Raw genomic sequence first — 113,820 nt, 5'->3', positions numbered from 1 at the left:
GACGAAGATCCTCAAGGTCAAGGCACGACCCACCGTCACCGGTACGCCCGGTGAGAGGCTGCTTGTCACTGTTGACCTGGACCGTGCGCACCTGTTCGATGCGGACACCGGGCTGTCGCTGTCCGAGGCTGGGCGATAACCGCGCCGAGCGGCGACGGCACCATGCGCCCGCACGTGGCAATCGAGCCACGGCCGACCGTCACCAGTGAGCACGGCCTGACGACGCTCAGACGGCCGTGGCGATCGGTGGCGCGGGGCGTCGCCCCGCAGACAGGGCCAGGGCCACATTCGACCCGCTCGGCAACCTCGCCCCGACGAGAGCGTGTGACCCGTCCGTCCATGCCCATAGCGCGATCGCTGAGGCACGCCGGACATCACCAAGAAGATCACAGGAGGGCGACGCAATGAGTGACCCGATGAACGTCCTGGCCCCCGAGCACCGGCGACTGCGGATCGGCGACACCTGGCGCGACGCCGCAAGCGGAGCCACCTTTGCCGTCGAGGACCCGGCCACCGGCAAGACCATCGCCGAGGTGGCGGACGCCGACGTCGTTGACGGGCTCGCCGCTCTGGACGTGGCGAGCAAGGCGATGGCGGAGTGGGCGGCGACGCCGCCGCGGAGACGGTCAGAGTTGTTGACCGCGACGTACCGGGCCCTGACCGAGCGATCCGAGGAGGTCGCCCGGCTGATAACGCTCGAGATGGGCAAGCCGCTCGCCGAGGCTCGGGGAGAGGTGGCCTACGGCGCCGAGTTCTTCCGTTGGTTCGCCGAGGAGGCGGTGCGCGTCGAGGGGCGCTACAGCACCGCTCCCGCAGGTGGATATCGCATCCTCACCGTGCCGAAGCCGGTCGGACCGTGCGTCTTCGTGACGCCCTGGAACTTTCCGTTGGCCATGGGTGCCCGCAAGATCGCTCCTGCGCTGGCTGCGGGCTGCACGACGATCACCAAGCCAGCAGCCCAGACGCCCCTCACCATGCTGTTGCTGGCCCGCATCATGGAGGAGGTCGGCGCTCCCCCGGGCGTCGTCAACGTGGTGACCACCAAGCGTGCCGGCAAGGTGGTCTCAGCACTGCTAGCCGACAGTCGGACCCGCAAGCTTTCGTTCACCGGGTCGACCGAGGTCGGGCGCGTGCTGCTACGACAGGCCGCGGACAACGTGCTGCGCACCTCCATGGAACTGGGCGGCAACGCGGCCTTGATCGTGTGTGCCGACGCTGACCTGGACGTCGCGCTCGACGGCGCCATGGTGGCCAAGATGCGCAACATCGGGGAGTCCTGCATCGCGGCCAACCGGATCTACGTCGAGGAGCCGGTGCGCGAGGAGTTCACGGCGCGCTTCGCCGAGCGGATGGGCGCGCTGTCGGTGGGCCATGGTCTCGACGACGGCGTGGACGTCGGGGCGTTGATCGACGAGGCCTCGGTCACCAAGATCGACGAGCTCGTCGCCGACGCGGTCGATCGCGGCGCCCGGGTCCTGGTGGGCGGCGAGCGTCTGGCTGGGCCGGGCCACTTCTACCCGCCTACCGTCCTCGTCGACGTGCCCGAAGATGCGCGGATGCTGGAGGCGGAGATCTTCGGCCCGGTGGCGCCGATCCTCTCGTTCACGTCCGACGAAGAGGTGCTGGCGAAGGCCAACGGCACCGAGCACGGCCTGGTCGGATACATCTTCACCCGTGACCTCCAACGAGCGCTCCGGTTCACCGAGGGGCTAGATACGGGGATGGTCGGCATCAACCGTGGTCTGATATCGGACCCGTCAGCTCCGTTCGGAGGCGTCAAGCAGTCCGGGATCGGCAAGGAGGGGTCGCACGAGGGCATCCTCGAGTACCTCGACCTCACCTACGCGGCGATCGACCTACCATGACCGGCCTGCTGCTCCGGGCGTCCGCCGAGGATCACCGCGCCCTGTGCACACATGACCTGACCGGCCTCCACCCGGGGGACGGGACCCGGGCCATGGCCGGCACGATGCCGTCCCGGTATCGCAGGTGACCTGGACGTCCGCCCAGCAAATCGCCGCCGACGTTCCGGAGAGGCACTGACATGCTTGAGACCGTCCGCGGACCACGCCAGCTGATAGTGGGCGAAGGGGTCGCGCAGAACATCCCACGAGTGGTGGCCGAGAGCGGCTCGCGAGTCCTCATCGTGACCGACCAGGTTCTTCTGGGGCAGCCGGGCGTGGCCGAGATCGTGGCCGCCGTGCGGGAGAAGGTCGACGTTGTCGAGGTGTTTTCCGACGCGACTTCAGACGTACCACTCGCCGATGTCGCCCTGGCCGTCTCGGTCGCCGCCAAGGTGGACGCCGACGTGATCCTCGCCATCGGGGGTGGCACGGTGATCGACCTCGCCAAAATCGTCGGCGTCATCCGGCGCCACGGTGGGACGCCGCGCGACTTCTACGGCGAGTCGAAGGTGCCGGGGCCGACGATTCCTCTCGTCGCGGTCCCGACGACGTCAGGCACCGGCTCCGAGCTCACACCCGTCGCGGTGTTGACCGACCCGGACCGCGAGCTGAAGGTGGGGGTTTCCAGCGTTCACATCGTGCCCGACTTCGCCATCGTCGACCCCGAACTCACCTACACCTGCCCTGCGACCGTCACCGCCCACTCCGGCATCGACGCGTTCTGTCACGCGGTGGAGAGCTACACCGCGCGACCCCGGGCCCACGGACCGCGCGACCCGGTGGAGCAGGTCTTCCTCGGCCGCAACCCGATCACCGACCACTACGCGCTCCTGGCCGCGGAGCGGATCGCCCGTAGCTTGCGTCGTGCCGTCAGGGACGGAGGCGACACGGACGCGCGCGCGGACATGTCCTATGGGTCCATGCTCGCCGGGCTCGCATTTTCCCACGCGGGCAACGCGGCCCCGCACGCTCTCCAGTACCCCATCGGCGCAGCCACGCACACGCCGCACGGCCTGGGCGTCGGGCTGCTACTGCCCTACGCGCTGGACGCGGCCAGAGATGCCATCGGCGACCGGTTGGCCATCCTCGCCGGGGTGTGCGGGCTCGACGTGACCGACGCCTCGGATGCCGAGGCCACAGATACGTTCCTCACCTGGCTCGACGGGCTCCTTGCCGACATCGGCATCCCTCCCACCTTGGCGGACATCGGCGTGGCACGCGCCGACCTCCCGCGCTTCGCGGAGATGGCCAGTGGCGTCACCCGCTTGATCCAGAACCATCCAGGCCCGACCGACACCGCCAGCCTGACCGCGATCCTCGAAGCGGCCTGGACCGGGGACCGGACCCGACACGTCCTGACTCCGAGCAGGGATAGTGACCGGCCTTTCACATGACGACGAGTTCCCTGCCCCATCCTGGGTGTCGGAATGCTCGGCCACGCCATCGCGCCCGACGTCGCAGCCCTCCTCGGGTCACTCACCCCGACGGTGGCGTATACAAGGCACACCTTGTGAGCCGTTCAGTTCGATGCTCCGACCTCAAAGGGTGTGCTGTCGGGAGCCGGCAGTGGGGTGGGAACGAGCACCTCGACAAGCTGCTCGTCGGGCCGGCGTTTCCGGCGATCTTGGTTAGTAGGTTTCAGCGGCTGGGAAGCGGTCGCTGAAGGTGATGGCGAAGGCGTTCAACGCGGGTTTCCAGCGCATCGTCCATCGGGTTCTTCCTGCTCCGGTGGGGTCCAGGGACCGGGTCACCAGGTACAGACATTTCAACGCGGCGAGTTCGTTGGGGAAGTGGCCGCGGGCTTTGACCGCCCGCCGGTAGCGGGCGTTCAACGACTCGATCGCGTTGGTGGAGCAGATGACGGTGCGGATCTCCAGGTCGTAGTCCAAGAAGGGGATGAATTCGGCTTACGCGTTGTCCCACAGCCGGATCACCGCCGGATACCGCCCGCCCCACTTTTCGGCCAGGTCGTCGAACTCCGCCCTCGCCGCGGTGGCGTTGACGGCGGTGTAGATCGGCTTGATGTCCCGCTTCAACTCGTCCCAGTACCGCCGTGAAGTGAGCCGGAACGTGTTGCGGATCAGATGGATGATGCAGGTCTGCACGATCGTGCGGGGCCACACGTTGGTGACCACCTCGGGTAGGCCTTTGAGGCCGTCGCAGACGAGGAAGAACACGTCCTTGACGCCCCGGTTGCGCAGGTCGGTCAGGACGCTCATCCAGAACTTCGCGCCCTCACCACCCGTGCCGGCCCACAGCCCGAGGATGTCCTTGTCCCCGTCGAGGGTGACCCCGATCGCGGCGTAGAACGGCCGGTTCGCTACCTGCCCGTCGCGGACCTTGACCACGATCGCGTCGATGAACACCGCCGCGTAGATCTCATCCAACGGCCGGTGCGACCAGTCAGTCATCTCCTCGATCACCTTGTCCGTGATCCGGGAGATCGTCTCCTTCGACACCGAAGCCCCGTAGATCTCCGCGAAGTGCGCGCTGATCTCGCCCGTGGTCAGCCCTTTGGCATAGAGCGACAACACCACCTCGTCGACGCCTGAGAGACGCCGTTGCCGCTTACGCACGATCTGCGGCGCGAACGTGCCCGCCCGGTCCCGAGGCACGTCGATCTGCACCGGCCCCGACGCGTCAGTCAACACCGTCTTCGGCCTGGTGCCGTTGCGGATGTTGCCCTGGCCGGCGCCGGCCACATCGTGTTTCTCGTAGCCGAGGTGCTCGGTCATCTCCTCGTTCAGCGCGGTCTCCAGGACCGTCTTGGTCAATTGCCGGAGCAACCCGTCGGGGCCCGTCAGCGACAGCCCTTGTTCCTTGGCTGCCCGGACCAGCTCGGCTGCGGCTTTCGCCTCCGCCGACGGCTCGGGGCGCTTCTTCCGGCCAGTCACATCGTTCTGTGTCGCGGTCATCACGGCACCCTCCTCACCAGGCACAACGCCTGGCGGGCCTGGCCGGAAACACCGTTAGATCCACAGTCCCGCACCTGGTGGAGGTGGAATCTTCGCTGGTAGTGGGCCGTTTTAGCGCGGTACTGGTGTCGGCGTCGCCATCGTGACCATCGATGAATGTAGTCGAAGGGTCTGACGGTGGTAATCAGGTGTGCCAGCAGACGTCGGACCTCGCCGAGGGTGAGGGGTATGAGGCCGTCATCGAATTCGGTGCCCCTTTTTGGCGTGGGCGGCGGTGACGGCGAGGTAGGCGTGGGCGCACAGAACGAGTGTTATGTGGCGGTACCAAGCGTCGTACCGGCGCACCTGGTAATGATCCAAGCCGACCTCGGTCTTCGCGGTCTGGAAGCACTCCTCGGTCGACCAGCGGGTCCCGGCGATCCGGATCAGATCTTCGTCCTGGGTGTCGACTGGGCCGAAGCACAGGTAGTAGGCCAGGTCGGTGGGGTCGGTGATGCTGCGCCGGATCAGCAGCCAGTGGCCGTGCCCGTCGGTGGCGTCGGGCAGGGAGGCCACGGCCCAGTCGTAGAGTCGTGGTCCTTTGGCGCCGTCGCCGCAACTGCGGCGCTTCCATGCCAGGGCTGGCGCGTTGGCGGCGAGGACGTCCGGGCGGGAGTTGCCTGTCGTGGTCGGAACCCGCTGGTTGCGGGGCACGGCGACGACGTAGCCGATGTTGTGCTGCTGCAGCCAGGTCCGGAACTTCGAGTCCTGTCCGTATGCCTCGTCCGCGGTGACCCACCTCGCCGGCAGGCCGGCGGTGATCGCGCGTTCGATCATCCGCAGTCCCAGCGCGGGTTTCGTGGCGAACCCGACAGTCGCCTCGATGCCGGCTTCCTCGCGACGGGCGGGGTCGTCGCACCAGCCGCGGGGCAGATACAACTCTCGGTCGATGAGGGTGCGCCCGACCGGGCTGGCATAGGCGAGGAACACTCCGAGCTGGCAGTTATCGGTCCGTCCGGCCGTGCCCGAGTACTGACGCTGCACCCCGGCGGACTTCACGCCCTTTTTCAGGAAGCCGGTCTCGTCGACAATCAGCACCCCGTCGTCGTCACCGAGGTGCTCCGTGACGTAGGCGAACAAGTCATCACGGACCGCGTCCGGGTCCCACGCTGACCGGTTGAGCAGCCGCTGCATCCGATCCGGCGTCGCATCGCCGGCAGCCTCGGCCAAGGTCCAACCGTTCTTACTCGCCAGCGGCGACAACAACCCGACCAGGTAGGTCAGCGCCTGCCGGCGCGGCTCCGCCCGCCCGCCCGAAACGGTGCGCGAACCGCGCCAGCAGATCATCCAAACCCGCCCGCCAGCCCACAATCTCATCGATCAACACAAGCACGGGAGCCTGCCCGCCCTGCCACAGACCACAACAGACAGACAGTGCGATCACCCAGCCAGCCGCCGAATAGCATCGACATCCGCAGCTACGCGGCCGGCACAACTCAAACGTCGATCATGCCGATGAGCTGCCGAAACACCAAATCAGGAAAGTGCGGCTGGAGTACTAGGCGTGGGGCGGATGCCCCAGACCGCAGGTGATCCGCTGCTATATGCACTCGAACTGGAGGGAGGGGTGATACGTGGGATGCCCGATGAAGCCTGATGCGCAACTGCCAGCCAACCAACCAGATGGCCGGTGTTAGATTCGGCAACATTTGGTCAGAGTGAGAGCCTCTCTGCACGGGGTGCCAGGTCACGGCCGCAGTCAGACGACCGAGCATCTGTCGCCGCTCCCTGAAGACTGACCCCCGGTGGAACCCGAGAACCACAGGAAGTCATTTTCGGGAATCGGCGACATGCGGCGCCCATTGCGCTTCGACCATTTGGTTACCCGGAGTGCCGTCCTGGTCCGCTCGGCGTTGTTGCCGTAGTTTCGTGACCGTCGCCCGACCCTGGTTCGCCGAAGACCCAGAGGCGTGCACCTCTCACCCGGCTCCCCTTCCCCGCCGGCTCTGGGCTGTGATCGCGCGTCAATCGCAGTAGAAGGATTCGACCTTCTTGGGTCGGTGCTCGGCCGCCGATGTCTCGACACTGGCGGCCAGGTTGTCGTCAAACGCCAGCTGCCAACGACTTCGGTCCCGCCCGGTATTGTCCGGGTCGCTCAGGAACTCCTCGATTCCCTGAGCGAGCAGGTGACACAGTCGCGAGTCATCCTTGCTCGTGCCGATACCGTATTTCTCCTTGTGGATCGGCACGCTCTGACCCTCCCAGATCGCGGGGGCGGCCGACATCTCCGGGTAGTGGGCTTTCGAGTAGGCCCGCAGGATCGTTTCGTCGGTGATGGCGCCGAGGATGGGGTCCTCGCTCTTTCCGAAACTGGAAAAACAATCCTTCTGGTCCATGACTCGGCCTTTGCCATTCAGGTAGTCCGGTGCTGTCGTGCCCTTGCTCAGGCAGATCCGGTCAGGGGGCAAGGCGTTCGGATGTTCTAGTGCGAACGTCGGATCGTCCTTGTAATACTTGTCGCGTTTGGCCTTGGAGTACATGACGCCCGATTGGTCGAGGAAGTACGGCCCGGCGAAGTTCACCTTCTCGCGGCGCTTCTTGGTCGGATCGACCGAACTGATCCCGTCCATGGAGAAGTTGGCGACCACCAGATCGATCTCCCCGTTCACCAGTGCCCGCTCCCGCTCGTCCGGGGCTAAGACCTTGAAGACCGGGGAGAAGTTGTACTTTTCGGCCAGGAATTTCACCAACTGCACATCGAACCCGGTAGCGTCGCTCGTCGAGCAGGAAACGGAGCAGTTGCTCCACCCGGGCAGAATACCGTTGATCCCGACCCGCACATCGCCACGCAGATAGAAGAATGATTCGTATTTGTTGACCGTGGCTATCGCGCCGACGATGAGCACGAGTGACACTGCCAGTGGTCCCAGCTTGCGGAGAAGGGCTCGCTTCACGGTCGACCCTCCAGGTCCGTCTTCGATACGGCTGCGGGGAAAAGCGCGGACGAAGCCACCGCGCCCAAATATCCGATCACCGCGACGGGTACGGCCGCGACAGCCGCGTACGGCAGGTACCAACCGAGCCGCCACAGCACGAGGACACAGCCAGCCGCCGCGACGACACCTGCGGCGATCCACCATGCGTAGGTCAGCTGAGCCAGAAGCCGTCTCGGGTAGTTGGCGGAGACCTCGCCCACCTTGATGTCGGCGAGGAGCGCCTCAGCGCGCGCAGCGATCATCTTGCTGTCGTCATGGCGAAGTGCGGCAACGGCCTCTCTGATCAGGCCTTGCACCGCCGGGTTCGCGGCGGCGTACGAGGTCGCCAAATCCTTCAAAGCGGTCAGCCGCGTGGGGGTGTCCCCATGCTCGGCCAGAGTCGTCAGTGCCGGGGGGATCCGGTGGGACTCATGGGCGCGGTTGGACACCAGCGCCAGCCCGTCGATGTTCTCCGACCGGTGCAACGACGGCCTCGGCATCGCACTCGATGCCAGCTCGCTATCCAGATGGGGAAAGATGTCAGAGATTGACAGCAGTGGACCGGTGCCGTCGACCCCGCAGTTCAACAGCCTGATCAAAGCGCCGGTGAAGGCGGTGTGACGATCACCTTTGGGTGCCACGGCCCGGTGGTTCGGTCCGACGGCCGCCAGGGTGGCGGTGCCGGAAATCTGCAGATGCTCCGCCCCCATCGCCTCGGGCGCGGCCAGGCCCGCGTAACACGTATCGATGACCACGATGCGCAGCGGAGCCGGACTCTGCCGCACGATGCGGCGGATGTCATCGAAGGCAAGTGACCAATATCGCCATGCCGGGTGGTTCCGGTCGGTCTTGGGCAGAGCGATGAACAGTTCATTGCCCACCGCGTCGCCACGTACGGCGTGGGAGGAGAGGTATACGAGCAGAACGTCCGTAGCGTCCTGAGCCGCCGCATGGAGCTGCGTGAGGATGTCCTCCGGACCGGTGGCCTCCTCACCGAAAATCTTGGTGCACCGGCTGGGAAGAAAGCCGCCATAGTCGGCATCGGTCAGCACACTCGCCAGGTCGTGCACGTTGTTCCGAACGGCGCTCAACGGATGGTCGGCGAATTCACCCTCGAATTGAGAGGTGCCGATCAGGACCAGTTGTGACTTCTCAGGAACCGGCAGGCGCATCGTCTTCCTCCGCCGAGCGAATCTGCTTCTTCGGGCTGGAGCTGGTCCCCGCGCATAGGAAGAGCTTCGTCAACTCAACTGCATCGGTGGTCCGATTGACCTTGACCTCCTGCGATCCGCCGGACCTGGTGGTGATCTTCAGGACGATATCCGAACCGCGGCGGTTATCGCGCACTGCTAGGTACGCACAGATGGACTTGGCCAGGACCGAGGCAGCAGCAAGGGAGGCGACGATGAAATATTCCGCTCCCATCGTCTCCGACGGAATGTCGCCGGGACGCAGCTTGATCTGCGCCCGGAGGTCTTCTTCCCGTTCCAGCCATGACCACAGGGCGCTCGTTCCGTCCGAGGCGGCCTCATCTGTTGCCGTGATAATCAGGTCCACGTTGTCAACTTCCCGTTCGGCTCGGCGGCCGGCAGCGCCACTCCGGCCGGGGACGCGTGCTGGAGCAGGATACCTTCTTGACCCCATCCCGTGTCGGCACGCATCGCAGTCATATATCAATCACCGCCGAAGTCGGGGCAAGCTGGTTCCCGTCCACGGAAGTGGTGTACGACTTGCCCGTGATGGGCGTGTTGTGTAAATGAGAGACGGCCATCGCGTCGCTCCTTCAAGACGACCAAGTCAGAGAAGGAAGAGAGAACGCGATGGCCGCATCAGAGAGTGTGAACCCTGTTGACCTGCTGCGCGAGCAGATCGAGGGCGCGTTGCCGGACGTGTTGCAGGCGATGACCAAGGTGTTCGTGGAGGCGTTGATGTCCGCGGAAGCGGACGCGATCTGTGCCGGTTATGGGCAGCGCAGCGACGAGCGGGTCAACTCCCGCAACGGTTATCGGCCGAGAGAGTGGGACACCAGCGCGGGCACGATCGACCTGGCCATCCCGAGCTGCGGCAAGGCAGCTACTTTCCGGACTGGCTGCTGACGCACCGCCGTCGGGCCGAACAGGCCTTGGTCCTGGTGGTGGCGAAGTCGTATCTGCTCGGGGTGTCGAGCCGTCGGGTGGAGAAGCTGGTGGAGCAACTCGGCGTCAAGCAGTTGTCGAAGTCGCAGGTGTCGGAGATGGCCACGCACCTGGACGCCCAGGTCGAGGCGTTTCGTAACCGGCCGCTGGACGCCGCGCATTACCCGTTCGTGTGGATGGACAGGTTGACGATGAAGGTCCGCGAGCATGGGCGGACGGTCAACGTCCACGCGCTCGTCGCGGTCGGAGTCAACGCCGGCGGCCAACGCGAGGTCCTGGGCGTGGATGTCGCCTCGGATGAGGACGGCGCCGGCTGGTTGGCGTTCCTACGGTCGTTGACCGCCCGCGCCCTGTCCGGCGTTCAGCTGGTCATCTCGGATGCCCATCGCGGTCTTGTTGGCGCGATCGGCGCGGCCCTGCCCGGCGCCGCCTGGCAACGCTGCCGCACCCACTACCTGCGCAACCTGCTCACGAAGGTCCCGAAATCGGCCCAGCCATGGATCGCCACCCTTGTCCGGACGATCTTCGACCAGCCCGACTCCGACGCCGTTCGAGCCCAGTTCGACCGCGTCGTCGCCACGATCGAGGCGAAGTTCCCAGCCGCGGCCGAGCACCTCGACGCCGCCCGCGACGACCTGCTCGCGTTCACCGGCTTCCCGCGTGAGATCTGGCGCCAGATCTGGTCGAACAACCCGCAGGAACGGCTGAACAAAGAGCGTCGAGAGTCCCATGTTCCTGTCGCGGAAGGCACTTGCTGGGTGAAGGCTACCGCAACACGTCCGAAGATCATGGTGACCGGCGGTGGGCGAGGCGTGGTGGGGCATGTCGGTGCCCGGCTGCTCGCTGATCTGGCCGACGCCACGGGGCTGACCAGCGTGTTCGGTGGGGTCTTGGCGGGGCTGCGGGCACGACCCGGGCCGGATCGCCGTAGATCTGGCGGTGCTGCTCGCCGACGGCGGCGAGGCCATCGCTGATCTGGCGGTGCTGCGGGACCAGCCGGGGTTGTTCGGGCCGGTCGCCTCTGACCCGACCGCGTGGCGGCTGTTGTCCCGACTGGACGAGCCGATGCTGGCTCAACTGCGTGCCGCGCGGGCCCGAGCCCGCGAGGTCGTCTGGGCCCAACACGCCGAGGTCCGCGGTGACCTGCCGCAACCGGTGGTGGCCGGCCGTCCGGTCGACGGTTTGGTCCTGGACATCGCCGCGACGATCGTGATCTGCCATCCCGATAGGGAAGCAGCGACCCGCACCTGAAAGAAGACCTTCGGCTACCATCCGCTGCTGTGTTTCCTGGACAACACCGGTGAAGCCCTGGCCGGCCTGCTGCGCGAAGGCCGAGCCGGGTCGAACACCACCGCCGACCACATCACCGTCCTGGACCAGGCCCTCGCCCAGATCCCCGACGCCGTTCGGCACGGCACCCCGATCCTGCTGCGCGCCGATTCAGTAGTCACGGCTTCCTCGCCCACATCCGGTCCCTGCGCCAGCAGCACCTGGACATCCGGTTCTCCGTCGGCGCCGCGATCACCGAGCCGGTCCGGGCTGCGATCCAGGCCGCCACCGGCTGGCTCCCCGCCGTCGACACCGACGGTGACCTGCGTGAGCACGCCGAGGTCTGCGAGATCACCGGCCTGTTCGACGCCGCCGGCTGGCCCGAAGGCACCCGATTCCTGGTCCGCCGCGAACGCCCGCACCCCGGCGCCCAACTGACCTTGTTCGACACCGTCCAGGGGTGGCGGCACCAGATCGTCGCCACTGACACCCCACCGGGCAACGGCAGCATCCAGTACCTCGAGGCCCGCCACCGCGCTCACGCCCGCGTCGAAGACCGCATCCGCTGCGGCAAGGACACCGGCTTCGGCCGATTCCCGTCCCGAGTCTTCGCGATCAACCAGGCCTGGCTCCACCTCGCGCTGACCGGCATCGACCTGATCGCCTGGACCCAAACCCTGCTCCTGCACGGTGACCTCGCCCGCGCAGAGCCGAAGAAACTGCGCTACCGGCTGCTGCACGTCGCGGCCCGCCTCACCCGCACCGCCCGCCGAACCCGCCTCGCCATCACCGCCGACTGGCCCTGGACCGACGCCCTGACCAGCGCATTCATCCGCCTCGCCGCACTGCCACGACCCGCCGGCTAACCCCGAAGCCTCACGCCTCGACCCGCAGCACGGAGGAACCCGGCCCAGCGCCGGGCCATCAACATGCCAACGAACCGGCCAACCAGCCCCGAACCAACCCCATCGACCAACAACTATGAACGACCACCCAGATGAAAGACCGAGGTTAGTGTCAGCGCTTGTCGGCGGACGTGGCCCACCACCCATGCCGCAGACCTACCCGCACCTCCCCGAGCCTCACGCCGAACGCCACCCGTCGGGCTGTTCCTCGTCCCCGCTCACCACCGCGACACCCCGCTGGTCGACCCGGCAGCCTGGTACGGACTCGATCCGCAGCGCCTCGCCTGGCTGATCCGGCACTACACCCGCGACGGCGACCTCGTGGTCGACCTCGACAACCACCCCGCCGTCGCCAACGCCGCCCGATACCCGCACCGCCACCCGGCGACCATCACCCGACGGTCACCGCATCCGGGTCACCGACGACCGGCCCACCCGCGCCCGGTGCCTCGCTGAGGACGGCGTCGCGCTTCTACGACGCCCTCGCCGACCCGGACCGTGGCTTCGACGCGGTCGTGATCGGCGAACCCCAACGCGCCTTCTACGGCAACCAGTACAGCCTGACCGTGCCCGTCTTCTCCCACTACGGCGTCGGACTCTGGGTACCCGAGGTCGGCGGCGCGATCGACCCCGAATCCGAAGCCCACGAACTGATCACGAGCGTGTTCGGCGGCATGTCCAAGGGCGAACGGACCCGCGTGAAGGTCCGAGTCCGCACCGCGATAACCTCCCAGGCGAAAATCGAAGGCCGGTTCCTCGGCGGACGCCCGCCCTACGGATACCGTCTTGCCGACGCCGGACCGCACCCACCCGGGCAAGGCCGCCGACGGCCGCCGCCTGCACAAGCTCGAACCCGACCCGAACACCGCGCCCGTCGTACGCCGCATCTTCGCCATGTATCTCGCCAACAACGGCTACTTCGCCATCGCCGAGGCCCTCACCCGCGACGGCATCCCGTCACCGCCAGCAGCCGACCCCGCCCGCAACCCTCGCCGCACCGGCGAAGGCTGGGCCAAGAGCGCCGTCATGAACATTCTGTCCAACCCCCGCTACACCGGCCGGCAGGTGTGGAACAAACAACGCAAGGACGAGGTACTCCTCGACGTCAACGACGTCGCCCTCGGCTACGAAACCCGCATGCGCTGGAACGACAAGTCCTCATGGGTATGGTCCGACACGATCGCCCACCCACCGCTCGTCACCGTCAACGCCTTCGAACTGATCCAGACGATCATGGCGGCCAACGGTCGAGGCCGCACCGGTACCCGACAACGCGCGGTGCGCCGCCCTACGTCCTCCGCGGACTCATGCTCTGCGGGCTGTGCGGACGCAAGATGCAGAGCCACCACGCACACGAGACCGCCTACTACCGGTGCCGTTACCCCAACGAGTACGCCCTGGCCAACCACGTCCAGCACCCCCGCAACGTCTACGTCGCGGAACGAGACATCGTCCCCGCACTCGACAACTGGCTCCTCAGGGCGTTCGCCCCGCACCGGCTCACCGACACGATCCGCCGACTCCACGCCGCCCAACCGCACACCGGACCCGACACCGTCGCGCCGGAGATCACCACCGCGAACAAGGTCATTGCCGCATGCGACGCGAAACTTCTCCAGTACCGCGCCGTCGCGGACGCCGGAGGCGACCCCACCACCGTCGCCGCCTGGATGGCCGAAGTCAACGCCCAACGCGCCGCCGCCATCGCCCAACGCGACAGAGCAGCGGTGCAGGAACACGCTTCCCGTCGCCTCACCGAGGACGACATCCGACGCCTCGTCGGCAGCTTCGACGACGTCCGCAACATCCTGCGCGACGCCCGCAGTGAGGACAAGAGCACTCTCTACCGGGAGCTACGGCTCGCTCTCACCTACACCCCGGTGAAAACAAAACCAGCGTCGAGGCTAAGCCTGACGCTGATTACTGTGGGGTAACTGTTCGTGTCCGAGGGGCGACACGAACCCTTACCCCACCGCCGCCGATCACACTCGGCACGACTCTGAGGCTCGCAGAGTCTTGAGCGCCCCCGAGCCGCGCCGACGACGCGGGCGTCACGTCCCCACGACCTCAGCCAGTGGTCGAACCAGACATGGCACGATGGCCGTGTCCTGCGCCGCCGGTGGCCGGGCACGACACTGATGGAGTCGGGATGTCAGAACTGGCCGGCACGCCGGTGCCAGGGTTGGCGAAACTGTGGACGCACGATCCGGTCACCGCCGGCCCGTATCGGCTGGTCGGCCGGCTGGGCGCGGGTGGGCAGGGGGTCGTCTATCTCGGTGAGGACGACGCCGGTGACCGGGTCGCGATCAAGATGGTCAACGTCGATTTGAGTGATCCACGGGCGCGGTCGCAGTTCATGAAGGAGATCGCCGCCGCACGCCGGGTCGCTCCGTTCTGCACCGCGCAGGTGCTCTTCGCCGAGGTGGACGGCGAGCGGCCCTACGTGGTCAGTGAGTTCATCGAGGGCCTGACCCTGCACCGGCACGTCCGCGAGCGCGGCCCGGTGACCGGTAACGCCCTGCACCGGCTCGCGGTCGGCACCGTCACCGCGCTCGCCGCGATCCACAGTGCCGGGGTGGTGCACTGCGATCTGAAACCGGACAACGTGGTGCTGGGCGAGGACGGTCCTCGGGTGATCGACTTTGGCATCGCCCGCGCGTTGGGCGTCACCGAGACGGCGTCCAGCCGGGTCATGGGAACCACCGCCTACATGGCGCCCGAGCGGTTCCGCAACGACGCGGTCGGTCCGCCCTGCGACGTCTTCGCCTGGGCGGCCACGATCGCCTTCGCCGCCGGTGGTCGGCCGCCTTTCGGCAATGACTCGCTCTTCGCCGTGATGCACCGGGTGCTGCACGATCCGCCCGAGCTGCCTGCGCTGCCTCCCGTTCTGGACGAGCTGATCCGGGAGTGCCTGGCCAAAGATCCGGCGGACCGGCCTGATGCCGAGCGCGTGCTGGTGCGGCTGCTCCGGCAGGACGGCAGGGTCACCGATCCGCCACGTCGGGAGAACCTGCTCCAGGCCGGCAACGAGACCGCGGGCGCGCCGACGCCGAACCACCCGCTGCCCCAGGTCACGCCGACGGCACCGCAGCCGCACCCGACGCGGCCGCAGATACCGACCCGGCCGACGGTGCCGACCCAGGCCCGGCCGACCCAGCCGGCACACCTCCCGGTGACGGCGCCCGGCGTCGGTGCTGGAGGTGACGGCGCGCTGCGGCGGCTGCGTAGTGAGGCCCTTGACGCCTGGGGCATCTCGACCGCTCTCTTCCTCGGTTCGGCTGGCGCCGCAGCCGGCTACGTCGCGTCCAGCGCGGTCGGCCCGGCCGCCGCAGCCGGGGCGGTCGCCTTCGTCGTGGTCTACCTGGTTCGGCTGCTGGTCGCGACGGCGGTCGGGGGACGGTCCGACCGCGGGTGATCGATGCGGTGGGGTCGGGGTCGCCGGCTGGCGCCGGATCGATAGGTTGACTGCCACCAGCCGCCCGCCGAGGAGGACTTCCCGATGGCCCCATCCGCTACGCGTACGCGGCAGTGGTTGCCCTACACCGCCGCCGTCACCGCCGGGCTGGTGGTCATCGCCGGGGCGTTCGTGTTCGTCCGGCAGCGCGAAGCGGGCAACGAGGGGGCGCGCACCGACTGCGCCACCACCCTCCAGGTCAACTCCTCGACGGAGAAGGCGGCTCTGCTGGTCGACCTGGCCGAGCGCTACAACCGCAGTGACCGGTCGATCGACGGCGGCGGCTGCGCCCAGGTGCACGTCAGCGCGTTGAACTCGGGCAAGGCCACCGAGGCGCTGGCTACCGGGTGGACCCACACCGGCCTGCCGCAGCCACAGGTCTGGCTGCCGACGTCGAGCCTGTGGACCGGCCAGCTCCGGCTGCTCGACCAGGCGGCCGGGCGGGCGCCGCAGACCCCGGACCGCTACCCGTCGATCGCCAACAGCCCGCTGGTGATCGCGATGCCGCAGCCCAAAGCCGAGCTGGTACGTCAGCGCGGGTCGCTGGGCTGGGGGGAGATCCTGGGCCTCTCCGGGCGGAACGGGTGGGCGGGCTTCGGCAAGCCGGAGTGGGGCCGCTTCACGTTTGGCAAGGACAACCCGAACCTGTCCACCTCCGGGCTGGCGGCGACCATCGCCACCTACTACGCGGCGGTGCAACGGGCCAGCGACCTGACCCGGTCCGACCTGGCCGACCCCGCGGTCACCCAGTTCGTCCGCCGGATCGAGGCCAACGTGTCGCACTACAGCGACGACTCGGTGGAGCTGCTGCGCAGCCTCGCCGAGGCGGACCTGGCCGGCGGGGCGGGCAGTACGGACGACATGAGTGCCATCGTCCTGCAGGAGGAGCTGGTGGACCTCTACAACACGGGTGCGCTGAGCCCTCGGCAGGACGGGCAGGAGCGGGGCCGCCGACCGAACGTTCCGCTGGTCGCCGTCCATCCCAAGGAGGGCACGTTCAATCTGGACCACCCGTTCGTGGTGTTGCCCTCCGCCGATGAGCGGCAGCGCGCGGCAGCGGCCGACCTTCAGGCGTTCCTGACCGAGGACGCCCAGCAGGAGAGCTTCGCCCGCCTCGGCTTCCGGGACCACGAGCGCCGAGCCTCGGTGGAGCTGCTCGCCAGCGTCGGCGCCGAGCCCACCGGCGGGCTGACCTACTTCGAGCCCCCGGACCCGGAGGTGGTCGGCGCGATGCTGGACGGCTGGCGCACGCTCCGCAAGAAGGCCAACATCCTGATCGCCATGGACACCTCGGGGTCGATGCAGGCGAAGGTCGGCACCCGTACCCGTTTCGAGGTCGCCTCGGCGGCTGCGGGCAAGGGCCTCGCGCTGCTCAACACCGAAGACCGGGTGGGGCTCTGGTCGTTCTCCTCGGAGACCCTGAAGCTACCGAAGAGCCCGTACCGGGAGGAGGTCCCTCTCGGCGAGTTCGACCAGAAGCGGATCAACAGCAAGATCGCCGGCCTGCATGTCGAGGGCGGCACCGCGCTCTACGCGACGGTCCGGGCCGCACACCGAAAGCTGCTCGACCGGTACGACCCGCAGCGGATCAACGCGCTCGTCGTGCTGACCGACGGCAAGAACGAGTACAGCCAGGACAACGACCTGGCCCGGTTGCTCGCCGAGGTCGCCCTGGACCCGCAGCGTCCGGTGAAGGTGTTCTGCATCGCCTTCGACCGGGAGTCGGACTTCGCCACCCTGGACCTGATCGCCAAGGCATCGTCGGGCAAGGCCTTCGACGCCACCGATCCCGCCAAGATTGACGAGGCGTTCGTGAAGCTGGTCAGCAGCTTCTGACGCAATCCCTGGCCCGCACTGGGCCGGAGAGGCTGCGGCGCCCGGACCGGTACGACTGGGATGACTCCCCTACCTGCGAGTGCCGAAAAACCTCACTGGAATGACCTCGCCTGCGGCGACCGCGAAGCCGCCGCCGTCCTGGTCGCCCTCAATTCTGTCTTCCAGGTCTCGCCTTCGGCGTGCTCGGCTGGTTCTACCTCACCGTCCTGCCCGGCTGGCTCGGCCTGGAGCAGGCAGGACTGTCCGTCTCCGGATGGGACATCGCCGGCAGCGTCCTGGTCTTCCTCGGCATCCCCCTCGCCGCCGGCTACCTCACCCGCAAGTTCGGCGAACGGGCCAAGGGACGCGACTGGTACGAGGCGACGTTCCTGCCCCGCATCGGGCCGGTCGCACTGTACGGGCTGCTGTTCACCATCGTGCTGCTCTTCGCCCTGCAGGGCGACGCGATCACCGCCCAGCCCTGGGACGTCGCCCGCATCGCGCTTCCCCTGCTCGCGAATTCGCGATCATGTGGTTAGGCTCGTTCGCCATCGGTCGGGCCATCGGCCTGAACTATGAACGCACCACCACGCTCGCCTTCACCGCCGCCGGCAACAACTTCGAACTCGCCATCGCCGTGGCGATCGGCGTGTTCGGCGTCACCAGCGGCCAAGCCCTCGCCGGAGTCGTCGGACCACTGATCGAGGTACCGGTCCTGGTCGCCCTCGTCTACGTCAGCCTCGCCGCCTGCCGCCGGTTCTTTCCCAACCAGGTCACCAATGCCTAGCCGAGCGCAGGCACTTACCGGCAGCGGCCCTACCTCGATCAGCCCACTCTAGCGAGGGCGGGCCGAGTCCAGACGGGTCGCCGCTGGTCGCCGCAGGAGGTGGTGTCTGGCCCAGCCGCCCGCCTACCCCAGAGTCCCCTTCCGCAGCCGGCTCGCCCTCGGCGGTCAGAGCCTGCGTCAGCCAGACCAACGCGGCCTGAGGCACCTCCTCGACCTTCAAGCGGTCGGCGGGTGTGTGCAGTATCGCCGTGCTCAGCCCAGGCTTGGCAAAGCGCGGTTGTAGTAGCTCAAGCCTCACCGGCGGTGCCGCAACGGTCAGCGGCTGCGGTCCAACGCAGGCGAAGAGCCGACCGGCACGACGAGGACCCATCCGTCGGCCACGACGATCGGCGAGGTCACCGGCACGTGGGAGAGCGCCGTCGATCGCTGGCACCTCGGCTTCGTGGATCTGTCGGGCCTGCGAACAGGGCTCGGCCGGACTGGACACCCCGTGGTCGCCATTCGGCGGTGCCGCGCCAGTTCGTCCATGCGTTTTGGGATAGGTTCGGTGGGTGGATGTGGTCGCCGCCTGCCGGGCCTTCGTCGCCGTCAGCGGCCACGGCAGCTTCACCTCCGGGGCCGCCGCCGCGGGTATCCCCCAGTCGGTCGCCAGTCGTCGCATCGCCGCCCTGGAGGAGCACTTCGGGGCGCGGCTTTTCGACCGGTCGTCCCGCGCGGTGCGGTTGACGTCGTTCGGGCGGGACATGCTGCCGGCGGCCCGGCGTCTGGTCGATCTCGCCGACGCCATGGGCGACGACGCGGAGCGGGCCCGGTTGCGTCCGCTGCGGGTCGCCGTACCCGAGATCTGCCCAGCACACCGCCTGGCCACCTTGGTGGTCGCGGCCCGACGGCAGCGAATCCACCTGGAGGTACGCCCGGCCGGCCCCCGGGAGCGCGCGCGGCTCTGCCGAAGCCTGGAGGTTGGCGCCGGGATCGTGGCGGTTCCGGAGGCGGCGGCGTCCTGGCGGGTGCCGCTCGGGCTGGCCGCCCGGACCCCCTTCCCGGCGCCGACGGTGTTCCTGGAGACGCTGCGCAGCGGCCGGGCCCGCACGCAGGCACGCCGGCGGATCCTGATCCAGCCCGAGGACGACGTCGCGCACCTGAGGGATCCACTGACCCGCGCCGGCCAGTCGGCCGGCCTGGCACCGGCCCAGGTGACGGTCGCACCGTCGCTGGTCGACGCCGCGGCGGCGGCCCTCAGCTCCCCCGACCTGCTGCTCTGCTCCCACCAGCAGGCCGAGGACTTCGCCCTGCACTGGCGCCCCCTCGCCGACCCCCGACTGATCCGGGGCTACGACATCGCCGCCGGCGTGAGCGAGGACCTCGACCAGCTCAGCACGGTCCTGCACTCCGACATCGCCCGCTGCCTGGGCGCATCCGACGGCGATCCGGGGCCGGCCGGGGGTTCTGCACCCGGCGACCGGCCGACGGGAGAGCCGGCATGAGTACCGTCGCCGTCATCCGCAACGCCCAGTCCCTGCTCGACGAGGCGGGACTAGACGGCGCGTTCCTGGTCCGCAACCTCGACACCGGCACAGAGATCGGCTTCGACACGGACACCCCGTACCCGGCGGCGTCGCTGGTGAAGGTGCCGCTGGCAGTCGCCGTGCTCGAACGGATCGCACGCGGGGAACTCGACCCGACGGCGCCGGTCGACGTGGTGCCCGGTCGGATCACCACCGCCGGCCCGACCGGGCTGAGCCGCTTCCGCCATCCGGCACGGATCGCCGTGGACGACCTGCTCTACCTGAGCACCTGCATCAGCGACTCGGTCGCGGCCGACGCCCTGTTCGACCTCACCCCGCCGGCCGCGGTCGCCGCCGAACTGCGGCGACTGCGCATCGGCGGCATGGCCGTACGGCACCGGGTCGGCGAGCTTGCCGACACGCCGGCGGAACGTCTCGGCCCCGACGAGGTGCATCTCGCCCACTCCCTCGCCATCGGCGCGGCCACCCCCGGGCAGGGCCACCCGGTCGCCCAGCTCGACGTCACCCGCGCCAACGCCGGGTCGGCGCGGGCCTTCGTCGACCTGCTGCACGCCCTCTGGCGGCCCTCGGGGATCCACGAGACCGCCGCCGCTCGGGTACGCGCTTTGATGGGCGACAACCTGCACCGCCAGCGGCTCGCCCCCGACTTCACCTCCGACGCCTCCCGCTGGTCGTCGAAGACGGGCACCCTGTTGCACCTGCGCCACGAGGTAGGGGTGGTGGAGCACGCCGACGGTCAGTCGTACGCCGTCGCCGCGCTCACCGCCTCCCGGGTGCCCGCCGCCGCCCAACCCGGCAGCGAGGCGACCATGGCACACGTCGCCCGGACACTGCACGACCACCTTCGCACCGGCACCCTGCCCTGGTGGAGTTAGTCAGCTGGCGGCCCGAATCCTCCGCTCACGCCGCCAGACCAGCGCCACCATGGCGATGTTGACGGCCGCGAGGATCAGCAGGGACGCGTCGCCGGAGTCGGTGGACCGGTCGATCGCGTAGGGCTCGCCGTCCGCCATCACCGTGTTGACGATCCCGAACAAGACGTTGTTGGCGACGTGGAAGGCGACCGGTGCCTCGATGCCGCGGCTGATGATCGCCATCAGGCCGGTGCAGAAGCCGATGAACGTGTAGTAGCCGAACAGCCAGGGGTCGTTCGAACCGTGGAGCACGGCGAAGCCCAGGCTGGAGACGACGATCCCGACGGCCAGAGCCGGCCGGACCGCACGTACCCAGGACGCGGCGGCGGGCAGCACGGCGCTTCGCCACCACAGCTCCTCGCCGGCGGACTGCAGCGGCGTGGTCAGCACGGTGACCACCAGCAGGGCGACCGTCGTCCCGCTGACACCGAAGCCGACCCAGCCCGGCGAGTCGGGCGCGACAAGCGCGGTCACACCGATCCCGGCACCCACCAGCAGCGCCGCTGCGACCAGGTAGGTGCCCAGGCGGCGGGCGTCGAAGGCGCGGGGTGAGCTGATCAGGCTGCGCCACGGCACCCTGGCGACCCGCGCCAGGAGCACAATCGCCACGGCGCCCGACGCGCCGATGCTGAGGTTGATAGCCAGGGACTTCAACGGTGTCATGGTGGGGGACATCGGGTCCTCGCTGCCCTCGATGACGCCCACGAGCTGCCAGGACAGCACCTGGAGGAGCAGCATCACCAGCGGCGGCACAGCGAGAACCACGAGCGGCTTCCACCAGCTCATGCGCAGGTGGGCGCCGAACGGGCGGGAGGGGTCGACGGCCGGCCGGGGTCGCTCCGACGTCAGGAGTCGCGAGCTTCCCGCCTGGGAAGGACTCGGACCACCCGTCGTCTCCCAGGGATCGTCGGATCTTGGGGCGTTCATGAGGTTCCTTTCGGGCGTCGTCGTGACATCCCCAGTGCAGCGCTCACCGCGCCTTCCGGGCAGTGCCACCGCGTCACCAATTCACCGTGACATTCCCCGGGCCTTGATCGGCGACCAGCCTGACATCCCGGTCGAACAGGAGGTCCTCGCTGTAGGTGCCGGGCGCCACCAGCAGGGTCTGCCCGGGTGCCGCAGCTCGAATGCCAGCCTCGACGGTCTGCACGGCACCCCGCTCCCCAGGCGCCACCCGCACCACGTCACTGGGAGCCACGACGGTGCCGTTACGCCAAGCGACCCGCATACTCACGCACCTCATCGGTCAGCCATCGTGTCCCCGTCGAACTATGTGGAGTGTCGACTCAGTTCCCGCGAATGAAGGTGATTGCTGCGGCAAACCGCAGATGAACCCCAGGTGCCCACCTGCTCGCTCGATCCCAGCAAGGGCACATCCGACCGACCGAAGAGCGGCCTGAGCAGGGATCGCCTCTTCGGGGGTTGCCTCGACTTCGGCGATAGTTTCGAACCCTTCGCCCCCTGCGCACACCGTCCGGCGGACATCCTGACAGCAACGACTGACAGCAGCAGGCTCAGCGAAGGGCCGCGGTGGCGTGAGTGACCAGCCAACGTTCCGCTTGCTCGTACGTCCAGCCGTTCTCGTCGAGCAGGGTGAAAAAGCTGGAGTATCCGAAGTAGAACCACAGGATGTCGGTCGCCTCCGCGACGGTCGTTCCCTCGCGTAGGCCGCCGACGTCGCGGAGCCGGACGGCGACGGCTTCGATGGCATCGCGGTAGCGCTTCGTTGCCACCCGGAGGTCCTCGGCCACCTCGGTGTGATGTGGTGCGGTGGTCAGCATCAGCCGCATGATGTCGCCGTACGTCTCGCGCATGGCGCGGACAGCGGATGCCGTGTCTCGCAGAATCTCGTCCGGGTCGGTGAGGGTCTCGTGCCGGGAGAGGGTCTGCGCCACGATCGGCGCTTGGCTCCACAGGTCGGCCAGCGTCCGGATCAGCCCTTGCTTGCCGCCGGTAACCGCGTACACCGTGGCCGGTGCGACGCGTGCCTCCACGGCGATGTCCTCGATCTTCGTCGCGAAGTATCCGTTGCGGGCGAAGAGCAGGCGCGCCGCCTCGATGATGGCGGCATGGGTGGCCGCGGCGTATTCAGCCCGGCGGCCCTTCGGTGGTCCAGTCATGGTCGCCTGAGCATAGCGTCTGTCATTCGCCAGAGTTGGGCTCTGTCGAGTAAACGACTACTCTGGCTAGATGAGTGACATGCTGACGTCGGGAACGGAATACGAAGCAGTTCGGACGATCTGGAACGGTGCGGTGACCAGCCGTCCGCTTGCCGTCCTCCGATGCGCCGACGGGGCTGATGTCCAGGCCGGGGTTCGGGCCGCCCGGGAGAAGGGTCTCCCGCTGTCGGTCCGAGGTGGTGGGCACGACTGGGCCGGTCGCGCACTGGCCGACGGCGGACTGACGCTCGACCTGAGCCCGATGCGGCAGGTGAGCGTCGACCCGGCCACCTCGGTCGCGACCGTGGCCGGCGGCGTCACCTCGGCCGACGTGGCCGCGGCCGCCCAGCGGGCTGGCCTGGTCGCGGTCACCGGGACGGCCGGTTCGGTCGGTATGGCGGGTCTGACGCTGGGCGGTGGTTACGGGCCGCTGAGCGGCCGGTTCGGGCTCGCCGCCGACAACCTGTTGTCGGCCGACGTGGTGCTCGCCGACGGGACGCTGGTCACCGCCGACGAGGAGAACGAACCCGAGTTGCTCTGGGCGCTGCGCGGCGGTGGTGGCAACTTCGGCGTCGTCACCACCATGAGGATCCGGCTGCACGCGGTACCGGCGATCCTGGCTGGGATGATCATGTTTCCGTTCGACGTTCTTCCGCAACTGGAGGAGTCGCTGCTGCGGGGTCCGGACGAGCTGACCGTGCAGGCCGGCTTCATCACCGCCCCGACCGGAGAGCCGGCGCTCTTCGCCGCACCGACCTGGTGCGGCGATCCCGAGGTCGGCACCCGGGTGCTGCAACAGCTCACCGAGCTCGGCGAGCCACTGATGGCGCAGGTCGGCCCGACCACGACGACCGACCAGCTGGCACAGATCGACGCGATGTTCCCGGCCGGTCGCCACGTCGAGATCGGGACGCGCACAGTCACCCAATTGGACCGCCCGGTCCAAGAGGTTCTGCTCGACGCCGCACGCGCCAAGACCTCGCCGCTCTCCGCGATCTCGCTGCACAGCCTTCATGGGGCAGCCGCCCGCGTCCCCGCCGACGCCAGCGCGTTCCGCAACCGGACGCCACACCTGATGGTCGAGACCATCGCGGTCTGGGAACCGGGAGATCCCGCTGAGGATCAACACCGGGCCTGGGTACGGGGCACCGATCGCCTTCCGGGCGGCTACCCCAATCTGCTCGGCCCGGACGACACCGAACGTACCGCCGCCGTCTTCGGGCCCAATGCCGAGCGCCTGCTCGCCCTCAAGAAGCGGTACGACCCGGACCTCGTGTTCCACGCCCCGGGGCGGCTCTGACGGCCCACATCGGCAGCACCCTGGCGCCACCCGACCCGGGCGGCGCCAGGGTGTCGAGAAAATACCGTCGAACGGAGGTACGCAGTGGGCTGGAGCACTCGGGAGATCGCCCAACTCGCCGGCACGACACTGCGAGCGGTGCGCCACTACCACGACATCGGCCTGCTGGTGGAACCACATCGACGCGGCAACGGCTACAAGCAGTACGGGGTGTCTCACCTCGTTCGGATCCTGCGCATCAGGCGTCTGACCGACCTGGGGTTCTCGCTTGCCCAGATCGCGACCATGGATGACGCCGACGACCACCCGGTGGAGGCGCTGCGCGCCCTCGACGCCGAACTCGAGGCGACCATCGAACGTCTGCAACGCGCCCGCGTCGAACTCGGCGTCATCCTGCGGCAGCCCACACCTGCGGAACTGCCACCCGGTTTCGCCGCACCCGATGCCGTGGCGAGCATGCCGCAGGCCGATCGTTCGTTCATCGTCGTGTTGACCCGGGTCCTGGGTGCCGAAACCATACGGGCCTGGGCGGAAATGCTGCGCGAGCCGGTCACCGACCCGGTAGCCGAGCAGTTCAGCAGGCTTGCCGCGGATGCCGACGAGCAGACCCGCGCCGCAGTGGCCCGGGATTTGGCCCCCTACGTGCGGAAGCTGAACGCGGAGCACCCCGAGGCGAAGATCACGAACGCCGGCACCCGGTACAGCTCGCGCCACGTCGAGCGCGCCGTCAGCACGGCACTGACGGAGCTCTACAACTCCGCGCAACTGGACGTCCTGCGGCGCACCAACCAACTGCTCACCGAACCGCACGACTGATCGTCCGCGCGGTCCGCACCGCGCACCCTCAACGGCCGCCCGAGACGTTGTCGTGCCGCTGCCCGTTACGGGCGAAGCGTTGCAGGATCCGGACGTACAACAGGCTCATGCAGCCGCTGAGGGTGGCGACGACGATCGCCGCCGGAACACGTCCGGGACTGGCGATGTCCGCCACGATGGACATCGACACCATGAACGCGACGATGCCGAGCGCGGCGTAAACCCTCTCCTGCATGTCCGCCCAGCGTCGCATCGTGCGGCTGGCTGGTCGGTCGATGCTGGGGATGTCGAAGAACAGTGCGATCAGCAGGACGGGAACCACCTGCATCGCACCCTCGTAGAGGACCATGTTCATGCCTTCCCGGTTCGTTCGAGGGGGTGCCGGGGCGACGGGTCGGTGCCCGGCCCCGGCTCGCGGGTAGGGCTCAGCACCCGGTCATCCGCTGGTCTGGACAAACCCACGCGTGGCGGCGCGACCCCACCGTGCGCGTGGCACGATGTCGCGACCCTCGTCGCGGCGTTGACGTTCGGCTCGCGTTCCGCCGTGCAGGGCGTTCCAGATGACACCGGTCGGCGGCCGACGAACCAGCACCGAGGCGAGCGTGACGACGAACCCGGCCAGCGACGCCCAGATGCCGATCACGAAGAAGTCCCGTGCGGAGCCGGTCCACGCGACGAGTCCGGCGGCCACCGCCATTCCCAGCAGGCTGCCGATCGCGAAGACGAAGCGCTCTTTGCGCAGCAGCCGGAAGATGAACAACGCCAGCCCGGTCGCGATGGAGACGGCGATGGCGACCGGCAGCGACAGCAACGCGTTCGCCGTTATGAACACGAGGACCGGGATCGTCGAGTAGGCGAAGCCAGCGAGACCGCCCATCTGGTCCAGGACGGTCTGCTTGGGGACCGGGCCAGCGTGGCCGGGGCGGGCAGGCCCGTGCGAACGCTCTGGTGCCGTAACGGGTTCTCTCTCGTCGATGCTCATCGGAGCCATTAGCCGGTATGCCGCAGCGGCATGCTCAAGTCCGCACGGCATCGCTGTGGCCGACCTCACGGGCGTACGAGCTGATCGCCTCGCCGCAGCCAGGCCGCCTTGCCTCAGCCGGCCTGTGCCCGGTTGAGGATGACGTTGACGCGCTGCAGGACGTCGATCTGCGCCGGGTTGTACAACTCGGCGACCGCCTGGAGGAAGACCAACCAGTTGTCCGGCCCACTGCCCGCCGCGCCCTGCTCGGCCAGTTCCCACAGCCGTGGGTGCTTCTGCAATCTGCGGTAGACGTCGGGGGCGAGTCGCTCGGTCAGTTCCTGCCGGGTTTCCTCACTCGCGTCCTCGGTCAGCGCATAGAGGTCCTCTTCGGCCGTGGTGGCGGCCGCGGTGGACGTCTTCCGCAGGGTGTCCAGCATCTGCGGATCGATGACCCGCGAGCAGACGAGCAGGAACGCCTGTTCGCCCTCGGACAGGTCACCGGCGAGGTGACCGAAGCCGGGCGGCAGGTCGACGCGCTCGGGTTGTCGCAGGATGTCGACCAGCTCCTCGCGAATCCGTTGCTGGCGCTCGATACTGGCCGCCAACTCGGCGTCGAGGGCGCGGAACACCTGTTCCGCGCCCTCGACCGAGCCTTGCATCGCGGCGATGTCGGCCAGCGAGACGCCCAGGTCCGCCAGGCGTCGGATCCGCAGCAGCTGGATGAGATGCCTGCTCTGGTACTGCTTGTAGCCGTTGGTCGCGCGCTCGGGCTCCTCCAGCAGTCCGATGCTGTGGTAGTGCCGCACTGTCTTCAGCGTGGTGCCGGCGATCTCGGCCAGCTCACGCGTACTCCAGCCGCCCCTGAGCATCCGCATGCCCTCATCGCACACTGTGCCGTAGGGGCACAGTCAACGTCAGCGCTGGCAGGTCCGGTCACCAGCCGGCATCTTGCCGTCGACCAGGTACGACGTGGTGATGTTCAGCGCGCAGGCGTTGTTGCCCGCCATGTATACGCCGTGCCCGCTCTCGTTGGCGGTGACCAGACGGGAGCGCTTTTCGAACTTTTCGCGCAGCAGCTTGCCGCCGGCGAGCGGGGTGACCGGGTCGTGCCGGTTCTGCAGGATCAGCACGTTGCGCGGCCCCTTGTCGTTCACCGCGACAGGGGGCTCGACGGGCTCGTTCTTCCAGTAGGCACAGGGGGTGATGTTGGCGCTGGCCGCACCGTACAGCGGGAATCGCTTGCGGTCCTGCGCGACCGCTCGCTGGTAGGTGTCCACGTCCTCGTCCCACTGGACGTCGTTGCAGGCGACGGCGAGGTACACCGTCAACGCGTTGTCGTTCGGGCTGGCGGCCGCATCCGCCTTCGCCTCCGGTGCCTTGACAGGGTTCAGGTACGTCTGCCAGATCTGCGCCAGGCTCGGGTACTGCACCTCGTTGTAGAGGTAGGCGAAGGTGACGGCCCGCAGGAGGGCGCCGGTGCTCCCGTCGGCAGCCGGCGTCTTGTCGAGCCGATCGGTGACGGTGAGGTAGGTCCGGCGCACCTGCTGCGGGGTGCGGCCCAGACCGTAGGCCTCGTGCCGATCTGCCGCCCACTGCGCGAAGTCGGGGAACGTCTGCTCCATGCCGAGCGCGTACCGCCGCAGGCCGTCCCGGTTCAGGTGAGTGTCGCCGAGGTTGCTGTCCAGCACGACCCGGTCCGTGGTGGCCGGGAACATCGAGGTGTACGCGGCACCCAGCGCCGTGCCGTAGGAGGCGCCGTAGAAGCTGGCCTTCTCCTCGCCGAGCGCGGCGCGGATCCGGTCCAGGTCACGTGCCGTGTTGGCGGTGGTGAAGTGGCGCAGCCGCCCCTCGGTGTCGTTGGCCGCGCAGCGTTCGGCGACGTCCTTGGCGATCTTTGCCTGACGGGTGACGGCCGCGTGGTCGGGCGCGTACGGCGGGATGTTGGACCAGTAGGCGTCGTCGGCGGTGAAACCGCAGCTCACCGGGGATGAGTGCCCGACACCCCGAGTGTCCATACCGATCAGGTCGTAGCTGTCCGTGACGCTGGTCGGCAGCCCTCGCGAGATCAGGAAGCCCGGCTGGTCCAGCCCGGTGCCGCCCGGCCCGCCCGGGTTCAACAACAGCACGCCGCGCCGCTTCTCCGGGTTCGTGCTCGCGATCCGGGACACCATGATCTCGATCTGGGTGCCGTCCGGGTCGCGGTAGTCCAACGGAACCGGCAGCTTCGCGCACTGCACCGGCACCTGCACCGTCGGCGGCATCACCACGCTGTCGGGGCACGCCGCCCACTGCGGCCCGGCTACGGGCTTTGCCTCCGCCGACTCCTCGGCCGTCGCCGGGATGACCGCGACCAGGGCACCGGTCAGTCCCAGCGCCCCCACCAGGGCGATACCGCGTTTTCGCATCACTTTTGCCTCCTTGTCCGGTCCGCTCTGTGCGGACTCGCCCCATCCGAACCTGTGCCCTCGGGGCACGGTCAAACGGACGCGAGGCATTCCGGTCGTCAACGACAAGATCACACCCGGGCGCGATTGAGTGTGCCGTTACGGCCGGGTGTCTCCTGGAACGCGCACCTTGTTCACATCGATTGACGTCGGAGGCACCATGACCTTGTTCGACTCCGGTCCGCCCACGGACCGGTTCAGCTCCGCTCCCACTCGGCGCGCCGGTCGCGTCGGCGCTGCTGCCGCGACGGCGGCGGTGCTCGCGTTGGTGGCCGCCTGCACGAGCACTCCGACCTCGGAGGATTCCGAGGCACAGCCGTCCCCTGCCGGCCTGGAGGTCTTCTACGAGCAGAAGCTGTCGTTCGGCTCGTGTGTGGGTTACGACACCACCTCGGCGCAGAAGAAGCTCTACGTCGAGCCCTTCGAGTGCGCTCGGCTCAAGGTGCCGCTGGACTACCAGGACCCGAAGGGCACGTCCATCCAGGTGGCGGTGCTCCGGCTCCCCGCACAGGGCGACCCCGGGCAGCGCATCGGGTCGCTGGTGCTCAATCCGGGCGGCCCGGGTGGATCGGGCATGACTCAGGCGACGAGCTTCAGCGCCGCGCATGCCAAGAGCCCGCTGGTGCAACGCTTCGACGTGGTGGGGTTCGATCCGCGCGGGGTCGGATCATCGACGCCCGCGATCAACTGTTTCACCGACGCCGAGCGCGATCGTGGCGAGGATCAGACCACGCTGCTGGCGTCTTCGGGGCAGTGGAGCGAGGACGACACCCGGCAACTGGCGGAGCGGTGCGCGAAGGGTTCAGGCGGGAAGCAGATCCTGTCCGCGGTCGGCACCCGCAACGCCGCCCGGGACATGGACGTCCTGCGCGCGGCACTTGGCGACGAGAAGCTCACGTTCGCCGGGCAGAGCTATGGCACCCGACTCGGCGCGGTCTACGCCGAGATGTTCGGCAAGAACGTCCGGGCGTTGGCCCTGGACGGGGTGACGGACCCCACCCTGAAGAACCCGCAGCGGCGGCTGAGCCAGCAGACCGGCTTCCAGCAGAGCTTCGACAAGCTGGCGGCCTCCTGCGCCGCCAGTAAGGACTGCCCGTTGGGTGCCGACCCGGCCCAGGCCACGGCGGTCTTCCAGAAGCTGGTCCAGCCGCTGATCGACAAGCCGGTCCCCGCAGGCGAGGGGCGCACGCTGAACTTCACCCAGGCCGTCGGCGGCATCACCGCCGGCCTCTACGAGCCCGAGGTCTGGCCCGTGCTCATCAAGGGCCTCACCCAGCTCAAGCAGGGCGACGGAACGCAGATCCTGAAGGTGGGCGACCTGTTCGGCGGTCGGGAGGCCTCCGGCGTGTGGACCAACTTCCTTGAGGCCAACCTCGCCATCAACTGCAACGACGAGGTACGCCGCACCCCCGAGGAGGAAGCCCGACTGCGCGCTGACATCAACAGGACCAGCCCGTTCGTGGACAGCGGCGAGAAGGTCGACGGAGTCACCCGCGACGCGTGCGAAGCCTGGCCCGGCGAGCCCAGTCTCGGCATTCCCTACGCCCAGGACGTCAAGGGCCTGCCCGCCACCCTGATCATCTCCGTCACCGGCGACCCGGCCACCCCGTACGCGGCCGGCAAGGTCCTGGCGGACGAGCTCGGCGGTACCGTGCTCACCGTCGAGGGTGCACGGCACACCGTCGCGCAGGACGGGATCAACCCCTGCGTCAACGCCGCCTTCGCCGCCTACCTCATCGATCTGAAGGTCCCCGGGAAAAACCAGAACTGTCGACTCTGATCAGGATCACTGATCACTGACGTGGAGTCGCCGGGAGCGCACCGGGTCATCGTCCTGCCGACCCGGTGCGTTCCGCCCGGCGTGCTCCGCGTGGCCCCGCGGCTCGACGTCCCGAGCTTCGTCAGCGAGTCCGCCGATCCACCCGGCACCGTCCGGTTCACCGGCCTGCCCGACCGGATGAAGGACGTCGAGATCTGGCTACCGCACAACGAGCACACCGAACTCGTCGCCCTGCGCAGCGACGCGCCCGTCGAACCCGTACCCGACCGGGGACGTCGGGTCTGGCTGCACCATGGCAGCTCCATCAGTCAGGGCTCCAACGCCACCAGCCCCACCGCCACCTGGCCGGTCGTCGCCGCGTCCCTCGGCGACGTCGACCTGGTCAACCTCGGCTTCGGCGGCAGCGCGCTGCTCGACCCGTTCACCGCCCGCACCATGCGGGACACCCGAGCCGACCTCATCAGCGTGAAGATCGGCATCAACCTGGTCAACGCCGACCTGATGCGGCTGCGCGCCTTCACCCCGGCCGTGCACGGCTTCCTGGACACCATCCGGGAGGGCCATCCCACCACGCCGCTGCTCGTCGTCTCCGCGATCTACTGCCCCATCCACGAGGACACCCCTGGCCCGGGCGCGTTCGACCTCGCGGCCCTCGGCACCGGACAGGTGCGCTTTCGGGCCACCGGCGATCCGGCGGAACGGGCGAGCGGGAAGCTCACGCTCCGCGTCATCCGCGACGAGTTGGCGCGGATCACCGCCCAGCGCGCTGCCGACGACCCGAATCTGCACCACCTCGACGGCCTCGACCTCTACGGCGAGCTGCCGCTGCCCGATCAGCTCCATCCGGACACCGCCACCCACCGGCGCATCGCCGAACGCTTCGCGAAGCGGGTGTTCAGCGCCGCCGGTCCCTTCGCGGGACACAGCTCCTGACCGGTCCGGGTCTACCGGTGGGTGGTCAGGCGCGGGCGATGCCAGATCAGCATGAACACCGCCAGATCCGTCTTCGACCGCATGCCGGATCCCTGTCAGGGTCGATTCCTGTCCACCGGCGCTGCCCGCGCCGGATCTCACGACACCGACAAAGGAGCTGTCATGGTATTTCCGACACACCGTCTGGTGACCGTGGTGGCAGTGGCGTCACTGACCGCCTGCAGCCCCTCCCATGCCGCCGAGCAGTCGACGCGGGACAGTACGGCAACGGTGAGCCCGTCCACCGCCGCTGACCGGGACCACGAGTTCCGGAAGCTGGAGAAGCGGTTCGACGCTCGGCTGGGGGTCTACGCGATCGACACCGGCACCGGCCGGACGGTGCGGTACCGGGCCGACGAGCGGTTCGCGTACGCCTCGACGATCAAGGCGTTGGCCGCCGCCGAGGTCCTCGACGAGACCACCGACGCCGAGCTGGACCGGGTGGTGCGCTACACGGCCGACGACCTGGTGACCTACTCACCGATCACGGAACAGCACGTCGCCGAGGGCATGACCCTGCGGGCCATCGCGGACGCGGCCGTGCGGTACAGCGACAACACCGCCGCCAACCTGATGGTGCGTCACCTCGGCGGGCCGCAGAAGTTCGAGAAGGAACTGCGCGAGATCGGCGACAAGGTCACCGATCCGGCGCGTTACGAGACCGAGCTCAACGAGGCGCGGCCGGGTGACCGGCGGGACACCAGCACGCCGCAGGCCATGGCCGGGTCCCTGCGGGCGTACGCCGTCGGTGACGCCCTCGAACCCTCGGACCGCGACATCCTCAACGGTTGGCTGCGGGGCAACACCACCGGCGGCGCGCTGATCCGCGCAGGTGTTCCCGCCGGCTGGGTCGTCGGGGACAAGACCGGGTCCGGCGGGTACGGCACCCGTAACGACATCGCGGTGATCTGGCCGCCGGACCGCGCGCCGATCGTCCTCGCCGTGCTGTCCAGCCGCGACGAGAAGGACGCCGACTATGACGACGCCCTCATCGCCGAGGCGACGAAGGTGGTGCTGGCCGGCTGGTGACCGGTTGACCAGCACCCACTCGTCGCCGAGCGCCCGCACGGACGTGTCGGACACCGCGGGGCGGCTGCGATGAACGACCCGAACGGGGCGTGGAACCGGTCGATGGGCCGCTGCCGCCCTGCACCCTATGGATCGAGGTTCCCTGGATGTGGAAACGTGACCACAAGGTCTTCACCAACGCCGCATCGCTGCTGATCTGCGGCCTGCTGGTCGGCGTGGTGGTCGCGGCGGCGGCCTTCCCCGCGGTGGCGATGTCCGGCCTGGCGGCGAAGGCCGGCGTCGAGACGTTCGGCGCGCTGCCCAAGGATCTGACGGTGGCCCGCGCGCCGCAGATCAGCTACCTGCTCGCCTCCGACGGGAAGACGCCGCTGGCGACGATGTACGACGAGAACCGGCGGGACGTGAAGCTCGCCGACGTCGCCCCGGTCATGCGCCAGGCGATCGTCGCCGCGGAGGACCACGACTTCTACCGGCACAACGGGGTCGACCTCAACGGCGTCGTCCGAGCCTTCGTCAGCAACCAGTCCCGCGGCGCCAACGGTCAGCAGGGCGCCTCGACGCTGACCATGCAGTACGTCCGGCTCGCCATCGCGTACTCCGCCACCCATCCGGCCGACGTGGTCGCCGCGACCGAGGACACCAGCGCCCGCAAGCTGCGCGAGATGCGCTACGCCCTGCAGGTCGACAAGGAGTTGTCCAAGGACGAGATCCTGGAGCGCTACCTGAACATCGCCGCCTTCGGCAACGGCGCGTACGGCATCTTCGCCGCCAGCCAGGTCTACTTCGGCAAGCCGCCCAGCAAGCTCAAGCTGGAGGAGGCCGCGCTGCTGGCCGGCATGGTCAAGGCGCCCAGCCAGAACGACCCGACCACCCGCAGCGGCCGCACTCCGGCCTTCGACCGGCGCAACTACGTGCTGCAGAACATGGTCACCACCGGCGCGATCGACCAGCAGCAGGCCGATGCCGCCAAGGCCACCAAGATGGTCGTAAAGGATAAACGCACCCCGAACGGCTGCGTCGCCACCAACCAGCGGCAGTGGGGCTTCTTCTGCGACTACTTCTACCGCTGGTGGCTGGATCAGGAGACCTTTGGCGCCACCACCTACGACCGGGAGCGGCGACTCAAGAGCGGTGGTTACACGATCACCACCAGCCTCGACGTGCAGGCGCAGCGCGGTGCGGACCAGGCGGTACGCAGGGCCAAGAGCGAGACCGCCGAGGAAGCGGCCATGGTCGCCACGGTGGAACCGGGCACGGGCCGCGTCCGTGCCCTCGCCGTGAACCGCACCTTCCGGCCCGACGACTCGAGGAACCCGACCAACCGGCCGCACAGCGACCCGAAGCAGCGGGCGAAGGGCGTCCCGGGCAACTACCCCAACACCATGAACCCGCTGCTCACCGGCGGTGACGGCATCACCGGCTACCAGGCCGGATCGACCTTCAAGATCTTCACCGTCGTCGCCGCCCTGGAGAAGGGCGTCCCGCTCAGCCACACCATCGACGCCCCACAACGATTCCGGTCGGAGTACGTCATCGACCGCGCCAGCCCCACCGCGTGTCCCGGCACCAACCTCTACTGCCCCACCAACTCCGACAAGAAGGCCGGTGGCGTGCTGAACATGTGGGGCGCGTTCGCCCGGTCGACCAACACCTACTTCGTGCCGCTACAGCAGCAGATCGGCGCGGAGAACGTGGTCGACGTGGCCAAGCGGCTCGGCATCCAGTTCCGGGTCGACCAGGAGGACCGGTGGGCCGGCGACCGGGAGGCCGCCCATGACTGGGGCGCGTTCACCCTGGGCGTCTCCAACACGACCCCGCTGGAACTGGCCAACGCGTACGCGACGCTGGCCGCAGACGGCACCTGGTGTGCACCGACACCGGTGCAGGAGATCCGCGACCCGGACGGCAACAAGCTGGACATCGCCAACCCACGCTGCGAGAAACGAATCAGCACCGACGTTGCCCGCGCCGCCGTCGACGTCGCCCGCTGCCCTGTCGGCGACGACTCCGCCACCAGTCGCTGCGGCGGTAGCCGGACGGCCCCGCAGGTGAAGACCGCCGTGGACGCTCCGGTCGCCGGCAAGACCGGCACCACCGATGCGGAGAACTACGCCTCCATGGTCGCGATGACCAAGCAGTACGCCGTGGCCGGCATCATGACCGACCCGGACTGGCCGCAGACCACCGTGAAGATGCGACACCAGCAGCGCGACGGCATCAACCCGCCGGTCTACGAGAGCCTGGCGGCGGCCATGCAGGGCAAGCCACGCATCGATTTCGCACCGGCGCCGACGGCACTGATCAGCTGAGCCACGCGGCCCGTACGTGGAGATGGCACGGGCGGTGGTGACGCAGCGTCACTGCCTGGCGGGCTCGGCAAGCGGTGCAATGGGATGTCAACCCCTTCGACGAGAGGTATTTCTCCAATGAACGCCCCACGATCCGACGAAGCCTGGAGGCCGATGGAGCGAACCGCTGTCTCAATCTCACGGTTGGGTGAGGCGGCTGACGATGTCGGCGGGAAGACCTTGCGTTTCGCTGTGCGACGTCAGGACGAGTCGTAGCGACCCGGCGTGCGTGACGACGCCGAGAATCCGTTCGTCGTGGACCTGCGTCGTCATCGTCGGTCCCCAGATCGCGACTGCGGACGGGGTGTCGGGCTCGGATACGCCCAGATTGGTGATCTCCAGGTCAGCGGTGGTGGCGGCGAGCATCGCTGCCTCTGCCTCCGCACCGTCGGCGGGGTTGAGCGAAGCCAGCATGAGTGCCGCGTCGCGGGCGGCGTCGCACGCCGCTCGTAGTTGCGCCGTCGCGTCCTGCGCGAGTGACCACAGCGTGCTGTGCGCGGTTGCCCGCAGCACCACGGTCGTCGCCGTGAAACGGTTGACGACATCGTCTTCGAGATCCAGCGCCGAGCGGAGGTCGATGGGAACGTTGATGCGGATGCTCTCGGCGCCGGTGCGGGCGGTGAGCGCTTGTGCGGCGGCGGCACAGAGTGCGGCCTGGACCGTTGACGCGTGGGCGCGGGCGGTGGTGCGAAGGTGTTCGGTCGTCGCGGGGTCGAGTTCGGCGATCTCGATCCTGGGCGCCGACGCGTCGAATGGACGAATCGTGGCGACGGTCGGCTCCGGCGCAGGCGCCGGAGCCGGGGCAACCGGCTGCTCCGCCTGCGGCAGGCGTTCGAGCAGGCTCTCCTGGTCGATGGGCAGCGGCCGGGCGGGGAGGGTCCTCGCGTCGAGGATGGCGAGGAGGTCGTGCGCGGCGCGGAGCGCGCCGCGTCCGTCGGTGATCTGGTGAGAGAACGTCAGGAGAACGGCGGTTCCCCGGTCACCGGAAGCGTCGCTCACAAGCGTTGCCCGCGCCAGCGGACTCCCGGTGGTGTCGACGGGACGCGTCTGCTCCTGCGCCGCCGCTTCGCGCCAGTCGCTCCCGCGGAATTGTCGGACCGGAATGGGCTCGGTCGACCCATGGAATGCCGGGCGATCGCCGGTGCGATCGATGCCGACGGCGAGCAACGGGTGCGTCTGCTGCAGGAGCGCGAGCGCGTGCGCCAACTGCTGGGCCGAGAGCGGCGAGGCGAGTTCGACGACGAGCGAGAACTGCACGGGGTTGCGACTGATGTAGAGGTCGATGATGTTTTCGAATGCCCCCAGCGGGCGCAGGAACGGGTGTGCGTTGGTGTTGGGCATGCTGTCCTTCGGATGGGTGTGCTGGATGGGTCGGGGTGTCAAAGCTCGGATTGCCCGGCCCCGGTGCGGTCGCTCGTGACGGCTTCGGCGGCGAGCCGGAGGGTGTCGGCCTCGAACTGGATTCGCCTCGCGTCGGCGGGGAGCGCCCGTTCGGTGAAGAGGCCGTTGAGGACGGTTGTCAGGAACCGGGCGCGTCGCTCGACGTCGTCCGCCGGGATCACGCCCTCGTCGGCGAGCGTGGTCAGCCATCTCTCGACACGATGCAGGCCCAGTCGCTCGAGCGCTAGGTACGCGGCGACCTCGTCGTCCGTCGGGTCGGACGCGATGTACGCCTCGTGGATCGCGCGCGAGTGCTCGCGCGCCCGCTCTCCGGTACCGACCAGGGCGAGCAGTTGCCGCAGGCATTCCACGAGGCGCTCCGCCGGCGCCCGTTCGGTGTCGAGGATGGGATCGCCGGGGATGTCGACGTCGTAGACGCCGGCGACGACGGCTTCGATGAGTGCTCGTTGCGTCGGGAAGAAGTGGCGGAGTGAACCCGTGCTGACGCCAGCCCGCGCGGCGACTGCTCGGACGCTCAGCCGAGCGGTCGGACTCTCCCCGAGCATCGTCGCGGCGGCGATCAGGATCCGGTCGCGGGTGTCCTGCCTCGTTCGTCGGTCCGGCATCGTCAGCACCTCCTCCCACCCCATTCCTATCACAATGTGCTAGCTTCGAGCGAGGTAGTACAGCGTACTAGTAATACGGTGGTTGATGACAGGAGGTTTCCGGGTGGCGTTCGAAGGATGGCGGGACCGTCGCGCGGCACGGCGCCTACGCCCTGGCAACGGTGAGCCGCTGCCGCGTTTCCGCTGGTGGCAGATGCTGACCAGGTCGGTGCGCACGCTGACGCTTCAGGCGCCCGACGGGACCACGTCCACCTACGCGGTCGACGTCCGTCAGCTGGGCGATCGCGACGATGGCTCGGTACGCGCGCGTCTCTACGTCAACGGTGCGCTCCATTCGCTCTCGACGATGCCGGCTCGTTTCCCCGTGCCGGGCGGTCACATCGAGGTCGCCGTCAACGCCTTCGGCTTAAACCGCTGCCACTACGTGCAGGCCGGCGGCACCGCGTCGCAGTTGACACCCCATCCCGCTTCCGCTGAGGGTCGACGCGCCCGCCTGCATCGGACCCACCCCGGGCTGAGCCGCCTTGTCGGCGTCACCTCGACACTGCTCGTGCTCGTCGGGATCTGCGTGGCGCTGCCACAACTCGTCGAGACGATTTCGCACGCTCCGCCGGTGGCGGACGCGCTCGGCACGTTCGATCTCCCCGTGCGCGTCCCGCTCGCGGTGAACCTCGCCGCTGGTATCGCAGCGGTCGTCGGCAGCGCAGAGCGTGCCCTGCGACTGCGTTCGAACTGGTTGGACGCTCTGGCGAGCTAAGCACGCGCCATCCCGCCTGGCTCCCACCGGAACGCCCCGCCGTGGTCCTTGCCCCGTACCTCACCCGCGAGGTCCTGCTCGCCCTGACCGGCCCCGGCAACGACGACAAGCCAGGCGCTGTGCGAGGCGCCGGCGGACAACGCCACGCCGGCCGAACTCGGGAGGACGATCGGAGCGAGCCCGCGTACCCTCAGCCGACTGTTCCACGGCGAACTCGGCATGACCTTCTACGAGTGGCGGACGCAGCTAGGCAGTGTCTTCAAAGGATCTTGGTGTCGGATGATGTAGCGCGTGGGTCGTCGCTACGAGTTGTCTGACGTCGAGTGGGATGCGCTGTCGCGGTATCTGCCGTCGGTGGTGACGGGTGGTCGGCCTCGGGTCGATGACCGGCGGGTGCTCAACGGGATCGTGTGGAAGATCCGGGCCGGGGCGGCGTGGCGGGATGTGCCCGCCCGCTACGGGTCGTGGGCGCTGCTGATCGACACATCCGTGTTGGAACAGATCCTGCAGCGCCCGGTGAATGCCAGCGATTGTTTGACGCTCGCCTGGATCACCAGCTCACTGGCCACTGTCGGCGGCGCGATGGGTTCTGGGCTGGAGAACGAGGAAACAGTCTGGGCTGCCGCCTACGGCTACCACCCCCAATCGGGCGGATGGCGGGACGAGAGAGGCAGGGCACGGTCGAGCGGCGCGAGCTGAGCGAGCGCACGCCCCGGGGTCGCGCTCCGGTGTGGGGGGCACTGGCGACGGCAGAATCAGCTGGTGGGCTGGAAGACGGCTCGCACGCATCCGTCAATTTTTTGTTTGAACATCTCGTAGCCGCGCGGCGCTTGGTCCAACGGCATCGTGTGTGTCGCGAGATGCTCCGTGACCAGCTCGCCGCGGGCCATCCGCTCCAGCAGCATGGGGATGTAGCGCTGTCCGTGCTGCTGTGCGCCGCGCAGCGTCAGCCTTTGTTCATCACCGCACCGAGCGGAAACTTGTCGACCAGGGCGGCGAACACGCCCAGGATGAACACGCTGCCGCCCTTGCGGCAGTTATAGATCGCCTCCCGTGCGGCGAGCGCGCGCTCGTCGCTCACCTCGTCCGGGACCGATGACGTCGCCACCAGCGCGATGGTGATCTCGCCTGGCCTGCACCGAGACGGCCGCTGGCCCTACAACATCTCCAGCGGTTGTGGGCCGGTAGGTGGCGGGAATGCCAGGTCGAGTGCCGTGAGGTCCTCCTCGGTCAGGTGCAGGTCGCGCGTTTCCGCGTTCTCCCGGGTGTGTTCCGAGTTGGACGACCGAGGGATGGCCGCAACCATGTCCTGCCTCAGCACCCAGGCCAGCGCGACCTGAGCGGGCGTCGCCCCGTGCCGCGCGGCGACCTGCGCGACCTGGTCGTGGCCGAGTAGTCTGCCCTGCTCGATCGGGGAATACGCCATCACCGGAATCCGGTGTTCACGTAGCCAGGGCAGCAGGTCGTACTCGGGGCCGCGGCGAGTGAGGTTGTACAGGATCTGGTTGGTCGCGCAGTCGTTCCCGCCCGCCTCAAGCAGCTCGGTCATGTCGGAGAGGTCGAAGTTGCTCACGCCCCACTGTCCGATATCGCCGGCGTCGACGAGTTCGGCAAACGCCTCGATCGTCTCCGCGAGTGGATGGTTGCCGCGCCAGTGCAGCAGATAGAGGTCGATGTGGTCGACGCCGAGTCGTTGCAGGCTACGGCGGCAGGCCTGCACGGTCCCCTGGCGGCTGGCGTTGGACGGCAACACCTTGTCGACCAGGAACACATCGCCGCGTCGTCCGACAATGGCCTCGCCGACAAGCTCCTCGGAGGCGCCATCGCCGTACATCTCAGCAGTGTCGATCAAAGTCATGCCCAGGTCCAGGCCAGCGTGCAGGGCGGCCACCTCATCCCGTCGCCTCGCGGGACGCTCACCCAGGTACCACGTGCCCTGGCCGAGCACGGGCATGGTCTGGCCGGACGGAAGTTCGATCGACGCGATAGGGAGAGTCATGTCGGCCTTTCCGAGGCCTCGGCGCCAGTGGGGTCAGTGCGCGTTACCCGCATCGACAGGAAGCAGTCTCCGTTGGGCGAGCTTTCCTCCGCGCAGACCCTGCCCGATTGGCGAGCAGGCCCATCCGTCCGCCCGTGCGCGGCCTTCGATGACCTGTTTCCCGGTTCTGACACCGGGAAGGCGACCGCGAGCGAACGATGCGCCGCCGACGGGGCGGCGCCGTGAAGGAAAGGCCGCCAAAATGGCGCAGAGCCAGCAGCCACTGACCGGCAAACGAATCGCTTGTCTCGCCGCCGACGGGGTGGAGGACGTCGAGTACACCCAGTCCCGAGCCGCCGCGGAGCATGCGGGCGCCGAGGTCCACCTGATCTCGTTGAACTCCGGCGAGATCCAGTCGATGAACCAGGACATCACCCCGGCCAACCACTATCCGGTGGACCGGACCGTGAACGACGCCAATGCGGCCGACTACGACGCCCTGCTGCTGCCGGGCGGGACGGTCAACCCCGACCGGCTCCGGATGAACCCACAGGCCATGGAGTTTGTCCGGGCGTTCTTTCAGCAACAGAAGCCGGTAGCGGCGATCTGCCACGGCCCGTGGTCGTTGGTCGAGACCGGCATGGTCAACGGCCGGACCGTCACCTCGTTCCCCAGTCTGCGGACCGACATCCGCAACGCGGGCGGGAACTGGGTGGACCAACAGGTACAGGTCGACAACAGCCTGGTCACCAGCCGCAACCCCAATGACCTTCCGGCCTTCTGCGCCAAGATGGTCGAGGTGTTCGCCCAGGGCGAGAACGTCCGCCAGATGGCGACTGCCTGATCGGGGTGAGGGCTCAGGATCCGGCGGATCGGGCCGGACCTGGGCCCCCACAGCGGTGGTCCCTGACGCCGCGCTGAGCAGGGATCACCTCCGTACCGCGACCGATGCGCGGATTGAGGTGTTTTCCGAGGGGTATGCGGGCCTCTATGGGTTGCGTACCGGACTTCCACGAGCCGGAATGGCTCGGCCGGGGTGCGACCGGATACGGAGGCTACCCGTGACTCAACCAGCAACCCGAGAGGCCGCCCAGGTCAGGCAGGAAGACGTGCGACGGCGAGGGCGCCGGCTCGGCTGGATGAGCCTCGGTCTGGGCGTGGCACAGCTGGCAGCACCGGACACGGTGCGCCGGATCAGCGGAGTGGACGACTCCTCGACATCCCGGACCGTGGTGCCACTTGTCGGGGCGCGGGAGTTGGTCCATGCGGCCGGGCTCCTGACGAGCCGGCGCAAGGGCATCTGGGCGTGGACCCGGGTCGTGGGCGACGCGATGGACCTGGCCTCTCTCGGGGTGGCCATCGCCCACCGTAGCGGGCACCGCCGGCGGCGCCTCGTCGGTGTCACCGGCGCCGTCGTCGGTATCACGGTGGTAGACCTGCTGACCGCCGTGCAGGCCACCCGCGTCACGAGGGTCGGTTCGGCGTCGGCGGTACGAGGCTCACGCGAAGGAGGATCCATGGAGCTGACAGCGACGACAACGATCCGCAAACCTGCACCCACGGTCTACGCGTTCTGGCGTGATCTGGACAACCTCCCCACGTTCATGGCACATCTCGAGACGATCCGTGCCACCGGCGACCGTACGAGCCATTGGTCCGCCAGCGCCCCCTTCGGCAAAAACGTCGAGTGGGACGCGGAAATCATCGACGAGGCGCCCGGGGAGAAGATCGCGTGGCGGTCCACCGGGAACGCCGACGTACCGAACGCCGGCACGGTCCGACTCGTACCCGCCCCGGATGGAGTCAGCACGGAGGTGCACGTCGTCATGTCGTACGACATCCCGGGCGGCGCGGTCGGCAAGGCGGTCGCCAAGTACTTCGGTGAGGAACCGCACCAGCAGCTCGACGACGACCTGCGCCGGCTCAAGCAGGTGCTGGAGACCGGGCAGGTGGTCCGCTCCGAGGGCGCCCCGTGGGGCAAGCGGGCCCGCAAGGAGTTCCCGCAGCGTCCGGCGCAACCGCTGTCGGATTCCGAGCTCGCGAAGGAGGCAGGCGCGTGAGGGCGAACACCTGGGCGGGCCGCAACAAGGTCAAGGTCCGCGACGTGCCGGACCCGAAGATCCTGAACGACCGCGATGCCGTCGTACGGATCACCTCCACCGCGATCTGCGGCTCGGACCTGCACCTCCTCGATGGGTACGTGCCCACGATGCAGGACGGCGACGTCATGGGCCACGAGTTCATGGGCGAAGTGGTCGAGGTCGGCCGGGGCGTCGACCCGGGTCGGCTGCGCGTCGGGGACCGGGTCGTCGTGCCGTTCCCGATCGCCTGCGGCGCGTGCGGGGCCTGCGCCGCCGAGCTGTACTCCTGCTGCGAGAACTCCAACCCGAACGCCGGCATCGCCGAGAAGATGTTCGGCCACCCGGTCGCCGGGATCTTTGGCTACTCGCATCTGACCGGCGGCTTCGCGGGCGGCCAGGCGCAGTACGCGCGGGTGCCGTTCGCCGACGTCGGTCCCCTGAAGATCGAGTCGGACCTCACCGACGAGCAGGTGCTGTTCCTCTCAGACATCCTGCCCACCGGCTACATGGGCGCCGAGATGTGCGACATCCAGCCCACCGACGTCGTCGCCGTGTGGGGCGCCGGTCCGGTCGGGCAGTTCGCGATGGACAGCGCCCGGGCGCTCGGCGCCGCGAAGGTCATCGCCATCGACAAAGAGCCGTACCGTCTGCAGATGGCCGAACGGGCGGGCCACACCCCGGTGAACTTCGAGGACGTGGACGTGCGGTCCCGACTGCTGGAACTCACCGGTGGGCGGGGACCGGACAAGTGCATCGACGCGGTCGGCATGGAATCCACCCACGGTGCCGCGCACGTGCACGCCTACGACCGGATCAAGCAGGCAGTCCGCTCGGAGACCGAGCGCCCGCACGCGCTGCGCCAGGCGATCCTGTCCTGCCGCAGCGGCGGCATCGTCTCGGTCATCGGCGTGTACGGCGGCTTCCTCGACAAGTTCCCGGCCGGAGCGTGGATGAATCGGGCGCTGACCCTGCGTACCGGTCAATGCCACGTGCAGCGCTACATGAAACCGCTGCTGCAGCGCATCGAACGGGGGGAGATCGACCCGACCCGGGTCATCACCCACACCCTGCCGCTCGACCAGGCAGAACGCGGCTTCGAGATCTTCAAGAACAAGCAGGACAACTGCGAAAAGGTCGTCCTCAAACCCTGACCACCACCCGCATCCGGCCACTGCGGCACGCCCGGTGGCCGGATGCGGCGTCTGTCCGCGGGCACCGATCTTTACGGACGGCCTGCATTCGCAGCCCCGGCTCTCCATCTGTTTGCCATAGACGACCCTGGGTAGGCGCAGTCGGTGAGCGGGCCAGACGCAGACCTAGGCACCCGGTCAGACACCAGCCGAGCGGTGGCGTTCAGCGACGCCATCTTCGCCATCATCATCACGTTGCTGGTCCTGGACCTGCGGGTGCCGGACGTTCCTCCTGGCCGCCTCCTGTCCGGCCTCCTCGAGCAGTGGCCCTCGTACGGCGCGTATCTCGCGTCCTACTCGTATGTGGCCGTCGTCTGGCTCAACCACAAGGCGGCGTTCAACCGCATCCAGCAGGTCGATCGCGGTCTGCACTGGATAAACCTGTTCGTGCTGTTCAGCACGGCGCTGCTGCCGTTTCCGACCGCCGTCGTGTCGGACGCGCTGCAGGAGCACAACAACGCGGACCAGCGGGTGGCTGTCGCCTTCTACGCGCTGATCGGCGCGTTGCTGTGCGCTACCTGGCTGGCGTTCTACCACTACCTGGCAAAGAATCCGGACCTACTCAAGGACCAGGCCAAGGGCGGCTTCTTTCCCGTCGAGCGGTTCAGAGCCCTCGCCGGGGTCGTCCTGTACGTCCTCGCGGGGTTGGTCGGCTACCTGGTCGCGCCGTTGATCGGCCTGGCCATCTTCGTCCTTCTGCCCGTCTTCTACGCCATCACCAGCGCTGGCCTGTACCAGTCGCCCGTGACCCGACGTATCACCCACAGTCCTCCGCCACGACCCTGAGGACGGACGAACCGCCGTTTCACCCCGATTGCGGCGGGTACCCGCCGCAATCCGGTTCGAGAGAGGATCTGAGGTGAACTACAGCGAGTTCATTCAGTCTGTGGCAGCACGACCCAAGGTTCCGCCCGAAAAGGCCGAACCGATCACCCGCGCCACGCTTGAGACCGTGGCAAGACGGATCACCGGTGGCCAGGCGAGGGACCTTGCCTCCCAACTCCCCGAGGAGCTACGCGGCCTGGTGTCCAGGCCCACCGAAGATCCGGAACGGTTCGGCCTCAGCGAATTCCTGGAACGGGTGCAGTCCCGGGCAGGGGTGGATCACCAGGTGGCCACCGATGGAGCGCGAGCCGTGTTGGACAACCTCCGTGAGGCTGCCAGCGCGAAGGAGTACGGGGACTTCGTCGACCAGCTGCCGCAGGAGTTCTGGCAGTTGACCGGGCCGGGGTCGGGACAGCTCCAGCCCCGCCGGATCGGCACCTAATCCCGTTCGGACGTTAGGCGAGGCCCGAGGAGTGCGTGATGACCGAACCGGAGAGCCGGGACACGGGCGCACGGGAGTCGCCGGCGCAACCGCGTGAGCGGGTTGATGGGCAGCGCGACGCCGAGGAAGGCGCGGAATCCGCCAGGCGGGGTGAGAGCCGCAGTGTCGGCGCCGGGCCGACGGATGCCGAGCCCGGCGAACGCCCCCTCGTCCCGGAGAGTGGTGCGCACGGCCTTCCTCAGCCGGCTGGTGTGCGCATCAGCAAGATGATGTCAGAACCGGACGTCGTCCTCCAGATCCCGCAGGTCAAGGTTGAGCAGATCTACGTCGAGGTAGACGATCTGGACGCCTCTGTTTCTCTGCGAGCACGGCTGGGCAGCCTGCTTCAGCTGGACGTGGGCGTTCAGGCGCATCTCGGCACGGTGAAGGTCGACATCAAGGGCGTCGAGGCCGAGGCGATGCTCGAGGTTCGGCTCGATGAGCTCCGGGGCATTCTCGACAGCGCCCTCCGCACGATCGAGCGCAATCCCCAGATCATCGAGTCGTTGGTGAAGACGGTGGACAACGCAGTGAACGAGGTCGGGCAGACGGCGCAGGAGGCGCTGGGACCCAATGGACCGCTGTCGCAGACGCTGCAGCAGGCGACCCAGCAGGTCGGCCAACAACTCGGGCAGGCCACCCAACAGCTCGGGCAGAGCACCCAGCAACTTGCGCAGAGCAGCGGGACAGTGGCTGGCGGCGGCGTGGGGGGTCTCGGCGGAGTGCTGGGAGGGTCTCCGGCCCACGCCGCGTGGCAACGGATGAAGAAGATCGTCAACAGCAGCCAGCCACTGAGGCAGGTCACGACGTGGCTGGCCGGACCGCAGGGGCAGCAGCCGCCGAGCTGATCGACGTCTGCCGTGGTGGTGGCAGAGCAACTGACCAGGTCACGCCACTGCCCGCTGCCCGGGGGTCACGACTGGCCCAGATTGGAGACCAGGTTGACCGCGACGGCCAGGATGCCGGTTCCGAAGGTGTAGGAGAGCAGCGCGTGCCCGAGCGCGATCCGGCGCACGCGGTTGCTTGTCGGTTCGTTCTCGCCCGGGGCGTAGGACATGCCGACTGTGAAGGCGACGTACGCGAAGTCGGCGTACGCCGGTGGATCGTCCTGCTTGAAGTCGATGCCGCCATCGTGGCGGTAGTACAGCCGGGCGTATTTCAGTGCGAAGACCGTATTCACCAGCGCCCACGCCAGGACCACCGCGACGACGCTGAGGATCACCAGCGTGACAGCCACCACGTCCTGCCGCTCCCAGATCGCCGACCTAGTCCAAGCGCTCGGCGACATCGCCACCGTGCTGCGCGACGCCGACCCCGCCGACAAAGCCGAGGTCTACCGGCAACTCGGACTCCGACTCACCTACCAGACCGAAACGCAAACGGTGCGCGCTGCAGTGGATCTCAGCGCGCACCGTGGGGTTATGGTTCGTGTCCGAGGGGCGACACGAACCCTTGCCCCATCGCCGCCGATCGCCCTCGCCACGACTCTGAGGCTCGCGCAACTCTATGCGGCCCGATAGCCTTCGTCGCTCGACACGGCAGCGACGCCTGACCGAGAAAGTCGATGCAGCCCCGCCGCGGCGCGGTTGAGCGCCACGGCGGGACCCTACCCGGCTTCTGAAACACGCCTGCTTGAGCAAGACCTGTGGTCCTGGACCTTCCGTGGCCGGAGTAGTTGGCGCCGACGGGCGGCTCGAGCCCCGCAGAGCCCCCGGCCGCCGCCGTCAGGTCGCAAACCGACACCGCCGGGCGTCCGCAACGGCGGTGGACGGTGCGGGATCAGCCGCCGGTACCAGGACCACCGCCACTGCCGGGGTCTCCGCCGCCGCTACCAGAACCACCGCCACTGCCGGGGTCTCCGCCGCCGCTACCAGAACCACCGCCACTGCCGGGGTCTCCGCCGCCGCTCCCGGGACCACCGCCACTGCCATCCAGGTTGCCGCCGCGGTTGAGCCAGGCCCGAACTGATCCGCCGTCGTAGACGACGACGTAGTCGGCCTTGCCGTCGCCACTGATGTCGCGGAACGCGGCCTTGTCGCCGGGGTAACCGGTCTCGTTGACGAAGTACCGCTTCTCGGTCGGCGGCAAATCCGGATGTCGGATCCTGACGGTGGCAGACATCATCTTCGCGTGGATGCCCGCCGAACGATCGTCCCGATCGATGACCTCCCCCGTCCGGCGACACATCCCCGGCCTGCTCAGCCATGGTCCAGCCGTTCTTGCGCCCCAAGCCCAAGACCAGCCCGCACAGGTACTGACGCACCCGCAGCCGTGGTTCCGACCGGCGAAACCGAGGCCCGATCCGGGCATGCAGCCGGTCCAACTCCTCATGCCACCGATCAACATCAACGTCCGTCACAGGCAGACCAACGAACACGAGCCGAACTCGATTCGCCTACTGCCGTCGCAGTATTAATCCTGACCTCAGGTTGATCGGCGAGGATGAGCGCAAAAGCATCAACTGGAGGGAGCGGGCCGGCGTGCGGATCATGATCGCCGATGACGAGGCAGCCATCCGTGAGTCGCTGGAGCGGGTGCTTCAGGTCGAGGGTTACGGCACTAGCACCGCCGCCAACGGTCTCGCCGTGCTCGACGGGATCAGTGGCGCGGCGCCGGATCTGCTGATCCTCGACGTGATGATGCCCCGCCTCGGCGGGTTGGAGACCTGCCGGCGGTTGCGGGCGGCGGGTCGGGATCTGCCGGTGCTGATGCTGACCGCCCGGGATCAGGTCTCCGACCGGGTCGCGGGGCTGGACGCGGGCGCCGACGACTACCTGCCCAAGCCGTTCGCCACTGAGGAGTTGCTGGCCCGGGTCCGGGCTCTGCTGCGCCGCCGCGCGCCGGGCGACGACGAGTCGCAGATCTTGTCGTTCGCCGACGTCCGGCTCGATCCCGACAGGTTCGAGGCGTGGCGGGGTGAGCGGCCGCTGTATCTGACCCGGACCGAGTTCTCCCTGCTACAGGTTCTCGTGCGCAACGCGACCCGGGTGTTGACCCGCGACGCGCTGTTCGAGGCGATCTGGGGCTTCGACATGAGCACCACCGCCAACAACCTTCAGGTGTACGTGAGCTATCTGCGCCGCAAGATGGAGGCCGAGGGTGAGCCGCGATTGATTTACACGCTGCGCGGCTTGGGGTACACGCTGCGAGAGACTCCTCCGTGAGCAGGCCCGCCGGCCGGGAGCCGCGTCGGCTGACCCGATGGTGGCGCCGGCGGTCATTGCGGACCAGGCTGACGGTGATCGCGGCGACGGCCATCGCGGTCAGCGTGTTCGTGGCCTTCCAGGTGGCCAGCGAGCTGCTGGACTCGGAGCTGCAGGACAACGCCGAGAATCAGCTACGCGCGGACTCCCGCGTCCTGGCGACGACCGTGGAGCACACCGGTCTGGCGCAGGTCCAGCTACCGCCGTATCCCGGATCCGGTCGGCTGGTGCGGGTCATCCTGCCCGACGGTTCGACCCGGACGCCGGCCGGCCAACCCGCGCTGCCCCCCGTCAGCGGGCACGCCGGGCGCGTGGCGCAGGGCGCGTCGGCCGATCTGATGGAGTCGAACGACAGCGACGACGACGGCTACCTCATCTACACGCTGCGGGCGGGCGACGGCGCGGTCCAGGTGGCCCGCAACAGCGACGACAGCCCGATCAACCGATTCGGGTTGGGCATGCTGCTGATCGGACTGCTCTGCGTGGCCGGGGGCGCTCTTGTCGGGCGGACCGTGGCGCGGACCGGGCTGGCGCCGATCGACCGGCTGACTGCCGCCGCGGTTCGTGTCGCGCAGACCCGGGACCTCGACGCCGACATCCCGGACGAGGGCGGCGGGGAGATCCGGCGGCTGATCCAGTCAATTAACGACATGCTCGCCGCGCTCCGGGACTCCCGGCGGGCCCAGCGGCTGCTCGCCGAGGACGCCGCCCATGAACTCAAGACCCCGCTCACCAGCCTGCGCCTCAACGTTGAGCTGCTGATCCGACTCGATCGGCGCGGCACGCTGGACAGCGCACTGCCGGCGGAGAGCCGGACCCGGCTGCTCAACGATCTCGGTGCCCAGGTGGCCGAGTTGAGCACCCTTGCCGCCGAGCTGACCGACCTGGCGCGCGGCGACGTCAGCGACGAGAGCACCGAGCTGCTCGATTTCGCCGACGTGGTGGTGGCCGCCGCGACCCGGGCGCGTTCCCGCGTGCCCGACATCGAGGTCGCGCTCGACGTGACCTCCGTGTGGGTGAGCGGGCGTCCCGCTGCGCTCCAGCGGGCGGTGCTCAACCTCATCGACAACGCCGGCAAGTGGTCCCCCGCTGACCAGCCGGTCCAGGTCCGGCTCCGTGCCGAGGGCGCGTCGGCGGTCCTCGAGGTCGACGACGCCGGGCCGGGCATCGACGCTGCCGACGTACCGCGGGTGTTCGACCGGTTCTACCGTGCCGACAGCGCCCGGGCGCTGCCGGGATCAGGTCTGGGGCTGTCGATCGTGCAGCGGGTCGTCGACGCCCACGCCGGCCGGGTCACCGTCGCCCGGTCCGCACGCGGTGGCGCGCTGCTGCGGATCATCCTTCCGGCCGCCGCCCCGCCCGCTCGGATCACGCGGCTTACCGCGGGGGTGGACACGGTGACGCGCTGACCCGCTGCGGCACGGCGCCGGGACCGCCACGGCGCGCGGTGCCAGGACCCGCCGCAGCGGGCGGCGCAGGACAAGGGCGGCGGACACGGTGACGGCCGCCGGGCCATGACAAAGTTCCGGGACGGGCAAGAGCCCGTCCCGGATCTCGACTGTGCCGCCGCGCTCACCGTTGCGGCGCGGGCCCCTGAACGAGCGGCCGTTGATCGTCCGGCAGCTCCACCGGTCGGGACAACCGGCTCGGCCACCACATCCGCCGGCCGATCAGCAGGGTGAGGGCGGGCACCAGGACCGACCGCACCAGCAAGGCGTCGAGCAGCACGCCGAAGGCGACCAGGAAACCGACCTCGATCAGCATCACCAGCGGAAGTGAGGCGAGGACCGCGAACGTGGCCGCTAGCACCAGGCCTGCCGAGGTGATGACGCCACCGGTGGCGGAGAGGGCTTTGAGCATGCCCTCTCTGGTGCCGAGGCGCACGGTCTCCTCCCGGGCCCGGCTGGCCAGGAAAATGTTGTAGTCGATGCCGAGCGCCACCAGGAACAGGAATGCCAGCAGCGGCACCGAATAGTCGACGCCCTTGAACCCGAGGATCGTGTCGAAGACGAACACGCTGCCGCCGAAGGCTGCGGCGAATGAGGCGATCACGGTCGCCATCAGGACCAGCGGGGCCACGATTGCTCGGAGCAGTAGCCCGAGGACGATCAGGACGACGGTGAGCACCAGCGGGATCACCAGCTTCTCGTCGCGGGTGGTGGTGACCTCGGTGTCGAGGTTCTCCGCGCTCGGCCCGCCGACGATCGCCTCCGCCCCGTTCACCGCGTGCACGGCGGTACGCACCCGCTTGATCGTGTCATACTCCGCGGCGGTGTCCGGCGCGTCGGTCGGGAACACGGAGATGTCGGCCCAGCCTCCGCTGGTCTGCCCCGGGACGGCCAGGGCCACACCGCGAGTGCGCTGGACTATGTCGAGCACCCGCTCCTGGTGCGCCGGCCGCGTGAAGATCGTCATCGGCTGGCCGCCGAGCTCCGGGAAGTGCTGGCGGAGAACGGTGAAGCCGGTGACCGACTCCGGCGCGGACAGGAACTGGTCCTGCTCCCGCAGGGCGCCGGTGTTGCCCGCCAGCCCGATGGCGAGCACGCCGAGGACTCCGAGCGAGCCGAGCGTCGCCACCCACCGGCGGCGGCTGATGGCGGTGCCGAGCCGTCCCCACAGCCCCGGCTTCTCTTGGACGGCCGTGTTGAACCGCGGGATGGCCGGCCAGAAGATCCGCCTGCCGAGCACCACAAGCACCGCCGGGAACAGCGTCAGCATGGCCACCAGCGCGCACAGGATGCCGGCCGCGCCGATCGGGCCCAACCCGCTGGTGCTGTTCAGGTCGGCGACGAGCAGGCAGAGCAGGCCAGCGATCACGGTGGCCGCGGACGCGACGATGGCCGGCGCCGCGCCGCGTAGCGCGTGGACCATCGCGACCCGGACGTTCTCGTGGTGGTGCAGTGTCTCCCGGTACCGGGCGATGAGCAACAGCGCGTAGTCCGTGCCGACGCCGAATACCAGGATCGTCAGCAGCGCCGAGTTCTGGTCGTTGATCACGATGCCGAAGCCCTTGACGAGCAGGTAGACGGTCGCCATCGCGGTCAGTGCGGCCGCGCCCACAGCCATGAGCGGGATGAACCACAACACCGGGCTGCGGTAGGTGAGGATCAGCAGAAGCGTGACGACGACGACGGTGGTGAGGAAGACCTGCTGGTCGATGCCGTCGAAGACGGCGTCCATATCGCCGTCGACCGCGGCGGGTCCGGTCACGTCGAGTTCCAGGCCGGCGGGGCGGTCCTTCGCAGCCTCACGCAATGGGCCGACGATGGTCTCCGGTGCGCCGTAGGTCGTGCTCACGTCGAGGGTGAACATCATCGCCTTGCCGTCGGTGGAGGGTCTCGTCGGTGGGCCCTCGTCGTCACCGCCCGCCGCCGTCGCCTTCGGCGGGTACCGCTTGGCAAGGGTGTTGTGGTGGCGCTCGACCGACGCGCGGTCGGCGTCGGTCATGCCGCCGGCGCGGTGGTACACGAAGACGAACGTGTTGTCCTCACCGCCGGGGAGGCTGTCCTCCAGCACCGCCACCTTGGTGGACTCGGCGCTTGCCGGCAGGGTGTCCACGGCTCTGTCGGTGGTTACCGAGCTCAACTTCCCGCTCAGCGGCACCATGACCGCCGCCAGCGCCACCCACAACCCGATCACCAACCATGGCACCCACCGGCCTGCCAAGCGACCGGCCGGCGCTTCCCCGGGCGGCGCTGCCTTGACTGCCATCACTAGCTTCCTCCATACGGTTAGTTCGCTCATCTGATGCCGACTTCGTACCGAGCGAATCTGAGACGACCGTTAATGCGCCGCTCAGGCCGGGTGGCCGAACCAGGTGCCGAGCGCACGCCCCAGCGCGGTGGTGTCCAGATCCTGCGCGGTGGGCAAGGCCCAGGCGACGCAGCCGTCGGGCCGAGCGCAACGTCGCCACATCGCTGTGCCGACAACCACCGCCCACCTCGACCCCGAACATCACCCGGCCAGGCTCGGAGCGACCACCCGGGCCCGCCTGGTATCGCAAGCTCTCCAAAACTGGTCCGCGGTGCCAAGCAGGGCGCTGTCTGCGCTACGGCGCCACGGCGCGAGTTCAGTGGTCGACCTCGGCCCAACCGACGTCATCGACACAGAGGGCGCCGTCGACGTCAGGCAAAGCCTCGATCAGCCGCGTCCGCTGGTCTTCGCCGGGTGGGTACTCCACAGATCGGTGGTTCGCCGGCTGAGCTGACGGGCCAGCGGCAAGTCAGCTGTCATGCGGTGCCGGGCTTCAGCGGCCATCGCCTCCAGTTACTCGCCGTCAATACGCGGCGCCAGATGCCACGAGTCCTGCCAGATCCGGCCAGCGAGCAAGAGCGGAGGAAGGGCGCGCTGCCGACGACCCGGCGGGCGGCCAGATCAGCCCGGTACTCGGCGGCGGCGACTATCGGGCATCGCCACGCTATGGACGAGCGGCTGAATGGTCGCGCCGGCGACATTCGCCAGAGCGGCGTAGTCGAAGGCGGCCCGGCCGAAGCCAGGCCGCCCGCGCTAACGGCGTACGTCCTCGAGCGGACGCCCACCAACGTCAAGTCCTCTCACCTGCAGCGGCCACCGCGGCAAGCCTCAGGCATTCCATCTTTGTGGTCACCTAACAGCAACCGCAACGCATAGCCCTCGGTGTTGAACGAAGGCAGCCGCGACCGACATTGATCCAGATGGGCTAGATGGGCTCGCCCGCCACGCCACCTGAATCCGACGAGACCGTTGTCCTTAACCATGGAGAGAATCCCTGGCCGATAGTCGAACTGGCGGATAGACAGAGTCAGAAGCACATACTTCAGTGCGTCATCCTGACTGTCCTCCAAGTCGAACTCCGAGGGCTCCAATACGTCCTCAATGTCCGAGCAGTGTCAGCTCGAAGCACCCCCAACCGTCGCCGGCCTGCGCGACGAGCTTCCACGTTCCGGCGGCCGGCAACGGGATGCCGCTGGGGTACATCGCCTGCCCGGCGTCGTTGGTCGCCAGCGAGCCGGCGCTGTAGGTCTCGGTGCGGCCGCCGGAGGTCGCGGTCACGGTGAGCGCGGCGTTGAGCTGGGGGCGGGCCGGCAGCCAGAACAGCTTGCCCAGGTCGGGGCCGAGGTCAGGATGCCATTGCCGGCGGTACTCCACGAAGTCCCCGGCGATGAAGTCGCCCGAGCGCACCAGCGTGGCGTCGCCGGGCACCGCGACGCACTCGCGCCGGGCGCTGCCGGGCAGGCTCTGCTGGAAGGCCGGCACCGGCGGCGACACGGCCGGCGACGACGGCACCGGCGCCGACCCGGCCGGCGAGGCCGGGCCGGCGGCGGGCGGGGCTGGTGCAGTACACCCGCAGAGCACCAGTGCCACGACGAACAGCGGGATTGCTCGCACAGCGTTGCCTCTCTCCTCAGGCGGCCGGGGTCCAGATCGAGACCCGGCCGCTCCAACAGGCCATGAGCGTCGCGGTCGTGATGCATTGCGTCGGCGGGGAGGCGGCCCGGCCCAGCACGTGCACCGCTCCGGTCGCGGGGTCGAGCGCGCCGATCAGCGGCGTCCGGGCGGCGGTGACCAGGAGGTCACCGGCGGCGGTACTGCCGAGCACCGACCAGCCGTCGAAGCGCACGTCGACCCGCCCGGTCGCGGCGTCGAGAACCAGGCCGCCCGGCGTGGACCGGGTGGCGAGCATGCGGCCGTCGCCGAGCGGGCCCAGCGCGGTCCAGCCGGCCAGCCGCCACCGCACGCCGCCGGTGTCCGGGTCCAGCGCGGTGACGCCGTCGGCGCCGGTGCGGCACACCAGGCCGCCGCACCACTGGAGCTGACCACCGTCCGGCTCGGCCGGGTGCTGCCACAGCTGCCGGCCGGTCGTCAGGTCGAACACGGCGCTGCCCACCAGCTCCCCCTGGTCGGCCCGGTACGCCAGCACCCGCTCCGCGGCAACGTCGAAGCCGTCGACCTTCCCGGGCCGCTCAAGCGTGACGGTCCGCACGAGCGCGCCGGTGTCGGCGCGATGCACCCGCAGTACCCCTTCGGAGTCGAGCTCGGCGATCGTGACGCGCAGGTCGGCCGCGTCGGAGCCGACCGGGTCGATGGCCCGGGTGGTGCCGGGCGCCGCCGGCAGGGTCCAGCGCACCGTACCGGTGCGGATGTCGATGCCGGCCAGGTCGGGCCGGTCGGCCCGGGTGCCGCGGAGGTCGGCGACGACGACACCGTCGGCGCCGGCCGTGCCGTGCAGGACCGGTGCGTAGCCGCCGACCTGCCACACCGGCGCGCCGGTGCCGGCGTCCAGCGCGGTGAGCGTGGCCGGCTCGGCCTCGGCGATCACCACCCGGCCCCGTTCGGCGGCGACGAGCTGTGCGGCGCCGGTGACCGGTACGGCCCACCGCTGCCGGCCGCCGGGCACCTCGTAGGCAGCGACGACGGACGGGGCCAGCACGAAGACGGTGTGGCCGTCGGAGCGGACGTCGACGGTACCGTCGGGCGGCAGGACCAGCGAAGGCTTCAACGGTGCCGCAGCTTCGGCCCCGCCCGCGAACGCCAGCACGCCGACGGCCACCAGGACCGGGAGCCAGCGCCTCGTCCCGGGCGGGGCAGGGTCGGCGGTGGCGTCCAGGTCGATCACGGCGGCGGACGGCATGCGGTTAGCGTCTCACGAACCGGATGTGTTGGACCCGGTGCGGCAATTGCGAGCTTTTCACCACCGCACAAATTACGGTTATCAATATTGATGCTCATGATGCGACACCGTTACCGTCCACGGCATGACGGTGACGGGGCCCGTGCTTGCGGTGGCTGTCGGCGTCCTCGCCGCGATGTTCGTCGCCAGCGGGGTCCCGAAACTGCGCCGGCCCTTCGACAGCGCCCTCGCCATGGTTCGCTTCGGCGTGCTCAAGCGGATTCGGCCGGTCGCCGGGCGAGCGCTCGGCGGAGCCGAGGTCCTGCTCGGTGTCGCCCTCGTGGCGAGCCCGAGTCCGCGCTGGCCGGCCCTCGCCGGGGTCGCCCTGCTCGCCGTGTTCACCACGCTGGTCGCGGTGGCCCTGGCCCGCGGGCGGTCGTTCGAGTGCGCGTGTTTCGGTACCGGTGAACGGATCTCATGGGCCACAGTCGCGCGCAACGTGGTGTACATCGCGGCGGCCGCCGGTGTCGCCGCCGCGAGCCAACCCCCGGCCGACCGGCTGCTCGGGCTGCTCGCCGGGGTGCTCATCGTGTGCGGCTACCTGGTGTTGAGCACCATGGCGACCCTGCGGCCGTTCGCCACCACCCTCGACGGAAGCGGAGCGGCCGATGGATGAGGTGACGCTGCTGGCCGTCGCCGCGGTCTGGCTCGTGCTGCTGGGGTTCGGTGCGCTCGTCGTACGCCGGGAGCTGGAGCTGCTCACCGACCGGGTCGACAGCATCGGCCGCACGCCGATGGACGGGCTGGCGGTCGGCTCGTTCGCGCCCCGCGTGCCGGGCCTCGGCCGCGACGACGTCGTGCTGTTCCTGTTCGGCGACTGCTCGTCGTGCCATGAGGTCATCGACGCGGTCCGGCACAGCCTGCTGCCCGAACTGTTCCTGTGCGTCGTCAATGACGGTACCGTGCCCGGGTCCGGCGACAGCGTCGTGGCGAGCCTGCCGGCCGGCGTCCGCCGGGTCACCGGAGCCGACGCCCGCGGTGCGCTGGAACGGTTTCAGGTGCACTCGGCGCCGTTCGGGGTCGCGCTCGTCGACGGGATCGTCGCGGCCAAGGGCACCCTGCACGAGACCGGCGAGCTGGACCGGCTGGCCAAGATCGTGAACCGGCGCCGGCAGCTGCCGCTCATCGACGCCCCCGACGCCGGGCACCGGCACGACCATGAGCACGAGCCCGCGCAGTGAGACTGCTGACCGCAGCCGCCGGCGCGGCCCTCGGCGCCGGCCTCGCGGTGTGGGCCGGCGCGAACCCGTTCTGGCTGCTGCTCATCGCGGCGGTCGCCGTCGGCCTGGCCCAGCAGGCCCTGCCTTGAGGACCCAACGTGGTCGTGATGATCACACGCGCCCGCGTGTCCGGGTGCTTCGGCTCACTGACGGTTGCCGGTGTCGTCCTGCTGGGCGCGGCGATCACCGCCGGCCTGCTCGCCGGCGGCGTGATCGGCCTTGCCGGGGCCCTGCTCGACCCGGTGACCCGGCTACTGCTGGCCGGGCTGGCGGCGGTGACCGTCCTGCTGGGAGCCGCCCGGCGGCGGCTGCCGTGGCAGCTCGACCGGGAGACCGACCGGCGCTGGCTGGCGCATGAGGACTGGCGTACGGCCGCATACAACGGCTTCGCGCTCGGGCTCGGCTTCACCACGCGCATCGGGTACTGGCTGTTCTACCTTTTGCCGCTCGCCGCGTTCGCGATCGGCGACCCGCGGCTGTCGGCGCTGGGCTGGGCGGCCTACGCGGCCAGCCGGGTCGGCGGCTCGCTGCTGGTCTGGCGGGCCGGGCTGCAGATCGCCGGGCGCGGCCTGATCACACCGCTGCGCGCCGTCACCGACGCGGCCGCGTTCGTCGCGCTGGGCGGCCTGCTCATCATCACCTTGGTCATTCCCCTACGGGATCAGCTGCCCTGAGGCGACTCGGGGCCATGACAGAAAGGAGCGGATCGTGGGCGTTCCATGGTCCAGGCGCAAACTGCTCATCACCGGCTCGGCCGCCGCGGCCGGCGGGGCGGCGGCGGTCGCCGTGACCTCCCCAGCCGACGCGGCGCCACCACCGGCCCCCGGCATCAACGTCGTCGAAGCGGTCGCGGGCCGGCAGGTGTCCGTCCGGGCCCGCACGGCCCCGGCCGACCGGCCCCGCCAGTTCGACGGCGCGCTGCGGACCCTCGAGGCGCAGGCCCTCCCCTACGGCTGGGCCCTGCGCGGTGGCGACCTCGTGCTCGTCGAGGATTCCACCGGTACCGCCGTCGCCGTCCCACTGCACCGCGAGGTCAACGGCCGGGTCGCCAAGGTCGCCGCGGACGCGATCACCGTCGACGGCCAGCAGATCCGGCTCGACCCGCGGACGCTGCTCTATGTCGGCGAAGCCGTGGAGCCGCTCGTCGGCTTTACCGCCCACCACCTCCGGGCTGGCGACTCGGTCGCCCTGCAGTGCCTGGACAACCGGCGCGACGGCACCCTCACCGTGCACTTCATGCGCCTCCTGGCCCGGGCCTGATGGTGCACGTTGTCGCCATCGCGCTCGTCGCGATGTGCGTCGTGCTCACCGTCGCGTTCCTCGCCGCCCTCCGCGGCGTCGCCGAGCTGCGCCTGCGCCTAGCCCAGGACGACGGCGCGGCGGGGCCACCCAAACTGGTGATCGGGCGGCGGCTGCCGGACTCCGTCGTCGAGGCGCTGGCTGGCCTGGGCGAGCTCGGGCCGCGGTCGCTGGTCGTGCTGCTGTCGACCACGTGCGGCTCGTGCCTGCGGCTGGCCGGCGAGCTCGGTCGGGTGCAGGCGCCACTGGTCGCCTGCGTCATCGGCGAGCCGGGCCCGACGGCCGACGACGTCCGCGCGTCGGTACCGGCCGGGGTGCCGGTCATCGCCGGCGACGTGGCCCGGCAGATCCGCACCGACCTCAACCTCCACACCTTCCCGACGGCGATCGCGCAGCGCGACGGCTACATCGTCGCGACCGGCCAGGGCAGCGGCGCGGACGCGGCCGCGAACCTCGACCACCTGTGGCGGCAGGCCGTCCACGCAACCAAGGAGGCACACACATGATCCAGGAGCGCATCCGCACCACCCAGCTGACCCGCAACCGCTTCCTGGCCTTCGCCGGCACCTCGATGGTCGCCGCCGCCGTGGGGGCCTGGTTCCCGGGCCGGGCCGAGGCGGCCGTCCCCAACGGCTGCCGCGGCCTCGACGGCTGCCCGTGCTGCACCGGCTCCGGCTGCTGCGCGAAGAACTGCAAGGGCCTCACCATCTGCGGCGGCGCCCACTGCTGGCGCACCTGTGCCTACGAGGGCTCGACGCTGGTGAGCTTCAACTGCTGCGACTACAACTACACCAACAGCTCCGGCGGTACGAGCAGCTGCATCTGCCGCGAGAACTGGGGCTCCTGCTGACACCCGACCGGGCCCGGGGCCGCCGCTGCTGACGCCCCGGGCCCGCCGATCCTGTGGGCGGCCCGCCGGATCCCGGCAGGGCGGGGATGTTGAGTAGGCCTGTGGCCATCAGACCGCGGCCGGTTTCGATTCCGATCGGGATCGAACGCCGGTTGCGGCGCACTGCAGCAAGGGCGGCCAAAAGTTGGGCCAGGCCGTTCGCGTCGTCCGTCAGGCGTAGCTGGCTAACGAGCTGACCAGCCTCGTCGATCACAGCGATGTCGTGGTGGCACTCGCCCCAGTCCAGGCCCGCGTAGTATTTCATGATCGTCCAGTTCGACGAAGGAGTGAGGTCGTAGAGCTGGTCGGACGAAAAGCTGCGTGGACAAGGTCGAGCGGGGAGTCCGCACCCTCGATCGGCTCTCGACGATCGAGACGGTCGCCGGAGCGCTCGGCGTCGCCCCAGCCGTGCTGCTCGCCGGCAGGGCCCCGCGGCAACCCACGACCGACACCGGCAGCGTGGTAGATCGGGTAAGGGCGGCGCTAGCCCGCTACGACAGACCCGGCTCAGGCAGCAAAGACCAGCCGGCGCGTCGTTGGCGCAGCTCGACCACCAGGTGGGGTACGCGTGGACGGCTTACCGACGTGGTCATCTCCCACAGGCGTTGCGAATGCTGCCCGACCTGCTTATCCACTGCCGCCTGGCCTGCGACCCGCAAACGGGCAATGCGCCCGCCCCCGACCTGAATGTGCGGGTGCACCGGCTGACCGCTCAAGTGCTCGTCAAGCTCGGTGAGGCCGAGCTGGCCTGGCTGCCGGCCGACCGGGCGATAAGCGCAGCCACCGATGACCCATGGCAGGGTGGCCTCCGGCGCGGCCGACGGTGCTGCTATACGTGGACATCTCACCGAAGGCACCGCCGGGAAACGGGCGCCCACCGAGCCGGCAGACCATTCGCGGCCGCATTCGCTATCACTACCGGGGCAACGCGGCCGGGTCGACGCTGCGCCTGACGCTTGGCTCGCTCCTCGCCGGCGAGCTCGGGATTGGCTTACGGCGGGTCGGTAGCGGCAATCGGCTGACGTTCGGCCAGATTGCCGAGAAGCGTCGATGGCAGTTGTGTTTCACATCGTGACGACGAGCTTCCCGGTCGTGTGCCGGCGGACGAAGTCGACGCATGCTTGAGCGCCCTGGTCGAGGGTGTAGCGGCGCCCGATCGTGGCCGGTAGTTCGCCACTGACCGCCAGGTCACCGACCTCGCGCATCCCGCCGAAGGCGCCGTCCATGTCCAGCACGAAATGCAGCCTGACGTCGTCGCGGCCGATCCAGTCCTGCTGCGGTACCGGGTAGGTGATCGTGACGAGGCGTCCACCCGGGCGGACGGCGCCGGCAACTCCGGCAAGGTGGTCACTCGGCAGGGTCAGGTTGAACGCGACGTCGACGTCGGAGGGGTATTCGGATTCCGCGTATCCAATGGTCTTGTCGGCGCCGAGAGCTTGGAGGATGCCGGCGTCAGCGGCGGTCGCGGTGGCGATCACCCGCGCCTTCGCGGCGGCGAGCAGCGGGATCACGGCGGTCCCGACGCCGCCGGTCGCGCCGACGACCAGGACGGTTTCGCCGGGTTGCACCCCGGCGGTGGCCATCAGCGCCCGTGCGGTCAGGCCGACGGTGGGCAGGGCGGCCGCCTGCTCGATGTCGAGGCCGGCCGGGCGGTGCGCCAGGAACGGGGTGTCGGCCTCGAAGACCGCGTACTCGGCCAGCGAGCCGGTGCTCAGCGACGGCCGGGTCGCACCGGCCATCGCCCGCAGCGCCCGCGGTACGGCCTGGCCGAAGATCTCGTCGCCTACCTGGTAGGCCGTCACGCCCGCGCCGACCTCGCTGACCGTGCCGGCAAAGTCGTTGCCCGGCACGTGCGGAAACTCCAGCGGCACGACGCCCCGAAAATCCCCGCTGGGCAGCCGGACGTCCGCCGGGTTGATCGAGGCGGCCGCGATCCGGACCTGAATCTGTCCCGGCCCGGGCCGGGGTGCCGGCACCTCCGCCACCGCGTATTCCTCGGGCGGCCCGTAGCCGGTCACGACAACTGCCTTCATGAGCTTCCTCCACTAAACGGACCGAGCGGTCACGTTACCGGTCGTGAAGCTAGCAATAAGCGGACCGCCCGGTCAACTTGCTAGGGTGGGCAACGTGACCGCCACCCGCCCGTTGCGTGCCGACGCCGCCCGCAACCGAGGGCTGCTGCTGGCAGCCGCCGCCGACGAGTTCGCGGAGCACGGTTTGGACGCCTCAGTCGCCGACATCGCCCGCCGGGCCGGCCTCGGCAAGGGCACCCTGTTCCGTCACTTCGCCACGAAGGACGACCTGCTCGCCACGATCGTCCTCGACCGGATCGACGAGCTCAACACGGTCGGCGAACAGTTGCTCGACGCAGCCGACCCGGGCGCCGCGCTGCTGGAGTTCCTCACCGTCGCCGCGCATCAGCGACAGCAACGCGACCTGTCGTTCCTACAGGAGGCCGGCGAACTGAACGCGGACGTGACCGGAGCCCGCGAGCAGATGTTCCGCACCGTGCACAAGCTTGTCGACCGGGCTCGTGAACACGGCGCTGTACGAGCCGACGTCACCGGCACCGACGTCATCCTGCTGATGTGCGCACCCAACTACGTCACCAGCTACGCGCCGGACGCCCCACCCGACCTGTGGCGGCGATACCTCGCCATCATCTTCGACGGCCTACGCCCGGAAGGCGCCCACCCACTACCCCACCCGCCGCCAGCCGCTCCTTGACGCTCAACACAGGCTCAGGCCGCCGATGCCTGCTGACGCCTCTGGGGCTGCTCGGCTGGACGTACTCACCCGCCCTCGACGCTGGCGCAGATCCCGCACTAGTCACCGGTTGGATCACCCGAACCCAGGCCGAACGGACACGAGCCGAATCTGATCTTCAAACGACCCAGCAGACAGAGCCACGCCGGATGAGCCGCTCCCAGATCGCCGACCTGGTCCGAGCGCTCGGCGACATCGTCGCCGTGCTACGCGACGCCGACCCCGACGACAAAGCCGAGGTCTACCGGCAACTCGGACTCCGACTCACCTACCAGACCGAAACGCAAACGGTGCGCGCTGCAGTGGATCTCAGCGCGCACCGTGGGGTTATGGTTCGTGTCCGAGGGGGGACTTGAACCCCCACGCCCTATACGGGCACTAGCACCTCAAGCTAGCGCGTCTGCCATTCCGCCACCCGGACCTACACGTTCAGCCTACCTCGCCGACCCAGATGATCTTTCCACCCGATGTCGGTACGGCGGGCCGCACGGGGAGTTACTGTACACGCCGCTCGTGGATCATGCACATCGCCTTAAGCGGTCTCTCTCTCGGCGCTTCCGCCGCTGCTCAGACGGCCTCGCACACGCTCACCGACACCCCGCCAGGGCGTGTCCGGGTAGCGTCAGGCGGCCCTCTGACGGCAGCATTGCCACGTGTCCCATCCCTCCCCCCTGGCAGGCGCCCAGCACCGGGCCCTCGCCCTGCGCGCCGCGGGCGACCTCAGCGCCGCCCGGCAGCTGCTCGCGGAGGCCGTCGGATCCGCTCCCCCGCCGTACGGCGACGACCATCCCGAGGTGCTGCACACCGGGCACCTGCTGGCACGGCTGCACCGGGAGGCGGACGACCCGCTCGCCGCGCGTCGGGTGCTGGAGGAGGCGTTCGCGGCGGGCGAACGGCGCTGGGAGCACTCCGACCCGGTGATGCTCGCGCTCGCATTCGAACTCGCCGAGGTAGCGGAGGAGCTGGGCAACCGGCACGAGGCCCGCCGCAACTACACCCGCGTCGCGACCGCCGGGCCCGCCGCGCTCGGGGAGCACCATCCGGCGGTACGCGCCGCCCGCGACTACCTCGGCCTACCTACGTCGAAGGCGCAGGGGGACGGCTCACCGCCGGCACCCAATCCGGCCCCCTCGACGACCGAGTCCGGCACCCGGTCGGCACTCTCCGGCCCGACGCTGTCCCTGGCGACCCTGGCCGCGATGCGGCCCTCCGCTGGTGGCCCGTCGGCCGCCGCCTCACCCTGGGCTCCGCCGCAACCGCCGGCCACGCCCCGGCAAACCCCTCCAGGGGTACGCGCACCCGCCGCGACCACCTCACCCAGCAACGCCGCCGCAGCGCCGGCTCCAGTCCCTCGGGTGACACCCGTCCAGCCGCCACCTCCCGCGATCGCGCCAGCGCAGCCCGGCCCGCCGCCACGAGTACCCGCACCCGCGGTGCCACCGCGTCAACGCGCCAACGAACAACCGCCCGGCCCCGCAGTGCCACCTCGTCAACGCGCAGCCGAGCGACCTCCCGAGCCTTCCCGGCCAGCGGTCGGCCCGCTGCCCCGGCCGAGGGCCGAAGGCCAACCGACGCCGCCGGCCAATCAGCAGCCACCACACCGACCTCCGGCCGGGCCGGCCGTAGCGCCGCGTCAGCGGGAGGGCGACGAAGCACCCCATCAGGCGGTCGACGTTCCACACCAGCCGTCGACCCCACCCACCCCGGCGTCGGCGGCCACCTCGGCAGCACCGGCGGTGCCGGCACCCCGCTGGGACGACCCCACGATCCAGGTACGGCAGATCGAGCCGCTGCTCGCCGAGGAAGCTGCCCGAGCCGCAGCCAGGCCAACCGGGGCGAGCGGATCGGGCAACGTCTCCGGCGTCGAGGCGACATCGTCGGGCAGGCAGTCCCCGACCAGTAACCATCCAGGGCCGGCGTACCCGGTGAGCGGACCACCAGCCCACCCGTACCCGGTGTCCGGACCGCCTGGCAATGGGCAACCCGTGTCCGCACCACCCGGGCACACCTACCCGGTGTCCGCTCCGCCCGGTTTCCAGCAACCCGTCTCCGGGCCGCCTTACGGACAACCCGTCTCCGGGCTTCCGGTGAGCGCGCCACCCGTACCGCCGTGGGGGTTGACCGCGCCGCCGTGGAGCAGCAGCGCGCCACCGCAACCACTGGCGTCTCCCGGTGCGGACTCCGCTGACCGGTCCCCGATGGACGCGGACGGCGAGTTCGGGCTGAGTGCTGTCGATGCCGCGGTGGTATCGCCACCGCAGGCCGGTGTCGCGACGTCGGCCGAGCCGACTCCACCGGCCTGGTCTCCGGAGGCGGGCGCCGAACCGGCGATGCCGCCGTCAACCGCGCCGCGACCGGCCCAGCAGTACCACCAGGACCAGTACCCGAGCCAGGACCAGTACCCGATCCAGACGCCGTACCCGGGCCAGCAGTACCACCCGACGCAGGACGCGTACCGGCCCACGTACACCGATGAGGGCGGGTCGACGGGCCGCAACCGTGCGACGCTGATCGGCGCGGTGGCGGCGGCCGGGGTGGCTGTCGTGGCGGTGGCCGGCCTGGGCGCGGTGGTGCTGACCCGCGACGACCCGCCGCCGGTCGGGACCTCGCCGACGGCAGCGGCACCGACGGCGGCCGGGCCACCGCCGGGCGACCTGAAACTGCGGGACGAGTCGACCACGATCACGTTGACCTGGACGGACCCGTCCAACGGTGCGGTGCCGTTCATGGTCGCCGCCGGTCGGGCCGGCCAGGCTCTGGGCGTGATGGCCACCGTGGACCCGGGCAGGACCAGCTACACGGTCAACGGGTTGAACTCGCGGGTGGACCACTGCTTCACCGTGTTGGCGGTCTACTCCACTGACAGCTTCGCGACATCCGGACAGGTCTGCACCGCCCGCGAGCGCACCACCCCGTCGACCCGCGAGCCCTCAACCCGACCGTCGCCACGCTGAAACCGAGCTGAGCTGGGCGTCCACAACGCACACGCTCGGTATCCACAGGGGTGACGGTGCGGGTTCCCCCGTCACCAGCAGCGCCATATGATGGCACCCGGCTCAGGGGAGGGGTCGCCGCGAGGCGCGCCACCTGCCACGACTCAGGGGAGGCAGCCGGCTGTGGCCAGCATCGACGACGCCATACGGACCGACGCCCCCCGCTCCCGGTCGCGGCTTCGCGGCGGGCTGGTGACCGTCGGCACGGTGACCGCGCTGCTGGCCGCCATGGGGCTGACCGTTCTCGGGCTGGGGGCAGCCGACAACGCGGTGGCCAACTACGACGCGAGTTCCTGGCTGTGGAGCGCGGCACGCAGCGAGCTGGCCCGGGTCAACGGGGTCACCGCCCGGGTGGACACCCGCACCGAGATCCCCGGTGCCCGTCGGCATCCGATGCAGGTCACCCAGACCGACCGGCTGCTGATCCTGCGTGACCTACAGACGGGGCAGGTCAGCTCACTGGACCTGGCTACCCTGCAACTCACCGCGACCACCCGGACGACCCCTGGCCTGGGCGTGAGTGTGGCCCTGCACGAGGACGCGGCGTTCGTGGTCGACGCCGTGCAGGGCATTGTGCGGCAGCTCGACCCACGGTCGCTGACTCCGGTCGGCGAGCCGGTGCGCTACCCACCGGGCATCACCGGCGGCACCTTCGACGGCGAGGGTCGGCTCTGGATCGCGGTGCCCAGCGAAGGCACCGTCTCGGCGATCACCGCCGCCAAGCTGCCGTCCGCGCCGGCTTCGGCCGCGCCGGCCGGCGCCGGGCTCAGCCCGGAGCGGGTCGAGTCGTACGACGTCGCCGATGCCAGCCACGATCTGGTGGTCTCCACCCTGGACGATGGTGTGGCGGTGCTCGACCGGACGGCCGGGAAGCTGGTGCGGGTGCAGCGCGGCGAGGTCCACCCGACTCCGTTGACGCTGTCCGGTTCGGCGGCACTGCCCGCGCGCACCAGCGGCTCGCGGGTCCCGGTCACCGTGCCCGCCGATCGGCGGGTGCTGGTGGTGGGTGACGGTGGTGAGGAGAAGGCGTTCACCGTGCCGGGCGAGGGCGACCGAATCAGCCCGGCGGTGGCCTGGGCGGACCGGTTCTACTGCGCCGACGAGGCCACCGGCACCATCTACTCCTTCGACGCGGGCGGTCAGCTGGTCGAGACCATCGGCGGGCGGGCGAACGGGCCTCTGGAGCTGGAGGTCCGGGAAAATCACCTGTTCATCAACTCCCCCGACGCGGCGACCGCCCGGGTGGTGGACGACAAGCACCAGGTGCGCGAGGTCAACAAGTACGCCAACGACGTGCTCGGCGGCGACCCGCCACCGGTTCCGCCGCCGCCGCCCCCGCCGAAGAAGCCCCGGGTGGGCAAGCCGAGCGCTCCGCGCAGCGTCACCGCCGCCGCTGGCAACGCTCAGGCGCGGGTGAGCTGGCGGCCGGCCGCCGCCAACGGCGCCGAGATCATCAAGTACGTGGTGGAGGGCGCCGGCCAGAGCCTGGAGGTGGGTGCCAACCAGCGCGCGGTGGAGGTCAAGGGGTTGACCAACGGCGAGACGTACAAGTTCGCGGTGCACGCCGTCAACGCCAAGGGCGACGGTCCGTCGCGCAACAGCAACCCGGTGACCCCGACCGCCGCGGTGCCCGACCCGCCGGCGAGCGTCACCGCCCAGGAGCGGCCGGACGGCACGGTGCTGGTCAGGTGGCCGGCCGCGAACGGGCAGGGCAACACCATCGCGAGGTACGCGGTGACGGCCAGTTCGGCGGGGACGAACGCGCCGGCCGGCGAGTCGAAGAAGACCGAACTGGTGGTGCCCGCCGGTGAGCTGGAGTTCGGCACCCAATATGCGTTCACTGTGGTGGCGGTCAACGACAAGGGCGCCGGGTCGGCGGCGTCTCCGGTCAGCAACACGGTGGTGCCGTTCGCGGCGCCCGGTCGGCCGCTCGACCTGACCGCCGGCACGGTCGCCAACCAGCCGGGTGCGGTCACGGTGCAGTGGGCGCCGGCCGAGGCCAACGGTCGACCGGTGACAAAATACCTGGTGGACGTCGGTGGGCGCGTCAGCGAGGTGACCGACACCCGCACGACCGTCACCGGGCTGGGCAACGGCCAGAACGTCACGGTGAAGGTGAAGGCGGTCAACGAGGCAGGCCCCGGCCCGGAGGCGACCGCCACCGCCCGCACGGTCGCCGAACCACGGGTCACGGTGACCGGTTCGTCGTCGACCGCCACTTCGGCGACGGTGACGTTCACCGTGGACGCTGGCGGCGGCAAGGCCACCTGCTCGGTGAGCACGCCGGGTGAGCCGGCGAAGGCCGGGGCGTGTTCCAGCATCACGGTGCCGGGCCTGACGCCGGGCACGGATTACACGTTCACGGTGACGGCCACCAACGCCGCCGGTAAGGGCACCGCCACGAGGGCGCAGGACACCCCGCCTCTGTACGGGATCGCCACCTGCAACAACGGGCCGGACGGCGACCAGCGGACCTACTGCAACAAGGAAGTCGACGGCCGCAACGGCAACGAGGTCTTCAAGGTCACCCGGCAGGACAACGACCAGCAGGCCGGCTGGGCGAAGCCCGGCAGTCGGCTGATGGCGTACTGCAAGAAGTCCGGTGAGGACGTCGACTCCTGGATCTACAACAACCAGAAGCGCAGCACCTGGTGGGTGCAGGTCGAATTCGGCGGGAAGAACTACATCCCGTGGGCCTGGCTCAACCTGGAGGGCGGCGACACCATCAACGTCCTGCCCACCTGCTGAACCACCAGGCAAGGAGCACCACCGACCGTGAACACCCACGAGCCGCTCACCCAGCCGGAGGTCCAGGGCTTCGCCGCCCTCGCCGCCCGACTGGCCGAGAACGTCAACGCGGTGGTGCTCGGCAAACCGCAGGTGGTCCGGCTGGCGCTGACCGCGCTCTTCGCGCAGGGTCACGTGCTCCTGGAGGACGTGCCCGGGGTCGGTAAGACCACCCTGGCGCGGGCCATCGCCGCCACGGTGAAGGGTCAGTGGCGGCGCATCCAGTTCACCCCCGACCTGCTCCCCTCGGACGTGTCCGGTGTGACGATCTTCAACCAGGCGACCCGGGACTTCGAGTTCCATCCGGGGCCGGTCTTCGCCAACATCGTCATCGCCGACGAGATCAACCGGGCGTCGCCGAAGACCCAGTCGGCGCTGTTGGAGGTGATGGAGGAACGCACGGTCACCGTGGACGGGGTCCGGCACTCGGTGCCGTCGCCGTTCCTGGTGGTGGCCACCCAGAACCCGGTGGAGATGGACGGCACCTACCGGCTGCCAGAGGCGCAGTTGGACCGTTTCCTGGTGAAGCTCTCCGTCGGCTATCCGGACGAGGCGGTCGAGGTCGAGGTGCTGCGCGGCGCGACGGTGCGCTCCCCCGAGGCGCTCACCCCGGTCGCCGACACCGCCACCATCGGGGAGATGGTCCGGATGGCTCGCCGGGTGCACATCGCCGAGCCGCTCTACGCGTACGCGGTCCGGCTGGCCGCCGCCACCCGCACCCACCCGCAGGTGCGAGTCGGGGTCAGTCCCCGGGGCGTGATCGCGTTGACCCGCGCGGCGTGCGCGTATGCGCTGATTGACGGACGGGGCTGGATCATGCCGGAGGATCTGAAGGCGCTCGTCGAAGCGGTGTTCGCGCATCGGCTGCTGCTCACCCCGGACGCCCAGGTCCGCGGGATGACCGCCGCGGAGGTGCTGCGCCAGGCCGTCGCCTCGGTGCCGGTGCCACTGCCGTCGGGGCAGCCCGCTCCGGTGCAGGGCTGACCGGCAGCAGCGGTATGGGGATCACCGCCCGTGGAGTCGGGCTGCTCGTCGCCGCCGTCGTCCTGTTGGGGGCGGGTTTCCGGTTCGCGTACCCCGAGTTGACGCTGCTCGGCGCGGCGGCCCTCGCGGCCGTCGGCTACGCCGCGCTGGTCGCGGCCTGGCGGCCCCGGCTGACGGTGACCCGCCGCGCGGACCCGGACCGGGTGGCGCGCGGTGAGCCGGCGAGCATGACGTTGACCGTGCGCAATGCCGGCCGGTTCCGGTCGGCGAACCTGCTGGCCGAGGACCGCTGCGGGGAGCGGACCGTGCCGGTGCCGGTGCTGCGCCTGCGGCCCGGCCGGGACACCGAGGTCCGCTACGACGTGCCGACCCATCGTCGTGGGGTGGTGCCGGTCGGGCCACTACGGGTGACCCGGCGCGACCCGCTGGGGTTGGTGGCGCTGGCCCGCCCGTACGGTGCGGCGGTGCCGGTCTGGGTGCACCCCCGGATCCACCCGCTGACGGCGGTGCCCACCGGCGCGGGGCGCAGCCTCGACGGCCGGGTGGACGGGGTCCCCCACGGGTCGATCACGTTCGACTCGCTGCGGGAGTACGTGGTCGGCGACGAGCTGCGCCGGGTGCACTGGCGGACCAGCGCCCGGGTGGGTGAGCTGATGGTGCGGGAGAACGTGGACACCAGCCTGCCGCGCCTGGTCGTCCTGCTGGACAACCGCGCCGCCGCGCACCCGCAGCGGACGAACGGGGTCGCGGAGTCGTTCGAGTCGGCCTGTGAGGCTGCCGCGTCGATCGTCACCGCCGCGCACCACGCGGACCTACCGGTGGTGTTGCTGTTCGCCGCCGCGGAGCCGGACGCGCCGGCCGAGGCGGGGAGGCCCGGTGGGAAGGCGGACGTCGGCTCCGCGCTCGGGCCGCTGGACCGGCTCGCCGCCGCCGAGCTGTCCGACGATGGTGACGCGGTGCGCGCGGCCACCACCCGGCTGCGGCAGGACCGGCTCGGTGACACGCTGATCTTCCTGACCGGGCCGGGTGGCCGGGGCGAGCTGGGGCACGTCGGGGCGCTGCGCGGCGCGTACCCGTCGGTGGTGGTCGGGGTGTTCGGCGCTGCCGAGCCCACGCCGCCGGGCGCGGCCGGCCTGGTGGTCGTCGACGCGGCGGACGGCGCGCGGTTCGCCGCGGAGTGGGACGGGGTACGCCGGTGGTGACGCACGTCGTGCGGGTGCTGCGGGCGGCCGTCGTCCCGCTGGCGCTGATCGCGCTGACCGCGCTCGCCGGGGTGGTGCTCGGCCGGGTGTACGCGGGTGACCTGCTGGCCTGGCTGGTCATCGGCGCCGCAGCCGGTTCGGTGCTGGTCAGCGTGGCAGCCCGGCGGCTGCCGTCCTGGCTGGTGGCGCCGGTGTCGGTCGCCGCGATGGCCGCCTGGACGCTCTGGTCGCTGCGGCTGGCCGCCACCCGCGCCGACCTACCGGGCGGCCTGTTGGAGGTCACCGCCGACGCGGCCCGCAACGGCATCCCCCGGCTGCTCACCGCGATGATTCCGGTGGAGCCCACACCGGACACGGTGCTGGTGCCCGTTGTCGCGGCCTGGCTGGCCGGGCTGGCGGGTGCGGAGGTGGCGCTGCGCACCGGCCGGGTGCTGTTGGGTTATCTGCCGGCCGCGGGGCTCTACGCCGCCGCCCTCTACGCGGTTGGTCCGAATGCCGAACCGGCGGTCGGGGCGACGCTGGCGTTCGTCGCGGTCGCGGCGGTCGGCCTGGCGGCCCCGTCCGGTACGGCACCGGCCGGCGGGGATCCGGCCGCTGATCTGGCCCCCCGGGTACGCGCGGCGGTGCGGCTCCGGCTGGCCACCAGCGCGGCGCTCGGGGTGGCCCTGGTGGTCGGGCTGGTCGCGCTGCTCGGCCCGGTCGTCGCCGATCAGGTCGACGGCCGGCCGGTGGACCCGCGCCGGTACGTGGAGCCGCCGCAGGTGCAGACGCTCGACGAGAACCCGTTGATCCGGATCTCCGGCTGGGCGCTGCACCCGGAGCAGAGGCTTCTCGACGTGAGCACGGAGCGCCCTGATGCGCAGGCGCCCGGCGACGCCGCACCGGGCACAGAGCCGTCCACCGAAGGGAGACCGGCGACGGACAGTGTGCGGATCCGGTTGGCGGTGCTCAGCGACTACGACGGGGTGACCTGGCGGGTCGGCGCGACGTACCGCAACGCCGGTCGGATCCTGCCGGCCGCCACGCCGCCTCGGGACAGCACCGTGGAGACGGTCCGCCAACAGGTCACCGTGGCGGAGCTGAGCGGTCGCCTCCTGCCCGCCGTGGCGACACCGCGCGAGGTCAGTGGCGCGCGGGTGGCGTACGACCCGGCGACCGGGACGCTGATCCGGCCGGAGGGGTTGACGCCGGGGCTGCGCTACACGGTGACCTCTGCCGAGGAGCGCCCGGACAACAACCTGCTGCCCACCGCGAACGTGCCCGCCGGTGATGAGGTGGCCCGGGTGCTGCGCGTCGCCGACGGGGTGCCGGACCCGATGCGCCGGCTGGCCGCGCAGCTCGCCGAGGAGAACGGCGCCCCGTTCGCGCGGGCTTCGGCGATCGAGCAGTTCCTGGCTGAGCACTATCGGGTGGTGGCGGACGCGCCGAGCGGGCACGCGTACCCGAATCTGGGTTTCTTCCTCTTCGGGCCGCGCAGCGGCGGCGGGCAGGAGGGCACCTCGGAGCAGTTCGCGGCGGCGTTCGCGGTGCTCGGCCGGCTCTCCGGGCTGCCGACCCGGGTGGTGGTGGGCTTCCGGGCCAGCGGGCAGGGGCCGGTGCTGGCCGGTGACGCGTACGCCTGGCCGGAGGTGCTCTTCGACGGGCTGGGTTGGGTGTCGTTCGACCCGCTGCCCCGCCCGAACGATGAGCCGAGGCCGGTGGAGGAGGATTTCCGCCCGACGCCGGAGGACCCGCCGCCGTCGGAGGCGCCAGCGCCCACCGTGGAGCCCACGGCCTCGCCCGAGCCGGTCGCTGCCCCCGACGGGCCGCCCGCCCCCGGCGGGGTGCCCACGCCGGTGCTGGTCGCGGGCGGCAGCGGTGGCCTACTGCTGCTGGTGGGAGCCATGCTGCTCACGCTGCTGACGATGCGCCGCTCACTCAGCCGTGCCCGGCTGGGCCGGGAGGATCCCGCACAGCGCATCGTCGGCGCCTGGCGGGAGGTCACCGACGCGCTGCGCTTGGCGGGGAGGCCGGTCGGCGACGACCTGGCGGCCACCGAGGTGGCCGGCCAGGCTCGGCAGGCCCTGCTCGACGCTCGCATCAGACGATCCGGCGGCAGGCCGGGCGACCCGGACGCCGCCGCCAGCGGCGACCACCGCGAGGCACCGGGCGCGGTGGCCCTCGTGCCCGGCGGCACGGGCCAGGCGCCGGCCGGGGCCGGGGTCGGGGTCGACGACCTGGCCGCTCTGCTCAACCAGGTGGCCTTCGCGCCCGGCACCGCCACCGCGGCCCAGGCCGACCACGCCGGTGCGGTGGCCACCAACTACGTGGAGGGGCTGCGCGCCGCCCGCCCGTGGTGGCGACGGCTGCTCTGGTCCATCCACCCGGGCCCGCTACGCCGCCGCTGACCGCCCGCGTAGCGGACATCTTGGCGCACGTGTCGTCAACGTGCGCTGTCGCCGTCCTTGCGGCGTGGCTTCGTTGCCCAGGATGGGCGCCAGGTGGTCTCCGGGAGGGGTGCCAGGTTTCCGAAGTGGTTGATGATCGCCCGGAGTCCCGGATGGGGGTTCGTTCTGGGAAGAATGAGGGAGATCGGGTATGCGAGCGTCGGGTTGACGATCGGGATGCGACGCAGGTCGTGGTTCGTCGGCCAGATGTACCGGTCGCGCGCCCCGACGAGGGTGGCCACGTCCGCGGAGTCCGCGAGGGTGTCCAGGAGCACCTCGTCGCCGAAGTGCGGGCCTGCCGCGTCGATGCGGAGGTCGAAGTCGGTGGCGAGCTGATCGTAGAACTCCGCCCATTCGCTGCGCGGCGCGATGCCCGGCACCCAGATCCGGTGCTTGCGCAGGTGGAGTGGCGTCAGTGTTCGTGCTGAGGCGAGCGGATGTCGCGGGCCGACGAGGAGTTCCACCGGGGAGTCGAACGCGTGGATCATCTGCACGTCGCGCGGCAGCGTCGCCGGGTCGGTGACGCTGCGGAACGAGGCGTCGATGTCGCCTGCCTCGACGGCGGCGACCGCCACGCGCGGGTCGTTGACCTTGAGCGTGACCACGTCGAGGTTGGTGCCGGGATGCGACCGCCAGTAGTCGTGCAGCACAACGGCCTGCGCGCTTCGCAGGCCGAGCACGTCGATCCGAAGGGCACGGGAGCCCGGCCTGACCGCCGCGACGGCACGCTCGACACCCGTGACGATGCTCCGGGCGTGCGGGAGAAACGCCTGACCGTCGAGCGTCAGCTCGACCCCCCGGGCGGTACGGGTGAAGAGGCGGACCTCCAGCTCGCGCTCCAGGACGGCGATCCGTTTGGAGACCGCCTGTTGCGTCACGCCCAGCTCGTCGGCCGCCTGTTGCAGTTGGCCGAATTCGGCCGCGCGGACGAACGATCGCAGCCCCTCGGTATCCATCAGGCGATCGTAGGCGGGCACAACTGATCGTTGTGGCTCGCCGAGCGGCCGGTTGTTTGATCGCACTCTGACGTGGCTGGTCTGATTCCGGCACCAAACCGTCGGTTGTTGCGAGGGAGTCACGTGGGCGTGCGGTTGGGGTCCAGTTTCGGGTGGCTGTGGTCGGCGTACGCCGTCAGTACGTACGGCACGTGGATCGCTTTCGGGGCGTTCCCGCTCATCGCGGTTCAGGTGCTGCACACGCAGGCATTCGCCGTCTCGCTCCTGGGAGCCGCCGGGCTTGCCGTCGCCGCGATCGTCGCCGTGCCGTTCGGGCCCTGGGTCGAGTACCGGGCCAAGCGTCCGGTGATGATCGCGATGGACCTGATCCGGTTCCTCGCCATGGCGAGCATTCCGATCGCGTACCTCCTCGGCCTGCTGTCGTACGGCCAACTGCTGGTCGTCTCGGTCATCTGCGGAACCGCGAGCATCGCCTTCACCGCCGCCTCCGGCGCATACCTGAAACACCTCGTCAAGAACGAGCATCTGCTTGTCGCGAGCGGGAGATTCGAAGGCACGAGCTGGGTGGCGATCGCGGCGGGCCCGCCCATCGGCGGCGCGCTCATCGGGCTACTCGGGCCGGTCACCACCGTCGCCGCCGACGCCGTCAGCTACCTGCTGTCCGCGCTGGGGGTCCTCCTCATCCGCGGAAGCGATGTCGCGGCACCCCGCGATCCCGCAACCAGGATGCGCGCCACCGACCTTCTCAACGGTTGGCGATTCATCCTCCACGACAGCGTCCTCCGACGGCTGTTCCTCAATTCCGTGACAGTCAGCGGTCTGATCATGGCCACCAGTCCGCTCCTGGCCGTCCTCCTGCTCGGTCAATACCACTTCCCCGCCTGGCAGTACGGTCTCGCTTTCGGAATCCCGGCACTCGGCGGCTTCGCGGGTGCCCGCCTCTCCGCACCCCTCGTCGCCCGCTACGGTCGCCACCGCGTCATGATCGTGTCCGGCTGGCTGCGCTCGATCTTCCCGCTCGGTCTCGCGTTGACCCAACCCGGCATCCCCGGGCTCCTCACGGTGATCATCGTCGAGGGCCTGCTGATCACCTGCATGGGCGTCTTCAACCCCATCAACGCAACAGAACGCCTGCAACGCACCCCCGACGATCACGCCGCACAGGTCCTCACCGCGTGGAGTGTCAGCAGCAGACTCTCCCAGGCCCTGCTCATGGCGATCTGGGGCATCCTCGCCACACTCACCAGCCCGCTCACCGCGATCACCATCTCCGGCGTCCTGCTGCTCGCCACCCCGCTCCTGCTGCCCAACCGGACACACCTGCCCGACGCGGAGCCCGTCGAGTCGGCCGAAGACCGCCAGGTCGCCCTGCGGGCTTGACCTTGACGCTGCGTCAACCCTCCATGCTGCCTGCCATGAGCATTTCGCCAACAACCAATCAGGTCCCGGGGCCTGCGATCCACGTGCAGGGACTGGAGAAGTCGTACAAGGAGCTGCGTGTGCTGCGCGGCGTGAACCTCGACGTGGCGCGGGGCAGCATCTTCGCCCTGCTCGGCTCGAACGGGGCGGGCAAGACCACGGTGGTGAAGATCCTGTCCACGCTGCTCAAGGCCGACACAGGGACTGCCCGGGTCAACGGCTTCGATGTCGCGACACAGGCCGCCGACGTACGCGAGTCCATCAGTCTGACCGGGCAGTTCGCGGCGGTCGACGAGATCCTCAGCGGGCGGGAGAACCTCGTCCTGGTAGCCAGGCTGCGGCACCTCAAGGACCCGGGCGCGATCGCGGACGACCTACTGGGGCGCTTCTCACTGACCGAGGCGGGCCGCCGGAGGGTGGCGACGTACTCCGGTGGCATGCGCCGTCGTCTGGACATCGCGATGAGCCTCATCGGGAACCCGTCGGTCATCTTCCTCGACGAGCCGACGACCGGGCTGGACCCGGAGGCGCGCATCGAAGTGTGGCAGGCCGTCAAGGAACTCGCCGCGGGAGGCACGACCGTGCTGCTCACCACTCAGTACCTGGAGGAGGCAGAGCAACTCGCCGACCGGATCGCGATCCTCCACCAGGGTCGGATCATCGTCGACGGCACCCTGGCCGAGCTCAAACAGCTGCTGCCGCCCGCCAAGGTCGAATACGTCGAGAAGCAGCCCTCCCTCGAAGACGTCTTCTTCGCGGTCGTCGGCGACGCCAGCGAGGACGTCGATGGCAACGCCGCCAAGGGCAGCCAAGGCCGCATGACCGAGTCGAACAAGAAGTAAGGAACAACAACCATGGCCACGCACTTCTTCGCCGACACCGCCGTCCTCACGGGACGGACGATGCGCCACGTCACCCGCAGCATGGACACCATCATCACGACCGCGATCACACCGATCGCCATCATGCTGCTGTTCGTCTACGTGTTCGGCGGTGCGATCGACACCGGAGCCGTCTCGTATGTGAACTACATGCTGCCCGGCATCCTGCTCATCACGATCGCGTCGGGAATCTCCTACACCGCGTTCCGGCTCTTCAACGACATGCAGGGCGGAATCTTCGAGCGATTCCAGTCCATGCCGATCGCCCGATCAGGCGTGCTGTGGGCGCACGTCCTGACCTCGCTGGTCGCCAATGTGATCTCGCTCGTGGTCGTTGTCCTCGTCGCCCTCGCCATGGGCTTCCGCTCGGGAGCCGGCGTGCTGGCCTGGCTCGCGGTCGCCGGCATCCTCGTCCTGTTGACCCTGGCGCTGACCTGGATCGCCGTGATCCCTGGCCTCACCGCACAGTCGGTGGAAGGCGCGAGCGCATTCTCCTACCCGCTCATCTTCCTGCCGTTCATCAGCTCGGCCTTCGTGCCCACCGACACCATGCCCGGCCCGGTGCGCGCCTTCGCCGAACACCAACCGGTGACCTCCATCGTCAACACGATCCGCGACCTGCTCACACAGCAAGCGGTCGGCACCGGCATCTGGATCGCCCTCGCCTGGTGCGTCGGCATCCTCATCGTCGCCTACTTCTTCGCCACCCTGTCCTACCGCCGCAAGATCTCCTGAGCCGTGTCGACCGGGTCTGGACGAGGTGGGGGCAGGATCAGAGCATGCTGACGATCGGTCAACTGGCGGCGTACGCCGGCGTCACCGTGCGGGCGGTGCGGCACTATCACCAGATCGGGCTACTGCCCGAGCCGGAACGGGATGCTTCGGGTTACCGGCGGTATGGCGCAACGGCAGTCGTGTCCCTCATCAAGATCCGCACCCTCGCCAACGCCGGCGTGCCGCTGTCCCAGATCGGTCAGATGCTCGAAGCCGACGCGTCGACCTTTGCCGAGACCATCCAGCGGATCGACAGCCACCTGCGGGACGAGATCGAACGGCTTGAGTCCAGCCGCAAGCAGATCGCGCAGCTCAATGCCGGGGACAGTCTGGCGCTCTCACCGCAGGTGGTGTCCTACCTCGATCGACTTCGGGCCATCGGGGCGTCGAAGCGGATGGTGGAGGCTGAACGGGACGGGTGGATCCTGGTCGCGGCTCGCTGGCCCGATGACATCCTCGAGTGGATGCCGGCGAAACTCGCGCAGCTGGACGACCCGCAGGTCGTTCGGCTCTATCGGGTCCTGTCGGAGATCTTCGACAGCGACGCGGCCGAGGACGCGCTGCTGGAGGAGGCCGCCGACATCATGGCCGCCCTGGTCGAGCAGGCCTACAGTTCCGGTGACGTCCTCGTCGACGAGGCGCAGGGTGATCTGCCTGACCTTCTGGACGCGCTCGCCGTCGAAACCGACCCGCGAGCGGAGCGACTGCGGAACCTGATGCGCGAGCGTGGCTGGTCCGGTTGGACCCGGGTGGAGCGGCTGGCGAAGCCGCCCGACTAGGGCCATCGGCGACCTTCGGCTGGCTGGTCCGACTCGGCCGGTCCTGACCGAGCCAGGCCAGCCCGCACCGGACCAGGCCGGACCAGGCCAGGCCAGGCCAGGCCAGGCCGCGCCGGACCAGGCCAGGCCGAGGCAGGTCAGGCGGTCAGGCGGCGGACGAGCTTCCGTAGGCCGGCCTGCCAGCCGTCCGGGTCCTCCGCGCGGCGGCGTGCGTAGTCGGCGACCTCCGGGTGCGGCAGGATCAGGAAGCGTTCCTCGGCCAGGCCGGCGATGGTCGCGTCGGCGACCTGGTCCGGGGTGAGCACCGCGCCGGAGGCCTCGATCACCCGGGCGCCGAGGTGGCCCTCGCGGATTCCGTCCGCGAGCATCGGGGTGTCCACGCCCTGGGGGCAGAGCGCGCTGACACAGATGCCCCGGTCCCGGTAGGTGATGGCCAGCCACTCCGCGAACCCCACCGAGGCGTGCTTCGTCGCGGTGTACGCGGCGTCGCCCACGGCGGTCAGCACACCCGCCGCCGAGCAGGTGTGCAGCAGGTGGCCACCGCCCCGGGCGAGCATTCCGGGCAGCACCGCACGGGCCGAGTAGACGTGCGCGAGCACGTTGACCCGCCACGCCCGGTCCCAGCCGACGTCGTCGACCTCCACTCCCCCGCCGGTGGTCACCCCCGCGTTGGCGCAGAACAGGTCGATCCGGCCGTACCGCTCCTCGGTGTCGGCGACCAGCGCGCGGACCTGCTCCTCGTCGGTGACGTCGAGGGCGCTGGCATGGGCGACCGGGCCGATGCCCTCAGCCACCGCGCGGGCCGCGTCGACGTCCAGGTCGGCGACCACCACGGCCGCGGCACCCTCGGTGGCGAAACGGCGCGACAACGCGCCCCCGATGCCGCCGGCGCCGCCGGTGACCACCACGATCCGGTCGGTGAGGTTCACTCGGACGCTCCTGCGGGGTCGGTGCCCAGCTGGGCGATGAGGGTGAGCAGCGCGGCGGCGCCACCGGCGGTGGTCTCCGGGGTGGGCAGCAGTGCGAGGACCGGTACGTCCACACCGGCGTCGGCGTAGCGGCGGACCTGGGTGCGGCACCGCTCCGGTGAGCCGTGCAGCACCAGGGCGTCGACCACCTCGTCCGGCACTGCCGCGCTGGCACCGCGCCGGTCACCGGCAGCCCAGGCCTCCCACATCGGCGCCAGGGCCTCGTCGCGGCCGAGCCAGCGGTGAAACTCGGCGTACGCCGGGACGGTGAGGTAGCTGGTGATCAGCCGGCGGCCCAGCGCTCGGGCGTACACGGCGTCCTCGGTGGGACAGACGAAGATCCGGGCGGCGATCTCGAAGCCGGCGCGCCGCTCACCCAGCTCGGCGAGGGCGCGTGGCACGTCGTCGGCGCTGAGCCAGTTGAGGATGACCCCGTCGGCCTCCGCGCCGGCCAGCCGGAGCATCCCCGGGCGCAGCGCGGCGAGCAGGATCGGCGGCGGCACCGCCGGCGGTCGTTCCAGCGTGAACCGGCGCACGGTGAACGTGTCGTAGACCTCGTCCACGGTCTCGCCGCGCAGTGCGGCACGCAGGAAACGCAGAACGTCCCGGGTCCGCAGGAACGGCTCGTCGAACCGCACCGCGTTCCAGTCCCGCACGAGCACCGGTGAGGACGCGCCGATGCCCAGCGAGAACCGGCCCGGCGCGGCCTCCGCCAGCGCCGCCGCGCTCATCGCCAGCAGCCCGGGGCCCCGGGTGAAGACCGGCGTGATCGCGGTGCCGAGCCGCAGCCGGGGCTGCCAGGCCGCGGCGAGCGCCAGCGGGGTGAACGCGTCGGTCCCGGCGACCTCGGACGACCAGACGTCGGTGAACCCGGCCCGGTCGAGCGCCGCGTAGACCGCGTCATGGTCGGTCAGCACGATCCCGCCCAGCGGCACCGTCATGCCCCATCGATTCGTCACCGATTGATCGTGCCCGTTGACAGGGTGCCCGAGCAAGATCCCCGTACTGGGCAGAATCGCCGGTTTCCGGCCGTCCGTGCCACCGGATGGTGTTACGACTTCGAGGTGGACCGGACCAACGGCGCAGGCCGCTGACCATGGGATCCAGGGCAGCGGGACGCCTGGAGCCGGTCCCTGCGGCGGCCGCTCCCAACCGGGCCACCTTCCTGGAACTCTTCTTCGACCTGGTGTACGTCTTCGCGCTCACCCGGATCTCCGCGCGCGCGTTCGAGGACCTGACCCAAGACCCGGGTCGGGCGCATGGCTGGGGAACGGTCACCGGCGGCGGCAAGACCCTGCTGTTGCTGCTCGCCCTCTGGGCGGTCTGGCAGGGCACCGCGTGGACGACCAGCCGGTACGACCCGTACAAGGTGCCACTGCAGACCGTGGTGATCACCGCGTTGGTGTGCAGCATGGTGATGGGGGTGGCGATCCCCCGGGCGTTCAGCCAGACCGCCCTGATGTTCGCGGTGGCGTACGTGGTCGCGCAGGTGATCCGCCCTCTGATCCTGTCGATCGCGCTGGGACCACACCCGTACCGCCGCTTGAAGGTGCGCATGACGGTGGTGTACGCCGTCAGCGGGGTGTTCTGGATCAGCGGTGCGCTGCTGTCCGTCAATGCGCAGGTGATCCTCTGGACGGCGGCACTGATCATCGAATACCTGGCCGGCCGGTACGGCTGGCCGGTCCCGGGGCTGGGCCGGTCGACGATTTCGAGGTGGGACATCGCCGGGGAGCACCTGGCCGAGCGGTACCAGCAGTTCTTCCTCGTCGCGCTGGGCGAAACGATCCTGGTGGCGGGTTTCGCGTACAGCAGGGGGCCGTACGAGACGGGGCACGCGTGGGCGTTCGCGCTGGCGCTGGCCACCTCGATCATGCTGTGGCGGATCTATGTGCAGCGCGCCGGGCGGATCCTGGGTGAGGCCGTGATGAAGGCCCGGCACCCGGCCAACATCGGCCGCTCGGCGGCCGACACCCACCTGCTGATGGTGATCGGTCTTGCCTCGACCGCGATCGGCTACGAGCTGATCATCGAGCATCCGCTGGAGCGGATCCCGGGGCCATGGCTCGCCATGGTGCTCGGCGGCCCGGCGCTGTTCCTGGCCGGTCGGGCCCGCCTTGAGTACGAGGTGTTCGCGCGGGTCTCCCCATCCCGGTGGATCGCCCTCCTGGTGCTGGCGGCGTCGGCGGTGCCGCTGCTGTTCCTGCCCGGTCTGGCCGCGACGGGTGTCGGGGTGCTGGTGTTGGCCGCGGTCGCGGTCGCCGACGCCCGCCGGGCGCGCGGGGCACCACCGGAGGCTCCCGCGCCACCCTTCTGAGACGCCGCCGCACCACCCCTTCTGAGGCAGTGACGCACGGCGATCTCCTGTCGGCGCGGCCGGTTAGTCTCGGCGGGTGACCTTCTCGCTTGTCGCCCGCTCCGCCGATGGCCGCCTGCACGGCGTCGCGGTCGCCAGCAAGTTCCTCGCCGCCGGAGCGCTGGTGCCGGCCGCCGCCGCCGACGTGGGCGCACTGGCCACCCAGGCGCACGTCAACCTCGCCTACCGTCCGCAGGGCCTCACCCTGCTGCGCACCGGCGTGGCCGCCGCCGACGTGGTGGCCGGGCTGGTCGCCGCCGACCCCGAGCGGGAGCACCGCCAGCTCGGCGTCGTGGGAGCCAGCGGTCCGGGTGCCAGCTGGACCGGGCCGGCCTGCCATGCGTGGGCCGGCGGGCGGACCGGTGACGGCTGGGCCGCGCAGGGCAACGTGCTCACCGGCCCGGAGGTCGTCGACGCGCTCGGTGATGCCTGGCTGGCGGGGTCGGCGCTCCCGTTCGCCGAGCGGCTGGTCGCCGCGCTGCGGGCCGGCGACGAGGCCGGCGGCGACCGACGCGGCCGGCAGAGCGCCGGCCTGCTGGTGGTCGAGCGCGGCGGCGGGTACGGCGGCACCAGCGACGTGGTGGTCGATCTTCGCGTCGACGACCACCCGGACCCGGTTGGTGAGCTGGGTCGTCTGCTCGCCGTGCACACCATGCTGTTCAGCCGGCCCGACCCGGCCACCCTGCTCGACCTGAGCGGCGCGGTCGCGGAGGAGGTGGCGGCGTTGCTCAGCGCGCTGGGCCATCCGGTGGTCGAAGACGGGACGGAGGCAGCGCTGATCTCCTGGGCCGGGCTGGAGAACCTGGAGGAGCGGCTGGTGCCAGGGCGGATCGACCCGGTGGTGCTGACGCACCTGCGCGGCGTCGCCCCCCACGTCCCCGCACCCCGCTCCGCCAGCTGACCCGCCTGGGCGGGCAGCGACCGGAGCCGACAGCGACCGGAGCCAGTGACCGGAGCCAGTGACGATCGGGGTCAGCGGCCGAAGGCGAGCCAGCGAAAGCCGGCCGCGTCGATCGCGGCCTGTTCCGGGGCGGTCAGCGCCGCGCGGCCGGTGGTCTTGCGGATCAGGGTCAGCCGGTCCCAGCGCAACCCGGCCGGTGCCGGTCGTCCAGCCGTGAGCAGATCAGCGATCACCGCAGCCGCCGCAGCGGTGAGCCACGGGGGCCGGCCCAGCGCAGCGGCCAGGTCCAGACCGTGCACGCCCACCTCGACGACCCGGGTCCGCAGGAACTCGGTGAGGAGCATCGCGTCGCCGTGCCGGGTCCGGACCACCCGATCGGGCGGCGCGGCGGCGACCGCCGCGTCGGTGGCCCTCCAGGCCCGGTCCACCTCGCTCGCCAGCGCCGCCCGGTCCACCTGTCGGGCGTCGCGCCGACCACCGGCGATCCGGTCCGCGTCCACCTGCGGGGTGAACTTCGCCGTGCCGAAGTAGCCGGCGGCGTCCACCTCGGCGCGTGGCGGGGCCGGCGCGGCGAGCATGTCGGTCAGCCGGCCGATCCCGGTACGTACGTGCGCGATCAGCTCCCGGACGGTCCACGGCGGGCAGTCGGTGGGCAGGTCGAGGTCGCCGTCGACCAGCTCGGCCAGGATCTCGGTGAGCCGCGCGCACTCGGCGGAGAACGCCGTGCGGACCGGGTCCACCGGCCGGCTCAGCCCTTGACCCGGGGCACCAACCGGTGCACGACGGTGAGCGCCAGCGCCATCACCACCGCCATCGTGCCGGCGATCCCGGCAGCGCTGCCCGCGTACCCGACGAACAGTGGCCGGCGGGCCAACTCGTCCGGCCCGGTGTCGCGCAGCTCGACCAGCCAGGCCAGAGACAGCCCGCAGGCGACCAGGGCGAGCACACCGCCCACCCCGAGGACCAGCGCTGCGATCCGGTGCGCGTCGCCGGGGGCGATCTCGGCCTGCTCCCGCTGGGTGATCAGCAGGACCAGCCCGGCCAACGCCGCCCAGACGCCCACCACCAGGTACGCCGCGACCGCGTCGCTGGGCCGGTGCCAGCCGGCGGAGAGCGTGGCGACTCCGGCGGCGGCGGCATAGCCGGCACCGATGAAGGCGCCCACCGCCCGCACCTTGGGCGGCAGGACGAGCATCAGCGCGACCGCCACCGACGCGGCCACCGTGGCGTGCCCGCTGGGCAGGCTGTTGCCCACCCCCGCGCGCTCCGGGTCGAGACCGTAGTCGGGCCGGCTCAGCCCGTGCTTCAGGAGCTGGGTCGAGACGTTCGCACCGGCGATCAGCAGGGTCGCGGTGATGGCCAGGGCGATCCGCCCCCGGATCAGCGCGATGAAGCCGATCGTCGCGGTGGCGGCCAGCAGGGAGACCACGGACATCGCGTTGAGGATCCGGTCGACGGGGCCGTCGATAGTGTCCTGCCCGATCCGATTGCCTGTCAGGGCGACGGTGTCCACCCACTGGCCGATCTCGGTGTGCACGGCCACCCGCCACACGGCGACAAAGGCAGCCGCCTGGACGAGGGCCAGTACGACCAACCAGACCGCGGTCCAACCCCGTGCCGTCGCGCGCATCCGCACACCGTAGCGGCCGGTGTCGGACGGCCGGGCGGTGGCCCGCCGCCCGTCGCCGGTTAGGTTGTCCCGGTAGCGAGGAGGCGGTGGTGGGCGGAACACCGGAGCGCGACAGCGGCCCGACCGCACCCGGCCCGGACCAGCGGTCGGACGCCGATCCGGGCCCTGGAGGGCCGGCACGGGACGAGTCGCTGGCGGATCTGCTGGGCGGGCGACGCGGTGCCATCGATGCCACCCTGCCGCCGCTGGCATTCGCTGCGGGCTGGCTGCTGGGCGGCGAGTCGCTGTGGGGTGGGGTCGTCGCGGCGCTGGCAGTCGGCGCGGTGGTGGCCGGCGTACGGCTGCGTCGGGGTGACCGGCCCCGATCGGTGCTGATCGGGTTGCTGGCCGTCTGCGTCGCGGCGTTGATCGCGGTGCGCACCGGCCGGGCCGAGAACTTCTTTCTGATCCAGGTGCTCTCCAACGCCGCCAGCGCACTCGTCTGGGCGGTCAGCATCGTGGTGCGCTGGCCGCTGCTCGGTGTGCTGGTCGGCACGGTGCTGGGCCAGCGTGCCCGGTGGCGGCGCGACCCGGCGCTGAGACGCGGGTATGGCCGGGCCAGTTGGGTGTGGACGGCGACCTACCTGGCGCGGCTCTCGGTGTTCGTGCCGCTGTACCTGGGTGGGCAGGTGCTCGCGCTGGTGGTGGCCCGGGTGGCCCTGACCTGGCCGCTGGTCGCCGCGGCGCTGGCACTGAGCTGGGTGGTGCTGCGCCGGTCGTTGCCGGCCGGGCACCCGGGTCTGCGTCATCCGGTCACCGGAGACCCGGCCGCACCGCCCCGTTGACCCGAGCGGATCGGGGCGGTGGCGGGGCAAATAAGTGGAGAGGCCGCCACGGGGGGAGCGGCCTCTCCGGTGACGTACGTTACTCCGTCGCCGACTTCGGCGTGATCCCGTGGCGGCCCGAATTTCTGGGCTTTTTGGCGGCTAGCTCCAGTCCGGGCGGTGGGGTGGGCCGGCCGATCCGCTGCGTCGGCCAGATGGCCGACCCACCCCGGCCTGACCGTGGGTGTCAGGCCGTCCGGCGGCCGGGGCCGTCGTTACCGGGCCCGGCCGAACCCGGGGTGGACGGTGCACACGCACCGCCCACCCCGGGTCGCTGTCAGCCGTTCGGGAACAGGCTGCCGTAGTCGGCGTACGCCATGGCGACGTCAGCCTGCGCCCAGAACCGGTGGTAGTTGAAGCTGGGCTCCGCGCCACCGTCCAGGTAGGCCTGCACCTTGGGCCAGTCCGGGTCGTTCTTGTAGAAGGACCGGATGTCGAGGAAGCTCTTGCCGGCGGCGATGGTGTCGCCGTTCGGCATCTTCCCGGTCCAGCCCGACGGGACGTAGAGGCCCTGCCCGGTGGACGCGTTGTAGGTGTCGTCGAAGCGCCGGTAGTCGCCACGCTTCTCGGTGGTGGAGACGCCCTTGGCGTCGCTGGCGGCCGACAGCGCGTCGAGCAGCCCCTTGGCGGTGTCCTTCGCCGCGACGTTGCCCGACTTGGCCGCGTACGCGATAAGGGTCCGGGCGTAGGCGGCGGTGACGCCGACGTCCTGGCCCTTGACGGTGACCTCGACGTGCAGGTTGGTGTTGGGCTGCGGGTTGGACGGGTTCCAGGTGGTCGGCTGACCGGTCCACGCCATGTCCGACGGGATCGACCAGTTGGTGCCGACGGTGGTGTTGGCGATCGCCCACGGCACCCACTTGTCCAGAAGCGCCTTGGCCTTCGCATTGCCGGTCTGCAGGTACAGCTCGGCGATGCGCTGCATCGACCAGGCCTGCATGCCGAACCACTGGTTGGACGGCGGGTCGTTGTAGACCGGGTCGACGTCGTAGAACATGCCGTAGAAGGTGCTGGTGCCGGCCGGCGGCTGGGCGTAGCTGCCGTCCCAGCTGTTGGTGGCGCCACCGGCGATGCCGCCCTCGGCGGACTGCAACCAGGTGTAGAACTCCAGCTGCCGCTCGAAGCTCTTGGTCCAGTCGGCGACCGCGGTCGACGACTGCGGCTTGAGCTCCGGGGTGTTGGTCAGCGCCCAGGCCGCGAACGGGTTCTGGTAGCCGAAGTGGTTGTGGCTGGAGCCGATCCGCCAGGACCAGTTCTGGCTGGCGTCGTACGCGCCGCCCCAGGCGTAGTACCAGGACAGCAGGTAGTGCGCCGAGTCCTTGCCGCTGCCGGCGGGGCAGGTGCTCGCCCCGACGCAGTTGCCGATCTTCTTGAAGTACTTGTCGAACATCGCGTACCGCAGGTAGTCGCCCATCTTGGCGGCCTTGGTGATCGTGGCCGCGACGTCGGCCTGCTTGTTCTGCGCCTTGGCCCAGGTCAGCGCCCAGTACGCGGCCTGCACGGCGCGGGCGTCGGCGTCCGGGGCGTTGGTGTACTTCCACTGCTTGGCGGGGGCGCCGGTGTCCTTGACGAACAGGTCGAGGTAGCCGTACTGACCGCCGTGCTTGAAGGTGTCGCAGGACGGCTGCGGAACGGTCTCCCACACCGACTCCTGGGTGCCCCGCTGGAAGGTGTTGATGTAGGCCGGCTTGGTGGTGCCGTCACCGCAGCGGCCGAATCCGTAGGTGTTGTCGACGTCGATCAGCCAGTGCATACCGTAGATGTCGCCGGTGCCGTAGGTGGACTGCAACTCCGAGCGGAGCGGGTCCTGCCCGACCGAGATGTTCGGGTTCAGCGCCGAGGGGTACTGGCTGGGCAGGTTGTACTCCGCGGCGTACTGCGGCGTTCCCGCGGAGCCGGCGGTCGGCTGGTCGGCGTGCGTCGGGATGATGTACTTCTCCATCACCGTCCAGGCGTTGTTGAACGGCGCCCAGTTCTGGGTGACCCGCCCGTAGTTCGCCTCCAGCCAGAGCCAGAAGCTGAACGCCTCGGAGGTGGTCTCGTGACCGTGGTCGGGCGCCTCGACGATCAGCGTCTCGACCGAGTGGTACGGCACGCCCTCGGCGCTGAAGTAGCCCGAGTTCTTGATCTTGCCGTACTGGTCGAGGAACTTCTTGATGTAGGCGTTGTCGCCGCCCGGAGTGTCATTGTCGATCTCGGTGGCGGTGACCGCCAGCGAAGCGAGACCCGTGGCGGAGGCGGTGATGGTGGCGGCGCCCCCGACGGTGTCGGTGTCCTCCGCCGCGGCGACCGTGACGGTGACCCCGGTGTTCCAGTTGCTCGGGGTCAGCGTGGCGCTGGCCGGCGAGACCGTGACGTCGGAGTCGCCGGTGCGGATGAGGGTCACCGGCACACTGGCCGTCGGCGCGGCGCTGAGCTTCAGGTTGAAGGTGGCGGTGCCACCCTCGTTGACGCTCACCGCGGACGGAGTGGCGACCAGCGTCGGGCCGCTGGCGGCGCCGACGGTGAACGCCTTCTCGGCGACCCCGATGCCGTTGGCGTTGTCGTACGCCTTGGCCTGGACGGTGTAGCTGCCGGCCGGCAGGTCCTCCTGGGTGTAGGCGTACGGGGCGGAGGTGTCGGTGTTGATCAGCAGACCGTTGCGGTAGAACTCGACCTTGCTGATCGTCCCGTCCGGATCGCTGGCGGTGGCGGTCAGCGGCACGTCGGCCGGCGCGGTGAACGGCCCGCTCGGCAGGTTGAGCGAGACCGTCGGCGGCTGGTTGGCCGGCGTGCCGTTGCAGGGAGTGCCGTTCAGGGTGAACGAGGTGGGCTTCGGGTTGCTCCCCGAGTGGGCGCCGTTGAAGCCGATGGTGGTGGAGGCCCCGGTGCCGAGGTTGCCGTTGTACGACTCGTTGGTCGCGGTGACCTCGCTGCCGGACTGGCTGAACCTGGCCGACCAGCCCTGGGTGACCCGCTGGCCACTGTTCGGGAAGGTCCACTTGAGCGTCCAGTTGCTGACCGGGTCGCCCAGGTTCTTGATGGTGACGTTGGCGGTGAAGCCGGTGTTCCAGTCGTTGGTCGCGTAGACCACGTCGCAGGCGGGTGCGGCCTGCGCGGCGCCGGCGGGCAGGGTCACCCCGCCGATGGCGAGCACGGTGGCGGCGATGATCGCCACGCGACGGCGTCGTGCCAGTTGTCTCATGTGCGCGGTGTCTCCTCGGACCAGGCCGGGATGGTCCCCGGCGAGGCGCCTGCCCGCGAGGGTGGTGGTCCGCGGGAGATTCGAGGCGCCGGGAAGGTGGTCTCCCCCGGGCCCGGCCGGGGTACGGCGGTGCGGCCTGCGCGGGAGGGGGTCCCGCCGGCTGCGATCGGGTGACCGTGACCGGAACTGGTGCTGCCGGCTGCCCTCGGCGGACCCGCATTCACGCGAGGTGGCTCCTGTCGCGTTGAATCGACAGTCTGCCATGGAAGCGCTCCCACAACAAGCGTGCTGATGGCGGGATCAGCTCCTTGTTTCGATCTCGTTTTGGGTCTTTCACAATGGCGTGACGGGCGTTACAGTCGCAACATCGGTCGATGGGAGCGCTTCCATCGACAAGGTTCCAACAAGAAGATCGCCGGGTCCGTCACTGACGGACCCGGGGAACCAGCCCGAGGGCTGACGACGGGCCAGCCCGGACGCCGCCGTCAGCCATCGTCCCGCCACATGGAGGGAGGTGGAACCAGAGCCACTCGCGTGGCCCGGCTCCCGCGCGACACGCACGGCAGGACCCAAATTCCGCCCGTGCGTGTGCAGTTACGGTGGGGACGGGGGTTGCCCTCCCCCGTCCCCACACTAAACCCCCGTACTCGATGGGAAAAGAGGCCGACGGGACAGGCGCACCGCGCCGCCCGGCGGCCTCGCTCGCTGTTCGGGGCCCCACCCGCCTCAACCCGCCACCGCCGGCCCGCCACGACGGCCGGCTGACCGGGCCCGCCGCCCCTGCCCTATCATGGGAGCGCTCCCGAATCTCGGCGGTGGCCCCGTATCCATGAGGAGAATCCATGTCGATACCCACCGGGCCCGCCGGCCCGCTGCGCTTCCCTGACAACTTCGGCTGGGGCGCGGCCACCTCCGCGTACCAGATCGAGGGCGCCGCCAAGGAGGACGGGCGCGGCGAGTCGGTCTGGGACACCTTCAGCCGTGTCCCCGGGCGCACCCGCAACGGCGACACCGGCGACGTGGCCGCTGACCACTACCACCGGTACGCCGAGGATCTTGACCTGATGCGCGACCTCGGGTTGCGCAGCTACCGCTTCTCCATCTCCTGGCCACGGATCCAGCCTGACGGCACGGGCGCGCCCAACCAGCGCGGGCTCGACTTCTATCGCCGGCTCCTCGACGGCCTGCACGAACGCGGGATCACCCCGATGGCCACCCTGTTCCACTGGGACCTACCGCAGGCGCTACAGGACGCCGACGGCTGGGAGTCACGCGACACCGCCCACCGCTTCGCCGACTACGCCGACGCGGTCTTCCATGCCCTCGGCGACCGGGTGCCGGCCTGGCTCACCGTCAACGAGCCCAAGACCGTGGTGCAGAACGGCTACCTCATCGGCCACCACGCCCCGGGCCGGCAGGACCCGGACGCGGCCTACCTGGTCGCCCACCACCTCCAGCTCGCGCACGGGCTCGCGGTCGGCGCGCTGCGGGCCACCGGCAGTGCCAGCCGGATCGGCCCCGCGCTCAACCTGCACCCCTGCTACCCCGCCGACGACTCCCCGCAGGCTGCCGCCGCCGCCCGCCTCTACGACGGCTACGAGAACCGGCTCTACCTGGACTCCCTGCTCAAGGGCAGCTACCCGGAAGACGTGCTCGCCGACCTGGGCCCGCAGAGCCGGATGGTCCAGGGCATCCGCGACGGCGACCTGGCGATCATCTCCGCACCGGTCGACCTGCTGGCCGTGCAGTACTACACGCCGATCTACGTCGCCGCCGACGGCGGCACCGAGCACCGCTGGTCGACCTCCGAGGCCGAGTGGCAGCAGATCTATCCCGAGGGGATGTACGACATCCTGACCCGGGTCACCCGCGACTACGGCCCCATCCCGCTCACCGTCACCGAGAACGGGCTGCCCACACCGGACGCCCTGGCCGCGGACGGCACCGTCCACGACGCGGGTCGGATCAACTTCCTGCGTGACCACCTCGCCGCCGCGCACCGGGCCATCGCCGCCGGGGTGCCGCTGGAGAGCTTCCACGTCTGGTCGCTGCTGGACAACTTCGAGTGGGCCGAGGGGTACGACCAGCGGTGGGGACTGGTCTACGTGGACTACCCGACCCAGCGGCGGGTGCTCAAGAGCAGCGCCACCTGGTACCGCTCCGTCATCGCCGACGGCGGCTTCTGAGCAGGCCGCCACCCGGACGGCCGGGCCCGGACGGCTCGGCTCCGGTGAGCCGGTGACCGTCCGGGACTCGGCCGGGCCAGTCAGCGGGGCAGCGCCTGCTGCAACTCCGCGCGCAGAGCCGGAGTGAGCATCTCCCCCGCCTGCTTGGCCAGCCGGGCCATCTCGTAGCCCACCACACCGATGTCCGCGTCACCGGCGGCCAGCGTGGCCAGGATCGAACCGTCGCGAATCTGCATCACCAGGAAGTAGCCGCGGCCCATCTCGACAACCGTCTGCTTGACGATATCGCCGTCGAACAACTGGGCCGCGCCCGCGGTGATGCTCATCAGCCCGGAGGTCACTGCGGCGAGCTTGTCCGCGTTGTCGCGGGGCAGGTGGTCGGAGATCGCCACCAGCAGCCCGTCGGAGGAGACCACCACGGCGTGCGCCACGCCCGGCACCCGCTCCGCGAACGCGCTCACCAGCCAGCTCAGGTCACGCGCCTCCTGGCTCAACGTCGTCACTGTCGTCGTCCCCTTTCGTCGTGCCCCCCGGACGGTGGCACGGGTATCTCGGTGGTGTCCTCGGCCTCGGCGCGCCGCACTCCGCTGTAGAGCCGGGAGAGCATGCCGCCGACCGCCTCAGGGTCCGGGTCAGCGCGGGCCAGCGTCGACACCGGTTGTGCCGAACGAGTGACCGCGGACAATTGCGCCATGGGCACCCGCACCGGCAGCCCTCGTTCATTCGTGCCGGCGGTCACCGGGATGGCCGGCGGCACCGCCGCCACGGGCACTGCCGGCGCAAAGGGACCCTGCCGCGACCACCAGCCCCCGCCGTCGTCGCGGGCGGTGGCCGGGGTCAGCACGTCCTCGGCGCGCACCGGAACCGGACGGGCCTGGCGCGGCACGGCGACGCCCGGCGGACGGCCGGCCACCGGCAGGTCCCGCGCTGCGAAGCCCGGCACGGGGGCACCGGCCTCCCGGATGCCCAGGGGCTGCGGAGCCACTCCCCGAGCGGCGCTCGTCGCCAGCATCCGAGCCGGCGCGGGTGGATCCAGCTCCACCGAGCCCGCCGGGGCCAGCAACACGGCGGGCAGCGCGAGCCGGGCGACCAGGCCGTCCTGGCCGCCGTCCAGCCGCACGCGTAGGCCCAGCCGGGCCGCCAGGTGGCTGACCACGAAGAGACCCATCCGCTCCACCGCCGCGACGTCCGCGGCTGGAGGGCTGGCCAGCACCGCGTTCGCCTCAGCCAGCGCGGCTGGGCTCATGCCCAGACCACGGTCGGCGATCTCGATCAGGGTGGTCGCGCCCTCGACCCGGGCGGTCACCACCACGGTGGTGTCCGGGCGGGAGAAGGCAGTGGCGTTCTCCAGCAACTCGGCCAGCAGGTGCACCAACTCGCCGACGGCGTGCCCGACCACGTGCACCTCGGCCACCGACTCGATGCGGACCCGCTGGTACTGCTCGATCTCCGCGGCGGCGGCCAGCAGCACCGCGCCGAGACCGACCGGTCGGTTCCACCGGCGGGTGGAGTCGGTGCCGGCGAGCACCAGCAGGCTCTCGTCGTTGCGGCGCATACGCGCGGCCAGGTGGTCGAGCTTGAACAGGTTCTCCAGCTGGTCCGGGTCGCTCTCCTCGCGCTCCAGGTCGTCCAGCAGCTCCAGTTGGCGCTCCACCAGCACCTGGCTGCGACGGGCCAGGTTGACGAACATCGCGTTGACGTTGCGCCGCATGAGCGCCTGCTCGACGGCGACCGTGACCGCGCTGCGGTGCACCGCCACGAACGCCTCGGCCAGCTCACCGATCTCGTCGAGCGAGCGGACCACCGCCGGCGCGACCTCGATTCCCGGCACCCCGCCGGTGACGGTCTTCAGGCGGTCCAGTGCGTCCGGCAGCTCAATCTGCGCGATCCGGAGCGCCTGGCTACGCAGCAACCGCATCGACCGGGCGACCGACCGCCCGACGAGCAACGAGATCAGCAGGGCGACCAGCAGGACCGCGACGACCCCGCCGACGACCAGCAGGGTGGCCCGCAGCTGACCGTCACTGGCGTCGTCGGCCTGCCGCACGGCGTCGTCCAACACGCCCGCCTCAAGCTGCCGCAGCAGCTCCTGGCGCTGCTGGCTGGCCGACCACCACTGCTCTGACGGCAACACCTCCGGCGACGCGTCACCGGCCGGCAGGCTGCGTTCCTCCAGCCGGGTGGCGAGCACGAACATCGGGGCCACCGAGGTCTCGTCGTACCGGCGGATCTGATCGGTCGTCGCGGCCACCCGGAACGCGCCGAGCGCGGTCAGTTGCTGGGCGCGCAGATCGGTGAGGAGCACCCGGTCCTCGGTGCCGTAGCCTCCACCGCGGGCGGCGGCGTAGAGCTGGGCCCGCACCCGGGAGGAGAGCTCCTTGACGCGGGCCAGCTGGACGTAGCGCAGCACCGCGTCGTTCAACGCCGGCTGGTCCTGACCAGGGGTCGGCTCGGCGAGCAGGTCGAGCATCGCGCCGACTGCCCGGTGGTAGTTGCTCAGGATGGTGTCGTTGCTGAGCACCGCCGGCGGGATCGCCGCACGGATGTCGGCCACCTGGTCGTACGCCTCCAGCGCCTCGGAGAAGGCGACCCGCCAGGACGCGTCGGCGTTCGCCAGCGGCTCGGCGGCTTGGCGCAGGTCGACGATCGCCCGGTCGGTGGCCGCCTGCAACGGCTTCAGGTCGGTCGCCGCGGTCTCCCGGTCGCCACCCCTACGCAGCTCACCCAGCTCGCCCGCCGAACGGTCGCGCTCCTGCTGGAGCTGGTGCACCACCGCGGTGATCTGCCGGCCGATGCCGACCTGGCGGGAGAATTCGTTCAACGCCGTCGTCCGCCCCACCAGCGCGCTGGTCTGCACGCCGGCGAGCACCAGGAACGCCACCGACGGCACCACCAGCACGGTGGCGAGCTTCGTGCTCATCCGCCAGTCCCGCAGCCGGAACGGTGACCGACGCCGATGTGGAACGACGCGGACGTCGAAGCGGCGTCGACGATGGTTCGACACCGCGCCGGTCGCCGGGTCGGGAGCTACCGCCACCCTGTCTCCTCCGTCCTACCGCGTCCACCGCGGTCCGGGGAGCGCAGTCCATCCAACCAGGCTCGGGAGCGCTGTCAACGGCCCGGGCAACGCGGAGGTTCAGGAAGGATACTGCGGGCGGGAAGGTCCTGCCGTGGTCGGCAAGACCAGCTCATCCGTCCGGCCGATGTCGGCGAGGTCGGCCGCGTCACCAAACCGACCCAGGGCCACCAACGCCGCGCCGGTGGCGCCGATCTCCGGGTTGCGTTGGTGCGACACCGGTCGCGGTGCGAGCGCGGCGGCGAAGGCCTGCCGCCACCACACCGAGGCTGCCACCGCACCCCCGCCCAGCACCACACCGACCGGTTTGTCGATCGTGGACTCCAGCACCGCGAGATCCTCGGCGACCAGCTCGCACAGCCCCTGCATCAGCCCGGCCAGGATGTCCACGGAGGTGGTGCTGAAGCTGAGTCCGCGCAGCTCGCCGCTGCCAGTCGGCGCGAGGCCGGGCGGCCGGTCGCCACCGAAGCGGGAGTCGGCCGGTCGGCCACCGCCCGCCGGCACCAACGCCAGCGCCGCGTCCAGCTCGGCGCCCCGGGGCAACCGCAGCTCCCGGTTCGCCCAGGCGAACAGGTTGCCACCGCTGGAGTACGCCGCCCCGGTCACCACATGGTCGTGGTCGACCCGGTAACGCCACAGCCGTTCGGGGAGCCGTGGCATGGGTTCGCCGGCCGGGATCCGCTGCATCAGCCGTACGGCCGCGGAGGTGCCGACGGTGACTGCGGCCCGGCTCGGGTCGACGCAGCCCGAACCGACGTTCGACGCCCCACCGTCACCCACCGGCGGTGCCCAGCGGGCCTCCGCCAACTGCGGCCAACGGCGGGCCCGGTCGGCCCGGAGCCGGCCGTGCCAGTCCAGCTCACCCAGGGACGGCAGCTCCTGTGGTCGCACCCCGGCGAGCGTCAGCGCCTCCTCGTCCCAGCGCAGGCTGCCCAGGTCCAGCAGACCGGTCCCGGAGGCCTGGGAGACCGACATGGGCGCCTCGTCGAGCAACTCGCCCAGCACGTACTCGGGCAGGCCGACGAACCGGGCGATCGGGGTGCCGGACTGCTCGCGCAACCAGGGCAGCCGCATCGACCAGTAGGAGCGGTGCCACCAGCAGCCGGTGCGCTGGTGGAAGTCGTCCGGGTCGGCCGGCCCCGCCGTACCGCCGACCGGCGCGGGCCGGGTGTCCAGCCAGGTGATCACCGGGCCGATCGGGGCGCCCTCGCGGTCCAGCGGAAGCACCGAGTGCCACTGGGCGGAGACCGCCACCAGGCCGACGTCGTGCAGGTGCCCCGCGTCGGCCAGCTCGTCCAGGCACTCGACCAGGTAGGCGAGATAGGCGGGACCGGACAGGGTGCCGGTGCCGTCGTCACCGATGGCCAGGTCGACCTTGCGCCGGGCCAGTGCACCGGGCAGCGGTCGGGTGTCCGCGTCCAGCACCAGCCCGCGTACCGAGGAGGTGCCCAGATCGAGCGCGAGAATGTTCATCGCCGGTCAAGTTACCCGGTGCCAGCCGGGCGACGGGCGCGTAGGGTGGATCACATGCTCGCGCATCTGACCTGCTGGTGGCCCGCCAACCCGGCGGCCATCTCCCGCGCGTAGCTCCATCCACGCGGCCGCCATCGAGGCGGCCGCCGGATCTCCCGGCCCGATGGCCGCCCCGCAGGCGGCGCCCGGCCTGACGGAGACTCCGATGACCCACCTGACCGATCTGCTCGCCGCCGTCGCCCACGGTGTCGACCCTGGTCCCTTCGCGCTGCTGCACCGCGACGGCGCGGACGAGCTGGAGCTGTTCACCGGCCCGGTCGACACCGTCGACCGGCTCGCGGACATCCCGCTGACGCCGGGCACGCCCGGGCCGCGGACTCTGGCCCTGGTGCCGTTCCGGCAGATCACCGAGCGCGGCTTCGCCTGCGTCGACGACGGCGCCCCGCTGGAGTGCCTCCAGGTCCGCGAGCATCGGCGGATCACCCTGGCCGACGCCCTGGCCGCGCTGCCCGACGAGCCGGTCCGCACCATCGACGCCGCCTTCGACATCACCGACGAGGAGTACGCGCGGACCGTGCAGCGGGTGCTGGCCGAGGAGATCGGCCGCGGCGAGGGCGCGAACTTCGTCATCCACCGCACCCTGCACGCCACCGTGCAGGGCCCACCGCTGGTGGCCGCGCTGGCCGCACTGCGCCGGCTGCTGGTCGCCGAGCGCGGCGCGTACTGGACCTTCGTGGTGCACACCGGAGCGCGGACTCTGGTCGGCGCCAGCCCGGAGCGGCACGTCAGCGTCGACGACGGGCTGGTGATGATGAACCCGATCAGCGGCACCTTCCGGTCTGCCGGTGGCACCCCGGACCGGGCGGCGTTGCTGCGCTTCCTCGCCGACCCGAAGGAGGTCGAGGAGCTGTACATGGTGCTCGACGAGGAGCTGAAGATGATGGCGACCGTCGCCGAGCACGGCGGTCAGGTGATCGGCCCGTACCTGAAGGAGATGTCGCACCTGGCGCACACCGAGTACCTGCTCGCCGGGCGGGGCACCCGTGACGTGCGGGAGGTGCTGCGCGAGACGATGTTCGCCCCCACCGTGACGGGCAGCCCGATGGAGAACGCCTGCCGGGTGATCGCCCGGCACGAGCGCCGAGGCCGGGGTTACTACGCGGGTGTGCTGGCCCTGCTCGGCCACGACGAGGCCGGCCAGCAGACGCTGGACGCCCCGATCCTGATCCGGACCGCCGAGATCTCCCCCACCGGCCGGCTACGGGTGCCGGTGGGCGCCACCCTGGTCCGGCACTCGACGGCGGCCGGCGAGGTGGCCGAGACGCACGCCAAGGCGGCCGGTGTACTGGCCGCGCTCGGCCTCGGGCCGGCGGCGCCCGTCGGCGGCAGCGGACCGGTCGCGCGACTGGCCGACGAGCCGGCGGTACGCGACGCGCTGGCCGCGCGTAACGCACCGCTGGCGCGGTTCTGGCTGGACCAGCGGTCACCGGATGCACCGGGCCTGCCCGGGTTGGTCGGTCGCCGGGTGCTGATCGTGGACGCCGAGGACACCTTCACCGGGATGCTGGCCCACCAACTGGGCGCGTTGGGTCTCGCGGTGACCATGCGGCCGTGGCACGCGAGCGGCCCTGTCGACCCCTACGACCTGGTGGTGGCCGGTCCCGGGCCGGGCGATCCGGGAAGCTCGGACGAGCCGAAGATGGTGGCGCTGCGGAGACTGCTGGCCGAGCTGTTGGCGACCGGCCGCCCCACCCTCGCGGTCTGCCTCGGCCATCAGGTGCTGGCCGGGCTGCTGGGGCTGCCACTGCACCGCCGGGAGGCGCCCTATCAGGGGTTGCAGCGGGAGGTGCGGGTGTTTGGCCGGACCCGCCGGGTCGGCTTCTACTCGACGTTCACCGCCCGCGCCGAGGCGGACCGGCTGGCCACCGCGTACGGGCCGGTGGAGCTGGCCCGGGACTCGAGCGACGGCGCCGTGCATGCCCTCCGTGGGCGCGGCTTCGCCGGGGTGCAGTTCCACCCGGAGTCGGTGCTCAGCCCGGACGGGCTCGCTGTGCTGACCGAGCTGTTGAGCGACCTGCTGCCGGCTCCGCGTACGGACGAGCTGTCCGCAATGGGCGGACGCGCATAGCCGCCCTGCCGCGGGGTAGAGCTGGATCGACCGGTGGCGCGGGCGGGCCGAGAGCCCCCGCCCGCGCCACCGGTCGCCTTCGCCCGTCAGCCGGCCATGCCCGCCTTCAGCGCGGCACCTATCAGCACCGCCCGCCGCGCGGTGAGCGCGCAGGCGCCGAGCGCCACGGCGTCCGGGGCGATTTCACCGTTGTTGCTCGTGTGCGAGGCACCGTACGGGTTGCCGGCGATGAACTGGCTGGTGTCGGTGTAACCAGGGGTGACCACGATGCCGCCCCAGTGGTAGAAGACGTTGAAGAGCGAGGTCAACGTGGTCTCCTGCCCCCCGTGCGAGGTCGCCGTCGAGGTGAAGGCGGAGTAGACCTTGTTGGCCAGCGCGCCCTGGGCCCAGAGCGGGCCGGTGGTGTCGATGAACTGCTTCAGCTGGGCGGCGACCATGCCGTACCGGGTGGGCGCTCCCAAGATCACCACATCGGCCCAGGCCAGGTCGTCGACCATCGCCTCGGGCACATCCTGGGTCTCCAGGCGGTGAGCCTCCCAGCCGGAGTTGGAGCGGACCGCCTCGTCCGGCGCCAGCTCGCGCACCTTGCGCAGGCGCACATCGGCGCCGGCCTCCCCGGCGGCCTCGCACACGGCCTGCGCCATCTGGTACGTGATGCCGGTGGCGCTGTAGTAGATCACCGCTACCTTGGTCTGGGCAGCCATCAGATGTTCCCCTTCGTCTCGGGTTCAGCTCCCGCGACTACCCGTTGCACCTGATCTCTAACGGCGTGTGCTTCCGTTTACCGGTCCGCCGGCCTCAAGTTTTCCGCAACTTCCCGGTGGTTTCGGCCCTACGCCCCGTGCGGGCGGCGATCCTGATGGGGTCGGTGCCGGCGGGAACCAAGCCGCCGCCCCGCACCGAGCACCTGAACGGGGGATCGCGCTCCGTCGGCAATGGGGCTGGCGTAGCGCGATCAGGGGCCCGCCCAGCGCGACCAGGGGCGCGCCCAGCGCCATCGGGGCCGCCGGGGCCGCCGGCCACCGCCCTCGCTCAGCGGACCAGGGCCGCCATCAGCCGGTCCAGCTCGGCGGCCGGGTCGACGGTGAGCCCGGTGTGCACCGGCCCCGTCTGGATCATCGTGCTGCGCGGCGCGGCCAGCCAGTGGAACCGCTCGCCGAGCCGCATCCGGGTCGCCGGCCCGTCCCCGGAGCAGGTCCGGTCCCAGGAGTCGAGCACCGCGGCCACCGCGGGCAGGTCCACGTCGGGTGCCAGTGCGCGGACCCGGTCGGCGTCCAGGTGCGTACGCGCGGCCAGGAAGTCGCGCTGCTGGCAGTAGAGCAACACCCCGACGTTGATCTGCTCGCCGCGCTCGATGCGGGGCACCAGCCGGATCAGCGCGTACTCGAAGGGATGCCTCATGCCGCGCTCCCCTGCGGCAGCCAGTCGGCCGTGCGGGCGACCCGGGCCGACAGGTGCTCCAGGTACGCGGCCCGCGCGGCGTCGGCCGTCTCGAAGTCGGCAGCCGTCAGCCACTCCGCGGGCACCAGGGCCAGGACCTCGGTGAGCAGCTCCGGGGTGACCCGGGGGGCCAGCTCGGCGTCGGCCTCGGCGAGTCGGTGGGCGTACGGCGCCAGCACGTGGTCCTCAGCTCGGTAGGCCCGGTGCACGGCAGCCGCGGCTCGCGGCCAGTTGTGGTGGAAGTACAGGCAGGCGCCGTGGTCGATGAGCCACAGCTCCCGGTGCCAGACGAGCAGGTTCGGGTTGCGCCAGCTCCGGTCGACGTTCTCCACGTACGCGTCGAACCAGAGCACGCGCGAGGCCAACGTCGGGTCGACGGGGTGCGCCACCGGGTCGAAGCCGAGCGCCCCGGGCAGGAAGTCCATCCCCAGGTTGGCGCCGCCGCTGTTGCGCAGCAGCTCCTGCACCTCCTGGTCGGGCTCGGCCCGGCCGATCACCGGGTCGATGTCGAGCACCACCAGTGGGGGCACCCGCAGCTCCAGGCGGCGGGCCAGCTCTGCGCAGATCACCTCGGCGATCAGCGCCTTGGGCCCTTGGCCTGCGCCCCGGAACTTGGCCACGTACGTGCCCAGGTCGTCGGCCTCCACCACACCGGGCAGCGACCCACCCTCGCGCAGCGGGGTGACGTAGCGGATCGCGGTGACCTGGCGGAGCACGACGACCACCCTACTGTGATCTCCGGCCGCGCCCATCGGAAGTGTCGCGCGGCGTCGGGCGTCGGCTCGTTGCGCACGGCCATTGGCAAAACGGAGCGTTGTTCCGTATATTAGTGGAACAGTGATCCGTTTACACCTCGGAAGGCCTCGACATCATGAGCGCAGCGACTCTCGCAGCCGACACCATCAGCGCGCCCACCCCCGTCCTCTCCGCCAGCCCGATCGTGCTGTCAGCTCCCGGCCGCGCCGTGGATCTCCAGGTGCGCGTCTCCGCGCCGATGACCGGTAGTGAGCTGCCGATCATCCTGCTCTCACACGGGCACGGGTATTCGAACAACCTCTCGTCACTGAACGGCTACAGCCCACTGGCCACCTTCTGGGCAGCGCACGGCTTCGTCGTCATCCAGCCCACCCATCTGGACTCGAAGACGCTGAGCCTCGATCCCACCGACCCCGACGCGCCTCTCCACTGGCGTTCGCGGGCCCAGGACATGACGCGCATCCTCGACCAACTCGACGTGATCGAGGCCGCTGTCCCGCAACTCCTCGGGCGCCTGGACCGAAGCCGGGTCGCCGTGGCCGGGCATTCGCTCGGCGGACACACCGCGAGCCTGCTGCTGGGCGCGCGGCTCACCGATCCTCACGACGGGACAGAGGTGAACCTGGCCGAGCCCCGGATCAAGGCGGGTGTGCTCCTTGCCGCGCCCGGCAGAGGCGGCGACGCTCTCAGCGAATTCGCGGCCACGAACTACTCCTTCTTCTTGACCACGGACTTCTCCGCGATGACGACACCCACGCTCGTGGTCGCCGGCGACAAGGACACCTCTGCTCACCTGACGGTTCGGGGCGCGGACTGGCACGCCGATCCGTACGTCCTGGCTCCCGGCCCGAAGACCCTGCTCACCCTCTTCGACGCGGAGCACGGCCTCGGCGGCATCTCCGGATATGACGTCGCCGAAACCACGGACGAGAACCCGGAGCGGGTGGCGGCGGTCCAACTGCTCACCTGGGCATACCTCCGCAGCGAGCTCTACCCCGGCGATTCCGCCTGGCAGGCAGCGCGTGACGTGCTGACCGCCGGGGTCAACCCGCTCGGACGGGTCGAATCCAAGTAGCCCGAGGGGGCCACCTGGCCGACCAGCAGCACAAGGTGGTCCCCCGGTCCCCGGGCCGGCGTCAGTCGAGTTTGTCGCGCAGGTCGTCGACCTGCTGCTGGAGGCGGTCCACGGCACCCTCGTTGTTGACGAAGGTGGAGATGCCAGCGGCGAGACCCAGACCGATCAGCACCGCCAGGATGCTCAGCACCAGCCCGCCGATGGCCACCCCCCGACCGGTCACACCGGGCCGCCGGCTCATCTTCAACCCGACGATGCCGAGGATGATCCCGATGATGCCCAGCACCAAACCGATCCAGGCGAGGATGGCGGTCAGCACGCTGAGCAGGCCGGCAACACCGAAGACCAGAGCGAAGGTGGCGGCCGCGCTCGTCTTCGCGCGGGCGTCCCCCCGATGGGTCCGGGATCCGGCCGGTGCGCCGGCACCGCGGGCCGGCTCGTTTGCGGCAGTCATGGGACTCCCTTCCGTACGCGCGGCGCGCGCACTTCCGGCGGGCCGCTTTCCCACGACGACCGCCGTTACTCCTCGCGTCGGCAGGAGTGTCGGTGGCCGGCCCTAGGCTGGTGGCCCGGCAACCGGAAAGGGGCGCACGATGCCTGCCGACCTCAGCGCGGCCGACGCGTTGGCGCTGCGGATGACGAGTCTGCTGTTGCGCCCGCATCCGAGCACCCGACCCGGCACCGTCGCCGACGTGGTCGAGTGGTTCGGCGCGATGCAGGCACAGGATCTGGCCAGCGGCCTGTGGTCTCTGGGTGCCCGGCTGCCGGGCCGCACCCTGGCCGACGTGCAGGCGGCGTTGGAGCGGCGCGAGGCGCTACGCACCTGGCCGATGCGGGGCACCGTGCACCTGGTTCCGCCCGCCGACGCCCGCTGGATGCTGGAGCTGACCGGCGTCCGTTCGCTGGCCGGCGCGGCGACCCGCCGGGCGCAGCTCGGGCTCAGTGAGACCGACGCGGACCGGGCGATCGACGTCCTCGGCACGGCGCTGGCCGGCGGCAACCGGCTCACCCGTGCGGAGTGCCTGGCCACCCTGCGCGCGTCAGGGCTGGCCACCGACGGGCAGCGCGGCTACCACCTGCTGTGGTTCGCGAGTGTGCGCGGGGTGACCTGCGTGGCACCGAACGTCGGCACGGATCAGACCTTCGCCCTGCTCGACGAGTGGGCACCCGAGTCACGCCAGCTGGACCGGGACGAAGCGCTGGCCCTGCTCGCCCACCGCTACGTGCGCGGTCACGGGCCGGTCACCGACCGCGAGTTCGCCGGCTGGTCCGGTCTGACGCTGACCGACGCGCGGCGCGGGCTGGCCGCCGCCGGCGACGCGCTGAGCACAGTGCGAGTGGAGGGCACGCCGATGCACGTCGACGCGGCGCTGGCCGACGTTCCACGCAGCCCGGTGGACGAGGTGCTGGTGCTGCCGGGCTTCGACGAATACCTGCTCGGCTACCGGGACCGCACGTTGATGCTCGACCCCGCGCACCAGGCGGCCGTCGTGCCGGGCAACAACGGCATCTTCCAGGCCACCGTGGTCCGCGCCGGTCGGGTGGTGGGCGTCTGGAAGCGCAAGGTCAGCCGGGGCGCGGTCACCATAACGGTGCAACCGCTGGTGCCGATGGCCGACGACGAACGGGCCTGTGTTGAGCAGGCGCTGAAGCGGTACGCCGACTTTCTCGGCCTGCCACCGCGATTCGACTGGCTGACCTGACTCAGCGGCGTTACTCCTCGGCCGGGTCGGCCGTTTGAGCATCGGCTCGTGCCGGGTTGGCCCGTCGCGGGCGGGCGGCGGTGAGCAGCTCGATGATCCGGGCCACCCGGGGGTCCGTGCGGATCTGCGCCACGGTGGCCGGCAGCGGCAGTCGCCAGTTCGGATACTCGTCCACCGTGCCCGGCATGTTCGGCTGGCGCACCTCGCCCAGCACGTCGTAGAGAGAGATGCCGAGCAGCCGGGTCGGGCTGGCCGCGAGCGCGGCGTGCATCGCCACCACCACGTCGCCGTCGTCGGGCTGGGCCGGCCCGCCGGCCGGCTGTGACCCCGGGTCGGGCGTCTGCGGCAGCAGCGCCTCGTCGCGCAGCATGGAAAGCAGCCGCTCCCGGTCCGCGACGGCTCGGGCCCGCTCCACCGCCACGTCGGCGCTGAGCAGCTTCAACTCGTCGCGCACCCGCACGTGCTCACCGGTCAGGAAGCCGGGAGCGGTGGGCAGATCGTGGGTGGAGATCGTGGCGAGGGCGTTGCGCGGCCACCGGGCCGGTGGGACGAAGTCGCCGTCGTCGTCGCGTGCGAACCACAGCACGGTGGAGCCGAGCATGTTGCGCCCACGCAGCCCCCGGGTCACGGCCGGCTGGACCGTGCCAAGGTCCTCACCGACCACCACCGCCCCGGCCCGGTGCGCCTCCAGCGCGAGGATGCCGAGCATCGCCTCGGCGTCGTAGCGGACATAGGTGCCCTCGGCTGCCCCGGCACCCGGCGGCACCCACCACAGCCGCCACAGGCCGGCGACGTGGTCCACCCGCAGGCCACCGGCGTGCCGCAGGGTCCGGCGCAGCATGTCCCGGTAGGCCGCGTACCCGGTTGCGGCGAGCCGGTCCGGGCGCCACGCTGCGAGCCCCCAGTCCTGGCCGAGCTGGTTGAAGTCGTCCGGCGGTGCGCCGACCCGCACACCCTGGGCCAGCACGTCGGCGAGCTGCCAGCCATCCGCGCCGCCCGGGTCGATGCCGACGGCCAGGTCGTGCACCACGCCGACCGGCATCCCGGCCTCGCGGGCCGCCGCCGTCACGGCGTCGAGCTGCTCGTCGCACAGGTGTTGCAGCCAGGCGTGGAAGTCCACCCGGTCGGCGAGTTGGCGGCGCTGCTCGGCGACCGCCGGGGCGTCCGGGTGATGCAGCTCCGCCGGCCAGGCACGCCAGTCGTTGCCGTGCCGCTCGGCCAGCGCGCACCAGGTGGCGAAGCTGCCCAGCGCCGGGTCCGCGGCAAGGTCCACCCGCTGGGCGTACGGGTGCAGCAACTCCAGGGCGTGCCGCTTGGCGGCCCACACCTCGTCGTAGTCGATCAGGTCACCACGGTCGGGGCGCAACGCGTCGACCACCGCACGGGTCGCCGGGTCCGCCGCACGGTACGCGGCGGTGTCGCTGACCCGCAGGTAGAGCGGGTTGACGAAGCGTCGGCTCGCTGGCGAATACGGTGAAGCAGCGACCGGATGGGCCGGCCCGACCGCGTGCAGCGGGTTGAGCAGCACCAGCCCCGCACCGGTGGCACCGGCCCACCCGGTGAACTCGGCGAGGTCACCGAGATCGCCCATGCCCCAGGAGCGCTCCGAGCTGAGCGCGTAGAGCTGGAGCATCCACCCCCAGGTGCGTGGTGGCACCGGCAGCCGACGGGGCACCACCACCAGCGTCATCTCCCGGCCGGCGCAGGCCAGCCGGTGCCAGCCCAGCGGCAGGTCCGACGGCAGCTCGCCGTCGACCGCACGACGGCCGCCGTCCTCCAGGGTCACCACACCCGGGCCGGGCAGTGCCCGGGAGCTGCCGTGGGTGAGCACGACCGTCTCCGGCAGTGCGCCCCGGTCGACCGCGCGGGCGGCGGCGAGCGCGTCGGCGATGGCTGTCGGGCTGGTGGCGTCCACGCCGAGCAGGCCGAGCACACCCACGACCGTCTCCGGTGCGACCTCGACGCGGCGATGCCGCCAATCCTCATACCAGGTGGACACGCCGTGCGCGTTGGCCAGCGCGGCCAGTCGTCGATTCATCCGTCCCCCGCTTCGCGACGCGACCTGCGACCACCTTGCCACGGCCGGCCGCGCGCCGCAGGGCACGACGGGGGCCGGCGGGCGAACCCGCCGGCCCCACCACGGTGGACGCTGTCAGTCGGCGAGCGCGCCGGCAGCCCGGCCCTCGTGCAGGGTGAGGTTGCGACCGTTGGACGGGTCGAACAGGTGGATCTTCTCCAGGTTGAACCAGACCCGGCGCGACTGCCCCTCAACGACCGGGGACTCCGCGGACAGCCGGGTGACCAGGTTGCCGCCCGCGCCGGCGAAGTCGGCCGCACCGGCGTCGGCTGCCAACTCCTCCAGCTCGGCGGCGCTGGCCTTCTCGCCCTCCACGGTGAAGTAGACGTACTTGTCCGAGCCCATCGACTCGACGATGTCGACTGGCGCCTCGAACTCGATGCCCCGGCGGCGGGTGTCCTCGTCGATCAGCTCGGCGTCCTCGAAGTGCTCGGGGCGGATGCCGAGGATCAGCTCGCGGGGCGCGTCGGCGGCCTCCAGCTCGCGGCGTACCCGGTCGCCGAGCGGCACGTCACCCAGAGCGGTGTGCAGCCCGCCGTCCTGCACGGCGGCGTGCAGGAAGTTCATCGACGGCGAACCGATGAAGCCGGCCACGAAGAGGTTGCGCGGGTGGTCGTAGAGCTCCTGTGGAGGGCCGACCTGCTGCACCGCGCCGCCGCGCATGATCACCACACGGTCGCCGAGGGTCATCGCCTCGGTCTGGTCGTGGGTGACGTAGACGGTGGTGGTGCCGAGCTGCTTCTGCAACCGGGACACCACCGTACGCATCTGCACCCGCAGCTTCGCGTCGAGATTGGACAGCGGCTCGTCCATCAGGAACGCCTTCGGCTGGCGGACGATCGCCCGACCCATCGCCACCCGCTGGCGCTGCCCGCCGGAGAGGTTGGCCGGCTTGCGGTCCAGCAGCGGGGTCAGCTCCAGCACCTTCGCCGCCTCGTCGACCTTCTGGTTGATGGTCTCCTTGTCCAGTTTCGCCAACCGCAGCGGGAACGCCATGTTCTCCCGCACGGTCATGTTCGGGTACAACGCGTACGACTGGAACACCATGGCGATGTCCCGGTCCCGGGGAGCCTTGTCGTTGACGCGCTGGCCGGCGATGCGCAGCTCACCGGAACTGATGTCCTCCAGCCCCGCGATCATGTTGAGGGTGGTGGACTTACCGCAGCCCGAGGGCCCGACCAGGATCACGAACTCGCCGTCGGCGATCTCCAGGTCGACGTCCTGCACGGCGACGGTCCCGTCCGGGAAACTCTTGCTCACCTTGTCGAGCACGATGTCAGCCATGACTACTCACCTATCCCTTGACGGCGCCGGAGGTCAGACCGGACACGATGCGGCGCTGGAAGAAGAGGACGAACAGGATGATCGGAACGGTGATCACCACGGCAGCGGCGCAGATCGCCCCGGTGGGATCCTCGAACTGCGACTCGCCGGTGAAGAACGACAGGGCGACCGGCACCGTACGGGCGCGTTCGGTGGAGGTCAGCGTGATCGCGAAGAGGAAGTCGTTCCAGCAGAAGATGAAGACCAGGATCGCCGTGGTGAACAACCCGGGGGCGGCCAGCGGTGCGATCACCCGCCGGAACGCCTGCGCCTGGGTGGCGCCGTCCATCTTCGCCGCCTTCTCCAGGTCCCACGGGATCTGCTTGAAGAACGCCGACAGCGTGTAGATCGCCAGCGGCAGCGCGAACGTGATGTACGGCAGGATCAGCCCGGGCCAGGTGTCGAAGAGGCCGAGCTGACGCTCGATCTCGAACAGCGGCGACACCAGCGACACCTGCGGGAACATCGCGATCAGCAGGGAGACACCGACCAGCAGTCGCTTGCCGGGAAAGTCCAGCCGGCTGATCGCGTACGCGGCCATCGCGCCGAGCACCACCGCGATGAGCGTGGCGATCAGCGCGATGCCGATCGAGTTGACCAGCGCCCGGACGAACTGGTCGGTGTCGAAGATCGTCTTGTAGTTGTCGAGCGTCCACTCGCGGGGGATGAAGTTCCCGTCGGTGAGGGTGGCCGGCGTCTTGAACGACAGCGACGCGATCCACAGCACCGGGACGAGCGCGAAGACGACCACGAGGACGTCGAGCAGACCCCAACGCAGCTTCGCCCGGGTGGGGGTTGCGGTACCGGTGGCCATGTCAGCGCCTCTCGGAGTCGTCGCTGCCCGGGGCAGCGGTACCGAACAGCTTCACGAAGACGAACGCGATGATCGCCACGGTGATGAAGATCAGCACCGACATCGTCGAACCGATGCCCAGGTTGAGGCCTCGGATCAGGTTGTTGTAGGCGAGCATCGACACCGACGACGTCTCATTGCCGCCAGCGGTCAAGACGAAGATGTTGTCGAAGACCCGGAACGCGTCCAGGGTGCGGAACAGCAGCGCGACCAGGATCGCCGGCTTCATCACCGGCAGCATCACCTTCGTGAACCGCTGCCAGGCGGTGGCACCGTCGGTGGAGGCGGCCTTGAGCAGGTCCTCCGGCACCAGCGCCAGCCCGGCCATCAGCAGCAGCGCCATGAACGGGGTGGTCTTCCAGATCTCCGCGAGCATGATGATCGCCAGGGAGCTGGCCCGCTCGGTGAGCGGTGCGCCGTCGCTGAACAGGTTGGCGAGGTACCCGGTGCCGGGCGTCCAGGCGTACCGCCAGGAGAACGCGGCGACCACCGTGACGATCCCGTACGGGATGAGCGCCGAGGTCCGCACCAGGCCGCGGCCGATCAGGGTGCGGTGCATGATGATCGCCAACCCCATGCCGAGCACCAGCTCGACGGCCACGGTGACCACCGTGATCAGCATGGTCACCCCGAACGCGGTCCACCAGAACTCGTTGCTGAGCACGGTGACGTAGTTCTCCAGCCCGATGAACTTGCGCTCGTCGGGAAAGCGCAGGTCGAAGCGCTGCAACGACAGCCAGACCGAATAGATGATCGGGTACGCGGTCACCGCGACCATGACCAGCGCGGCGGGCGCGCAGAGCAACCAGCCGAGCTTGCGTTCGGCCTTCTTGTTCTCGCTCAGCGGCGGCTTACGACGGCCGCCGCGTTGGGTGGGCACGGTGGCACGCTGGCCATCGGTCTTCTCCGTGGTCGCAGTGGCGGCGGGCCGGGTCACGGCAGGACCCCCTTCGACTGGAGGGCATCAGAGATGGCCTTGCGCAGCTCGTCCGCGGTCTGCTGCGGACGGATCGCCGACGGCGGTGACAGGATCGCCGACATCACGGTGGAGATGCTCTGGTAGGCCGGGGTCAGTGGACGGGTCGCCGGGTCCTTCAGTTCCTCCAGGATGGTGTCCTTCATCGGGTACGCCTCGACCATCTCCGGATCGTCGTAGACGGCCTCGATGGTGGGCGGTACGCCGTCGTTGATCGCGGAGAACTTCTGGTTCTCGGCGTTGCGGAGGCAGCGGGCCGCCTCGAAGGACAGCTCCGGGTGCTTGGAGTAGGAGCTGACCGCCAGGTTGACCCCGCCGATGGTGACCTTGCTCGGGGTGCCCTCGTCGGTGCCGGGGATCCGTGCCCAGCCGACCTGCTTGGCCAGCTCCGGGTTCGCCTCCTGTAGGGCCGGGTAGACGAACGGCCAGTTCACCTGGAACGCGCCCGCGCCGGTCTGGAACTCCAGCCGGACCGGGTCCTCGGTGGCGTTGCTGAACGACGGCGAGGTCACGCCCGACGTGGCGAAGCGCTTCAGCTGCTCCAACGCGCGAACAGTGCCCCCGTCCATCACGGCCTTCTTGCCGTCGTCGGAGAGGATCTTTCCGCCGGCGCTCTCGGCCAGGGTGTTGTAGAGGACGACCAGACCCTCGTACTGGGCGCCCATGGTGAGCACCTGGTACGGCTTGTCCTGGTCCTTGAGCTGCTGGGCCGCACTGATCATCTGGTCCCAGGTCGTCGGCGGCTGGGGCACCAGGTCCTTGCGGTACCAGAGCAGTTGGACGTTGGTGTTCTTCGGTGCCGCGTACAGCTTGTCCTCGTAGCGGGCGGTGTCCAGCGGCCCGGCGAGGGTGCCCTGCTCGACTTCGGCCTTGTCCTGGCCGGTCCACTCGCGGATCCAGTCGGCGCTGGCGAACTCCTGGGTCCAGGTGACGTCCAGGCCGAGCAGGTCCATGCCGCTGTCCTCGGCGGCCAGGCGGCGCACCATCTGCACCCGCTGGTCGTCGGCCTGCCGGGGCAGCACCCGGTAGGCGATCTCGTACCGCCCCTGTGCCTGCGCGTTGCAGTCGTCGACGACCTTCTGCAGGTTCTGCTCGGGCGGGTAGTACAGGTTGAGTGTCGGTGGGCCACCAGCGTCGTCGGCGCCGCACGCGGCCATCGGCGCCACCATCGCAAGCGCGACAGCCGCCGTTCCAAGCCGAACAATCGGCCCACGCCGGTGTCGAGCCGTTCCGGGGTCCGTCATCACCTTCCCCCTCTCTACGGCGAAACCGGGGAAGGCATCCGCGCCCCGGTGCGCGGCGAGACGATTCCGAGCCGGCGAGCTGCGGAAACACTCCGGCTCGGATGCTCCGTGGGGCTACTCTGCCCCACCTGTGAAGCCGCGAAACCTGGCCACGAGCAATGTCAGCCCCGGGCCCTCGCCCAGGAGAGGAAGCGCTCGGTCATCCCGGTCGGGGGGTGATCCGGGTGGAGTTGGGTGAGCTGGTTCGTCGCCTCATGCATCAGGGTGCCGAGATAGATCAACAGCGCGGTCCGGCTGCCCCGGTACTCGGTCAGCAGGGCCAGCTTGGCCGGCTGGCAGGGCCACTCCGTGCCGCAACTGCGGCACCGCCACAGCGGGCGCATGGCGACGTGCGGGACGGGCGGCCGGACCACCGTCATCGCCACCGCTTCGCGGGCTGGTGGTCTCTCCACCATGTGATCGGGCTCAGCACATCGACCTCCTCGGGGACGGGGACGGGGACGGGGCCGCTCCCGCAAGGGGGAAACGGGAGCGGCCCCGGGGGCAGGGCCCGCCGCCGCCACTTCCGGCCACCAGCGGACCCGCCACTGGTGACAGTCTGGGATGACGCGACTACCGTCGATACGTGCTCACGGCATCCGTGCAGCTCAACGGCTCAGGTGAGCAGCCCTGGAAGACACGCCGATCCACAGTGAGCGAAGGTTGGGGAATCGATGGGGACCGCTACCGACTACGTGTTGGAGGAGCTACGCCTGTTCCGGGCGGGGCTCGGGCTCAGTCAGGACGACTTCGGCAGGGGCATCGGCTATTCAGGCTCGCACGTCAGCTCGGTGGAGACGGGTGGCCGACCGCCCACGAAGGAGTACATGCGGGCGGTCGATGCCCACCACGAGACCAGCGGGCGCTTCCAGCGGATGCTGGAAAGGTTGGCCCAACTCGACGCCGAGCCGGCCTGGCTCCGCGAGTGGATCGAGTTCGAACGGGAGGCGACCACGCTGCGCTGGTTCGAGCTGGCGTACGTGCCGGGTCTCCTACAGACCGAGCGGTACGCACGCGCCACGCTTGCCGGCGGCCGGTTCGATGTCGAGGACATCGATCGCATCGTCGCCTCCCGGCTGGAGCGGCAGGCGATCCTGCACCGTCCCCGCCCGCCTCAACTCATCGCCGTCCTGGACGAGGCCGTGCTCCGCCGGCCGGTGCTCGATCAGCCGGGGCTGATGGCCGAGCAGTGTGAGCACCTGGCCCAACTGGCGACGGCGGAGCATATTCAGGTGCACATCGTTCCGGCGGATGCTGGCATGTACCTGGGAATGGGCGGCCAGTTCATCATCGCCGAAATGCCGGACGGCGAGCGGGTGGCCTACGCGGACAACCAGCTCACCGCGCAGATCGTCGATGCAATGACCGATATCGCTAAGCTGGCGAAGACGTGGGAGATCGTGCGGAACGAAGCGCTTCCCCGCCGGCAGTCAATCGAGTTGATCAAGGAAGTGACGAAGTCATGGACATGATGACCCCGCAGTGGCGGAAGTCGACCAGGTCCGGCGGCAACGGCGGAGCCTGCGTCGAGGTCGCCGACAACCTGCCGACCACGGTGCTGGTACGTGACAGCAAGGACCGGGAGGGCGGCACCCTGCACGTCGACCCGGCGGCCTGGAAGGCGTTCGTCGGTTACGCCAAGCAGCACTGAGCCCCACAGGGCCGCCCCGACCAGGCATGCTGGGACCATGATCGCGCGCTTCAAGGATCTCTGTCTGGACGCCGCCGACCCGCTCACACTGGGCGCCTTCTGGGCCCGGGTGCTCGACGGTGACGTGGCCGATGCCGGCGACGACGACACCCGGGTGGACCCCCGCTCGGCGCGCTCAAACGCCGAGTCGATCTGGGTGAACCAGGTGCCGGAACCGCGGACCGGCAAGACCCGCGTACACCTGGATCTGCGGATGGCCGACGCGGAGCCGGCGGCGCTGCTCGCGGCCGGCGCCCAACTGGTCCGCAAACCATCCGGCGAGACCACCTGGTGGGTCCTGGACGACCCGGAGGGCAACCCGTTCTGCGCGTTCCCGGCCAGTGCGGGCACGCGGCCAGGCCCGTTCGCGCTGGTCGTGGACTCGGCCGACCCGGCCGCCCAGGCGACCTGGTGGGCCGGTGTGCTCGGCGGCACCGTCGAGTTCGGGTCGACCTACGCGTCGGTGATCGGCGCGACCGGGTTCCCCTGGGACTACTGGGAGTTCGACGCGGTGCCCGAGCCCAAGACGGTCAAGAACCGGCTGCACTGGGACGTCGACCTGACCGACCCGGAGCCGATGGCGTTGATAACGGCGGGCGCGACGCTGCTGCGGGAGCCGCTCGACGAGGCGCACTGGTGGTGGGTGCTGGCCGACCCCGAGGGCAACGAGTTCTGCGCCTTCGCACCGCGTCCCACCGGGTGAACGACCGACTACCCAGCGCGGGCAGCGTCGGCTAGCGTTCTCCTACCGCCGCAGCCAGCGCGTTCGCCGCCGCCGTCGACACGCCTCCGGCCGATCCCAGCCTGCCCGATCGGTTGGTAATCGCGGGAACGTCCCACCGCCGCTCCCCCGGTTCGGCAGGATCGTCCCAACGAGGAGGTGCCGTCGTGCAGGACACCCGCGCTCTCGCCCTGACATTCGAGGTGAGCGGCCTGCCACCGGTCAAGACCGAAGCGTTGTCCATCTTCGCCGCCGGGCATCGGCAGGCGACGAGGGTCCGCACCCTGCTCCAAGCCGCCCTCACGGCGGCCCAGCGCACCGGCTGGACGCCGTTGCCCGGGCCGATCGAGGTCGACCTGCTCCTGCGCTGCCCGCCCGGGCACCGTACGGCCGACGCCAGCACCCTGCTCGGCGGCGTCTGCGCGGTGCTGCAGGACAAGAGGCGGGTGTCGGCCATCGGCCTGGCCCACCTCGGCGTCCTGGTGGACGTCGCCCTCTACGACGACGACCGGCAGATCCGCCGATTGTCATACCACGAGGAGCCCGCGGAGGACTTCTCGTACCAGGTGCGGGTTGCCGCCGTATCGACCGGGGTTTGACCGACGTCCGCGGTGGGGTACCGCGGACGCCGACGAAGGGAGCACCGATGTCGGAACCACATGTCACGCTCGACCCACGCGGGCTCGACCCTGTGCAGCAGAAGCTGCGGGGCCCGCTGGAGGAGCAGCTGACCTCGGCGCTTCAGGCGGCCACCGACCGGGTCCGCGCCGGTTACACCGGCGAACCGGTCGAGCAGGTCTGCCAGCGACTGTTGGAGGAGACCCGCTCCGGGTTGCATCCCGACATCGCGGCCGGGTTCAACCCGGACATGGACGAGTTCTGCCGGGTGGCGGTGGCGATCGTCCGGGGCGAGGTTTCCTGAGCTGGCAGCGGAGACGAGTTGAGGTGGCGGTCAGGGCCGGGTCCGCAACTACCCGACCCTGACCCTGGCCGTCCGACCGCCCTGCACTCAGCTCCACGGTGCCCACCCGTCGGACGCCCGACGCGCCCCCGGCAAACCCCGTGGCCGTGAGCGCCGGCCCAGGTTAGGCGGGTCACGACGGGCCGGACAAGCCGCAGCGGACCGCCAGAGGCGTGACTGATCTCAAGGTGAAAAAGCGGCATGTCGGTGTAACGCGTCCTTGATCACCAGCGCTGTTCGGCCGCCCGAACCGAACCGGGCCGCGCCACGCCAGTGCGGCCGGGGCGGTCAGAAGTGCCGCAGCAGGTCGCGGAACGCGGCCAGCCGCAGCACGCCCGCGTCGGTCGGGTCCAGCTCGTCGTCCTCCAGCACCCAGGTGTTGTCGTTCGGGATGAACACCGCGTTCAGCCCGGCGGCCCGCGCCGGCAGGATGTCCGACTTCGGAGAGTTACCGATCATCCAGGCGCCCGACGGCTCGAAGCCGTGCTCCCGCACCATCCACCGGTACGTCTCGACGTTCTTCTCGGCGACGATGTGCGCGGCCCGGAAGTGGTGCAGCAGCCCGCAGGCGTCCAACTTGCGCTGCTGCTCCACCTGGTCCCCCTTGGTCAGCAGCAACAGCTCGTGCCGGCCTGCCAACTCGTCGAGCGCATCGGCCACGCCGGGCATCAGCTCCACCCGGTGCTCGATCAGGGCCACCGCCAGCCGGTCGATCTCCTGGCGCTCGGCGTCGGTCACCGGCCGCTCGCGCAGCCGCTCCAGGCACTCCGCCAGGCTGCGCAGGAAGACCTTGCTGCCGTAGCCGTGCGCCACCGCGTTGGCCCGCTCGATGTCGTCGAGGATCGCCCGGATCTCGGCCCGATCCAGGGTGGGATGGTCGAGCCACGCCAGGAAGTCATCGATCACCCGCTCGAAGACGACGTTGTTCTCCCACAACGTGTCGTCCGCGTCGAAGATCAGCACCTGCGCCTGCCGCCGGGCCATCGCGTCCACCGTCATGCCGCCGTCTCCTCGTGATCGACTCCTCCGACGATCCGGGACTCTAGGGCGTATTACGCGGCGGACCCAACGACTTTCCGCCCGCCGGTCAGGGCCACCGCAGCAACCGGTCCGCGATCATCGTCTCCCGTTCCTCCTGCGCCTCGGGGCGCAGCCGACCACCCCTGGTGAGCATCACCACGCCGTGCAGCAGACTCCAGCCCACTTCGGCCATGACGTCCGGGTCACGCCCCCCGGCCAGTGGGGTCAGGGCCGCCCGCAGCTCGGCGAAGACGGCCCGGGGCGCGGCCGGCACCCCGTCCACGCCGAGAGCGAGGTCGGGGGTCAGCGCGAGCATCGCGTCGTAGACCTCGGGATTCGCGTACGCGAAGTCGAGGTACGCGTTCACCACCGCCGGCCACGCCCGTCCCGCACCTTCGGTGGTCTCCGCACCTTCGGTGGCCTCCGTACCTTCGGTGGCGTGCGCGCTCTCGGTGGCCTGCGCGCTCTCGGTGGCCTCCGCGTGAGCCTCGGCCAGGTCGGCGGCCAGGTCGGCGAAGGCGCACACCGCGACCGCGGCGAGCAGCGCCTCCTGATCAGCGAAGTGCTGGTAGAGGTCGCCGACGTCGACCTCGGCCCGCTCGGCCAGCCGCCGGGTGCTCACCCCCGTCCAGCCCTCGGCCTCGGCCAACTCCCGAGCGACCGTGACGATGAAGTCACGGCGGTCCTCTTCGGTGGCGCCTTCGGTAGGTGCGGACACGCCCACGAGCCTAAGTGGAAGGCACTGGCCGTAGTGGCGCGGTGACGGATTGGTGACTGCGCCGTGCCCATTCGACGCCGCGGTCCTCCCAGGCCATGCGGCTGACCGTGCCCGCGACCTGATGATCGTGCTCGATCCTGGATGTAGTGGCTTCCCAACGCCGGGGATACCACTACATCGTGGATCGAGCACGATCACGCACGACGGGGCGAGCACCCGGACGAGTCACAACTGCACGCTCAGCTGACGGCAGCGCCGAACCACCTGGGCAGTTGGTCGAGCAGATCCTGCTGATCATCACCGACCCACGCCACGTGGCCGTCCGGCCGCAGCAGCACGGCGGGCAGATCCAGTTCCTCGCTGACGTCGACGACGTGGTCGACCCGGTCTGCCCAGCCCGTAACCGAGAGCCGGCCGGTCTGGTCGAGGAGCAGTCCCCGGCCGCCGTGCATCAGATCGTAGAGTCGCCCCCGCTTCAGCCCCACGTCGCGCAACCGCCGGCCGAGAAGTTCATGTCCCTCGCCGAAGTCGTAGCGGACCCCGATCGCGGTGATCTTCTCGACCAGGTGCCGGTTGACGTCCTCGAAGTCCATCAGCTCCGACATCAGCCGACGCACCGCCTGAGGGCCCGGCTCGGTGGACATCAGCTCGCTCTGTACGCGCGTGTTGTCCAGCACGGCGGCGGCCACCGGGCGGCGTTCGACGTGGTAGCTGTCCAGCAGCCCCTCCGGCGCCCAGCCGTTGATCTCGGCGGCCAGTTTCCAGCCGAGGTTGAACGCGTCCTGGATGCCGAGGTTGAGGCCCTGCCCGCCCAGCGGTGGGTGGATGTGTGCCGCGTCGCCGGCCAGCAGCGCGCGGTCGACCCGGTAGCGCTCGGCCAGCCGGGTTGCGTCACCGAAGCGGGACAGCCAGCGCGGTGAGTGCACGCCGAAGTCGGTGCCGGCGAACACCCGCAGCCGTTGGCTGAGCTCCTCGATGGTCGGCGGGGCCGCGCGGTCCTCGGCTACCCCCGCCGCGGGCACGACGACGCGGTACACCCCGTCCCCCACGGGTCCCGCGCCGAAACCGACCTGGGTCTTGCGGACTTCTGCCACCCCGGCGGCCAGCGCCTCCGGCGACACACCGACCTCCATTTCGCCCAGCAGCCACTCGGCTCTGGCGGGCTCGCCGGGGAAGCCGACGCCGAGCAGCTTGCGTACCGTGCTGCGGCCGCCGTCGCAGCCGACGAGGTAGCGCGCACGCAGCTGCGTACCGTCAGCCAGCTCGGCGGTCACCCCCTGGTCGTCCTGGCTCAACGCGACCAGTTCGCAGCCGTACCGGATCTCGGCCCCGAGTTCGGCGGCGTGCTCGGCCAGCAGGCGGTCGGTGACGCTCTGCAGGATGCCGAGGATGTACGGGTGTGCGGTGTCCAGCGGACCCGACAACGGCTTGGCGATGCCGGCGAACCCGCCGACCGGGTGCTGCTGGCCGAGCGCGAGGAACCGGTCCAGCAGACCGCGCTGGTCCATCACCTCGATGCTGCGTACGTGCAGCCCGAGCGCGCCGGACTGCCGGGTTCGCTCGGCTTCCTTCTCCAGCACGAGTGCGTGCACTCCGTGCAGCCGCAACTCGCTGGCCAGCATCATGCCGGTCGGCCCACCGCCAACGATGATCACGTCGATCATGAAACCCCCCATTGTCGACAAAGCGCATGCAGCTCGCGAATCGCTGATTTCAGCAGGTTCTGGCTTTGGCTGGAGATTCTGCGCCACGACCCGGGTCTTGCCGCAAGCCCCCCGTTGCGATATATGTTGAAGAAGGCAAGGAGCTGGGCTCCTTGCCTTCGTCGTCCTCTACGGACGCTGGGCCCTTCGACCGGCAGGCGTCAGTGCGGGTCACCGGGAGCCGGGACGGCATGCTCGGCGGTTCGGCTGACCTGCTCCCAGCCCGCCCAGGTGTCCATTCGCCGGCGGGAGATGTCGAACGCCAGGTCGTACACCATGCTGCCGAGCAGGAGCCGCAACGGCGGGTCGTCGGCGTCGACCAGTTTCAGCAGCGCCTCGGCGGCCAGGCGGGGATCACTGTCGATCGAGCCTTCGGCCCACTGCCGCTCCAACTCGGCACGCAGTGGACCATAGGCCTCCATCGGGGTGGTGGAGGTCGTGCTGGTGTACAGGTCGGTCCAGTAGCCGCCGGGCTGCACGATGCTGACCTTGATGCCGAAGGTCGCCGCCTCCATCGCCAGAGCCTCGCTCATACCTTCGAGCGCGAACTTGCTCGCGCTGTACATCCCCGTGCTCGGGAAGCCGCCGAGTGCGGCGATGCTGGAGATCTGCACGATGTGGCCGGCCCGTCGGGCGCGCAGGTGCGGCAGCACGGCCTGGCCGACCCAGAGCGCGCCGAAGACATTGACCTCGAACTGGGCCCGCGCCTCCGCCTCGGTGAACTCTTCGATCATGCCCATGGACAGGGTGCCGGCGTTGTTGACGACGATGTCGAGCTGGCCGAAGTGTTCGACTGCGGCGGCCACGGCGGCGAAGACCGCCGGACGGTCGGTCACGTCGAGCGTCAGGGCGAGCAGCCTGTCACCGTGGCGCTCGTCGAAGTCGTCCCGGGCGATGGTCCGGGCGGCGGCGACCACCCGATCACCGCGTTCGAGCGCGGCGACGGTGAACGCGCGGCCCAGACCGCGACTGGCGCCGGTGATGAACCAGGTACGCGGTGCGGTGCCGGATGAGGTGCGCATAGTCGATCGCCATCCCTTGTCTAGAGACGAGACGGTCCGTCTCGCTACTGCGATGAAGGTAGGTCCGCACCGGTACGCAAGTCAAGACGAGACGGTCCGTCTTGTTTCTGATACCTTCGGCACATGACGACGCAGCGCAGAGCCACGCCAAACGCGGCCCGTCGGAAAGAGGCCTCGCGCCAGGCCATCCTCACTGCGGCGTTCGAGCTGCTCCAAGAGGTCGGGTACGCCAAACTCAGCATCGAGGGCATCGCCGCGCGCGCCGGTGTGGGCAAACAGACCATCTACCGCTGGTGGCCATCCAAGGGCGCGATCATCTTCGACGCCTTCCTCCTCCTCAGCGCCAGCGAGGGCGAGCCTCCGGTGCTGCCCGACACCGGCGACCTGGAAGCCGACCTGACCGCGGTGCTACGCGCCACGATCGAGGAGTTCAACGATCCCCGGTACGACCAGCCGATGCGCGCGCTGGCCACCGAGATCGCGCACGACCCCGAGCTGGCCGCCGTCTACGCCGAACGGCTGGATGGGCCGCTGAAGGAAGCCAAGCGGCAACGGCTGCGCAGCGCTCAGCAGGCCGGGCAGCTCGCCGAGGACCTCGACCTCGACGTGGCCGTGGAGATGATCTGGGGCCCCCTGCTCAACCGATGGCTGCACCGCAGTGGGCCGCTCACCGCCGAGTACGCCGACCGCGTCGTCGCCACAGCCCTCAACGGCCTGCGTCCACGCCGACCCATTGCTTGACGCCGTGGGATGACCGTCGGCGGGAGCTGACAGGCTAGTTTGCTCGGATGAGTCTCCT

The 113,820-nt window shown here is 70.2% G+C and carries 101 protein-coding genes, 1 tRNA gene and 10 pseudogenes (2 of these 112 cut by a window edge); 62 read left to right on the top strand and 50 right to left on the bottom strand.

Translation table 11 applies throughout. The annotated features are described in order from the left end of the window. From ABZT18_RS17475 to ABZT18_RS17465, 3 genes are all read left to right on the top strand, one after another. Positions 1–139, top strand: the final stretch of a protein-coding gene (locus tag ABZT18_RS17475; RefSeq protein WP_354992381.1) for an ABC transporter ATP-binding protein. 938 nt of this gene lie to the left of the window's left edge; the window shows 139 of its 1,077 coding nt (coding positions 939–1,077); its start codon lies beyond the left edge, outside the window; the stop codon is at positions 137–139. Between the two features lie 265 nt (positions 140–404). Continuing rightward, positions 405–1,865 (top strand): NAD-dependent succinate-semialdehyde dehydrogenase, encoded by a 1,461-nt coding sequence (locus ABZT18_RS17470; protein ID WP_354992382.1) that lies wholly within the window; start codon positions 405–407, stop codon positions 1,863–1,865. 179 nt (positions 1,866–2,044) lie between these two features. Further along, positions 2,045–3,298: an iron-containing alcohol dehydrogenase gene (locus ABZT18_RS17465; RefSeq protein WP_354992383.1), complete on the top strand. Its 1,254-nt coding sequence runs from the start codon at positions 2,045–2,047 to the stop codon at positions 3,296–3,298. Between the two features lie 234 nt (positions 3,299–3,532). On the opposite strand, the pseudogene ABZT18_RS17460 reads toward ABZT18_RS17465, so the two are convergent. The 5 genes and pseudogenes from ABZT18_RS17460 to ABZT18_RS17440 all read right to left on the bottom strand — a co-directional run bounded on the left by ABZT18_RS17460 (position 3,533) and on the right by ABZT18_RS17440 (position 9,330). Then, positions 3,533–4,819 (bottom strand): annotated as a pseudogene (locus ABZT18_RS17460) (IS256 family transposase). Positions 4,820–5,056: 237 nt separating this feature from the next. After that, positions 5,057–6,185, bottom strand: a pseudogene (locus ABZT18_RS17455) (IS701 family transposase). Between the two features lie 637 nt (positions 6,186–6,822). After that, on the bottom strand, positions 6,823–7,752 hold the full coding sequence (locus ABZT18_RS17450) for a transporter substrate-binding domain-containing protein (RefSeq protein ID WP_354992384.1): 930 nt from the start codon (positions 7,750–7,752) through the stop codon (positions 6,823–6,825). Then, positions 7,749–8,945 (bottom strand): caspase family protein, encoded by a 1,197-nt coding sequence (locus ABZT18_RS17445; RefSeq protein ID WP_354992385.1) that lies wholly within the window; start codon positions 8,943–8,945, stop codon positions 7,749–7,751. The genes ABZT18_RS17450 and ABZT18_RS17445 overlap by 4 nt, the downstream gene beginning before the upstream one ends. Then, positions 8,926–9,330 (bottom strand): hypothetical protein, encoded by a 405-nt coding sequence (locus ABZT18_RS17440; protein WP_354992386.1) that lies wholly within the window; start codon positions 9,328–9,330, stop codon positions 8,926–8,928. Before ABZT18_RS17440 ends, ABZT18_RS17445 begins: the two co-directional genes overlap by 20 nt. Before the next feature lie 263 nt (positions 9,331–9,593). Here ABZT18_RS17440 and ABZT18_RS17435 point away from each other — a divergent pair. Then, a pseudogene (locus ABZT18_RS17435) lies at positions 9,594–10,642 on the top strand (IS256 family transposase); the annotation flags it as partial. 54 nt (positions 10,643–10,696) lie between these two features. Beyond that, positions 10,697–12,043 (top strand): annotated as a pseudogene (locus ABZT18_RS17430) (IS1380 family transposase). Between the two features lie 216 nt (positions 12,044–12,259). On the opposite strand, the gene ABZT18_RS17425 reads toward ABZT18_RS17430, so the two are convergent. Then, entirely contained in the window at positions 12,260–12,463 is a 204-nt protein-coding gene (locus tag ABZT18_RS17425) for a hypothetical protein (protein WP_354992387.1), read from the bottom strand. A 513-nt stretch (positions 12,464–12,976) separates the two neighbouring features. On the opposite strand from ABZT18_RS17425, the pseudogene ABZT18_RS17420 reads away from it, so the two are divergent. The 7 genes and pseudogenes from ABZT18_RS17420 to ABZT18_RS17390 form a co-directional block, all read left to right on the top strand. After that, a pseudogene (locus ABZT18_RS17420) lies at positions 12,977–13,264 on the top strand (recombinase family protein); the annotation flags it as partial. A gap of 152 nt (positions 13,265–13,416) precedes the next feature. Then, the gene (locus tag ABZT18_RS17415) at positions 13,417–14,016 is read left to right on the top strand and encodes a hypothetical protein (RefSeq protein WP_354992388.1); all 600 of its coding nucleotides are present in this window, start codon (positions 13,417–13,419) and stop codon (positions 14,014–14,016) included. A 215-nt stretch (positions 14,017–14,231) separates the two neighbouring features. After that, positions 14,232–15,497, top strand: a complete 1,266-nt coding sequence (locus ABZT18_RS17410; protein ID WP_354992389.1) for a protein kinase — start codon at positions 14,232–14,234, stop codon at positions 15,495–15,497. A gap of 84 nt (positions 15,498–15,581) precedes the next feature. Continuing rightward, a complete protein-coding gene (locus ABZT18_RS17405) occupies positions 15,582–17,372 on the top strand; it encodes an extracellular solute-binding protein (RefSeq protein ID WP_354992390.1) in 1,791 nt (596 codons plus the stop codon). A gap of 96 nt (positions 17,373–17,468) precedes the next feature. Beyond that, positions 17,469–18,138: pseudogene (locus ABZT18_RS17400) on the top strand (bile acid:sodium symporter); the annotation flags it as partial. Between the two features lie 551 nt (positions 18,139–18,689). Continuing rightward, positions 18,690–19,622, top strand: a complete 933-nt coding sequence (locus ABZT18_RS17395; protein WP_355251798.1) for a LysR family transcriptional regulator — start codon at positions 18,690–18,692, stop codon at positions 19,620–19,622. After that, positions 19,619–20,539 (top strand): serine hydrolase, encoded by a 921-nt coding sequence (locus tag ABZT18_RS17390; protein ID WP_355251795.1) that lies wholly within the window; start codon positions 19,619–19,621, stop codon positions 20,537–20,539. The genes ABZT18_RS17395 and ABZT18_RS17390 overlap by 4 nt, the downstream gene beginning before the upstream one ends. On the opposite strand, the gene ABZT18_RS17385 is transcribed toward ABZT18_RS17390, so the two are convergent. From ABZT18_RS17385 to ABZT18_RS17375, 3 genes are all read right to left on the bottom strand, one after another. Then, the gene (locus ABZT18_RS17385; protein WP_355251792.1) at positions 20,540–21,343 is read right to left on the bottom strand and encodes a CPBP family intramembrane glutamic endopeptidase; all 804 of its coding nucleotides are present in this window, start codon (positions 21,341–21,343) and stop codon (positions 20,540–20,542) included. It abuts the gene before it with no gap. A 235-nt stretch (positions 21,344–21,578) separates the two neighbouring features. Continuing rightward, positions 21,579–21,806, bottom strand: coding sequence for a hypothetical protein (locus ABZT18_RS17380; RefSeq protein ID WP_355251789.1), 228 nt, complete (start codon positions 21,804–21,806; stop codon positions 21,579–21,581). A gap of 286 nt (positions 21,807–22,092) precedes the next feature. Continuing rightward, a complete protein-coding gene (locus tag ABZT18_RS17375) occupies positions 22,093–22,698 on the bottom strand; it encodes a helix-turn-helix domain-containing protein (protein ID WP_354992395.1) in 606 nt (201 codons plus the stop codon). 70 nt (positions 22,699–22,768) lie between these two features. Here ABZT18_RS17375 and ABZT18_RS17370 point away from each other — a divergent pair, with 70 nt between their 5' ends. Next, the gene (locus ABZT18_RS17370; protein ID WP_355251786.1) at positions 22,769–24,037 is read left to right on the top strand and encodes an FAD-binding oxidoreductase; all 1,269 of its coding nucleotides are present in this window, start codon (positions 22,769–22,771) and stop codon (positions 24,035–24,037) included. Positions 24,038–24,121: 84 nt separating this feature from the next. Then, the gene (locus ABZT18_RS17365; protein WP_354992397.1) at positions 24,122–24,853 is read left to right on the top strand and encodes a MerR family transcriptional regulator; all 732 of its coding nucleotides are present in this window, start codon (positions 24,122–24,124) and stop codon (positions 24,851–24,853) included. 28 nt (positions 24,854–24,881) lie between these two features. Here the strand turns inward: ABZT18_RS17365 and ABZT18_RS17360 are convergent, their stop codons facing one another. From ABZT18_RS17360 to ABZT18_RS17345, 4 genes are all read right to left on the bottom strand, one after another. Continuing rightward, a complete protein-coding gene (locus tag ABZT18_RS17360) occupies positions 24,882–25,208 on the bottom strand; it encodes a hypothetical protein (protein WP_355251783.1) in 327 nt (108 codons plus the stop codon). Positions 25,209–25,289: 81 nt separating this feature from the next. Continuing rightward, positions 25,290–25,835 carry a DUF3159 domain-containing protein gene (locus tag ABZT18_RS17355; RefSeq protein ID WP_355251780.1) on the bottom strand — a complete coding sequence of 182 codons (546 nt, stop codon included), beginning with the start codon at positions 25,833–25,835 and terminating at the stop codon, positions 25,290–25,292. Positions 25,836–25,948: 113 nt separating this feature from the next. Then, positions 25,949–26,692 (bottom strand): MerR family transcriptional regulator, encoded by a 744-nt coding sequence (locus tag ABZT18_RS17350; RefSeq protein ID WP_354992400.1) that lies wholly within the window; start codon positions 26,690–26,692, stop codon positions 25,949–25,951. A gap of 39 nt (positions 26,693–26,731) precedes the next feature. Further along, positions 26,732–28,222, bottom strand: coding sequence for an alpha/beta hydrolase (locus tag ABZT18_RS17345; protein ID WP_355251777.1), 1,491 nt, complete (start codon positions 28,220–28,222; stop codon positions 26,732–26,734). 199 nt (positions 28,223–28,421) lie between these two features. Between ABZT18_RS17345 and ABZT18_RS17340 the strand changes: the two genes are divergently transcribed. The 4 genes from ABZT18_RS17340 to ABZT18_RS17325 all read left to right on the top strand — a co-directional run bounded on the left by ABZT18_RS17340 (position 28,422) and on the right by ABZT18_RS17325 (position 34,351). Continuing rightward, positions 28,422–30,041: an alpha/beta fold hydrolase gene (locus ABZT18_RS17340; RefSeq protein WP_355251774.1), complete on the top strand. Its 1,620-nt coding sequence runs from the start codon at positions 28,422–28,424 to the stop codon at positions 30,039–30,041. 21 nt (positions 30,042–30,062) lie between these two features. Beyond that, positions 30,063–30,974, top strand: a complete 912-nt coding sequence (locus tag ABZT18_RS17335; protein ID WP_355251771.1) for an SGNH/GDSL hydrolase family protein — start codon at positions 30,063–30,065, stop codon at positions 30,972–30,974. Positions 30,975–31,136: 162 nt separating this feature from the next. After that, positions 31,137–32,042, top strand: a complete 906-nt coding sequence (gene bla / locus ABZT18_RS17330; RefSeq protein WP_355251768.1) for a class A beta-lactamase — start codon at positions 31,137–31,139, stop codon at positions 32,040–32,042. A 146-nt stretch (positions 32,043–32,188) separates the two neighbouring features. After that, on the top strand, positions 32,189–34,351 hold the full coding sequence (locus ABZT18_RS17325; protein ID WP_355251765.1) for a transglycosylase domain-containing protein: 2,163 nt from the start codon (positions 32,189–32,191) through the stop codon (positions 34,349–34,351). Positions 34,352–34,528: 177 nt separating this feature from the next. Here the strand turns inward: ABZT18_RS17325 and ABZT18_RS17320 are convergent, their stop codons facing one another. Both ABZT18_RS17320 and ABZT18_RS17315 read right to left on the bottom strand, forming a co-directional pair. Beyond that, positions 34,529–35,731, bottom strand: coding sequence for a hypothetical protein (locus ABZT18_RS17320; RefSeq protein ID WP_355251762.1), 1,203 nt, complete (start codon positions 35,729–35,731; stop codon positions 34,529–34,531). A gap of 38 nt (positions 35,732–35,769) precedes the next feature. Continuing rightward, positions 35,770–36,396: a TetR/AcrR family transcriptional regulator gene (locus ABZT18_RS17315; protein ID WP_354992407.1), complete on the bottom strand. Its 627-nt coding sequence runs from the start codon at positions 36,394–36,396 to the stop codon at positions 35,770–35,772. Between the two features lie 193 nt (positions 36,397–36,589). Between ABZT18_RS17315 and ABZT18_RS17310 the strand changes: the two genes are divergently transcribed. Both ABZT18_RS17310 and ABZT18_RS17305 read left to right on the top strand, forming a co-directional pair. After that, on the top strand, positions 36,590–37,153 hold the full coding sequence (locus ABZT18_RS17310; protein WP_354992408.1) for a hypothetical protein: 564 nt from the start codon (positions 36,590–36,592) through the stop codon (positions 37,151–37,153). A 291-nt stretch (positions 37,154–37,444) separates the two neighbouring features. Next, positions 37,445–37,615: pseudogene (locus ABZT18_RS17305) on the top strand (transposase); the annotation flags it as partial. Positions 37,616–37,908: 293 nt separating this feature from the next. Here the strand turns inward: ABZT18_RS17305 and ABZT18_RS17300 are convergent. Both ABZT18_RS17300 and ABZT18_RS17295 read right to left on the bottom strand, forming a co-directional pair. Further along, a pseudogene (locus tag ABZT18_RS17300) lies at positions 37,909–38,249 on the bottom strand (glutathione-dependent formaldehyde dehydrogenase); the annotation flags it as partial. 60 nt (positions 38,250–38,309) lie between these two features. Beyond that, the gene (locus ABZT18_RS17295; protein WP_355251830.1) at positions 38,310–39,107 is read right to left on the bottom strand and encodes an aldo/keto reductase; all 798 of its coding nucleotides are present in this window, start codon (positions 39,105–39,107) and stop codon (positions 38,310–38,312) included. A gap of 286 nt (positions 39,108–39,393) precedes the next feature. On the opposite strand from ABZT18_RS17295, the gene ABZT18_RS17290 reads away from it, so the two are divergent. The 6 genes from ABZT18_RS17290 (at position 39,394) to ABZT18_RS17265 (ending at position 44,556) form a co-directional block, all read left to right on the top strand. Beyond that, positions 39,394–39,975, top strand: a complete 582-nt coding sequence (locus ABZT18_RS17290) for a type 1 glutamine amidotransferase domain-containing protein (protein WP_354992410.1) — start codon at positions 39,394–39,396, stop codon at positions 39,973–39,975. A 265-nt stretch (positions 39,976–40,240) separates the two neighbouring features. Continuing rightward, the gene (locus tag ABZT18_RS17285) at positions 40,241–41,191 is read left to right on the top strand and encodes an SRPBCC family protein (protein ID WP_355251759.1); all 951 of its coding nucleotides are present in this window, start codon (positions 40,241–40,243) and stop codon (positions 41,189–41,191) included. Continuing rightward, positions 41,188–42,363, top strand: a complete 1,176-nt coding sequence (locus ABZT18_RS17280; RefSeq protein WP_354992412.1) for a zinc-dependent alcohol dehydrogenase — start codon at positions 41,188–41,190, stop codon at positions 42,361–42,363. The genes ABZT18_RS17285 and ABZT18_RS17280 overlap by 4 nt, the downstream gene beginning before the upstream one ends. 195 nt (positions 42,364–42,558) lie before the next feature. After that, on the top strand, positions 42,559–43,188 hold the full coding sequence (locus ABZT18_RS17275) for a TMEM175 family protein (protein WP_354992413.1): 630 nt from the start codon (positions 42,559–42,561) through the stop codon (positions 43,186–43,188). Between the two features lie 73 nt (positions 43,189–43,261). Beyond that, complete coding sequence (locus tag ABZT18_RS17270; protein ID WP_355251756.1) at positions 43,262–43,669, top strand: DUF2267 domain-containing protein; 408 nt, start codon at positions 43,262–43,264, stop codon at positions 43,667–43,669. Positions 43,670–43,707: 38 nt separating this feature from the next. Continuing rightward, the gene (locus ABZT18_RS17265) at positions 43,708–44,556 is read left to right on the top strand and encodes a hypothetical protein (RefSeq protein ID WP_354992414.1); all 849 of its coding nucleotides are present in this window, start codon (positions 43,708–43,710) and stop codon (positions 44,554–44,556) included. A gap of 65 nt (positions 44,557–44,621) precedes the next feature. Here ABZT18_RS17265 and ABZT18_RS17260 read toward each other — a convergent pair whose 3' ends face one another. Then, positions 44,622–44,945 carry a DUF1345 domain-containing protein gene (locus tag ABZT18_RS17260; protein WP_355251753.1) on the bottom strand — a complete coding sequence of 108 codons (324 nt, stop codon included), beginning with the start codon at positions 44,943–44,945 and terminating at the stop codon, positions 44,622–44,624. On the opposite strand from ABZT18_RS17260, the gene ABZT18_RS17255 reads away from it, so the two are divergent. Next, on the top strand, positions 44,935–45,228 hold the full coding sequence (locus ABZT18_RS17255) for a hypothetical protein (RefSeq protein ID WP_355251750.1): 294 nt from the start codon (positions 44,935–44,937) through the stop codon (positions 45,226–45,228). The two genes, ABZT18_RS17260 and ABZT18_RS17255, sit on opposite strands and share 11 nt — an antisense overlap. Before the next feature lie 259 nt (positions 45,229–45,487). Here ABZT18_RS17255 and ABZT18_RS17250 read toward each other — a convergent pair whose 3' ends face one another. Together ABZT18_RS17250 and ABZT18_RS17245 are read right to left on the bottom strand one after the other, a co-directional pair. Then, positions 45,488–45,832, bottom strand: coding sequence for a hypothetical protein (locus tag ABZT18_RS17250; protein WP_354992524.1), 345 nt, complete (start codon positions 45,830–45,832; stop codon positions 45,488–45,490). A 46-nt stretch (positions 45,833–45,878) separates the two neighbouring features. Next, a pseudogene (locus tag ABZT18_RS17245) lies at positions 45,879–46,067 on the bottom strand (IS701 family transposase); the annotation flags it as partial. A 121-nt stretch (positions 46,068–46,188) separates the two neighbouring features. Here ABZT18_RS17245 and ABZT18_RS17240 point away from each other — a divergent pair. Continuing rightward, on the top strand, positions 46,189–46,872 hold the full coding sequence (locus ABZT18_RS17240; RefSeq protein WP_354992416.1) for a response regulator transcription factor: 684 nt from the start codon (positions 46,189–46,191) through the stop codon (positions 46,870–46,872). Beyond that, on the top strand, positions 46,869–48,320 hold the full coding sequence (locus ABZT18_RS17235) for a HAMP domain-containing sensor histidine kinase (protein ID WP_354992417.1): 1,452 nt from the start codon (positions 46,869–46,871) through the stop codon (positions 48,318–48,320). The genes ABZT18_RS17240 and ABZT18_RS17235 overlap by 4 nt, the downstream gene beginning before the upstream one ends. A gap of 163 nt (positions 48,321–48,483) precedes the next feature. On the opposite strand, the gene ABZT18_RS17230 is transcribed toward ABZT18_RS17235, so the two are convergent. The 4 genes from ABZT18_RS17230 to ABZT18_RS17215 all read right to left on the bottom strand — a co-directional run bounded on the left by ABZT18_RS17230 (position 48,484) and on the right by ABZT18_RS17215 (position 53,521). Further along, positions 48,484–50,622, bottom strand: a complete 2,139-nt coding sequence (locus ABZT18_RS17230) for an MMPL family transporter (protein ID WP_354992418.1) — start codon at positions 50,620–50,622, stop codon at positions 48,484–48,486. 84 nt (positions 50,623–50,706) lie between these two features. After that, positions 50,707–50,844: a hypothetical protein gene (locus ABZT18_RS17225; RefSeq protein ID WP_354992419.1), complete on the bottom strand. Its 138-nt coding sequence runs from the start codon at positions 50,842–50,844 to the stop codon at positions 50,707–50,709. Between the two features lie 918 nt (positions 50,845–51,762). Beyond that, the gene (locus ABZT18_RS17220) at positions 51,763–52,278 is read right to left on the bottom strand and encodes a hypothetical protein (RefSeq protein WP_354992420.1); all 516 of its coding nucleotides are present in this window, start codon (positions 52,276–52,278) and stop codon (positions 51,763–51,765) included. 16 nt (positions 52,279–52,294) lie between these two features. Beyond that, positions 52,295–53,521: a PQQ-binding-like beta-propeller repeat protein gene (locus tag ABZT18_RS17215; protein ID WP_354992421.1), complete on the bottom strand. Its 1,227-nt coding sequence runs from the start codon at positions 53,519–53,521 to the stop codon at positions 52,295–52,297. A 124-nt stretch (positions 53,522–53,645) separates the two neighbouring features. On the opposite strand from ABZT18_RS17215, the gene ABZT18_RS17210 reads away from it, so the two are divergent. Genes ABZT18_RS17210 through ABZT18_RS17180 form a run of 7 tightly spaced genes read left to right on the top strand, consistent with a single transcriptional unit; the run spans position 53,646 to position 56,929 of the window. Then, complete coding sequence (locus ABZT18_RS17210) at positions 53,646–54,176, top strand: MauE/DoxX family redox-associated membrane protein (RefSeq protein ID WP_354992422.1); 531 nt, start codon at positions 53,646–53,648, stop codon at positions 54,174–54,176. Further along, complete coding sequence (locus ABZT18_RS17205) at positions 54,169–54,741, top strand: hypothetical protein (RefSeq protein WP_354992423.1); 573 nt, start codon at positions 54,169–54,171, stop codon at positions 54,739–54,741. Before ABZT18_RS17210 ends, ABZT18_RS17205 begins: the two co-directional genes overlap by 8 nt. Then, positions 54,738–54,869, top strand: a complete 132-nt coding sequence (locus tag ABZT18_RS17200) for a hypothetical protein (RefSeq protein WP_354992424.1) — start codon at positions 54,738–54,740, stop codon at positions 54,867–54,869. Before ABZT18_RS17205 ends, ABZT18_RS17200 begins: the two co-directional genes overlap by 4 nt. A gap of 18 nt (positions 54,870–54,887) precedes the next feature. Beyond that, a complete protein-coding gene (locus ABZT18_RS17195) occupies positions 54,888–55,454 on the top strand; it encodes a hypothetical protein (RefSeq protein WP_354992425.1) in 567 nt (188 codons plus the stop codon). A 34-nt stretch (positions 55,455–55,488) separates the two neighbouring features. Further along, complete coding sequence (locus ABZT18_RS17190) at positions 55,489–56,040, top strand: hypothetical protein (protein ID WP_354992426.1); 552 nt, start codon at positions 55,489–55,491, stop codon at positions 56,038–56,040. Further along, the gene (locus ABZT18_RS17185) at positions 56,040–56,585 is read left to right on the top strand and encodes a hypothetical protein (protein WP_354992427.1); all 546 of its coding nucleotides are present in this window, start codon (positions 56,040–56,042) and stop codon (positions 56,583–56,585) included. The genes ABZT18_RS17190 and ABZT18_RS17185 overlap by 1 nt, the downstream gene beginning before the upstream one ends. Further along, positions 56,582–56,929 carry a hypothetical protein gene (locus tag ABZT18_RS17180; protein ID WP_354992428.1) on the top strand — a complete coding sequence of 116 codons (348 nt, stop codon included), beginning with the start codon at positions 56,582–56,584 and terminating at the stop codon, positions 56,927–56,929. Before ABZT18_RS17185 ends, ABZT18_RS17180 begins: the two co-directional genes overlap by 4 nt. Here the strand turns inward: ABZT18_RS17180 and ABZT18_RS17175 are convergent. Then, complete coding sequence (locus ABZT18_RS17175; RefSeq protein WP_354992429.1) at positions 56,847–57,233, bottom strand: transposase; 387 nt, start codon at positions 57,231–57,233, stop codon at positions 56,847–56,849. The genes ABZT18_RS17180 and ABZT18_RS17175 overlap by 83 nt on opposite strands. Positions 57,234–57,761: 528 nt before the next feature. Here ABZT18_RS17175 and ABZT18_RS17170 point away from each other — a divergent pair. Then, positions 57,762–58,043 (top strand): GIY-YIG nuclease family protein, encoded by a 282-nt coding sequence (locus tag ABZT18_RS17170; protein ID WP_354992430.1) that lies wholly within the window; start codon positions 57,762–57,764, stop codon positions 58,041–58,043. Here ABZT18_RS17170 and ABZT18_RS17165 read toward each other — a convergent pair. Further along, the gene (locus ABZT18_RS17165; RefSeq protein ID WP_355251747.1) at positions 58,033–59,001 is read right to left on the bottom strand and encodes an NADP-dependent oxidoreductase; all 969 of its coding nucleotides are present in this window, start codon (positions 58,999–59,001) and stop codon (positions 58,033–58,035) included. The two genes, ABZT18_RS17170 and ABZT18_RS17165, sit on opposite strands and share 11 nt — an antisense overlap. Before the next feature lie 94 nt (positions 59,002–59,095). Here ABZT18_RS17165 and ABZT18_RS17160 point away from each other — a divergent pair, with 94 nt between their 5' ends. Together ABZT18_RS17160 and ABZT18_RS17155 are read left to right on the top strand one after the other, a co-directional pair. Continuing rightward, positions 59,096–59,695, top strand: a complete 600-nt coding sequence (locus tag ABZT18_RS17160; protein WP_355251744.1) for a helix-turn-helix domain-containing protein — start codon at positions 59,096–59,098, stop codon at positions 59,693–59,695. 188 nt (positions 59,696–59,883) lie between these two features. Next, on the top strand, positions 59,884–60,090 hold the full coding sequence (locus tag ABZT18_RS17155) for a hypothetical protein (protein ID WP_354992433.1): 207 nt from the start codon (positions 59,884–59,886) through the stop codon (positions 60,088–60,090). Here ABZT18_RS17155 and ABZT18_RS17150 read toward each other — a convergent pair. Beyond that, positions 60,072–60,155: transfer RNA gene (locus tag ABZT18_RS17150), tRNA-Leu, on the bottom strand. The two genes, ABZT18_RS17155 and ABZT18_RS17150, sit on opposite strands and share 19 nt — an antisense overlap. A gap of 2,068 nt (positions 60,156–62,223) precedes the next feature. Here ABZT18_RS17150 and ABZT18_RS17145 point away from each other — a divergent pair. From ABZT18_RS17145 to ABZT18_RS17125, 5 genes and pseudogenes are all read left to right on the top strand, one after another. Continuing rightward, a pseudogene (locus ABZT18_RS17145) lies at positions 62,224–62,688 on the top strand (hypothetical protein); the annotation flags it as partial. A 183-nt stretch (positions 62,689–62,871) separates the two neighbouring features. Next, on the top strand, positions 62,872–65,475 hold the full coding sequence (locus tag ABZT18_RS17140; protein WP_355251827.1) for a fibronectin type III domain-containing protein: 2,604 nt from the start codon (positions 62,872–62,874) through the stop codon (positions 65,473–65,475). Positions 65,476–65,502: 27 nt separating this feature from the next. Then, positions 65,503–66,498, top strand: a complete 996-nt coding sequence (locus ABZT18_RS17135; RefSeq protein WP_354992434.1) for a MoxR family ATPase — start codon at positions 65,503–65,505, stop codon at positions 66,496–66,498. A gap of 14 nt (positions 66,499–66,512) precedes the next feature. Then, complete coding sequence (locus ABZT18_RS17130) at positions 66,513–67,700, top strand: DUF58 domain-containing protein (RefSeq protein WP_355251741.1); 1,188 nt, start codon at positions 66,513–66,515, stop codon at positions 67,698–67,700. Next, entirely contained in the window at positions 67,694–70,087 is a 2,394-nt protein-coding gene (locus tag ABZT18_RS17125) for a transglutaminaseTgpA domain-containing protein (protein WP_355251738.1), read from the top strand. The genes ABZT18_RS17130 and ABZT18_RS17125 overlap by 7 nt, the downstream gene beginning before the upstream one ends. A gap of 35 nt (positions 70,088–70,122) precedes the next feature. On the opposite strand, the gene ABZT18_RS17120 is transcribed toward ABZT18_RS17125, so the two are convergent. Beyond that, entirely contained in the window at positions 70,123–71,082 is a 960-nt protein-coding gene (locus ABZT18_RS17120) for a LysR family transcriptional regulator (RefSeq protein ID WP_355251735.1), read from the bottom strand. 123 nt (positions 71,083–71,205) lie between these two features. Between ABZT18_RS17120 and ABZT18_RS17115 the strand changes: the two genes are divergently transcribed. From ABZT18_RS17115 to ABZT18_RS17100, 4 genes are read left to right on the top strand one after another with little or no spacing between them, the layout of a single operon-like run. Next, positions 71,206–72,462: an MFS transporter gene (locus ABZT18_RS17115; protein ID WP_355251732.1), complete on the top strand. Its 1,257-nt coding sequence runs from the start codon at positions 71,206–71,208 to the stop codon at positions 72,460–72,462. A 35-nt stretch (positions 72,463–72,497) separates the two neighbouring features. Next, entirely contained in the window at positions 72,498–73,343 is an 846-nt protein-coding gene (locus tag ABZT18_RS17110) for an ATP-binding cassette domain-containing protein (RefSeq protein ID WP_354992439.1), read from the top strand. 12 nt (positions 73,344–73,355) lie between these two features. Next, positions 73,356–74,117 carry an ABC transporter permease gene (locus ABZT18_RS17105; protein WP_354992440.1) on the top strand — a complete coding sequence of 254 codons (762 nt, stop codon included), beginning with the start codon at positions 73,356–73,358 and terminating at the stop codon, positions 74,115–74,117. Between the two features lie 44 nt (positions 74,118–74,161). Next, entirely contained in the window at positions 74,162–74,935 is a 774-nt protein-coding gene (locus ABZT18_RS17100; protein WP_355251729.1) for a MerR family transcriptional regulator, read from the top strand. 137 nt (positions 74,936–75,072) lie between these two features. On the opposite strand, the gene ABZT18_RS17095 is transcribed toward ABZT18_RS17100, so the two are convergent. Together ABZT18_RS17095 and ABZT18_RS17090 are read right to left on the bottom strand one after the other, a co-directional pair. Further along, positions 75,073–75,864, bottom strand: a complete 792-nt coding sequence (locus ABZT18_RS17095) for an SDR family oxidoreductase (protein ID WP_354992442.1) — start codon at positions 75,862–75,864, stop codon at positions 75,073–75,075. After that, positions 75,861–76,844: an LLM class F420-dependent oxidoreductase gene (locus tag ABZT18_RS17090; protein WP_354992513.1), complete on the bottom strand. Its 984-nt coding sequence runs from the start codon at positions 76,842–76,844 to the stop codon at positions 75,861–75,863. The genes ABZT18_RS17095 and ABZT18_RS17090 overlap by 4 nt, the downstream gene beginning before the upstream one ends. Positions 76,845–76,999: 155 nt before the next feature. Here ABZT18_RS17090 and ABZT18_RS17085 point away from each other — a divergent pair, with 155 nt between their 5' ends. Then, positions 77,000–78,220 carry a low temperature requirement protein A gene (locus ABZT18_RS17085; protein ID WP_354992443.1) on the top strand — a complete coding sequence of 407 codons (1,221 nt, stop codon included), beginning with the start codon at positions 77,000–77,002 and terminating at the stop codon, positions 78,218–78,220. A 76-nt stretch (positions 78,221–78,296) separates the two neighbouring features. Continuing rightward, the gene (locus tag ABZT18_RS17080; RefSeq protein WP_355251726.1) at positions 78,297–79,160 is read left to right on the top strand and encodes a DUF1028 domain-containing protein; all 864 of its coding nucleotides are present in this window, start codon (positions 78,297–78,299) and stop codon (positions 79,158–79,160) included. Between the two features lie 71 nt (positions 79,161–79,231). Here the strand turns inward: ABZT18_RS17080 and ABZT18_RS17075 are convergent, their stop codons facing one another. Then, positions 79,232–79,900: a maleylpyruvate isomerase N-terminal domain-containing protein gene (locus ABZT18_RS17075; protein WP_355251723.1), complete on the bottom strand. Its 669-nt coding sequence runs from the start codon at positions 79,898–79,900 to the stop codon at positions 79,232–79,234. Positions 79,901–79,908: 8 nt separating this feature from the next. Then, positions 79,909–80,796, bottom strand: coding sequence for a phosphatase PAP2 family protein (locus ABZT18_RS17070; protein ID WP_354992514.1), 888 nt, complete (start codon positions 80,794–80,796; stop codon positions 79,909–79,911). A gap of 185 nt (positions 80,797–80,981) precedes the next feature. Here ABZT18_RS17070 and ABZT18_RS17065 point away from each other — a divergent pair, with 185 nt between their 5' ends. Beyond that, complete coding sequence (locus ABZT18_RS17065) at positions 80,982–81,614, top strand: DUF3159 domain-containing protein (RefSeq protein WP_355251824.1); 633 nt, start codon at positions 80,982–80,984, stop codon at positions 81,612–81,614. A gap of 316 nt (positions 81,615–81,930) precedes the next feature. Here the strand turns inward: ABZT18_RS17065 and ABZT18_RS17060 are convergent, their stop codons facing one another. Then, positions 81,931–84,837: a glycoside hydrolase family 48 protein gene (locus ABZT18_RS17060; protein ID WP_354992446.1), complete on the bottom strand. Its 2,907-nt coding sequence runs from the start codon at positions 84,835–84,837 to the stop codon at positions 81,931–81,933. 842 nt (positions 84,838–85,679) lie between these two features. Here ABZT18_RS17060 and ABZT18_RS17055 point away from each other — a divergent pair. Continuing rightward, positions 85,680–87,023, top strand: coding sequence for a GH1 family beta-glucosidase (locus ABZT18_RS17055; RefSeq protein ID WP_354992447.1), 1,344 nt, complete (start codon positions 85,680–85,682; stop codon positions 87,021–87,023). 80 nt (positions 87,024–87,103) lie between these two features. Here ABZT18_RS17055 and ABZT18_RS17050 read toward each other — a convergent pair whose 3' ends face one another. The 3 genes from ABZT18_RS17050 to ABZT18_RS17040 all read right to left on the bottom strand — a co-directional run bounded on the left by ABZT18_RS17050 (position 87,104) and on the right by ABZT18_RS17040 (position 91,572). Continuing rightward, a complete protein-coding gene (locus tag ABZT18_RS17050; protein WP_354992516.1) occupies positions 87,104–87,517 on the bottom strand; it encodes a roadblock/LC7 domain-containing protein in 414 nt (137 codons plus the stop codon). A gap of 5 nt (positions 87,518–87,522) precedes the next feature. Then, positions 87,523–90,060, bottom strand: a complete 2,538-nt coding sequence (locus tag ABZT18_RS17045) for a nitrate- and nitrite sensing domain-containing protein (protein WP_354992448.1) — start codon at positions 90,058–90,060, stop codon at positions 87,523–87,525. A gap of 99 nt (positions 90,061–90,159) precedes the next feature. Beyond that, positions 90,160–91,572 carry an FGGY family carbohydrate kinase gene (locus ABZT18_RS17040; RefSeq protein WP_354992449.1) on the bottom strand — a complete coding sequence of 471 codons (1,413 nt, stop codon included), beginning with the start codon at positions 91,570–91,572 and terminating at the stop codon, positions 90,160–90,162. Between the two features lie 205 nt (positions 91,573–91,777). Between ABZT18_RS17040 and ABZT18_RS17035 the strand changes: the two genes are divergently transcribed. Next, entirely contained in the window at positions 91,778–93,700 is a 1,923-nt protein-coding gene (locus ABZT18_RS17035) for an anthranilate synthase family protein (RefSeq protein WP_354992450.1), read from the top strand. A gap of 86 nt (positions 93,701–93,786) precedes the next feature. On the opposite strand, the gene wrbA is transcribed toward ABZT18_RS17035, so the two are convergent. The 3 genes from wrbA to ABZT18_RS17020 form a co-directional block, all read right to left on the bottom strand. Further along, positions 93,787–94,404, bottom strand: a complete 618-nt coding sequence (wrbA, locus tag ABZT18_RS17030) for an NAD(P)H:quinone oxidoreductase (protein WP_354992451.1) — start codon at positions 94,402–94,404, stop codon at positions 93,787–93,789. 328 nt (positions 94,405–94,732) lie between these two features. Further along, the gene (locus tag ABZT18_RS17025) at positions 94,733–95,101 is read right to left on the bottom strand and encodes a DUF3037 domain-containing protein (RefSeq protein ID WP_354992452.1); all 369 of its coding nucleotides are present in this window, start codon (positions 95,099–95,101) and stop codon (positions 94,733–94,735) included. Beyond that, positions 95,098–95,856, bottom strand: a complete 759-nt coding sequence (locus tag ABZT18_RS17020) for a HipA family kinase (RefSeq protein WP_354992453.1) — start codon at positions 95,854–95,856, stop codon at positions 95,098–95,100. Before ABZT18_RS17020 ends, ABZT18_RS17025 begins: the two co-directional genes overlap by 4 nt. A 155-nt stretch (positions 95,857–96,011) precedes the next feature. Here ABZT18_RS17020 and ABZT18_RS17015 point away from each other — a divergent pair, with 155 nt between their 5' ends. After that, a complete protein-coding gene (locus ABZT18_RS17015; protein ID WP_354992454.1) occupies positions 96,012–96,971 on the top strand; it encodes a chlorophyllase in 960 nt (319 codons plus the stop codon). Between the two features lie 61 nt (positions 96,972–97,032). On the opposite strand, the gene ABZT18_RS17010 is transcribed toward ABZT18_RS17015, so the two are convergent. Beyond that, a complete protein-coding gene (locus tag ABZT18_RS17010) occupies positions 97,033–97,425 on the bottom strand; it encodes a hypothetical protein (RefSeq protein ID WP_354992455.1) in 393 nt (130 codons plus the stop codon). Between the two features lie 139 nt (positions 97,426–97,564). Here ABZT18_RS17010 and ABZT18_RS17005 point away from each other — a divergent pair, with 139 nt between their 5' ends. After that, positions 97,565–98,674: a winged helix DNA-binding domain-containing protein gene (locus ABZT18_RS17005; RefSeq protein ID WP_354992456.1), complete on the top strand. Its 1,110-nt coding sequence runs from the start codon at positions 97,565–97,567 to the stop codon at positions 98,672–98,674. Between the two features lie 10 nt (positions 98,675–98,684). On the opposite strand, the gene malQ is transcribed toward ABZT18_RS17005, so the two are convergent. From malQ to ABZT18_RS16975, 6 genes are all read right to left on the bottom strand, one after another. Further along, positions 98,685–100,712 carry a 4-alpha-glucanotransferase gene (malQ, locus tag ABZT18_RS17000; protein WP_355251720.1) on the bottom strand — a complete coding sequence of 676 codons (2,028 nt, stop codon included), beginning with the start codon at positions 100,710–100,712 and terminating at the stop codon, positions 98,685–98,687. 114 nt (positions 100,713–100,826) lie between these two features. Beyond that, positions 100,827–102,035: a sn-glycerol-3-phosphate ABC transporter ATP-binding protein UgpC gene (gene ugpC, locus ABZT18_RS16995; protein ID WP_354992458.1), complete on the bottom strand. Its 1,209-nt coding sequence runs from the start codon at positions 102,033–102,035 to the stop codon at positions 100,827–100,829. 10 nt (positions 102,036–102,045) lie between these two features. Further along, complete coding sequence (locus tag ABZT18_RS16990) at positions 102,046–102,888, bottom strand: carbohydrate ABC transporter permease (protein WP_355251717.1); 843 nt, start codon at positions 102,886–102,888, stop codon at positions 102,046–102,048. 1 nt (position 102,889) lies between these two features. Then, complete coding sequence (locus ABZT18_RS16985) at positions 102,890–103,807, bottom strand: sugar ABC transporter permease (protein WP_355251822.1); 918 nt, start codon at positions 103,805–103,807, stop codon at positions 102,890–102,892. 53 nt (positions 103,808–103,860) lie between these two features. After that, a complete protein-coding gene (locus tag ABZT18_RS16980) occupies positions 103,861–105,147 on the bottom strand; it encodes an ABC transporter substrate-binding protein (RefSeq protein WP_354992460.1) in 1,287 nt (428 codons plus the stop codon). 161 nt (positions 105,148–105,308) lie between these two features. Beyond that, a complete protein-coding gene (locus tag ABZT18_RS16975; RefSeq protein ID WP_354992461.1) occupies positions 105,309–105,599 on the bottom strand; it encodes a flavin reductase in 291 nt (96 codons plus the stop codon). A 261-nt stretch (positions 105,600–105,860) separates the two neighbouring features. Here ABZT18_RS16975 and ABZT18_RS16970 point away from each other — a divergent pair, with 261 nt between their 5' ends. The 5 genes from ABZT18_RS16970 to ABZT18_RS16950 all read left to right on the top strand — a co-directional run bounded on the left by ABZT18_RS16970 (position 105,861) and on the right by ABZT18_RS16950 (position 108,519). Continuing rightward, complete coding sequence (locus ABZT18_RS16970) at positions 105,861–106,658, top strand: helix-turn-helix transcriptional regulator (protein WP_354992462.1); 798 nt, start codon at positions 105,861–105,863, stop codon at positions 106,656–106,658. Beyond that, the gene (locus ABZT18_RS16965; protein WP_354992518.1) at positions 106,655–106,837 is read left to right on the top strand and encodes a DUF397 domain-containing protein; all 183 of its coding nucleotides are present in this window, start codon (positions 106,655–106,657) and stop codon (positions 106,835–106,837) included. The genes ABZT18_RS16970 and ABZT18_RS16965 overlap by 4 nt, the downstream gene beginning before the upstream one ends. 37 nt (positions 106,838–106,874) lie before the next feature. Then, positions 106,875–107,579 carry a VOC family protein gene (locus tag ABZT18_RS16960; RefSeq protein ID WP_355251714.1) on the top strand — a complete coding sequence of 235 codons (705 nt, stop codon included), beginning with the start codon at positions 106,875–106,877 and terminating at the stop codon, positions 107,577–107,579. Between the two features lie 185 nt (positions 107,580–107,764). Next, on the top strand, positions 107,765–108,196 hold the full coding sequence (locus ABZT18_RS16955; RefSeq protein WP_354992464.1) for a hypothetical protein: 432 nt from the start codon (positions 107,765–107,767) through the stop codon (positions 108,194–108,196). Between the two features lie 47 nt (positions 108,197–108,243). Further along, positions 108,244–108,519, top strand: a complete 276-nt coding sequence (locus ABZT18_RS16950) for a hypothetical protein (RefSeq protein WP_354992465.1) — start codon at positions 108,244–108,246, stop codon at positions 108,517–108,519. 327 nt (positions 108,520–108,846) lie between these two features. On the opposite strand, the gene ABZT18_RS16945 is transcribed toward ABZT18_RS16950, so the two are convergent. The 4 genes from ABZT18_RS16945 to ABZT18_RS16930 all read right to left on the bottom strand — a co-directional run bounded on the left by ABZT18_RS16945 (position 108,847) and on the right by ABZT18_RS16930 (position 113,021). Further along, on the bottom strand, positions 108,847–109,557 hold the full coding sequence (locus tag ABZT18_RS16945) for an HAD family hydrolase (protein ID WP_355251711.1): 711 nt from the start codon (positions 109,555–109,557) through the stop codon (positions 108,847–108,849). Positions 109,558–109,645: 88 nt separating this feature from the next. After that, a complete protein-coding gene (locus ABZT18_RS16940; protein WP_355251708.1) occupies positions 109,646–110,296 on the bottom strand; it encodes a WHG domain-containing protein in 651 nt (216 codons plus the stop codon). A gap of 239 nt (positions 110,297–110,535) precedes the next feature. After that, complete coding sequence (gene rox, locus ABZT18_RS16935) at positions 110,536–111,960, bottom strand: rifampin monooxygenase (protein ID WP_355251705.1); 1,425 nt, start codon at positions 111,958–111,960, stop codon at positions 110,536–110,538. Between the two features lie 200 nt (positions 111,961–112,160). Continuing rightward, the gene (locus tag ABZT18_RS16930; protein WP_355251702.1) at positions 112,161–113,021 is read right to left on the bottom strand and encodes an SDR family oxidoreductase; all 861 of its coding nucleotides are present in this window, start codon (positions 113,019–113,021) and stop codon (positions 112,161–112,163) included. Between the two features lie 123 nt (positions 113,022–113,144). On the opposite strand from ABZT18_RS16930, the gene ABZT18_RS16925 reads away from it, so the two are divergent. Next, the gene (locus ABZT18_RS16925) at positions 113,145–113,762 is read left to right on the top strand and encodes a TetR/AcrR family transcriptional regulator (RefSeq protein WP_354992470.1); all 618 of its coding nucleotides are present in this window, start codon (positions 113,145–113,147) and stop codon (positions 113,760–113,762) included. Positions 113,763–113,809: 47 nt separating this feature from the next. Beyond that, positions 113,810–113,820: the 5' end (the start) of a hypothetical protein gene (locus ABZT18_RS16920; RefSeq protein ID WP_354992471.1), read on the top strand. Its footprint extends 430 nt past the window's final position; only the first 11 of its 441 coding nucleotides appear in the window; its start codon is at positions 113,810–113,812; its stop codon lies beyond the right edge, outside the window.

This window comes from Micromonospora sp. NPDC005291, assembly GCF_040607415.1.
Taxonomy (GTDB): domain Bacteria; phylum Actinomycetota; class Actinomycetes; order Mycobacteriales; family Micromonosporaceae; genus Micromonospora.
The sequence above is the reverse complement of the archived record's forward strand: the minus strand, read 5'-3'. Positions and strand labels throughout refer to the sequence as shown.

Bases quoted from the DNA above. Each gene is read 5' to 3' on its own strand.
- ABZT18_RS17470 (WP_354992382.1), top strand. From the start codon at position 405: ATGAGTGACCCGATGAACGTCCTGGCCCCCGAGCACCGGCGACTGCGG.
- ABZT18_RS17465 (WP_354992383.1), top strand. From the start codon at position 2,045: ATGCTTGAGACCGTCCGCGGACCACGCCAGCTGATAGTGGGCGAAGGG.
- ABZT18_RS17445 (WP_354992385.1), bottom strand. From the start codon at position 8,945: ATGCGCCTGCCGGTTCCTGAGAAGTCACAACTGGTCCTGATCGGCACC.
- ABZT18_RS17415 (WP_354992388.1), top strand. From the start codon at position 13,417: ATGCAGAGCCACCACGCACACGAGACCGCCTACTACCGGTGCCGTTAC.
- ABZT18_RS17410 (WP_354992389.1), top strand. From the start codon at position 14,232: ATGTCAGAACTGGCCGGCACGCCGGTGCCAGGGTTGGCGAAACTGTGG.
- ABZT18_RS17405 (WP_354992390.1), top strand. From the start codon at position 15,582: ATGGCCCCATCCGCTACGCGTACGCGGCAGTGGTTGCCCTACACCGCC.
- ABZT18_RS17390 (WP_355251795.1), top strand. From the start codon at position 19,619: ATGAGTACCGTCGCCGTCATCCGCAACGCCCAGTCCCTGCTCGACGAG.
- ABZT18_RS17380 (WP_355251789.1), bottom strand. From the start codon at position 21,806: ATGCGGGTCGCTTGGCGTAACGGCACCGTCGTGGCTCCCAGTGACGTG.
- ABZT18_RS17375 (WP_354992395.1), bottom strand. From the start codon at position 22,698: ATGACTGGACCACCGAAGGGCCGCCGGGCTGAATACGCCGCGGCCACC.
- ABZT18_RS17370 (WP_355251786.1), top strand. From the start codon at position 22,769: ATGAGTGACATGCTGACGTCGGGAACGGAATACGAAGCAGTTCGGACG.
- ABZT18_RS17360 (WP_355251783.1), bottom strand. From the start codon at position 25,208: ATGAACATGGTCCTCTACGAGGGTGCGATGCAGGTGGTTCCCGTCCTG.
- ABZT18_RS17355 (WP_355251780.1), bottom strand. From the start codon at position 25,835: ATGAGCATCGACGAGAGAGAACCCGTTACGGCACCAGAGCGTTCGCAC.
- ABZT18_RS17350 (WP_354992400.1), bottom strand. From the start codon at position 26,692: ATGCGGATGCTCAGGGGCGGCTGGAGTACGCGTGAGCTGGCCGAGATC.
- ABZT18_RS17345 (WP_355251777.1), bottom strand. From the start codon at position 28,222: ATGCGAAAACGCGGTATCGCCCTGGTGGGGGCGCTGGGACTGACCGGT.
- ABZT18_RS17340 (WP_355251774.1), top strand. From the start codon at position 28,422: ATGACCTTGTTCGACTCCGGTCCGCCCACGGACCGGTTCAGCTCCGCT.
- bla (WP_355251768.1), top strand. From the start codon at position 31,137: ATGGTATTTCCGACACACCGTCTGGTGACCGTGGTGGCAGTGGCGTCA.
- ABZT18_RS17325 (WP_355251765.1), top strand. From the start codon at position 32,189: ATGTGGAAACGTGACCACAAGGTCTTCACCAACGCCGCATCGCTGCTG.
- ABZT18_RS17320 (WP_355251762.1), bottom strand. From the start codon at position 35,731: ATGCCCAACACCAACGCACACCCGTTCCTGCGCCCGCTGGGGGCATTC.
- ABZT18_RS17315 (WP_354992407.1), bottom strand. From the start codon at position 36,396: ATGCCGGACCGACGAACGAGGCAGGACACCCGCGACCGGATCCTGATC.
- ABZT18_RS17310 (WP_354992408.1), top strand. From the start codon at position 36,590: ATGCTGACCAGGTCGGTGCGCACGCTGACGCTTCAGGCGCCCGACGGG.
- ABZT18_RS17295 (WP_355251830.1), bottom strand. From the start codon at position 39,107: ATGCCCGTGCTCGGCCAGGGCACGTGGTACCTGGGTGAGCGTCCCGCG.
- ABZT18_RS17290 (WP_354992410.1), top strand. From the start codon at position 39,394: ATGGCGCAGAGCCAGCAGCCACTGACCGGCAAACGAATCGCTTGTCTC.
- ABZT18_RS17265 (WP_354992414.1), top strand. From the start codon at position 43,708: ATGACCGAACCGGAGAGCCGGGACACGGGCGCACGGGAGTCGCCGGCG.
- ABZT18_RS17250 (WP_354992524.1), bottom strand. From the start codon at position 45,832: ATGATGTCTGCCACCGTCAGGATCCGACATCCGGATTTGCCGCCGACC.
- ABZT18_RS17230 (WP_354992418.1), bottom strand. From the start codon at position 50,622: ATGGCAGTCAAGGCAGCGCCGCCCGGGGAAGCGCCGGCCGGTCGCTTG.
- ABZT18_RS17215 (WP_354992421.1), bottom strand. From the start codon at position 53,521: ATGCCGTCCGCCGCCGTGATCGACCTGGACGCCACCGCCGACCCTGCC.
- ABZT18_RS17210 (WP_354992422.1), top strand. From the start codon at position 53,646: ATGACGGTGACGGGGCCCGTGCTTGCGGTGGCTGTCGGCGTCCTCGCC.
- ABZT18_RS17205 (WP_354992423.1), top strand. From the start codon at position 54,169: ATGGATGAGGTGACGCTGCTGGCCGTCGCCGCGGTCTGGCTCGTGCTG.
- ABZT18_RS17195 (WP_354992425.1), top strand. From the start codon at position 54,888: ATGATCACACGCGCCCGCGTGTCCGGGTGCTTCGGCTCACTGACGGTT.
- ABZT18_RS17185 (WP_354992427.1), top strand. From the start codon at position 56,040: ATGGTGCACGTTGTCGCCATCGCGCTCGTCGCGATGTGCGTCGTGCTC.
- ABZT18_RS17180 (WP_354992428.1), top strand. From the start codon at position 56,582: ATGATCCAGGAGCGCATCCGCACCACCCAGCTGACCCGCAACCGCTTC.
- ABZT18_RS17175 (WP_354992429.1), bottom strand. From the start codon at position 57,233: ATGAAATACTACGCGGGCCTGGACTGGGGCGAGTGCCACCACGACATC.
- ABZT18_RS17170 (WP_354992430.1), top strand. From the start codon at position 57,762: ATGGCAGGGTGGCCTCCGGCGCGGCCGACGGTGCTGCTATACGTGGAC.
- ABZT18_RS17165 (WP_355251747.1), bottom strand. From the start codon at position 59,001: ATGAAGGCAGTTGTCGTGACCGGCTACGGGCCGCCCGAGGAATACGCG.
- ABZT18_RS17155 (WP_354992433.1), top strand. From the start codon at position 59,884: ATGAGCCGCTCCCAGATCGCCGACCTGGTCCGAGCGCTCGGCGACATC.
- ABZT18_RS17130 (WP_355251741.1), top strand. From the start codon at position 66,513: ATGGGGATCACCGCCCGTGGAGTCGGGCTGCTCGTCGCCGCCGTCGTC.
- ABZT18_RS17120 (WP_355251735.1), bottom strand. From the start codon at position 71,082: ATGGATACCGAGGGGCTGCGATCGTTCGTCCGCGCGGCCGAATTCGGC.
- ABZT18_RS17110 (WP_354992439.1), top strand. From the start codon at position 72,498: ATGAGCATTTCGCCAACAACCAATCAGGTCCCGGGGCCTGCGATCCAC.
- ABZT18_RS17105 (WP_354992440.1), top strand. From the start codon at position 73,356: ATGGCCACGCACTTCTTCGCCGACACCGCCGTCCTCACGGGACGGACG.
- ABZT18_RS17100 (WP_355251729.1), top strand. From the start codon at position 74,162: ATGCTGACGATCGGTCAACTGGCGGCGTACGCCGGCGTCACCGTGCGG.
- ABZT18_RS17090 (WP_354992513.1), bottom strand. From the start codon at position 76,844: ATGACGGTGCCGCTGGGCGGGATCGTGCTGACCGACCATGACGCGGTC.
- ABZT18_RS17085 (WP_354992443.1), top strand. From the start codon at position 77,000: ATGGGATCCAGGGCAGCGGGACGCCTGGAGCCGGTCCCTGCGGCGGCC.
- ABZT18_RS17060 (WP_354992446.1), bottom strand. From the start codon at position 84,837: ATGAGACAACTGGCACGACGCCGTCGCGTGGCGATCATCGCCGCCACC.
- ABZT18_RS17055 (WP_354992447.1), top strand. From the start codon at position 85,680: ATGTCGATACCCACCGGGCCCGCCGGCCCGCTGCGCTTCCCTGACAAC.
- ABZT18_RS17040 (WP_354992449.1), bottom strand. From the start codon at position 91,572: ATGAACATTCTCGCGCTCGATCTGGGCACCTCCTCGGTACGCGGGCTG.
- ABZT18_RS17035 (WP_354992450.1), top strand. From the start codon at position 91,778: ATGACCCACCTGACCGATCTGCTCGCCGCCGTCGCCCACGGTGTCGAC.
- wrbA (WP_354992451.1), bottom strand. From the start codon at position 94,404: ATGGCTGCCCAGACCAAGGTAGCGGTGATCTACTACAGCGCCACCGGC.
- ABZT18_RS17025 (WP_354992452.1), bottom strand. From the start codon at position 95,101: ATGAGGCATCCCTTCGAGTACGCGCTGATCCGGCTGGTGCCCCGCATC.
- ABZT18_RS17015 (WP_354992454.1), top strand. From the start codon at position 96,012: ATGAGCGCAGCGACTCTCGCAGCCGACACCATCAGCGCGCCCACCCCC.
- ABZT18_RS17010 (WP_354992455.1), bottom strand. From the start codon at position 97,425: ATGACTGCCGCAAACGAGCCGGCCCGCGGTGCCGGCGCACCGGCCGGA.
- ABZT18_RS17005 (WP_354992456.1), top strand. From the start codon at position 97,565: ATGCCTGCCGACCTCAGCGCGGCCGACGCGTTGGCGCTGCGGATGACG.
- malQ (WP_355251720.1), bottom strand. From the start codon at position 100,712: ATGAATCGACGACTGGCCGCGCTGGCCAACGCGCACGGCGTGTCCACC.
- ugpC (WP_354992458.1), bottom strand. From the start codon at position 102,035: ATGGCTGACATCGTGCTCGACAAGGTGAGCAAGAGTTTCCCGGACGGG.
- ABZT18_RS16990 (WP_355251717.1), bottom strand. From the start codon at position 102,888: ATGGCCACCGGTACCGCAACCCCCACCCGGGCGAAGCTGCGTTGGGGT.
- ABZT18_RS16980 (WP_354992460.1), bottom strand. From the start codon at position 105,147: ATGACGGACCCCGGAACGGCTCGACACCGGCGTGGGCCGATTGTTCGG.
- ABZT18_RS16970 (WP_354992462.1), top strand. From the start codon at position 105,861: ATGGGGACCGCTACCGACTACGTGTTGGAGGAGCTACGCCTGTTCCGG.
- ABZT18_RS16965 (WP_354992518.1), top strand. From the start codon at position 106,655: ATGATGACCCCGCAGTGGCGGAAGTCGACCAGGTCCGGCGGCAACGGC.
- ABZT18_RS16960 (WP_355251714.1), top strand. From the start codon at position 106,875: ATGATCGCGCGCTTCAAGGATCTCTGTCTGGACGCCGCCGACCCGCTC.
- ABZT18_RS16950 (WP_354992465.1), top strand. From the start codon at position 108,244: ATGTCGGAACCACATGTCACGCTCGACCCACGCGGGCTCGACCCTGTG.
- ABZT18_RS16945 (WP_355251711.1), bottom strand. From the start codon at position 109,557: ATGACGGTGGACGCGATGGCCCGGCGGCAGGCGCAGGTGCTGATCTTC.
- rox (WP_355251705.1), bottom strand. From the start codon at position 111,960: ATGATCGACGTGATCATCGTTGGCGGTGGGCCGACCGGCATGATGCTG.
- ABZT18_RS16930 (WP_355251702.1), bottom strand. From the start codon at position 113,021: ATGCGCACCTCATCCGGCACCGCACCGCGTACCTGGTTCATCACCGGC.
- ABZT18_RS16925 (WP_354992470.1), top strand. From the start codon at position 113,145: ATGACGACGCAGCGCAGAGCCACGCCAAACGCGGCCCGTCGGAAAGAG.